100 protein-coding genes (2 of these 100 only partly in view) are annotated in these 114,647 nt (G+C 62.7%); 38 read left to right on the forward strand and 62 right to left on the reverse strand.

Going from position 1 to position 114,647, the window contains the following annotated elements; translation table 11 throughout:
* A protein-coding gene (locus tag NOX35_RS26100; RefSeq protein ID WP_182285049.1) for a LysR family transcriptional regulator crosses the window boundary here: on the forward strand, nt 1–257 show its 3' end. 664 nt of this gene lie to the left of the window's left edge; the window shows 257 of its 921 coding nt (coding positions 665–921); the start codon falls outside the window, past its left edge; it ends in the stop codon at nt 255–257.
* A 22-nt stretch (nt 258–279) separates the two neighbouring features.
* Here the strand turns inward: NOX35_RS26100 and NOX35_RS26105 are convergent, their stop codons facing one another.
* Genes NOX35_RS26105 through NOX35_RS26115 form a run of 3 tightly spaced genes read right to left on the reverse strand, consistent with a single transcriptional unit; the run spans nt 280 to nt 2,331 of the window.
* A complete protein-coding gene (locus tag NOX35_RS26105) occupies nt 280–1,176 on the reverse strand; it encodes a DMT family transporter (protein ID WP_256495245.1) in 897 nt (298 codons plus the stop codon).
* Nucleotides 1,177–1,234: 58 nt separating this feature from the next.
* Nucleotides 1,235–1,792 (reverse strand): NUDIX hydrolase, encoded by a 558-nt coding sequence (locus tag NOX35_RS26110; protein WP_256495246.1) that lies wholly within the window; start codon nt 1,790–1,792, stop codon nt 1,235–1,237.
* A gap of 26 nt (nt 1,793–1,818) precedes the next feature.
* A complete protein-coding gene (locus tag NOX35_RS26115; protein ID WP_182285052.1) occupies nt 1,819–2,331 on the reverse strand; it encodes a GNAT family N-acetyltransferase in 513 nt (170 codons plus the stop codon).
* A 197-nt stretch (nt 2,332–2,528) separates the two neighbouring features.
* On the opposite strand from NOX35_RS26115, the gene NOX35_RS26120 reads away from it, so the two are divergent.
* On the forward strand, nt 2,529–2,783 hold the full coding sequence (locus NOX35_RS26120) for a DUF2061 domain-containing protein (protein ID WP_182285053.1): 255 nt from the start codon (nt 2,529–2,531) through the stop codon (nt 2,781–2,783).
* Nucleotides 2,784–3,103: 320 nt separating this feature from the next.
* Entirely contained in the window at nt 3,104–4,459 is a 1,356-nt protein-coding gene (locus NOX35_RS26125) for an aspartate aminotransferase family protein (protein ID WP_182285054.1), read from the forward strand.
* Nucleotides 4,460–4,521: 62 nt separating this feature from the next.
* On the opposite strand, the gene rsmA is transcribed toward NOX35_RS26125, so the two are convergent.
* The 3 genes from rsmA to NOX35_RS26140 all read right to left on the reverse strand — a co-directional run bounded on the left by rsmA (nt 4,522) and on the right by NOX35_RS26140 (nt 9,176).
* Nucleotides 4,522–5,283, reverse strand: coding sequence for a 16S rRNA (adenine(1518)-N(6)/adenine(1519)-N(6))-dimethyltransferase RsmA (gene rsmA / locus NOX35_RS26130; RefSeq protein WP_182285055.1), 762 nt, complete (start codon nt 5,281–5,283; stop codon nt 4,522–4,524).
* 102 nt (nt 5,284–5,385) lie between these two features.
* Nucleotides 5,386–6,813 (reverse strand): peptidylprolyl isomerase, encoded by a 1,428-nt coding sequence (locus NOX35_RS26135; protein ID WP_182285056.1) that lies wholly within the window; start codon nt 6,811–6,813, stop codon nt 5,386–5,388.
* A 14-nt stretch (nt 6,814–6,827) separates the two neighbouring features.
* Entirely contained in the window at nt 6,828–9,176 is a 2,349-nt protein-coding gene (locus NOX35_RS26140; RefSeq protein ID WP_232538075.1) for an LPS-assembly protein LptD, read from the reverse strand.
* A gap of 243 nt (nt 9,177–9,419) precedes the next feature.
* Between NOX35_RS26140 and NOX35_RS26145 the strand changes: the two genes are divergently transcribed.
* The 3 genes from NOX35_RS26145 to NOX35_RS26155 all read left to right on the forward strand — a co-directional run bounded on the left by NOX35_RS26145 (nt 9,420) and on the right by NOX35_RS26155 (nt 12,190).
* A complete protein-coding gene (locus tag NOX35_RS26145; RefSeq protein WP_182285057.1) occupies nt 9,420–10,526 on the forward strand; it encodes an aminoglycoside phosphotransferase family protein in 1,107 nt (368 codons plus the stop codon).
* Nucleotides 10,527–10,710: 184 nt separating this feature from the next.
* Nucleotides 10,711–11,451, forward strand: a complete 741-nt coding sequence (locus NOX35_RS26150; RefSeq protein WP_256495247.1) for a 16S rRNA (uracil(1498)-N(3))-methyltransferase — start codon at nt 10,711–10,713, stop codon at nt 11,449–11,451.
* Nucleotides 11,452–11,455: 4 nt separating this feature from the next.
* Complete coding sequence (locus tag NOX35_RS26155; protein WP_182285059.1) at nt 11,456–12,190, forward strand: SOS response-associated peptidase; 735 nt, start codon at nt 11,456–11,458, stop codon at nt 12,188–12,190.
* Here the strand turns inward: NOX35_RS26155 and NOX35_RS26160 are convergent, their stop codons facing one another.
* The 6 genes from NOX35_RS26160 to NOX35_RS26185 form a co-directional block, all read right to left on the reverse strand.
* A complete protein-coding gene (locus NOX35_RS26160) occupies nt 12,191–13,066 on the reverse strand; it encodes an alpha/beta hydrolase (protein ID WP_256495248.1) in 876 nt (291 codons plus the stop codon).
* Nucleotides 13,067–13,232: 166 nt separating this feature from the next.
* The gene (locus NOX35_RS26165; protein WP_256495249.1) at nt 13,233–14,726 is read right to left on the reverse strand and encodes a M20 family metallopeptidase; all 1,494 of its coding nucleotides are present in this window, start codon (nt 14,724–14,726) and stop codon (nt 13,233–13,235) included.
* A 111-nt stretch (nt 14,727–14,837) separates the two neighbouring features.
* Entirely contained in the window at nt 14,838–16,322 is a 1,485-nt protein-coding gene (locus NOX35_RS26170) for a methyl-accepting chemotaxis protein (RefSeq protein WP_256496964.1), read from the reverse strand.
* A 305-nt stretch (nt 16,323–16,627) separates the two neighbouring features.
* Nucleotides 16,628–17,212 carry a methionine biosynthesis protein MetW gene (metW, locus tag NOX35_RS26175; RefSeq protein ID WP_003066861.1) on the reverse strand — a complete coding sequence of 195 codons (585 nt, stop codon included), beginning with the start codon at nt 17,210–17,212 and terminating at the stop codon, nt 16,628–16,630.
* Entirely contained in the window at nt 17,209–18,417 is a 1,209-nt protein-coding gene (locus NOX35_RS26180) for a homoserine O-acetyltransferase (protein ID WP_182285062.1), read from the reverse strand. The genes metW and NOX35_RS26180 overlap by 4 nt, the downstream gene beginning before the upstream one ends.
* Nucleotides 18,418–18,635: 218 nt before the next feature.
* Entirely contained in the window at nt 18,636–19,205 is a 570-nt protein-coding gene (locus NOX35_RS26185; protein ID WP_087085636.1) for a TMEM165/GDT1 family protein, read from the reverse strand.
* Nucleotides 19,206–19,699: 494 nt separating this feature from the next.
* Between NOX35_RS26185 and NOX35_RS26190 the strand changes: the two genes are divergently transcribed.
* Nucleotides 19,700–20,092 carry an RNA-binding protein gene (locus NOX35_RS26190; RefSeq protein ID WP_003072279.1) on the forward strand — a complete coding sequence of 131 codons (393 nt, stop codon included), beginning with the start codon at nt 19,700–19,702 and terminating at the stop codon, nt 20,090–20,092.
* A gap of 240 nt (nt 20,093–20,332) precedes the next feature.
* Nucleotides 20,333–20,845 (forward strand): RNA-binding protein, encoded by a 513-nt coding sequence (locus tag NOX35_RS26195; protein WP_256495251.1) that lies wholly within the window; start codon nt 20,333–20,335, stop codon nt 20,843–20,845.
* A 97-nt stretch (nt 20,846–20,942) separates the two neighbouring features.
* Here the strand turns inward: NOX35_RS26195 and NOX35_RS26200 are convergent, their stop codons facing one another.
* From NOX35_RS26200 to NOX35_RS26215, 4 genes are read right to left on the reverse strand one after another with little or no spacing between them, the layout of a single operon-like run.
* A complete protein-coding gene (locus NOX35_RS26200) occupies nt 20,943–21,734 on the reverse strand; it encodes an SDR family oxidoreductase (RefSeq protein WP_256495252.1) in 792 nt (263 codons plus the stop codon).
* Between the two features lie 3 nt (nt 21,735–21,737).
* Nucleotides 21,738–22,358 (reverse strand): LPS export ABC transporter periplasmic protein LptC, encoded by a 621-nt coding sequence (gene lptC / locus NOX35_RS26205; RefSeq protein WP_256495253.1) that lies wholly within the window; start codon nt 22,356–22,358, stop codon nt 21,738–21,740.
* On the reverse strand, nt 22,355–22,915 hold the full coding sequence (locus NOX35_RS26210) for an HAD family hydrolase (protein ID WP_034350998.1): 561 nt from the start codon (nt 22,913–22,915) through the stop codon (nt 22,355–22,357). Before NOX35_RS26210 ends, lptC begins: the two co-directional genes overlap by 4 nt.
* Nucleotides 22,915–23,916, reverse strand: coding sequence for an SIS domain-containing protein (locus NOX35_RS26215; protein WP_182285066.1), 1,002 nt, complete (start codon nt 23,914–23,916; stop codon nt 22,915–22,917). The genes NOX35_RS26210 and NOX35_RS26215 overlap by 1 nt, the downstream gene beginning before the upstream one ends.
* Nucleotides 23,917–24,027: 111 nt before the next feature.
* On the opposite strand from NOX35_RS26215, the gene NOX35_RS26220 reads away from it, so the two are divergent.
* Entirely contained in the window at nt 24,028–24,585 is a 558-nt protein-coding gene (locus NOX35_RS26220; protein WP_003066840.1) for an adenine phosphoribosyltransferase, read from the forward strand.
* A gap of 22 nt (nt 24,586–24,607) precedes the next feature.
* Here the strand turns inward: NOX35_RS26220 and NOX35_RS26225 are convergent, their stop codons facing one another.
* From NOX35_RS26225 to def, 8 genes are all read right to left on the reverse strand, one after another.
* Nucleotides 24,608–25,273, reverse strand: coding sequence for a hypothetical protein (locus NOX35_RS26225; protein WP_256495256.1), 666 nt, complete (start codon nt 25,271–25,273; stop codon nt 24,608–24,610).
* 142 nt (nt 25,274–25,415) lie between these two features.
* The gene (locus NOX35_RS26230) at nt 25,416–25,895 is read right to left on the reverse strand and encodes a Crp/Fnr family transcriptional regulator (RefSeq protein WP_182285068.1); all 480 of its coding nucleotides are present in this window, start codon (nt 25,893–25,895) and stop codon (nt 25,416–25,418) included.
* Between the two features lie 294 nt (nt 25,896–26,189).
* Entirely contained in the window at nt 26,190–27,383 is a 1,194-nt protein-coding gene (locus NOX35_RS26235; protein ID WP_182285069.1) for a phosphoglycerate kinase, read from the reverse strand.
* A 222-nt stretch (nt 27,384–27,605) separates the two neighbouring features.
* The gene (locus NOX35_RS26240; protein ID WP_182285070.1) at nt 27,606–27,938 is read right to left on the reverse strand and encodes an AzlD domain-containing protein; all 333 of its coding nucleotides are present in this window, start codon (nt 27,936–27,938) and stop codon (nt 27,606–27,608) included.
* Entirely contained in the window at nt 27,935–28,705 is a 771-nt protein-coding gene (locus NOX35_RS26245) for an AzlC family ABC transporter permease (RefSeq protein ID WP_182285071.1), read from the reverse strand. The genes NOX35_RS26240 and NOX35_RS26245 overlap by 4 nt, the downstream gene beginning before the upstream one ends.
* Nucleotides 28,702–29,667, reverse strand: coding sequence for a methionyl-tRNA formyltransferase (gene fmt / locus NOX35_RS26250; RefSeq protein ID WP_182285072.1), 966 nt, complete (start codon nt 29,665–29,667; stop codon nt 28,702–28,704). The genes NOX35_RS26245 and fmt overlap by 4 nt, the downstream gene beginning before the upstream one ends.
* 42 nt (nt 29,668–29,709) lie before the next feature.
* A complete protein-coding gene (locus tag NOX35_RS26255; protein ID WP_182285073.1) occupies nt 29,710–30,207 on the reverse strand; it encodes a hypothetical protein in 498 nt (165 codons plus the stop codon).
* Nucleotides 30,208–30,218: 11 nt separating this feature from the next.
* Entirely contained in the window at nt 30,219–30,731 is a 513-nt protein-coding gene (gene def / locus NOX35_RS26260; protein WP_182285074.1) for a peptide deformylase, read from the reverse strand.
* A 203-nt stretch (nt 30,732–30,934) separates the two neighbouring features.
* Here def and NOX35_RS26265 point away from each other — a divergent pair, with 203 nt between their 5' ends.
* Nucleotides 30,935–32,122, forward strand: a complete 1,188-nt coding sequence (locus NOX35_RS26265) for a LysM peptidoglycan-binding domain-containing protein (RefSeq protein WP_182285075.1) — start codon at nt 30,935–30,937, stop codon at nt 32,120–32,122.
* 13 nt (nt 32,123–32,135) lie between these two features.
* Complete coding sequence (dprA, locus tag NOX35_RS26270; protein WP_182285076.1) at nt 32,136–33,329, forward strand: DNA-processing protein DprA; 1,194 nt, start codon at nt 32,136–32,138, stop codon at nt 33,327–33,329.
* A 107-nt stretch (nt 33,330–33,436) separates the two neighbouring features.
* Here dprA and NOX35_RS26275 read toward each other — a convergent pair whose 3' ends face one another.
* The 5 genes from NOX35_RS26275 to NOX35_RS26295 form a co-directional block, all read right to left on the reverse strand.
* A complete protein-coding gene (locus NOX35_RS26275; protein ID WP_182285077.1) occupies nt 33,437–35,836 on the reverse strand; it encodes a DUF1631 domain-containing protein in 2,400 nt (799 codons plus the stop codon).
* A gap of 56 nt (nt 35,837–35,892) precedes the next feature.
* The gene (gene secF, locus NOX35_RS26280; RefSeq protein ID WP_003072247.1) at nt 35,893–36,849 is read right to left on the reverse strand and encodes a protein translocase subunit SecF; all 957 of its coding nucleotides are present in this window, start codon (nt 36,847–36,849) and stop codon (nt 35,893–35,895) included.
* An 11-nt stretch (nt 36,850–36,860) separates the two neighbouring features.
* Complete coding sequence (gene secD, locus NOX35_RS26285) at nt 36,861–38,759, reverse strand: protein translocase subunit SecD (protein ID WP_256495257.1); 1,899 nt, start codon at nt 38,757–38,759, stop codon at nt 36,861–36,863.
* Nucleotides 38,760–38,847: 88 nt separating this feature from the next.
* Nucleotides 38,848–39,180 carry a preprotein translocase subunit YajC gene (gene yajC / locus NOX35_RS26290; RefSeq protein ID WP_003066810.1) on the reverse strand — a complete coding sequence of 111 codons (333 nt, stop codon included), beginning with the start codon at nt 39,178–39,180 and terminating at the stop codon, nt 38,848–38,850.
* 364 nt (nt 39,181–39,544) lie between these two features.
* On the reverse strand, nt 39,545–43,123 hold the full coding sequence (locus NOX35_RS26295) for an indolepyruvate ferredoxin oxidoreductase family protein (RefSeq protein ID WP_256495258.1): 3,579 nt from the start codon (nt 43,121–43,123) through the stop codon (nt 39,545–39,547).
* Nucleotides 43,124–43,321: 198 nt separating this feature from the next.
* On the opposite strand from NOX35_RS26295, the gene NOX35_RS26300 reads away from it, so the two are divergent.
* Both NOX35_RS26300 and NOX35_RS26305 read left to right on the forward strand, forming a co-directional pair.
* Nucleotides 43,322–43,804, forward strand: a complete 483-nt coding sequence (locus NOX35_RS26300; RefSeq protein ID WP_003072240.1) for an Lrp/AsnC family transcriptional regulator — start codon at nt 43,322–43,324, stop codon at nt 43,802–43,804.
* Between the two features lie 221 nt (nt 43,805–44,025).
* Complete coding sequence (locus tag NOX35_RS26305) at nt 44,026–45,735, forward strand: MFS transporter (protein WP_182285079.1); 1,710 nt, start codon at nt 44,026–44,028, stop codon at nt 45,733–45,735.
* A 93-nt stretch (nt 45,736–45,828) separates the two neighbouring features.
* Here the strand turns inward: NOX35_RS26305 and NOX35_RS26310 are convergent, their stop codons facing one another.
* Nucleotides 45,829–47,004 (reverse strand): murein transglycosylase A, encoded by a 1,176-nt coding sequence (locus tag NOX35_RS26310; RefSeq protein WP_182285080.1) that lies wholly within the window; start codon nt 47,002–47,004, stop codon nt 45,829–45,831.
* Here NOX35_RS26310 and NOX35_RS26315 point away from each other — a divergent pair.
* Together NOX35_RS26315 and NOX35_RS26320 are read left to right on the forward strand one after the other, a co-directional pair.
* Nucleotides 47,003–47,173, forward strand: a complete 171-nt coding sequence (locus NOX35_RS26315) for a hypothetical protein (protein ID WP_003072234.1) — start codon at nt 47,003–47,005, stop codon at nt 47,171–47,173. The genes NOX35_RS26310 and NOX35_RS26315 overlap by 2 nt on opposite strands.
* A gap of 184 nt (nt 47,174–47,357) precedes the next feature.
* Entirely contained in the window at nt 47,358–48,017 is a 660-nt protein-coding gene (locus NOX35_RS26320) for an OmpA family protein (protein ID WP_003066797.1), read from the forward strand.
* Between the two features lie 65 nt (nt 48,018–48,082).
* Here NOX35_RS26320 and NOX35_RS26325 read toward each other — a convergent pair whose 3' ends face one another.
* From NOX35_RS26325 to NOX35_RS26340, 4 genes are read right to left on the reverse strand one after another with little or no spacing between them, the layout of a single operon-like run.
* Nucleotides 48,083–48,712, reverse strand: a complete 630-nt coding sequence (locus NOX35_RS26325) for a response regulator transcription factor (RefSeq protein ID WP_003066795.1) — start codon at nt 48,710–48,712, stop codon at nt 48,083–48,085.
* Nucleotides 48,713–48,717: 5 nt separating this feature from the next.
* Complete coding sequence (locus tag NOX35_RS26330; protein ID WP_182285081.1) at nt 48,718–50,793, reverse strand: nitrogen regulation protein NR(II); 2,076 nt, start codon at nt 50,791–50,793, stop codon at nt 48,718–48,720.
* Nucleotides 50,790–51,605: a carbon-nitrogen hydrolase family protein gene (locus tag NOX35_RS26335; protein WP_256495260.1), complete on the reverse strand. Its 816-nt coding sequence runs from the start codon at nt 51,603–51,605 to the stop codon at nt 50,790–50,792. The genes NOX35_RS26330 and NOX35_RS26335 overlap by 4 nt, the downstream gene beginning before the upstream one ends.
* Complete coding sequence (locus NOX35_RS26340; RefSeq protein ID WP_256495261.1) at nt 51,602–55,663, reverse strand: YhdP family protein; 4,062 nt, start codon at nt 55,661–55,663, stop codon at nt 51,602–51,604. Before NOX35_RS26340 ends, NOX35_RS26335 begins: the two co-directional genes overlap by 4 nt.
* A gap of 183 nt (nt 55,664–55,846) precedes the next feature.
* Here NOX35_RS26340 and glnE point away from each other — a divergent pair, with 183 nt between their 5' ends.
* Nucleotides 55,847–58,639 carry a bifunctional [glutamate--ammonia ligase]-adenylyl-L-tyrosine phosphorylase/[glutamate--ammonia-ligase] adenylyltransferase gene (glnE, locus tag NOX35_RS26345; RefSeq protein WP_256495262.1) on the forward strand — a complete coding sequence of 931 codons (2,793 nt, stop codon included), beginning with the start codon at nt 55,847–55,849 and terminating at the stop codon, nt 58,637–58,639.
* 340 nt (nt 58,640–58,979) lie between these two features.
* On the opposite strand, the gene NOX35_RS26350 is transcribed toward glnE, so the two are convergent.
* Nucleotides 58,980–59,597, reverse strand: coding sequence for a glutathione S-transferase C-terminal domain-containing protein (locus tag NOX35_RS26350; protein WP_182285085.1), 618 nt, complete (start codon nt 59,595–59,597; stop codon nt 58,980–58,982).
* Between the two features lie 170 nt (nt 59,598–59,767).
* Here NOX35_RS26350 and purB point away from each other — a divergent pair, with 170 nt between their 5' ends.
* Both purB and NOX35_RS26360 read left to right on the forward strand, forming a co-directional pair.
* Entirely contained in the window at nt 59,768–61,147 is a 1,380-nt protein-coding gene (gene purB / locus NOX35_RS26355) for an adenylosuccinate lyase (RefSeq protein WP_003072221.1), read from the forward strand.
* Between the two features lie 191 nt (nt 61,148–61,338).
* Complete coding sequence (locus NOX35_RS26360; protein ID WP_003072218.1) at nt 61,339–61,899, forward strand: YaeQ family protein; 561 nt, start codon at nt 61,339–61,341, stop codon at nt 61,897–61,899.
* A 3-nt stretch (nt 61,900–61,902) separates the two neighbouring features.
* Here NOX35_RS26360 and NOX35_RS26365 read toward each other — a convergent pair whose 3' ends face one another.
* On the reverse strand, nt 61,903–62,352 hold the full coding sequence (locus NOX35_RS26365) for a DUF3717 domain-containing protein (protein WP_182285086.1): 450 nt from the start codon (nt 62,350–62,352) through the stop codon (nt 61,903–61,905).
* A gap of 425 nt (nt 62,353–62,777) precedes the next feature.
* Between NOX35_RS26365 and NOX35_RS26370 the strand changes: the two genes are divergently transcribed.
* From NOX35_RS26370 to NOX35_RS26380, 3 genes are all read left to right on the forward strand, one after another.
* Nucleotides 62,778–63,533, forward strand: coding sequence for a TerC family protein (locus NOX35_RS26370; RefSeq protein ID WP_003066777.1), 756 nt, complete (start codon nt 62,778–62,780; stop codon nt 63,531–63,533).
* 133 nt (nt 63,534–63,666) lie between these two features.
* Entirely contained in the window at nt 63,667–64,143 is a 477-nt protein-coding gene (locus tag NOX35_RS26375; protein WP_182285087.1) for a hypothetical protein, read from the forward strand.
* A 107-nt stretch (nt 64,144–64,250) separates the two neighbouring features.
* Nucleotides 64,251–64,601, forward strand: a complete 351-nt coding sequence (locus tag NOX35_RS26380) for a phage holin family protein (RefSeq protein ID WP_034348032.1) — start codon at nt 64,251–64,253, stop codon at nt 64,599–64,601.
* Here NOX35_RS26380 and NOX35_RS26385 read toward each other — a convergent pair.
* A complete protein-coding gene (locus NOX35_RS26385; RefSeq protein ID WP_256495265.1) occupies nt 64,560–66,206 on the reverse strand; it encodes a M48 family metalloprotease in 1,647 nt (548 codons plus the stop codon). The genes NOX35_RS26380 and NOX35_RS26385 overlap by 42 nt on opposite strands.
* A gap of 200 nt (nt 66,207–66,406) precedes the next feature.
* On the opposite strand from NOX35_RS26385, the gene moaC reads away from it, so the two are divergent.
* Entirely contained in the window at nt 66,407–66,880 is a 474-nt protein-coding gene (gene moaC, locus NOX35_RS26390; protein WP_256495266.1) for a cyclic pyranopterin monophosphate synthase MoaC, read from the forward strand.
* 222 nt (nt 66,881–67,102) lie between these two features.
* On the opposite strand, the gene NOX35_RS26395 is transcribed toward moaC, so the two are convergent.
* From NOX35_RS26395 to NOX35_RS26425, 6 genes are all read right to left on the reverse strand, one after another.
* Nucleotides 67,103–68,500 (reverse strand): sulfatase-like hydrolase/transferase, encoded by a 1,398-nt coding sequence (locus NOX35_RS26395; protein WP_256495268.1) that lies wholly within the window; start codon nt 68,498–68,500, stop codon nt 67,103–67,105.
* Nucleotides 68,487–69,653: a serine hydrolase gene (locus NOX35_RS26400; RefSeq protein WP_256495269.1), complete on the reverse strand. Its 1,167-nt coding sequence runs from the start codon at nt 69,651–69,653 to the stop codon at nt 68,487–68,489. Before NOX35_RS26400 ends, NOX35_RS26395 begins: the two co-directional genes overlap by 14 nt.
* 79 nt (nt 69,654–69,732) lie before the next feature.
* Nucleotides 69,733–70,248, reverse strand: coding sequence for a pilin (locus tag NOX35_RS26405; protein ID WP_305881698.1), 516 nt, complete (start codon nt 70,246–70,248; stop codon nt 69,733–69,735).
* Between the two features lie 188 nt (nt 70,249–70,436).
* Nucleotides 70,437–71,156 (reverse strand): FHA domain-containing protein, encoded by a 720-nt coding sequence (locus NOX35_RS26415; protein WP_182285091.1) that lies wholly within the window; start codon nt 71,154–71,156, stop codon nt 70,437–70,439.
* A gap of 315 nt (nt 71,157–71,471) precedes the next feature.
* Nucleotides 71,472–72,020: a single-stranded DNA-binding protein gene (gene ssb, locus NOX35_RS26420; protein ID WP_003064700.1), complete on the reverse strand. Its 549-nt coding sequence runs from the start codon at nt 72,018–72,020 to the stop codon at nt 71,472–71,474.
* Between the two features lie 261 nt (nt 72,021–72,281).
* On the reverse strand, nt 72,282–73,454 hold the full coding sequence (locus NOX35_RS26425) for an MFS transporter (RefSeq protein WP_256496966.1): 1,173 nt from the start codon (nt 73,452–73,454) through the stop codon (nt 72,282–72,284).
* 226 nt (nt 73,455–73,680) lie between these two features.
* Between NOX35_RS26425 and uvrA the strand changes: the two genes are divergently transcribed.
* Both uvrA and NOX35_RS26435 read left to right on the forward strand, forming a co-directional pair.
* The gene (uvrA, locus tag NOX35_RS26430; protein WP_256495273.1) at nt 73,681–76,749 is read left to right on the forward strand and encodes an excinuclease ABC subunit UvrA; all 3,069 of its coding nucleotides are present in this window, start codon (nt 73,681–73,683) and stop codon (nt 76,747–76,749) included.
* Between the two features lie 53 nt (nt 76,750–76,802).
* Nucleotides 76,803–77,975 (forward strand): FAD-binding oxidoreductase, encoded by a 1,173-nt coding sequence (locus NOX35_RS26435; RefSeq protein WP_256495274.1) that lies wholly within the window; start codon nt 76,803–76,805, stop codon nt 77,973–77,975.
* A gap of 632 nt (nt 77,976–78,607) precedes the next feature.
* Here NOX35_RS26435 and NOX35_RS26440 read toward each other — a convergent pair.
* From NOX35_RS26440 to pyrF, 3 genes are all read right to left on the reverse strand, one after another.
* A complete protein-coding gene (locus NOX35_RS26440; RefSeq protein WP_256495275.1) occupies nt 78,608–79,591 on the reverse strand; it encodes a tripartite tricarboxylate transporter substrate binding protein in 984 nt (327 codons plus the stop codon).
* Nucleotides 79,592–79,796: 205 nt separating this feature from the next.
* Nucleotides 79,797–80,705, reverse strand: a complete 909-nt coding sequence (locus NOX35_RS26445) for a LysR family transcriptional regulator (RefSeq protein WP_012840359.1) — start codon at nt 80,703–80,705, stop codon at nt 79,797–79,799.
* Nucleotides 80,706–80,724: 19 nt separating this feature from the next.
* On the reverse strand, nt 80,725–81,552 hold the full coding sequence (pyrF, locus tag NOX35_RS26450; protein WP_003064718.1) for an orotidine-5'-phosphate decarboxylase: 828 nt from the start codon (nt 81,550–81,552) through the stop codon (nt 80,725–80,727).
* A gap of 231 nt (nt 81,553–81,783) precedes the next feature.
* Here pyrF and NOX35_RS26455 point away from each other — a divergent pair, with 231 nt between their 5' ends.
* Nucleotides 81,784–82,668 carry a DMT family transporter gene (locus tag NOX35_RS26455; RefSeq protein ID WP_256495276.1) on the forward strand — a complete coding sequence of 295 codons (885 nt, stop codon included), beginning with the start codon at nt 81,784–81,786 and terminating at the stop codon, nt 82,666–82,668.
* On the opposite strand, the gene NOX35_RS26460 is transcribed toward NOX35_RS26455, so the two are convergent.
* The 6 genes from NOX35_RS26460 to sucC form a co-directional block, all read right to left on the reverse strand.
* Complete coding sequence (locus NOX35_RS26460) at nt 82,665–83,234, reverse strand: dihydrofolate reductase family protein (protein WP_182285097.1); 570 nt, start codon at nt 83,232–83,234, stop codon at nt 82,665–82,667. The genes NOX35_RS26455 and NOX35_RS26460 overlap by 4 nt on opposite strands.
* A gap of 116 nt (nt 83,235–83,350) precedes the next feature.
* Nucleotides 83,351–83,785 (reverse strand): PaaI family thioesterase, encoded by a 435-nt coding sequence (locus NOX35_RS26465; RefSeq protein WP_182285098.1) that lies wholly within the window; start codon nt 83,783–83,785, stop codon nt 83,351–83,353.
* A complete protein-coding gene (locus NOX35_RS26470) occupies nt 83,785–84,219 on the reverse strand; it encodes a MerR family transcriptional regulator (RefSeq protein ID WP_182285099.1) in 435 nt (144 codons plus the stop codon). Before NOX35_RS26470 ends, NOX35_RS26465 begins: the two co-directional genes overlap by 1 nt.
* Nucleotides 84,220–84,355: 136 nt before the next feature.
* Nucleotides 84,356–85,048, reverse strand: a complete 693-nt coding sequence (locus NOX35_RS26475) for a TerC family protein (protein WP_182285100.1) — start codon at nt 85,046–85,048, stop codon at nt 84,356–84,358.
* A 145-nt stretch (nt 85,049–85,193) separates the two neighbouring features.
* Nucleotides 85,194–86,093, reverse strand: a complete 900-nt coding sequence (sucD, locus tag NOX35_RS26480; RefSeq protein WP_003064739.1) for a succinate--CoA ligase subunit alpha — start codon at nt 86,091–86,093, stop codon at nt 85,194–85,196.
* A gap of 20 nt (nt 86,094–86,113) precedes the next feature.
* Nucleotides 86,114–87,274: an ADP-forming succinate--CoA ligase subunit beta gene (gene sucC, locus NOX35_RS26485; RefSeq protein WP_003064741.1), complete on the reverse strand. Its 1,161-nt coding sequence runs from the start codon at nt 87,272–87,274 to the stop codon at nt 86,114–86,116.
* A gap of 472 nt (nt 87,275–87,746) precedes the next feature.
* Here sucC and argC point away from each other — a divergent pair, with 472 nt between their 5' ends.
* Together argC and yddG are read left to right on the forward strand one after the other, a co-directional pair.
* Nucleotides 87,747–88,679, forward strand: a complete 933-nt coding sequence (gene argC, locus NOX35_RS26490; protein ID WP_039050365.1) for an N-acetyl-gamma-glutamyl-phosphate reductase — start codon at nt 87,747–87,749, stop codon at nt 88,677–88,679.
* 200 nt (nt 88,680–88,879) lie between these two features.
* Nucleotides 88,880–89,800 carry an aromatic amino acid DMT transporter YddG gene (yddG, locus tag NOX35_RS26495; RefSeq protein WP_256495278.1) on the forward strand — a complete coding sequence of 307 codons (921 nt, stop codon included), beginning with the start codon at nt 88,880–88,882 and terminating at the stop codon, nt 89,798–89,800.
* A gap of 25 nt (nt 89,801–89,825) precedes the next feature.
* Here the strand turns inward: yddG and NOX35_RS26500 are convergent, their stop codons facing one another.
* The 3 genes from NOX35_RS26500 to recA all read right to left on the reverse strand — a co-directional run bounded on the left by NOX35_RS26500 (nt 89,826) and on the right by recA (nt 92,379).
* Complete coding sequence (locus NOX35_RS26500; RefSeq protein ID WP_256495279.1) at nt 89,826–90,560, reverse strand: hypothetical protein; 735 nt, start codon at nt 90,558–90,560, stop codon at nt 89,826–89,828.
* 51 nt (nt 90,561–90,611) lie between these two features.
* On the reverse strand, nt 90,612–91,088 hold the full coding sequence (gene recX, locus NOX35_RS26505) for a recombination regulator RecX (RefSeq protein ID WP_256495280.1): 477 nt from the start codon (nt 91,086–91,088) through the stop codon (nt 90,612–90,614).
* A 181-nt stretch (nt 91,089–91,269) separates the two neighbouring features.
* Nucleotides 91,270–92,379: a recombinase RecA gene (gene recA / locus NOX35_RS26510; protein ID WP_256495281.1), complete on the reverse strand. Its 1,110-nt coding sequence runs from the start codon at nt 92,377–92,379 to the stop codon at nt 91,270–91,272.
* A 138-nt stretch (nt 92,380–92,517) separates the two neighbouring features.
* Between recA and NOX35_RS26515 the strand changes: the two genes are divergently transcribed.
* The 4 genes from NOX35_RS26515 to NOX35_RS26530 all read left to right on the forward strand — a co-directional run bounded on the left by NOX35_RS26515 (nt 92,518) and on the right by NOX35_RS26530 (nt 96,546).
* Nucleotides 92,518–93,009, forward strand: coding sequence for a MarR family winged helix-turn-helix transcriptional regulator (locus NOX35_RS26515; protein ID WP_256495282.1), 492 nt, complete (start codon nt 92,518–92,520; stop codon nt 93,007–93,009).
* Nucleotides 93,010–93,118: 109 nt separating this feature from the next.
* Nucleotides 93,119–93,796 carry a response regulator transcription factor gene (locus NOX35_RS26520; RefSeq protein ID WP_003064757.1) on the forward strand — a complete coding sequence of 226 codons (678 nt, stop codon included), beginning with the start codon at nt 93,119–93,121 and terminating at the stop codon, nt 93,794–93,796.
* A gap of 109 nt (nt 93,797–93,905) precedes the next feature.
* Nucleotides 93,906–95,348 carry a sensor histidine kinase gene (locus tag NOX35_RS26525; protein WP_256495283.1) on the forward strand — a complete coding sequence of 481 codons (1,443 nt, stop codon included), beginning with the start codon at nt 93,906–93,908 and terminating at the stop codon, nt 95,346–95,348.
* Between the two features lie 220 nt (nt 95,349–95,568).
* Nucleotides 95,569–96,546, forward strand: coding sequence for a tripartite tricarboxylate transporter substrate binding protein BugE (locus tag NOX35_RS26530; RefSeq protein ID WP_256495284.1), 978 nt, complete (start codon nt 95,569–95,571; stop codon nt 96,544–96,546).
* An 89-nt stretch (nt 96,547–96,635) separates the two neighbouring features.
* Here NOX35_RS26530 and NOX35_RS26535 read toward each other — a convergent pair whose 3' ends face one another.
* The 3 genes from NOX35_RS26535 to NOX35_RS26545 form a co-directional block, all read right to left on the reverse strand.
* Nucleotides 96,636–97,445 (reverse strand): SPOR domain-containing protein, encoded by an 810-nt coding sequence (locus NOX35_RS26535; RefSeq protein WP_256495285.1) that lies wholly within the window; start codon nt 97,443–97,445, stop codon nt 96,636–96,638.
* A 164-nt stretch (nt 97,446–97,609) separates the two neighbouring features.
* Nucleotides 97,610–98,440, reverse strand: coding sequence for a biotin--[acetyl-CoA-carboxylase] ligase (locus NOX35_RS26540; protein ID WP_256495286.1), 831 nt, complete (start codon nt 98,438–98,440; stop codon nt 97,610–97,612).
* A 160-nt stretch (nt 98,441–98,600) separates the two neighbouring features.
* A complete protein-coding gene (locus NOX35_RS26545; protein WP_034351085.1) occupies nt 98,601–99,107 on the reverse strand; it encodes an SET domain-containing protein in 507 nt (168 codons plus the stop codon).
* A 117-nt stretch (nt 99,108–99,224) separates the two neighbouring features.
* Between NOX35_RS26545 and NOX35_RS26550 the strand changes: the two genes are divergently transcribed.
* A complete protein-coding gene (locus NOX35_RS26550) occupies nt 99,225–102,161 on the forward strand; it encodes a DNA topoisomerase III (protein WP_256495287.1) in 2,937 nt (978 codons plus the stop codon).
* 65 nt (nt 102,162–102,226) lie between these two features.
* Here the strand turns inward: NOX35_RS26550 and NOX35_RS26555 are convergent, their stop codons facing one another.
* A complete protein-coding gene (locus NOX35_RS26555) occupies nt 102,227–102,820 on the reverse strand; it encodes a TetR/AcrR family transcriptional regulator (protein WP_182287329.1) in 594 nt (197 codons plus the stop codon).
* Nucleotides 102,821–102,988: 168 nt separating this feature from the next.
* On the opposite strand from NOX35_RS26555, the gene NOX35_RS26560 reads away from it, so the two are divergent.
* The 5 genes from NOX35_RS26560 (at nt 102,989) to NOX35_RS26580 (ending at nt 108,733) form a co-directional block, all read left to right on the forward strand.
* Nucleotides 102,989–104,233: a branched-chain amino acid ABC transporter substrate-binding protein gene (locus NOX35_RS26560; RefSeq protein WP_182285111.1), complete on the forward strand. Its 1,245-nt coding sequence runs from the start codon at nt 102,989–102,991 to the stop codon at nt 104,231–104,233.
* Between the two features lie 85 nt (nt 104,234–104,318).
* Complete coding sequence (locus NOX35_RS26565; protein WP_256495289.1) at nt 104,319–105,968, forward strand: acyl-CoA dehydrogenase family protein; 1,650 nt, start codon at nt 104,319–104,321, stop codon at nt 105,966–105,968.
* Nucleotides 105,969–105,982: 14 nt separating this feature from the next.
* Nucleotides 105,983–107,524, forward strand: coding sequence for a class I adenylate-forming enzyme family protein (locus tag NOX35_RS26570; RefSeq protein ID WP_182285113.1), 1,542 nt, complete (start codon nt 105,983–105,985; stop codon nt 107,522–107,524).
* 155 nt (nt 107,525–107,679) lie between these two features.
* Nucleotides 107,680–108,447, forward strand: coding sequence for a tyrosine-protein phosphatase (locus NOX35_RS26575; RefSeq protein WP_256495291.1), 768 nt, complete (start codon nt 107,680–107,682; stop codon nt 108,445–108,447).
* 136 nt (nt 108,448–108,583) lie between these two features.
* On the forward strand, nt 108,584–108,733 hold the full coding sequence (locus tag NOX35_RS26580; protein WP_182285115.1) for a hypothetical protein: 150 nt from the start codon (nt 108,584–108,586) through the stop codon (nt 108,731–108,733).
* Nucleotides 108,734–108,801: 68 nt separating this feature from the next.
* On the opposite strand, the gene NOX35_RS26585 is transcribed toward NOX35_RS26580, so the two are convergent.
* Complete coding sequence (locus NOX35_RS26585; RefSeq protein WP_003064782.1) at nt 108,802–111,111, reverse strand: NADP-dependent malic enzyme; 2,310 nt, start codon at nt 111,109–111,111, stop codon at nt 108,802–108,804.
* Nucleotides 111,112–111,392: 281 nt separating this feature from the next.
* Between NOX35_RS26585 and mnmE the strand changes: the two genes are divergently transcribed.
* Nucleotides 111,393–112,820 carry a tRNA uridine-5-carboxymethylaminomethyl(34) synthesis GTPase MnmE gene (gene mnmE / locus NOX35_RS26590; RefSeq protein WP_256495293.1) on the forward strand — a complete coding sequence of 476 codons (1,428 nt, stop codon included), beginning with the start codon at nt 111,393–111,395 and terminating at the stop codon, nt 112,818–112,820.
* Nucleotides 112,821–112,909: 89 nt separating this feature from the next.
* On the opposite strand, the gene yidC is transcribed toward mnmE, so the two are convergent.
* Nucleotides 112,910–114,622, reverse strand: coding sequence for a membrane protein insertase YidC (gene yidC / locus NOX35_RS26595; RefSeq protein WP_256495295.1), 1,713 nt, complete (start codon nt 114,620–114,622; stop codon nt 112,910–112,912).
* Nucleotides 114,619–114,647, reverse strand: the end of a protein-coding gene (gene yidD, locus NOX35_RS26600; RefSeq protein WP_003064792.1) for a membrane protein insertion efficiency factor YidD. It continues 271 nt past the right edge of the window; only the last 29 of its 300 coding nucleotides appear in the window; the start codon falls outside the window, past its right edge; its stop codon occupies nt 114,619–114,621. The genes yidC and yidD overlap by 4 nt, the downstream gene beginning before the upstream one ends.

A 114,647-nucleotide genomic window follows, 5' to 3' on the forward strand; every position in this document is an offset into this window, starting at 1 on the left:
TGCTGGTGCCGGCCCTGGAGAGCAATCACGGCAAGACGCTGCTGAACTTTGCGGCCCAGGGCACGGCGGTTGCCGTGGCCAGCGAAATCGCCGCCCGCGACATGGTGGCCACAGGCGCGCTTGTGGCCGTGGCGCTCAGCGACCGTGGCATGGATCTGCGCGATATCGAGGTGCAGACCCTGGCCGGCCGCACGCTGCCGCATGCGGCGCAGTCCTTTCTGGAGCTTTTGCAGCTGCGCCTGCCTGCCGCCTGGTAATACGGCAGCCGCTCGCGCCGACTCAATCCGGCTTGGGGCGCAGTACCAGCCATAGTGACAGCGCAATCAGCCCGCCCCCCGTGGCATGAGCGACGGTCAAGGACTCATCGAGCAGGGCCCAACCCCAGAGCACTGCAAACACGGGCACGATAAAGGTCACGGTCAGCGCCTTTTGCGGGCCTTCATCGGCAATCAGCCGGAAATACAGCACATAGGCCAGAGCCGTGCTCAGCAAGCCCAGCAGCGCCACATTGCCCCATGCCAGCAGAGGAGCGGCCTGGAGCCTGGCCAGCATGCCGGGCTCCAGTGCCATGTCGATGAGCAGCGCCGGCGTCAGCACCACCAGCGCACCGAGCTGGCTGATGAAAACGGCGGCGCGCGTGTCCACGGTCGCATTGGCACCGGCCAGCCTGAGCGTCAGATAGCTGGAAAACGCATAGCAGACCGTGGCCACAAAACAGGCCGCCATACCACCCAGCACGGCACTGCTGAGATCCAGCGGCCCGGCCTGGGCCAGCACCGCCACGCCGCCAATCCCGAGCAGCACGGCAGCCACACGCGCGGGCGTAATCGCCTCGGCAAACACCAGCGCCCCCACCACGGTAGCAACTAGTGGCGTGGTGGCATTGAAGATGGCGCTATAGCCCGATGGCAGCACCTGGGCCGCCAGCGCGTACATGAGAAAGGGGATGCCGGAATTGATGACGCCCAGCCCCAGCAAGGGCCAAAGATAGCGTCCCGGCCTGGGCCGGTAGCCCATGGCAAACAACGCTGCGCCAAGGCCCAGCGCTGAAAACAGGCCGCGTCCCACGGCCGTGGGCACGGCCCCCAGATGGGGTACGGCCACGCGCATGAATAAAAAACTGCCGCCCCAGAGGGCGGCCAGTGTCATGAGTCGGATCAGGCTGGCAACAGACATACAGGGCATTGTGCACAGCCCCGGCCTGCACGCCTGTGACAACTGCCGAAGGCCAATATCAGTGAATCTGCACCAGCACATCGTCCAGCGTGGCACCGGCCTCTTCGGGCACCGGGCGCGTCAGCTGCGGCACCTTGTAGATGCTGGCATCGGCATGAATGAGGCCTATGTCATAGCGCTGGCCGGCCAGATAATCACCCACCGACTCCAGCACGATGGGGCTGCGATGCAGATGCTCGGTGGCCTTGAGCTCATCGAGCGAGAGCCAGACGCTGCGCACGATGCCGTCGTCCAGACGGCGCTGGGCATGGTGCATGCCCAGATCGCCCGTGAAGGCAAAGCGCAGATAGGTGATGTCCGAGCCCGTGCGCGTGCGCACAAAACGGTTCATGTAGATGCCGACCAGGGCCGTGGGCGTGAAACTGTAGGCTGTCTCCTCCATGACTTCGCGCACACAGGCATCGACAGGGCTTTCGGAAGGGTCGAGATGACCGGCCGGCGTGTTCAGACGCAGTCCATCCGCCGTTTGTTCTTCCACCAGCAAAAAACGGCCATCGCGTTCGATGATGGCCGAGACAGTCACATTGGGTTTCCAGCGATTGGGCATGGCCGGCATTATCCTTGTCCCGAACCGACGATGTGTCAGATAAATCCCACCATATAGAGCGCTCCTTCGCCGTAACTGGCCAAATGTTGCTGCTGCGCAGCATTTGTCACGGATTCGACCACATAGCCTTGACGCTCCCAGTAAAGCCGTGATCCCTGCACCGAAACCAGTGCCGTGCGCTGCACGCCGCGCGCTCTGGCCTGCGCCTTCAGGGCCTGCACCATGCGCCGCGCCAGGCCCTGACCGGCCGCAGCCTCGGACACGGCCATATCGTGCAGATAGAGCACGCTGGCGTCGTCATATTCGGCAAAGTCGCCATTGAGCGGCGTGATGGCTCCGGGGCGCGACCAGTAGGCCGCCAGATAGGCCACCAGCTCGCCCCCCTGCTCGGCCGCCCAGGAACAATGCCCGGCGGTGCGCAAACGGCGCACAAACACCTCGCGCGGCTCGGCAAAGTCCGCGCCATAGCAATGCTGCTGTATGTGCATCACGGCATCCACATCGTCCGCGCCCAGCGCGCGCAGCAGGATTGGCATCGATCCGGACATCAAATACTCTCAAATCAATAGCTGTCAACGATTACCAGTCAATGGCTGGCTACCAGTTTCAATCAAACTCAGGCACATAGCTTAGCAAGCCGTTCATCTCGCAGCAGTGTGTAGGCGCTATCGCAATAGTAATGATTCTCAATTTGAAATTCGTATCGACCCTCCCTACCATTCATACATCGCTCAGGGAGAAACAGATGACACGCTTGATCAAGACATTGCGCCAGAACCAGCTCACGCTGACCAAGACCGCCAGCTACTACGTGATCCACATCACCGTGGCCGCCTGTGTCGCCTATGCCGTGACCGGCAATCTGATTGCCTCGCTGACGCTGAGCCTGCTGGAGCCCACAGTCCAGGCCTTTGCCTTCTTCTTCCATGAAAAAGTCTGGGAGCGCCGCCTGAAGAAACGCGAGCAGCAAGGGCTTGCCGGACAAGCGCTGAGCGCCTGAGAGCCGCCTATGAACACCGACCACCCCGCCACTTTTGCGCAATGGCTGCTGCGCTCCCTGGCCACGCTGGGTGACTGCAACGGCAACCTCAATGACTTGTAGAAATCATGTGTACAAGCCTTGGCATAAGCCATGGATAAATCCTGAATATCCCAGCGCCATTCTGCTTTTTTGATATTCGATGTACAGAAGCCCACGAGACCGGCTCTCCGGCGCCATTGCCACCTGTGGATAAATCCTGCAGCACACGCCCATGGGTTTGCGGCTATTTGCCAAACCGGGCCCAAGGCCAACAATGGCCGGGAATCCAAGGAGTTCCCATGCAGCTTGCAGACCGCCAGACATCCGCAGACCTCGCGCGCCACGACGAACAATGGCTGAGCGCCCACTGGATGCCGTTCACCGGCAACCGCAACTTCAAGGCCAGGCCCCGCATCATCACGGGCGCCCAAGGCGCCTACTACAGCGATGCCGATGGCCGGCGCATTTTCGATGGCCTCTCGGGCCTGTGGTGCTCGGGGCTGGGCCATGGGCGCCGCGAGATCGCCGAGGCCATTGGACAGGCTGCGCTGCAGCTCGATTACGCTCCCGCCTTCCAGTTCGGCCACCCGGCCTCGTTCGCGCTGGCCAACCGCATCGTGGCACTGATGCCCCAGGGGCTTGAGCATGTGTTCTTCACCGGCTCGGGCTCGGAAGCCGCCGACACCTCGCTGAAGATGGCGCGCGCCTACTGGCGCGCCAGGGGCCAGGGCACAAAAACCCGGCTGATCGGCCGTGAAAAGGGCTACCACGGCGTGAACTTTGGCGGCATCTCGGTAGGCGGCATGGGGGGCAACCGCAAGATGTTCGGCCAAGGGATCGAAGCCGACCATCTGCCGCACACCCAGCCGCCACCGGGTTCGTTCTTCAAGGGCCAGCCCCAGGCCGATGGACGTGCCCTGGCAGACCGGCTGCTCGATCTGATCGCCCTGCATGACGCCAGCAATATCGCCGCCGTGATCGTGGAGCCCATGTCGGGCTCGGGCGGGGTGGTGATTCCGCCCGCCGGCTATCTCCAGCGCTTGCGCGAAATCTGCACCCAGCACGACATCCTGCTGATCTTCGACGAGGTCATCACGGGCTTTGGCCGCCTCGGAGCGATGACGGCGGCCGAGGCCTTTGGCGTGACGCCGGACATCATGAATATCGCCAAGCAGGTCAGCAATGGTGCCCAGCCGCTGGGAGCCTGCGTGGTCTCGCCCGCCATCTATGACCAGTTCATGGCAGCCGGAGGGCCTCAGTACATGCTGGAGTTTGCCCACGGCTATACCTATTCGGCCCATCCCGTGGCCTGCGCGGCAGGCATTGCCGCACTGGATCTGCTGGAGCGCGAAGACGGCCCGGGCCGCGTGCGCGCGCTGGCCCCCTTCTTCGAGCAGGCCGTGCACAGCCTCAAGGGCGCCAGGCATGTGCTGGACATCCGCAATATCGGCCTGGCGGCAGGTCTCACGATCGCCCCGCTGCCCGGCGAACCCGCCAGACGCCCTTACGAGATCGCCATGAAATGCTGGGAAGCCGGCTTCTATGTGCGCTACGGCGGCGACACGATTCAGCTGGCGCCGCCCTTCATCAGCGAGCAGGCCGAGATCGAGCGGCTCATCAACGCACTGGGCGATGCGCTGCAGGCCACCGACTGAATTATCAAATCAATAGCTTCAATCGCTTACCACGCAAGCGATTGAAGCTATTTTATCCAATTTCAGGAAAGCCGTGCCGCCAGGGCTTCGAATTCGGCGACAGGCACTTCTTCCGCGCGGCGCTGCAGGTCGAACTCGCCGGCAAAGCCCTTGGTTTCCAGCCACTTGCCCAGGGTGTTGCGCAGGATCTTGCGGCGCTGGCTGAACGCCACCTGCACCAGCTCTTCCAGCAGCTTGGGATCGAGATCCGCAGGCTGCTCGCGCGGAATCATGCGCACCACGGCACTGTCCACCTTGGGAGGCGGATTGAAGCTGCCCGGCGGCACGAACAGCACATCTTCCATGGCGTAGCGCCACTGCAGCATCACCGACAGACGGCCATAGGCCGAGGTGCCGGCGTCGGCCACCATGCGGTCTATGACCTCTTTTTGCAGCATGAAATGCTGATCCTGCACCACATCCACCTGCTCCAGCAGATGGAAAAGAATGGGGCTGGAGATGTTGTAGGGCAGATTGCCGACCACGCGCAACTTGGCCACGCCCAGACGCGCAGCCAGCGCACGGAAGTCCACCTTGAGCACATCGGACTCGACCACATCGAGATCGTCGCGCAGACGCAGACGGGCCGCCAAGTCGCGGTCCAGCTCGATCACGGTGAGCTTGCCCAGGCGCTCGACCAGGGGCTGGGACAGCGCCATCAGGCCGGGGCCGATCTCGACCATGGGTTCGCCCGCCTTGGGGTCGATGGCCTGGACGATGTTGTCGATGATGGCGCCGTCGGTCAGGAAATTCTGGCCGAAGCGCTTGCGGGGAATATGTTTCATGAATGCGAAAGCGGTGCCTGGGCACCGCTTGGAATGGGGAGGAGCTCCGATGCCCGGTGCACAATCATGACACTACCGGGCACTCAAGCGGATTGAATGGACTTATTGGGGTGGCTCGCGGTATTCCACAAAGGCCTTGCCGCGCAGCTCCTTGAGCCAGGTTTCGTAGTCCTGTTCGGCCTTGCGATCGCGCACCACGTTACGCACCATTTCGCGCTGTTCGCGTTCGGTGAGCTTTTCCTGGCGACGTTCGATCAGCTGAATCAGGTGCACGCCGAAACGCGACACCACGGGGTTGCTGATCTGGCCGGGCTGGAGGCTGTCGAGCACTCGCTCGAACTCGGGCACGAACTGGCCTGGCGAGGACCAGCCCAGATCACCGCCATTGCGGGCGCTGCCGTCCTTGGAGAACTCCTGCGCCAGTTGCTGGAAGGTGGCCTGACCAGCTTCCACACGGCGCTTGTAGTCCTCCAGGCGCTTGGCCGCCTGCGCTTCGGTCATGCCCTCACCCACGGTCAGCAGGATATGGCGGCTGTGGTTCTGCGTGATGTACACGGGCGCACCGGACTGGGACTTCTCCAGCACCTTGAGCACGTGGAAACCGGCACCCGAACGGAACGGGCCGACGATGGCGCCGACCGCCGCATTGCCCACTTGCTGAGAAAACAGCTCGGGGTAATCGCTCATGAGGCGCATGCCCATGGCGCCGCCACCCTGGCCATTGGGCACATCCGAGAACTCACGCACGGCAGCGATGAAATCGGGATTCTTGCGCGCCGCTTCTGCCGCCTGCTTGGCCTTGGCTTCGCGCTCCGCCACCACGGCAGGGCTGGCGTTTTCCGGCACGGTGATCAGGATATGACCCAGATTGGCTGCCGCACCAGCCGCCGCATCGCCGGGGCGCCTTTGCTCCTTGAGATAGCGATCGATGTCGGCTTCCGTGACCTTGACGCGGCCATCCACATCACGCTCGCGCACACGCTGCATCAGCATCTGGTTGCGGATCTCCGAACGGAACTGCGCTTCGGAAATCCCTTCGGCCTTCAGGCGCGACAGCAGGCCGGCCTTGTCGGTACTGTTCTGGCGCGCCACATTGGCCACGGCCTGATCGACCGTCATGTTGTCAATGTTGATGCCCGTGTCCTTGGCTTCCTGCAACTGCACGCGTTCGACAATCAGGCGCTCCAGCACCTGGCGGGCCAGCTCGCTCTGGGACGGAAGCTGGCCGCCCTGCTCGGTCACGTTCTGCGCCACGCGCGCCATGCGCGCACGCACTTCGTTATTGGTGATGGGCTCGGAATTGACCACGGCCACGATGTAATCGGCCGAGCGAACACCCTGTGCGGCTGCCGGAGCCTGACGCCCCGAGGGCTGGGCCGTAGCCTCCAATGCGCGCGAGATGGAGGAGTCCTTGCCAGCCTTGGCCTTGCTGCCGGGACTCTTCAGGCCCTGGGCCTGTACACCGGCAGCCATTACAGCCAGTGCCACGGCAACAGCACATGCATTGGATGTCTTGGAGAAAAAACGCATGAAAAAAGCCTTGATTAATCGTAATTGGTAAAGCGGCTGGGCGGAGTCACCGCCTCACGCAAATATTGATAGCGCGGCACATTCTGCTTGAGGCTGGAGGTGGGATCGGCACCAAAGCTCAGGCGCGAGAAGCCCACGAACTCCATCTGGAACAGCAGACGCAGATTGGACTGGATGAACGAGCTTTGCAGACGCTCCAGCACCACACGGCCAATCCAGCAGCAACCGTCGTATTCCAGGCCGACCACGGTATCCACCAGCTTGTTGTCCTTGATGGAGTAGTTGAGGCGGCCCACGGCATACCAGCGGCCACCGCCCTGGCCGCGACCGGCGCCCAGTTCCTTGCCCTTGTCACCCCAGAGGTCGTTGATGGGCCATTGCCAGCCCACGTCCACCAGCTCGCTGGAGGGCTTCTTGGTGACCGTATCCAGCTGCGTGCGGTAGCCAATGTTGAAGGTGCGATAGTTGCCCGGACTGTAACGCACCGTAGCCGTGGTACGCACCGTGCGATTCAAGTCCTTGTTGTACTGGGTCGTGCCTTCCAGCGACCACTTGTCGGTCCAGTTGAAGGCCGCGCCCAGCAGGATATCGGACAGCTTGCTGGTGGCAGCCACCTCACCGGGCAGCAGCACGCGCTGATCGGACAGGCGAACGCGCTGGGCCACGGCGAACTTGAGCTTTTCTGCGCCGCTTTCGGGGTCGATGAAGCGCGAGGTCGCGCCCAGCGTCATCAGGTGGTTATCGGCAATGCGGTCCTGACCGACATAGTCGTTCTCGGAAAAAATACTCGCGAAGTTGAAATCGCTGCGGCCCGTATCGTAGAGCGGCAGCATGCTCTGGTCGCGATAGGGCGTATAGGTGTAGAAGGCCCGGGGCTCGAAGGTCTGCAGCAGATTCTTGCCGAACCAGGAGGTGTCGCGCTCGAAGATCAGGCCGCTGTCCAGGCTGAAGGTGGGCAAGGTCCGGTTGGCGCTCTTGCTGCCATTGCTCATCAGCTGATCGGTCTGATACATGGAGGTATGCAGCATCAGCTTGGGCGTGATGAAGGCGCCGGGAGACAGGAATGGCCGGCTCAGCTGTGCCTGCACATAGCTGCGCTGGCCGTTGTTGCCGACCTGGCCCGTGATGGGGCGAATCAGCTCGAAGCGTGTGGTGTCGGCCACCACGGAGAAATCCAGTCCATGCGGCAGGTCCAGCGGCGTGTAGCGGTACTGCAGCTGCGGCACCATGCTGTAGGGCGGCGCAATCGGCGAAGTCACATCCTGCTGCACCTGGTAGCGCAGCACATTGAGGCTCAGCACCCCATCGCCCTTGGCCCAGCTCAGATTGGCCGTGCTGGGCAGCAGGCGCTGGCGCAGCGCCACGGGAGCCAGGCGGAAGTCGCGCCAGTAATCACCGTCGCTGACGCGGTTCAGATTGAGGTTCAGCCCCAGACCGCCGACCGGCGTATCGAAGCTCGCACGATGCTGCCAGGAATAACCCCAGCGATCGCGGTTGCGCAGATTGTCGCCCGGCATGTAGCTGGCATAGGTCTCGCCCGAGTAGCTGGGCTCCAGATAGCGGAACTGTCCCGTCAGGTTCACGCCGCGCTTGGTCATCAGCGTGGGCGTGATGGTCATATCGCGATTGGGGGCGATATTCCAGTAATAGGGCTGTGAATACTCGATGCCGCCGAGCTTGTCCATGCCTATCATGGGCGGCAGCAGGCCCGATTTGCGCTTGTCCGAGAGCGGAAAGCTCATGCGCGGCACGGGCAGGACGGTCACGCCCTTGAACTTCAGGGACGCACCCTCGGCCACCCCCACCTCTTCGGCCATGTCCAGATGAATGGTCTTGGCCTCGAGCACCCAGCTCGGCTCCCAGCTGGCCTCGTCATCGCGCTGGCAGGTGGTGTAGGTGGCGTCATGGACGACCGAACGATCCTTGTCGATGAAATCCACTCGCGAGGATTCGCCATGGCCGCCCGTGGCCAGAAAGCGATAGTTGGCATTGTCGAACTGGCCCTTGAAGGCATCCATCTGCAGATCCAGCACCGTCCCCTCGTAGACATTGCCGGCCTGGTTGATGTGGACCGAGCCCACGGCGTTGATCCTGTCGTCCGGAACCGCATAGTCGAGCTTGTCCGCGCGGATCATGGTGTCGCCGCGGCGCAACTCTGCCTCGCCATGAACCGAGGCCTTGATATCGGGCTGACCGGACAGGCTGTCACCTTTGATATAGATGGGCTGCTGGTCGCGCACTTCCTGAGGATAGCTCTCCTGCAACAGACTGCTGGACTTGAGTTCCAAGGCTGGCAGCTCGCCCGCGACGCTGGAGGAGGACAATCCGCTCGCAGTGTCGGCGGACTGGGCATGGACTTGCATGCCAGCACCCGCCCATGCCAGTGCCACAGCCCATGCCAGAGGACGAATCACCGGCCGAGCAGCTCCCGCACGCGTCGAACGGGCAGGGCAGGCAGGTAGGAAATCTCGCGGATGGGATGGGGATTGCACGATGATCTTGAACGTCAAAAGCGCGCGTGCCCTGGCACACGTCAACAGAAAACCGAGAGCCTAGCACCACTGTCCACAGATGCGGCGGCATCGGTTTGTAAAATCCGATTATCCATGACCGCTCCTATCACCCCCACAGTTGGCGTTGCCTGGGCAGATTCTGCCCGCCACGCCGCATTCGACGCCTGGCTGGCACCGCTGGCTCAAAAGCACCAGCTGCTTCCCGCAACCCTGCGCCCCGCTTCGGCCGATGCGAGCTTTCGCCGCTATCTGCGCCTGGATCGCAGCGATGGCAGCAGCCTGATCGTCATGGACGCGCCACCAGACAAGGAAGATTGCGCGCCTTTTGCCAAGGTTCAGGGCCTGATGAACCAGGCCGGCCTGTGCGTGCCGCAGATCCTGGACTGGGACGCCGGTCACGGCTTCATGCTGCTCAGCGACCTGGGCGGCCAGACCGTCATCGAGGCTCTGAACCCCGAAAAACCCCAGGATGCCGAAGCCTGGTACCGCTCGGCCATCGAGGTGCTGCTGGACTGGCAACTGGCCTCCAAGGCCGGCAATACCGGCAGCTTGCCTCTCTATGACGAGGCCCTGCTGCGCCGCGAGCTACAGCTGTTTCCCGACTGGTACATCGCCAAGCACCGCCAGTTCACGCTGGACGACAAGCAGCAGGCCCTGCTCGGCAAGACCTTCGATCAGATCGTCGCCCATAATCTGCAGGCTCCCTGCGTCTATGTGCACCGCGACTTCATGATGCGCAACCTGATGCAACCTGTGTCCAGCGGTGCGCCGCTTGGCGTGCTGGATTTTCAGGATGCCGTCTACGGCCCCATCACCTATGACATCGCCAGCCTGCTGCGCGATGCCTTCATCAGCTGGGAAGAGGACTTCATCATCGACATCACCATCCGTTACTGGGAAAAGGCCCGCAAGGCCGGCCTGGTGGGCGCCAACAGCGCCAGCGGCTGGGGTGATGACTTCGGGGAGTTCTACCGTGGGGTTGAATGGATGGGCCTGCAGCGCCACCTCAAGGTTGCGGGTATCTTTGCGCGCCTGACGCTGCGCGACGGCAAGCCCAGGTATCTGGCCGATGCGCCTCGTTTCATCCACTACATCCGCTCCACCTGCAACCGCTATCGCGCGCTGGGCCCGTTCCTCAAATTGATCGACGAGATCGAAGGCATCCAGACGCAGGTGGGTTACGCCTACGGGCGGATGTGAACACACCCCCTGAGCCGCTTTGCGGCTTCCCCCTCTCTCGCCTTGCTTCGCAATGCGGGAGGGGGACGACGCCCTGAGCGTAAGGGGCGGCCCTTGCTTGGCGTCCCTGAGGTGATTCAGCGCCAGTTTTGCGAGCCACGGACTCTGCGTGGCACCATGAATCACGAACCCCGAATTTTTCCCTATGCCGCGCTATCACTGCCCTATTCCACTGCACATCGGCAACGAGCTGGACCTGCCTGCAGGTGCCGCCCGCCATGTGCAGGTGCTGCGCCACCAGCCCGGCGATGTCATCACCCTGTTTGAGGGCCAGACCGGCAACGGTTTTACCGGCGGCGAGTTCCAGGCGACCATCACCCACATGGGCCGCAGCGATGTGAGCGTGCGCGTGGACAACCACAGCCCCGTCGAGCGCGAAGCCGCACGTGCCGTGCACCTGGTCGTCGGCATGCCCGCCAACGAGCGCATGGACTGGCTGGTGGAAAAAGCCACCGAGCTGGGCGTTGCCAGCATCCAGCCCGTGATGGCGGCGCGCAGCGTGCTCAAGCTCAAGGGCGACCGTGCCGACAAGAAGATCGAGCGCTGGCAGTCGATTGCCGTCTCGGCCTGCGAGCAATGCGGCCGCAACCAGGTGCCCGTGATTCACGCGCCCCAATCGCTGGCCGACTGGCTGCGCAGCCAGCAAGCCGCAGCGGCCGATGCGACGCGTCTGGTGCTGTCGCTGCGCGAAGGCAACCAGCCGCTGCGTACCGCCGCCGGCGATGCTCAGGCAGTCTGGGTGCTGCATGGCCCCGAAGGGGGCCTGACCGCCCAGGAAGAAGACTGGGCACTGGAGCAGGGCTGGAAGCCTGCCAGTCTCGGCTCCCGCGTGCTGCGCGCTGAAACGGCATCGGTTGCCGCCCTGTCCCTGCTGGCCCTGGAGTAAATCAATGAGCAGCTGTCACCTCTCTCTGGCCAAGCCCGAGTTTTATCTGCAGAACTTTCGCGTGGAGGCTCCCGAGTCTCTGCCTGAAGCCGTGCTGACCCCCAGGCGCATGGGTCTCATCATCGTCAATGCAGCCGCAGAATCTTCTGCAGCGCTCTTGGGACGTACGTTTACCGCTCCTGAAGAAGGAGCACCCGCACTGCCGGTGGAACGGCTGCTGGTGCCGGCCAGCTTCGGCCTGGTGCCGCACTGGGTGAAGTCGGCCTCGGACGGCCGCCTGCGCGCGCTCAAGCTGGTGAATGCAAAGATAGACAATCTGACCACGGGAACGGCGTTTCGCGATGCCTGGCTGGCAGGCCAGCGCTGCATCGTGCCGCTGCAGGCCTTTCAGGTCGACGACCTGCGCCCCGGCAAGCCCCTGCCGACCCGTATCACCCGCGTGGACAACCAGCCCATGGGCGCCGCCGGCGTCTGGGCGCGCTGGGTGGGCGAGGACGGCGAGGTCATCGTCAGCTATGCCCTCATCACCATCAATGCCAATGCCCATGCGCTGATGAACCGCTACGGCCAGCCCGGCAACGACAAGGCCATGCCCGCCATCCTCAACGAAGGCGCATACGACGCCTGGCTCAATGCCAAGGTCAACAAGGCCAAGGAGTTTCTGCGCCCCTACCCTGCGGAAAAACTGCGTGCCAACCCCGTGGAAAAAGGCCGCAAGCAGCCGCCACAGCAGTGGTAATCAGGGGGCTGGAAACTGCTGCTCCAGCCACTGCTCGAGCCGCGCAAACACGGGGGCTGCCAGCTCGGGGCTCTCGTTGAAGATCTCGTGATAGGCCGCCTCGAAGCACTGGGCCTGCACCAGATCGCGTGGCGCCTGGGCGGCAAAGGCGGCACTGCCGGCCGGATTGACCAGCTTGTCCTGTCCGGCCCATAGCAGCAGCGTGGGCACGCACCAGGCCGTGGCCTTTGACAGCACATGGCGGCCGCCCTCGGCCATATAGCGCGCCAGCCGGGCGCTGATGCGTCTGTGCTGCAGTGCATCGGCGTCATAGGCCTGGACCACTTCGGGATCATGCGAGAGATGCGCGGACTGCACGCCATTGGCTACACGCAAATTGGGCAGCAGCCTGGGCAGGCTCGCCACCAGCGCCTTCTGCACTCCTGACAGATGCAGGGCCAGCGCCGGCGAGGACAGCACCAGCCCGTCCACATGACGCAGGCCGGACGCGACAAAATCCGCCGCCACCAGTCCACCCAGGCTGTGCCCCAGCAGCACCAGGGGCTGATGCTTGGGCATGGCTGCACGGGTAGCGTCCACCACCACCGCCAGATCGTCGAGCAAGCGCATATCGCTGGTCAGGCCGCCCTGCGGCCCGCCCGACAGGCCGTGGCCGTACTGGTCATAGGCCCGCACCGCAAAGCCCCAGTCATTGAGCCGCTGCGCCAGCGCGGCATAGCGGCCGCTGTGCTCGCCCAGGCCATGAACCAGCAGCACCTGGGCACGGGACTTGGCGTGCGGCGCTGGCGGCCAGTCGCGCAGCGCAAGCTGGGTGGCGTCCGATGCGGCCATATGCAGCAGCCGGGACGTATGGGTACTGGAATCGGTGGGCGTCATGCGCGATCTCTTCAAGCTGGCAAGAGCTTGCAGGATGCAGCCGCCGCCAGCGCACGTCAACCATGGCAGTCCTCGGTCCGACCACAGAAAATCGACAGCGCCAATCTCAAAAAACAGCTGCCAGCACCTTGAAAATCAGCACTGGCCGCTGTTTGGCAATGACTCTTCAAGCCTGCGCCGCCTCGGTCTGATGGCGGGCCATGGCGGCAATCACCTCGGCCACCGACGCCGTGAGCTTCTTGGCATAGGGCACATGGAGGAATTCGTTGGGGCCGTGGGCATTGCTCTTGGGGCCGAGCACGCCGCAGACCATCATCTGCGCCTTGGGAAAGCCCTTGCTCAGCATGTTCATCAGCGGAATCGTGCCGCCCTGGCCGATATAGCCGCAACTGGCGCCGAAGTGCGCCTGGCTGGCGGCATTGAGCGCGTTCTCGAACCAGCCGTCCATGCCCGGCGCATTCCAGCCGCTGGAGCTGGAAAGGCCTTCCCAGGTCACCCTGGCCTCATAGGGCGCGTTGTCCTCCAGCAAAGCCTTCATCTCCTGCACGCAGGCTGCGGCATCGACCAGCGGCGGCAGGCGCAGGCTGAGCTTGAAGGCCGTGTAGGGGCGCAGCACATTGCCGGCATTTTGCAGATTGGGCATGCCCTCCACACCGGTCACGCTCAGCGTGGGCTCCCAGGTTCGGCGCACCAGGGCCTGGACCGGATCGGTGGTCGTGGGCAGGGACACACGGGCCGAGCCGCCGCAGTCGTAATGCGCCCAGGGAAAGCGCGCATAAGCGTCCTCGCCGAGGATCTCCGCCGTGGCGCGGATCTGCGCCATGCGCTCGGCCGGCACCTCGCAGTGAAAGCTCTGCGGCAGCACGCGGCCATTCTTGCTGTCCTCGAGACGATCCAGCACCTGGCGCATGATGCGAAAGGACGAGGGCACCACGCCCGAGGCATCGCCCGAGTGCACGCCCTCGGTGAGGATCTGCACCTTGAGCGTGCCGCTGGCCATGCCGCGCAGGCTGGTGGTCAGCCACAGCTGGTCGTAGTTGCCGGCACCGCTGTCCAGACAGATCACCAGGCCCACATCGCCCAGACGCGGGCGCAAGGCATCCACATAGGGCAGCAGATCGGCCGAGCCGCTTTCCTCGCAGGTCTCGATGATGGCCACGATGCGCGGATGGGGCACATTCTGGCGCTTGAGCTCCTGAATCGCCGCCACGCTGGCATAGACCGCATAGCCGTCGTCGGCGCCGCCACGGCCGTAGAGCTTGCCGTCCTCGTACTTGGGCGTCCAGGGGCCCAGATCGCTGCGCCAGCCTTCGAACTCGGGCTGCTTGTCGAGGTGGCCGTACATCAGCACCGTGGGGCTGGTCGAGGCCTTTTCGGCCGTGCCTTCCACCTCGAAGAAGATGACCGGCGTGCGCCCCGGCTGCTGAATCACTTCCAGCGTCAGCCCGGCCACCTTCTGCGCCTCCACCCAGGCCGCGGCATTGCGCAGCACAGTGGCGATATGGCCTTGCTGCTCCCAGTCGGGGGCAAACATGGGCGACTTGGCGGGGATGGTGATGTAGTTGGTCAGCTCGGGGACGATGCTCTGGTCCCACTGCTCGGTGATGTGCTGCAGCGCGTCCTGTGGCTGCAGCAGATTGGTGGGAGTACGTGCGTTCATGGTCGGCTCCTTCAGTGACGGGGCTACGAGCCATGACGGGCCCGCGCCATGCCCGTGATTGTGCGCCAATGCCGGTGCCTGCGCCGCAGGCATTGACATGGCGATCAGGGTTTAGCGCAATGCCAGCGCCCCCCGCTCCAATTGAAAGCGGGAAACCTCCGTCAGCAGGCTTTCGGCCTGTTGGCGCAGCCCCTCGGCAGCGGCTGCGCTTTCCTCCACCAGGGCAGCGTTTTGCTGCGTGGCCTGGTCCATCTGCATGACAGCCTCGCCGACCTGGGCCACGCCTGCACTCTGCTCGCTACTCGCGGCGCTGATCTCGCCCATGATGTCCGTCACGCGATGAATGGCACTGACGATCTCGTCCACGGTGTGACCTGCCTGGTCGGCCAGCGCACTGCCGTCTGCCACGCGTTCCACGCTGGCAGTGATCAAGGTCTTGATTTCCTTGGCCGCATCGGCGCTGCGCCCCGCCAGGGCGCGCACCTCGCTGGCCACCACGGCGAAGCCTCGGCCCTGTTCACCGGCGCGTGCAGCCTCCACGGCCGCGTTCAGTGCCAGGATATTGGTCTGGAAGGCGATGGCGTCTATGACGCCGATGATGTCGGCAATGCGCGAACTGCTGGTGTTGATGTCCTGCATGGTCTGCACAACGCGCGCTACTACGGCACCGCCCTGCCGGGCCACTTGCGAGGCGTTCTGCGCCAACTGATTGGCCGTCTGGGCGCTATCGGCGTTCTGGCGCACGGTGGCGTTGAGCTGCTCCATGCTGGCCGCCGTTTCCTCCAGCGCGCTGGCCTGGCTTTCGGTACGTGCAGACAGGTCGGCATTGCCCTGAGCAATCTCACTGGATGCATGTTGCATCTGCACCGATGCGCCGTGCACGCGCTGGACCAGTTCGCGCAACGCGCCGCGCATGGTTTGCAGATCGGACATCAGCCCCCGGGCCATGCCGCCCGAGCTCCCATCGGTCAGATCGCCATCGGCCACGCGGCGCAACGCCTTGCGCGCATCGGCCGGGTCTCCGCCCAGCTCGCTGCGCAGCGTGCGCACCATCACCCAGAGCAGCGTGGCCGAGATGACCACGGCCAGCAGGGCCAGCAGACCCGACCACAGCTGCATGCGCCGGGCGCTGGCACGGGTGGCCGCATGCGATGCTTCGGCCGCATCGCGGGCCGCCTTGAGCTGTTGCAGCACGGCTTCGCGCAGCTTGCGCCATGCCGGAGTTTCCCGGGTCTTGAGCGCGGCGGCAGCGGTGTCATAGTCCTCGGCCGCCAGAGTCACGATCTGGTCCTGCGCTTCGGACTGTGCCTGGCGCAAGGCCTTCAGGCTCTTGACGGCGGCTTCCATGGCCGTGCCCTGCACGCGCTGGCTCAGATCGTCATAGGCGGCGTCATAGGCCCGACGGGCATTGCCCAGGTTCTGCACGGCCTGCCCGTCCGACGGATCCATCACGATATTGCGCAGTGCCTGGCCCGATTGCAGACCCTGGGCATACAGCTCCTGCAACTGCGCCACCACGGCCTGGTTGTTCCTCAGGTAGTCGTTGAAATCGGACTGTGTGCGGGTCAGCCCCCACTGACTGCTGAGCAGCGCCAAAACAAACAAGGCTGCAGGTGCAGCCGAGCAAAAAATGAGACGGGAACTAAAACGCATGGCAAGGCGCGCACCGACCGAAGCTTCGGCGCATTGATTCGGATCAAAAAGAAAATAAGCAGTTGATTATGAATCAAATGCTTACATTTTTTGCATTGCGGCAGCAGCAGCACCGCCGCCTTGCCGCAGGAGTGCTGCCATCTCAGATTTCAGAGCTTCTCGCGCTTATCAGGCAATGAATTCGATGTGAATCACTACCAGATTCATTGCCAATGAATCGTAATTAGCTACTGTTTCAAGAGCATCCATCAGGCATGCTCGAAGTGGAACACCGCCGTTGTCGCCAACAAATTGGGCAGGCTCCTCACCACCTGACCGTTTTGCAGACCGAAGGAGTCGCGAATGCGCAGGCGGTTCTTGGTGGCCAGCACCTCGAAGTCCTTGTAGGTGCCCACCCGGATATTCGGCGTGTCATACCACTGGTAGGGCAGGCGACGCGTGACCGGCATGCGCCCGCGCAGCACGGAAAAGCGATTTTGCCAATGGGCAAAGTTGGGAAAGGCAACCACGCCTTGCTTGCCGATGCGGGCCGTCTCCTGCAACATCACCTCGGCATTGCGCAAATGCTGCAACGTGTCGATCTGCAGCACCACATCAAAACTGTTGTCGCCGAAGATGGCCAGGCCGTCCTCCAGATTGAGCTGCAGCACGTTCACGCCGCGGCGCGTGCAGGCCAGCACATTGGCGTCGTCCAGTTCCACGCCATAGCCCGTACAGCCGCGCTCGCGCACCAGATGCTCGAGCAGCGCGCCGTCGCCACAACCCAGGTCCAGCACGCGTGCGCCCTCGGGCACCAACTGGGCAATGGCTTTCATGGTGGTCAACTCGGTCATGCGGCTTCTCCTGCGCGTTCGGCGGTGTTCAGTTCTTTGGCAATGCCTTCAAAATAGGAGCGCATCACGCCCATATAGCGTGGGTCATCAAGCAAAAACGCATCATGACCATGGGGGGCGTCGATCTCGGCATAGCTGACGTCGCGGTTGTTCTCCAGCAGCGACTTGACGATCTCTCGGCTGCGCGCCGGGGCAAAGCGCCAGTCCGTCGTGAAGCTCACCAGCAGGAATCTGGCCTTGGCCACGGCCAGCGCCCGGGTCAGATCGCCATCATGGGAACGGGCCGGATCGAAATAGTCCAGTGCGCGGGTGATGAGCAGATAGGTGTTGGCATCGAAGTAGCCGCTGAACTTCTCGCCCTGGTAGCGCAGATAGCTCTCGATCTGGAACTCCACATCCTGGGTGCTGTACAGGTAATCGCGCCGATCCGGCGCCGGGCCGCCCCGAGTCGGGTCAGCCCCCTCAGCGGGGAGCGCTGAGGCCCTGAGGCTGCGGCCGAACTTCTGGTTCATCACGTCATCGCTCAGATAGGTGATGTGGCCTATCATGCGCGCGATGCGCAGGCCGCGCGCGGGCACCACGCCATGCTCGTAGAAATGGCCGCCGTTGAAATCCGGATCGGTCACGATGGCACGACGCGCCACCTCGTTGAAGGCAATGTTCTCGGCGTTCAGATTCGGCGCGCTGGCCACCACCACGGCATGGCGCATGCGCTCGGGATAGCGCAGCGACCAGGACAGGGCCTGCATGCCGCCCAGGCTGCCGCCCAGCACGGCTGCGAGCTGCTGGACGCCCAGGCGGTCCAGCAGACGCGCCTGCGCATCCACCCAGTCCTCCACCGTCACCACGGGAAAATCCGCACCATAGGGCTTGCCCGTGGCCGAGTTGGTGTGCATGGGGCCGGTAGAGCCGAAGCAGGAGCCCAGATTGTTGATGCCGATGACAAAGAACTTGTCGGTATCGACGGGCTTACCCGGGCCGATCATATTGTCCCACCAGCCTTCGCTCTTGGGCTGGCCCTCGTAGCTGCCTGCTACATGGTGGGAGGCATTGAGCGCATGACAGACCACGATGGCATTGCTCTTGTCGGCATTGAGCTGGCCATAGGTCTCGAAGGCAAGGTCGTAATCGGCGATGGAGCCACCGCTCTGCAAGGGCAGCGGCTCATCAAAATGCATGAACTGAGGTGTCGCGATGAAGGACATATGAAAAAACCCGGCATCGCTAAAAACGAGGCCGGGTCGGTGTACTGTCACTTCGCGGACGGGTCTTTAGCTGGATTTATAAAGCGCCCGCAAGCTTTGGCAAATCGGCGCGTGAAAAGTGCAGTGTACTGCATTCATTGCACCGAGCTCAAAAGGAGACTGTCAAGGCTGTCCAAGCCTTTTTGAGCCTTGTGCAAATGGCTATGCGTTTGGTAGTTTCACACTTTGGTCAGGAGCGCCGCCACACCCAGCACCAGGAAGATCACGGCGCACACACGGTGAATCGTCTTGATCGGCAGCTTCTTGGTGATCTTCTCGCCAAACCACACCACCGGCGCATTGGCCAGCATCATGCCCAGCGTGGTGCCAGCCACCACCCAATAATACGACAGGGGGTACTTGGCGGCCAGGCCCACCGTGGCCAGTTGGGTCTTGTCCCCCATCTCGGCCAGGAAGAACAGCATCAGCGTCGTACCAAAGACACCCCAACGCCCGGCGCCATTGCCGGTGTCGTCATCATCCAACTTGTCGGGAATCAGCATCCAGCCCGCCATGAGGATGAATGAAACCCCCAAGATCCAGCGCAGCACGTCGGGACCTAGCATCGTGGTGATCCAGTTGCCCACGGCGCCGGCCAGAGCATGGTTGACCAGCGTCGCGACAAAAATACCAGCCACGATGGGCAGGGGTTTGCGGAACTTGGCCGCCAGTACCAATGACAGGAGTTGGGTCTTGTCCCCCATTTCGGCCAGGGCGACGATGGAGGTGGATATGAGAAAAGCTTCCATGATGGGGATAGACGGCCGGAGTTGCCACAACGCATTGATCACGCACCGACTCCGGCCTATCTCTTCATAGGTTTTCTCGGTGCGTAATCAATGGTCTCGACCGGTCGCACCACGCATTGCACGCGGTACCGCATGCGCCATAGATCACGAGGACCCAAGTCTGTTGACGCATGCATCCGGCAGACAGCTGCCGAACGGCCTACTCCCCAAAGAAAGTAGCCGTCATTCTACATGCTTAACCCTGTAAGACATCTGCGTATTTGGATATTCAAAATTTTGTATTTCAGGGTAACTCCCATCAGGACAATGTTGTTACAAGCACGAAATTTGATCTTTTCGTAATACTACGGCTTCTCTTGTGACTCATAATGCTTGAGTCTTTGTCTGGAAAGCAATTTCTGGATGGGGCAAGTGCGTTAGCGTCTCTAATGTTGTCATCCAAGGCTGACTCCCTAGGGCTCCATCGCGTTTTCAAGTTTTTTCAGGAGTCCAGCATGGGCAACAAGCTTTACGTAGGCAATCTGCCTTATTCCTTCCGCGACCAAGATCTGCAAGACAGCTTCAGCGAATTCGGCACTGTGAACAGCGCCAAGGTGATGATGGAGCGCGACACCGGCCGTTCCAAGGGCTTTGGCTTTGTGGAAATGGGCAGCGATGCCGAAGCACAAGCCGCTATCCAAGGCCTGCACGGCCAAAACCGTGGCGGCCGTGACCTGGTCGTGAACGAAGCACGTCCCATGGAGCCCCGTCCTCCCCGTTCCGGCGGCTTTGGCGGCGGCTTCGGCGGCGGCCGTGAAGGCGGCGGCGGTTTCGGCGGTGGCCGTGGTGACGGCGGCTTCGGCGGCGGCCGTGGCGACGGCGGTTACGGCCGTCGCAATAGCTACTAATCAGTTATTGCCTATAACAAAAAAAGGATCTTCGGATCCTTTTTTTGTTGCTAAACGTTAGCAATGCGGTTTTCGAGCATTTATTTTTTTCATTGTTCTCCGTCATAATTCCTTTCTCGGGCATTTCCCGTTCACAAGCGAATAGGTGTTTAGGATTTTTTGCATGTTTTCCCATGGATATGCAGTGGACGTCCTGAATTCGATCGCGCCATTGAAGCATTGAGGAGCTAGGAGTTATTAATGGGCAATAAGCTGTATGTCGGCAACCTTCCTTATGGTGTGCGTGACAACGATCTTGAGCAGGCGTTCAGCCAGTTTGGAGCCGTAGCAAGTGCACGCGTCATGATGGAACGAGACACCGGCCGCTCCAAAGGCTTTGGTTTTGTGGAAATGGCCAGCGAAGCAGAAGCACAAGCTGCCATTCAAGGCATGAATGGTCAGCCGCTCGGTGGTCGCAGCCTCGTCGTGAATGAGGCACGCCCCATGGAACCCCGTCCCCCTCGCACCGGCGGTTATGGAGGCGGCTTCCGCAATGAAGGCGGTTTTGGCGGCGGTAATCGCGACGGCGGTTACGGTGGCCGCAATGAAGGTGGTGGCTATGGCCGCAATGAAGGTGGTGGCTATGGTCGTGGTGATGGCGGCGGCTACGGCGGTGGTGGTCGCGGCGAAGGCGGCTTCCGCAGCCCCTATGGCTCAGGCCCACGCCACGGCGGTCGCGGCGGCTATGGTGGTGGCAATAACCACGGCGAATGAGTTTCTTTTAGCAACTCAGCAATAAAGGCACGATAACGTGCCTTTATTTATTTCCGAAGACATTCAAATGCATAGTCATTTTCTCAATGCCTTCCACTCAATCCTTTTTGAGATGCCTGGGCTTTCTGGTTTTCCCCAGAGTCAATCTATCCCACAGATAAGTGGGCAACACCCGCATCATGCTGCCGACAATCCTCATCTGCCAGGGAATAATCGCATATCTGGCTTTGCGCTCGATAACCCGAAAGGCACGCCTTGCGAACTCCTCGGGCGGGAGCAGAAAAGGCATGGAATACGGATTATTTCTCGTCAACGGAGTGTCCACATAGCCAGGCAATAAACTGGTCACAGAGACCCCGGATTTCTGCAACTCAACGCGCAGACTCTCACAATAAGCAATGGCCGCCGCTTTACTGGCTGAATATGCGGCATGGCCGGGCAAGCCGCGAATACCCGCCACACTGCAAATACCCACCAGACGCCCGGAGCCGCGTCGCACCATGGGTGCAATAAATGGCTGGAAGCTTGCAGCCAACCCCATGGTGTTGCAGGCCAGCACCTGCTGCATGACCTCAAGATCCTCACGCAAGGAGGTATCCACGCCCCAGCTGACGCCCGCGTTGGCGATAACAACATCGGGCAGACCCTGGCGCTCAAGACAGGCCTTCGCGGCACCGCAGATGCTGTCGATGTCCATGACATCCGCGCCATAGACTGCGTAGCGGGATGCGTCCATGTGCCTGGACCGCGCCCATTGCTCCATGACTGCGGTACGTCTTGCCACCAAGGCGATCGACCAGCCCATCTGGTAGTAGTGCCAGGCCAGGGCCTGGCCTATGCCGCTGGAGGCACCGGTGATGTAGACGAGTCCGGCCCCATGCCCTGCCATGATTTACGGCTTTTGGCTGGGCAGGATGACACCCTTGACCCGCCCCTGCATCTGCAGGACCTGATCAAGGTGCGCGTACTGCATGCTGTCACCCGTAAATCTGTCATTGCCACGGGTCATGACCACAGACTTGTCAGTGCTGACGCGCTCGTCATTGGGCCAGATTTGCAGGAACTCGCTCTCCAGCCGCATGGCGGGCAAGGCCTTCTGGGTCGCAGTTGCAGGCACCGGATCGCGCTGAATGACGGCCTGGCCGAACATCTGGATTTCCGAGCCGTCGCCATTGCTCAATGCCCGGTTGGAGCTGCCCACGGTCTTGCGTCCATCAGGCGTGAAGCTCAGCATGCGTGCGTCGTAGACTTCCAGCGTATCGGTATCGGGAAAGTGCTCACCTGTCGTGCCATTCAGGCGATTTTTGAGGCGGCCCGATGCTTCGAAATTCTTGATGACGAAGTCTTTGAGGAAATAGTCCGGATCGTGCCTCACGGCCTTCTCCGCGCCACTGACAATCGGCTGGGGAGCATTGCGCACCAGCCACCAGGTGCCCAGCGCCAGCAGGCCCATGATGAGCACCGGGAGGTACATCGAGGCCTTGTCGCCCACACGGCGCCATTGCCCGCTCATGAGCCATACCCCGAAAGCAGCGCCGCATAAGCACCATTGGCGGCCAGCAGCAGATCACAGAACTGCCGCACCGCCCCCTCTCCGCCATTCTTGGCACTGACCCAGTCCGCCACATGTGATGCCTCGTCATGGGCATTGGCGGGTGCGCAAGAAAAGTGGCTGCGACGCATGACGGGAAGATCGGGCCAGTCGTCCCCCATGGCGGCGGCCTGCGGCCATTGCAGACCCAGTTCAGCCAGGATGGACTCGGCAGCCGGCACTTTGTCCTCCGTGCCAAAGCGCGCATGTTCAATGCCCAGTTGCTTCAAGCGCAAACGCAGCGGCGCGGAATCTCGCCCCGTCACCACGGCCGGCGTGATGCCGGCCTTTTGCAACATTTTCAGGCCATGACCATCCAGCGTATGGAAGCGCTTGAGGACCTCACCCTCACCCGAGAAGTAAAGGCCGCCGTCGGTCAGGACGCCATCCACATCGAAGAAGGCCACACGAATTCCCTGAGCCTTGAGCAACAGCTGTGGGTCCCATTGCTGGCGGGGTGTCAGAGCAGGTCGGTTCATCAAATCACCTTGGCACGCATCAGATCGCGAATATGCACCACACCCTGCAGGCGCTGGTTGTCATCGGCCACCAGCACTGCGGTAATGCCATGTTCTTCCATCATGCGTGCCGCAGCCACCGCCAGCAGATCAGGCTTGATCGTCAGAGGCCTGGCATGCATGACGTCCTGCGCCGTGCGGCTGCGCAGATCCACGCCGGCTTCCACACAGCGGCGCAAATCACCATCGGTAAAGATCCCCACCAGCTCACCGGATGCGTTGACCACGGCGGAGCAACCCAGGCCCTTGGCACTCATTTCGCGCATCAGGGCCACGCTGCTCACATCCTGGGCAACCTGGGGCACATCGACACCACGACGCATCACATCGCGCACATGGGTCAGCAGGCGTCGCCCCAATGCTCCTCCGGGGTGTGAGCGCGCAAAATCCTCGGCACCAAAGCCTCGGGCATCGAGCAAGGCCACGGCCAGCGCATCTCCCATGGCCAGCTGAGCCGTGGTGCTGGCAGTGGGTGCCAGGTTCAAGGGGCAAGCTTCCTTGTCGACATGGGTGTCCAGCACCCAGTCTGCATGCTTGGCCAGTGTCGATTGCAGACCGCCGGTCACGGCCACCAGGGGCACGCCCATGCGCTTGATGGCGGGCAACACGCCGGTCAGCTCATCGGTCTCGCCGCTATTGGACAGAGCCAGCACCAGATCGTCCTGTGTCAGCATGCCCAGATCGCCATGACTGGCTTCTGCGGGGTGCACGAAAAAGGAGGGGGTCCCTGTGGACGCGAGCGTCGCAGCCACCTTCCGGCCCACATGCCCACTTTTGCCCATGCCCATGACCACCACACGGCCCGGCAGCTGCAGAATGCGCTGAACCACCGCCGTGAATGCGCCATTGAGGCGCACCGACATCGCACGCAAGGCAGCGGCCTCTATATCCAGGGCCTCGCGGGCCAGGTTCAAAGCTCGCGGTGCGTCGATCAGACGCGAATTGGCAGCATCAGAATTCATGCCCGGATTTTAGCCAGCCCATGCTTGCCGGGCCGCAGGCAACATCCCTTTGACCCGCATTTCAAGCCCGAGCCCATACACTGGCGAGCATTCAAAAACTCAGGCGGCCACATGCAAACTTCCACCAGCGTCAACGACTATCTGCGTGACCATATCCGCACCGTGCCGGACTGGCCTGCGCCGGGCGTGCAATTCCGCGACATCACGCCTTTGCTGCAAGATCCCAAGGTCTTTCGCATCATGACCGATGCCTTTGTTCATCGTTACATGGACCCCAAGCTGCGCCCCGACGTGGTTGCCGGCCTGGATGCACGCGGATTTATTCTGGGTGCCGTGATCGCCCACGAGCTCAACGTCGGCTTTGTGCCCATCCGTAAAAAAGGCAAACTGCCCTTCACCACGGTGGAGGAAACCTATGAGCTCGAATACGGCAGCGCTACCGTGGAGCTGCACACCGATGCCGTCAAGTCCGGCGACCGTGTGTTGCTGATCGACGATTTGATCGCCACCGGCGGCACCATGATGGCCGGCAAGAAGCTGCTGGAAAAGCTGGGGGCTACCGTGGTGGAAGGCGCAGCGATTGTGGATCTGCCGGAACTGGGCGGCTCCAAGCACCTCAAGGACAGCGGCCTGCCCCTGTTCACTCTGGTTGACTTTGCAGGGCACTGAGCAGCCCCGCAACAGCCCTGGATCAGCGCAGCTCTCCGTACTGCGTCGTGCCCAGAGAGCCCAGTCCGGACACGGCAAATTCGCCGCCCTCCTCATGGCCAGAGCCAGGGCCCAGCAATGGCGCCTGGCGTGACTGGCGCACACTCGCGGGCGATGCAACAGCCATGGCCACTGCCTGCTTGAACGCAACCATTTCCTGCGCGTCAATGGGCTCGAAAGAGCGGCCTGAATATGCTGCAACCGGAGCATGGCGTGGAGCCTTCGCCGGGGGGACAGCCCCGTCAAACTGCGTCTGCGCAAAATCAGGGCTGGCAGCGCTTTGCAGTTGCCCGTTCACGCGCCAGTAAACGGCGTGAACCCCTGCATCCATGCGGGTTCTGGCGAGCTCGGCAATCAATGCCTCGATACGTCTTTGCTGCGGAGCATCCGCGGCGTATGCAGGAGCCAGATCCACCATCACGACAAAGCGCTGGCCGACGCTGTCCAGCGAGAGCACCTTGAATTTGTATCCGGCCGAAAGAATGCCGACCCTGACCATGGCTTCGCGCACGATGGCGTACAGCTGCTCGCGTCTGGCAGAGCGCTCACGGCGCTGCGACTGACGCGCTACTGCATCATCCTCGTGACGCGGTGCTTGCCTGCTACCTTCTCGGCGAGGCCCGCGAGAAAACCATCGGAACAGGGACATGAGCACACTCGAACAAGCAGGATTTACAACGAGACACATTCTGCCTCCATGTCTGGAGCAGCTCGTGACATTTGCTGGAATATTAGCCTTTGTCCGACGTGGATCAAGCCGCCAAACCGGCCGGAACACAAAAAATCTTCACTCAGGTGCTGGCCACCCGGCGACGACTGTCCCCTGCGCGGCGGGCCAGCACCTGACCTGCCATGGTCAGCAGCGCCAGGGCCAGAGCAGGCCGACGGTTGGCAATTTCGGAATAACGCAGCGCTGTCAGACACCATAGACGGCTGGGCGCTGCGGCCTGAACCGTGGCCTTGCGTGGTCGATGGGCGAAAAAGGCTCCCTCCCCCACAATCGCCCCCGGCCCCACCAAAGCCAGGCGGATTCTTTCTTTCGAATCCTGGTAATGCACGCTCAGCGAGCCGTACTCAACCATGTACAGGTTGCGATCCAGCGCCCCTTCTGCAAACAACACCTCGCTTGCTGCCAGATTGATCGGCTGCAGATACGGCGCCAGCAACTCCCATTGAGCGGCACTGAGCACGTTTTGAGCGGTATCGGTGGCAACCGAGGTCGTCATCGCCTGGATCAGCGCCGACAAATCCTGAGGTGTTGAAGCGAACATAAGCAGTGGGTAGAACGCGAACGCCGCATGCCATCCGGGTGGACAAGTCCGGATACACATCCCGGCCGCTCAGGGTAAAAAAATTCATAGCGCGCCATGGCTCACCATCAACGCAGGCTGAATGCTAAGCGACTCTGACAGTTCCGCCAATCACTTGCGGTGATGAGTAGCTTCTACTTCCGCAGAGCGTCTGCCTCTTCATCCGCGTCAAAGCAAAAAAGGATCGATGATTCGATCCTTTTTGATAGCCTACATTGCTCTTCCCATTTGGGCTAGCGCAATTTCTCAAGGAAATCAGCCATGGGCGCGCTTTTCCAGGATCTCGAAGGCGGGCAGCTTCTTGCCCTCCAGCACTTCCAGGAAGGCACCGCCGCCGGTGGAGATGTAGCCCACGTCCTTTTCAATACCGTACTTGGCAATGGCCGCCAGGGTGTCGCCACCGCCGGCAATGCTGAAGGCGGGGGACTCGGCAATCGCCTGGGCGATGACCTTGGTGCCATTGGCAAACTGGTCGAACTCGAACACGCCCACGGGGCCGTTCCAGACGATGGTGCCGGCCTTCTTGAGCTGCTCGGCCAGCAGGGCTGCGGTTTCCGGGCCGATGTCCAGAATCATGTCGTCGTCGGCCACTTCGGTGGCCTTCTTGACGGTGGCGACGGCGTCGGCAGCAAAGGTCTTGGCGGTGACCACATCGGTGGGCACGGGCACATTGGCACCACGGGCAGCCATGGCGTCGATCACGGCCTTGGCATCGGCCACCAGATCGGGCTCGGCCAGGCTCTTGCCGATCTTCAGACCGGCAGCCAGCATGAAGGTATTGGCAATGCCGCCGCCCACGATGAGCTGGTCCACCTTGTCGGCCAGGCTCTTGAGGATGGTCAGCTTGGTGGACACCTTGGAGCCTGCCACGATGGCGGCCAGAGGACGTGCAGGCGCGGCCAGGGCCTTGTTCAGCGCGTCGATCTCGGCCGACAGCAGCGGGCCGGCACAGGCTATGGGGGCGTATTCGGCGATGCCGTAGGTGGTGCCTTCGGCACGGTGAGCGGTGCCGAAGGCATCGTTCACAAAGATGTCGCAGAGCTTGGCCAGCTTCTGGGCCAGCTCGGGTTTGTTCTTCTTTTCACCCACGTTGACACGGCAGTTCTCCAGCAGCACGACCTGGCCGGGGGCAATCTGCACGCCGTCCACCCAGTTGGCGACCAGGGGAACATCGCGACCCAGCAGCTCGGACAGGCGCTTGGCCACGGGAGCCAGCGAGTCCTGGGGCTTAAATTCACCTTCGGTGGGGCGGCCCAGGTGACTGGTGACCATCACGGCAGCGCCGGCCTTCAAAGCCATTTCAATCGCAGGCACGGAAGCGCGCACACGCGTGTCTTCGGTGATTTCACCAGCGTCGTTCAGGGGTACGTTCAGGTCGGCACGGATGAAAACACGTTGACCCTGGGCCTTGCCCTGGGCGCACAGATCGGAGAAGCGGATGATGTTCATGCAGCAAAAAAGCGACTCCGAAAGTCGCCCATACAAAGGTTGGAAAACACAAAATCTGCCTGCATTCTAGGGCGATCGCCACTTTCAGGCATCGCTTTTACACGCTTACTCGACTCAAAAACAGGAGCATCCTGCGCGCTCTGTAACTTGGTTTCAAGCCATTTCACAGACAGCCCATATGAAAACAGGAGCACGCAGCTCCTGTTTTCTCTGGTCTTGGAGCTACCAGCCCAAACCGATGTGCAGAGGCAGATAAATCGCCATGCCCAGAGCAATGGTGCCAAGAATGCTGCGCTTGTAAAAAAAATACACCACCGAAGCGGCCAGCGCAGGCAGTCGAGCATCGGCCAGACTGTTGATCAGCTGACCATTGCTCATCACGATCTCGGGCGCAATCACCGCCGCCAGGGCCGCCAGCGGCGCGTATTTGAGCCCGCGCTTGAGCCAGTCGGGCAGCGGCAGTTCACGCTCGGGGATCATGAAGAAAGCACGCGTGACCAGCGTGATGAGGGCCAGACCGATGCAGGCAACGATGACCCAGAAACTGCTCATCATGACCGATCCTCCTCATTTTTCACCGCAGGCAGCCGGCTGGCCTGCTTTTGCAGTTGCTCGGCCGTCAGGCCTGCAGCCACCGCAGCTGCGATCGCCACCAGGATATTGAGCTTGAGCGGCAGCGCAAAAGCCGCCACGGCTGCCGTACAGGCCACGATGGAGGCCACCCAGGTTGCACGGTCCTTGAGCATGGACAGCAGCACGCCCAACAACGCCAGCACGCCGGCAAAGCCCAGCCCCCAGGACAGAGGAATCTGGTCGGCCAGGAAAATGCCCAGCGTGGACGGGATCTGCCAGGCCAGCCAGTTGGTCAGCGCCGCCCCCCAGAAATAGGGCAGTTGCTCGGGCTGCGGCCTGGCCTCTGGGTAGCGACGCATGAAGTTCACGAAAATCACGTCGCCGCTGAAATAGGCGACCGCCAGACGGTGACGCAGACTCAGGTTGGCGAAATAGCTGCGCCACATGCTGGACAGGATCACAAACCGCAGGTTCACGCAGATGGCGGTGAACCAGACCACCCACAGCGGAGCCCCTACGGCCATCAGCGGCAGCACGGCCAGCTGGGCACTGCCCGCATAGACGGTCAAACCCATGAGCAGCGCCAGGGGAACGGACAGACCGCTTTTGACCATGGCCACACCGGTCACCAGGCCCCAGGCGGCGATGCCCAGGGCGGTGCCGCCCATCTCTTTGGAGCCGACCCAGAAAAACGGATCCCTGACTATCGATTTCGCACGCTGCCCCAGCGTGAGCGCCATAGCCGTCATACCTTGCCAGCACCCTCACCCAGTTGCGCGCCTGCGGGCAGCTCGAAACCGCGCAGAAAATCGCCTGCGGCCAGACGCTTGCCACCGGCACGCTGCAAAAGCGTCATATTGAGCACGCCGCTGCCGCAGGCCACGCGCACCCCCTGAGCATCGGCCGACAGCACCATGCCTGGCGCTCCGGAGCCTTCCTCGGCACTGGCCTCCCAGACCTTGATGGCTTCGCCGCCCAGGCTGGTGGCACCGCCGGGGAAGGGATTGAAGGCACGCAGGCGGCGTGCAATGACGCCGGCACTTTCGCTCCAGTCGATCAGGCTCTCGGCCTTCTCGATCTTGTGTGCATAGGTCACTCCATCGGCAGGCTGTGGCGTGCGATTGAGACCTCCGCAGGCCGCCATTTCCAGCGCTTCCACAATCAGACGACCGCCCAGCGTGGCCAGCTTGTCGTGCAGACTGGCCGTGGTGTCGTGCGCAGCAATCGGCAGACGCTCGATCACGCACATATCGCCGGTATCCAGGCCGGCATCCATCTGCATGATGGTGACGCCGGTTTCGGCGTCACCGGCCTCGATGGCGCGATGAATCGGCGCTGCACCGCGCCAGCGCGGCAGCAGGCTGGCGTGAATGTTCAGGCAGCCCAGGCGCGGCGTGTCGAGCACCCATTGCGGCAGGATCAGGCCATAGGCAGCGACCACCATCACATCGGCCTGGGCAGCATCGATCGCGACCTTGGCGGCAGCGGCGTCTTCGGGATATTTGCCGTCCAGACGCAGGCTCAGCGGCTGGGCCACTGCAATGCCATGCGCCAAGGCGCACTGCTTGACGGGAGAGGCTTGCAGCTTCATGCCGCGCCCCGCAGGACGGTCCGGCTGGGTCAGCACCAGCGGAACTTCAAAACCTGCGGCCAGCAGACTCTCCAGGGCCACGCGCGCAAATTCGGGCGTACCGGCAAAAATGACTTTCATGGAACTCACAAATTAAAAAGGCAGCCGTCGGCTGCCAGGTCTTCAACGGTGCGGCTCTCTGAGGTACATGCTCTCATCGGTGAACATGACCTTCTGCACCACACCTTGCGGGTCTATGTGCACATGGGCACGCCGACCAAAGGTATTGTCCAGAAAACGGTAGGTCCAGATGTCACCTTTGAAGCTGTAGACCCCCTCGACTATGGCGGGCGGGCCGAACATGCGATAGACATCGTCACGGGTATCCACGCCGTTGCGCAGTGCAAAAAAGTGCGCCGTATCCAGCACCTGCTCCACACGCACCAGCTTGTGCTGGGCATCGAAGTCCATGTGATAGACCTGCTGACCGGCAGGCTGCTGGCTATAGACCAGGCGCTGGCCGCCCTCGGGCAGAGGCACGACCAGAGTGGGCTTGCCCATGCCTTTTTCCACCTCGGCCTGCGGCATGCCAGGCTTTTGCCACTGGGGCACCATGCAACCCGCCAGCCCCAATGCCAGCAGACTGGCAGTCAACAGTGTTTGCAGGCGAGGCAGGGACATGGACACTCCGATCAGGCCCTCAGGGCTTGCTTTTGGGCCTTGACCAGCTTGGTCTTGATGCGGTTGCGCTTCAGCGGCGAGAGGTATTCGACAAACACCTTGCCCAGCAGGTGATCCATCTCGTGCTGGATGCAGATGGCCAGCATGCCTTCGGCGTCGATCTCACGGCTGTTGCCGTTCTCATCCAGGGCCTTGACCTTGACGGCAATGGAGCGCTCCACGCCGTCGTAGATGCCGGGCACGGACAGGCAGCCTTCCTCGCCCAGCTGCTTTTCCTCGCTGGCCCAGAGAATCTCGGGGTTGATCAAAGCCATGGGCTCGTTGCGCTTCTCGGACACGTCGATCACGATGACGCGCTCATGCACGTCGATCTGAGTCGCGGCCAAGCCGATGCCCTGGGCGTCATACATGGTCTCGAGCATGTCTTTCACCAGAGTCTGGATGCGCTCATCCACCTGCGCCACGGGCTTGGCGACCTTGTGAAGACGGGGATCGGGGTAGCAGAGGATGGAAAGAATGGCCATGGTGTCTCGGTAAATCTGTCGTTATTGTCCCAACATTTGACGCCAAACGCTTGTCACACCCTCAATAAACATTGATCTATCGAGGCCTTGCATCGAGAATTTCGACACATTTGTAAGACTTGTTGGCTGGCTATGCCAAGATCGGCCACAGTGCGGCGACACGAGGGACGCTGCAGCAAACGAATCCCGCCAGAAGGAATTTCATGACCGCATTTGCCACTGCACGCGCCTTGAGCATTGGAGCCACATTGCTTGCAGCCCTGACTTCGGTCCACGCCCAAAGCTATCCTGTGACCGCCACCCAGCGCTCCACCGCACAGCAGGTCGCTCAGCAAGGCATCCCCGAGAACGAATTGGCGCCCAACGCTCCCGCGCAGTACACCGTCAAGCGCGGCGACACGCTCTGGGGCATCTCGGGCATGTATCTGCGCCAGCCCTGGCGCTGGCCCGAGCTCTGGGGCATGAACCTCTCCAGCATCGCCAACCCTCATCTGATCTACCCCGGCCAGGTGCTGTATCTGGTGCGCAGCAACGGTTATGCCCGCCTGTCGACCACGGCTCCCAACGGCGGTTCCGAGGTAGTGCGTCTGTCGCCGCAAACGCGTGAATCGTCACTGAGCGACCTGGCCCTGCCCACGCTGCCGCCGCATCTGATCGAGCCCTTCCTGGCCGAGCCGCTGGTCGTGGACAGCCAGGCCCTGACACAGGCGCCGCGCATCATCGCCACCCAGGACAAGCGCGTGCTCATGTCCAATGGCGATCGCGCCTATGTGCGCAACTCCGGCGGCGCGCTGGTAACCACCGGCAAGGGCCAGCCCGCGAGCTACCGCATCTTCCGCGATGCCACTCCACTCAAGGACCCTGTCACAGGGGAAATCCTGGGCTACGAAGCCAAGTACCTGGGCAGTGCCACCGTGGCACGTGGTGAAACATTGCTTGAGTCCGCACCAGGCCAGCCTGTACAGACGGCGCCCGGCACGGTGGACATCACTCGCTCCAAGAACGAGATCCGCGCAGGTGACCGTCTGCTGCCCTCGCCCGAGCAGCAGTATCTGAGCTATGTGCCCCATGCCCCGCGCCAAGCGGTGGATGCCGCCGTGGTCTCCATCTACGGCGACTCGGTAGGCTATACCGCGGCCCAGAACCAGGTCATTGCCATCAACAAGGGGGCCCAGGACGGCATGGACGTCGGTACGGTGCTCGAACTCGTCAGCAAGGGCAATGTCATCGTGGACAAGACCAGTCCCAGCCGTGACCGGGTGAAGCTGCCCGATGAGGCCAATGGCTATGCCATGGTCTTCAAGGTGTTTGACCGGGTTTCCTACGCGCTCATCACCACGGCCCAGCGCGGAGTGCATGTGGGCGATGGCCTGCAGTCGCCCCTGCCCTGAATGGAGCATGAGCATGGTGTCGCCCCCTTCACAAGATGCGCACCATGCCCAACCCGATGCCGAAATTCTGGCTTGGCTGCGCCTGCTGCTGACACCGGGTCTTGGACGCACCACGGCACGCCGCCTGCTGGCCAGAGCCGGTAGTGCAGACGCGGTCTGGCGGCTGCCGCTGTCCACATGGGCGGAATGCGCCACTCAGGCTCAGATCAAGGCTCTGACAGAGCTCCCGGCAGACTGGGAAAAACATTGCAGCATCCTGGCTCGATGGCTGACCTCGCCCGCACCGGGCATCTTGCACACCGCGATCCATCTGGGCAACTCTCAATATCCGGACTGCCTGCTGCAGACCGAAGATCCGCCCCTGCTGCTGTTTGTCCAAGGTCCAGCGGCACTGCTGGCATCTACCCGGCCCTGGTTTCCCTATCCCGCCACCCTGGCCATGGTGGGCAGCCGCAATCCATCCGCCCAGGGCCTCATCAATGCGCGCAGCATGGCCAAGGCCCTGGCCGAGCAAGGACTGTGCATAGTCTCAGGTCTGGCACGCGGCATCGATGCAGCCGCCCATGAGGGAGCACTCCAGGCCCGGCCAGGCCCTAGCCCCTGCACGATTGCCGTCGTCGGCACCGGACTCGATCAGGTCTATCCACGCGCTCACGCCAAGCTGGCACAGCAAATTGCCCTCCATGGGCTGGTCATCAGCGAATACCCGCTGGGCAGCGAGCCCCTGCCCCGGCATTTCCCTCAGCGCAACCGCATCATCTCCGGCCTGTCGCAAGGCACCCTGGTGGTGGAAGCCGCCCTGCAGTCTGGCTCGCTGATCACGGCCCGCCTGGCCAACGAGCAGGGGCGTGAAGTCTTTGCCATCCCCGGCTCCATCCACGCGCCGCAGGCCAAGGGCTGCCATGCGCTGATACGCCAGGGGGCCAAGCTGGTGGAAACCGCTGACAATGTGCTAGAAGAACTTCAAGGACTGAAGCTCGCACCGGCCAAAGCCGAACAAGCGCAGGAAGCCATCAGAAGTAAAGCATCGACACCGGATAACCCGTTGCTGCAGGCGCTGGGCCATGACCCCATGACACTGGAGTCATTGAGCGATCGCACGGGCTGGGATGCCGCCCATTTGCAGGCGCAGCTGATGGAACTGGAACTCGACGGCCTGGTCGCGCGCCTGCCTGGCGGCCTGTACCAGCGACTAACGCAAGGCTGAAGCGTCCCGGACAGGTATATCCCGACAAGGCGACGCCAAGCAAGGGCCGCTCCCTTCCCTGGCGCAGCGCATAGAGAAAGGGAAAGGATGCAAAACACCTCAGGGGCTTAGGCCAGTCTTTCCGGATTCGCCTGAATTTTCTGCAGTGCATCGCGCGTGGCGCGCACCGTCAGGGCTTCGGCATCATGCACCGCGAGCAAGCCGGCCTGCAGATAGGTCGCCATGCGTTGCGCCTGCAGCAGATAGCAATGTCCATCCAGCGAGGCGAACAAATGCAGATGCTTGCGACGGCTATGCCAGACATATTGCACCTGCACACGGGCACCGTTGTGATCCAGCGTGAACCAGCGGCCGCTTTCCAGCGACTGAGCCCACTCCAGCATGGCGGGCTCCACCGGGCTGTCAGTGTTGGGAATGACGTTCAGATCGCCCGCATCCACGCCCAGCATCAGCTCTATGCTCTCGCTGGACAGCGGCATATCGTCGAGCTTGCCGTCCTCGCTGATGTATTTTTCCAGCTCCGCCAGGCGCTTGGCCATGGCCTCGATGCGCTCGGCCGGAATGGCTGCCGTCTTGGACATGAAGGCCTGGGCCAGCGTATCGGTCAACACCTTGATCGCGGCAGACTGTGCATCGCCGGTCACGCTCACCAGCTCCAGTCCTTCACGCAAGGTCTGCAGCAAGGTCGGCAGGCCCTGGATGACACGCGCACGCTCCTGGCGCAAGGGCTTGGCGCTGGCCGACCAGACCAGCTCGCTGGCCGCCTGCTTGAGGCGCATGGCCCGCGCATCCTTGGCGCCATAGCGCACGGTGGCCATGGCCAGCACATCGGCCCAGGATTTGAAGAGAAAGTCTCGCACCTCTTCGCGCACCGGCATATCGGTGAGCATATTGCGCAGCTCTATGGTGTATTGGATGGCCAGCGTTTCCTTCTGCTCCACCTGCTGAGCCACGCTGGTGATCTTGGCCGTTGACCGGTTCTGGGCAAAGTGCCTGGTGAGGAATTCCTCGAACTCGCGCAGCACCAGCGCAAAGACCTTCTGCCCGGTCTCGGGGTACTGCTCGATCACCTGGACCACGCGGCGGATCTCGGTCTCCAGCGCATTGCCGTTGATGCTGCTGGCATCGAAGCCCATGACGCAGGAGCCCATGCGGTCGATCAGCTTGCGCGCCGGGTGGTTGAGATCGCTGAAGAACTGCGGCTCGGCCAGGGCCACGCGCAAAACGGGGACCTGCAAGCGCGCGAACCACACGCGAATGGACGGCGGCAGCCGGTCTTCCGAAAGAATGCTCTGGAACATCAGCGCGACCACCTCGATGGTCGCCTTCTCGCTCTTGGTCTCGGCCTTTTGCTTCCAGTCAGCCGAGCGCTCGCGCACCAGGTTGACCAGCTGGCCGATCGCTGCCGGGCTGTAGTCCATGGCGGGCATGGCCATGGCCGAACCGGCCGCAGACGGATACTGGGCCTGGAGTTCGGCCGCCATCAGCTGTTGCTGCTCCTGCAGCGCCTGCGCCAGAGCGGCAGACGCCGGAGGCATGGGAACGACAGGCGCGCCAGGCATCAGACCCGGAATGCCGACCGCAGGCTGGCTCAGCACCTGGCGCAGCTGATTCATGGCATCCAGCGCGCGATGTCGTGCCCGCGCCAGCATGCCCAGGCCGGCGCTGGCGCCTGGCGGCAGGGCAATGCCCGGAGCCATCCCGGGCCCGGTTCCCAGACCGGCAGCCATACCGGCCGGCATGTACTGCATGGCAGAGTTGGCCCAGCCCGCATCGGACGCATTGCCATAGCCACTGCTTGCGCCCAGATGCATGGCACCGGTGGACGGGCCGCCCTCGGTACGTCGCACGCGCAGCGGGGCATCCTGGGCCTTGCTGACACCCTTGGCATCCAGCAGCTTGTGCAGGATGCTGTATTCGGACTCCATCAGCGGTGCCAGCGCATTCTGCAGGGGCTCCACGGCCCTGAGCAAATGCTTGCGCTCCATGCCGCTGCCCAGCCATTGCTCGACCAGATGCAGGCAGATGGTCTCGGCACGGAACATGTCCCGGGAAGCCAGTTCATGGCCCTCCAGGGCCTGGATACGCAGGCGCATGGCCTCGAAACCGGGCTGCAGCGTCTCTCCCATGGCCAGAGCCATGCGGGAGGCAAGAATCTTGTTTTCGACGACATCGTCGCTGAGCAGCTCGAAGGTCAGCGGAGCCGAGCCCGACGAGCTGCTCTCCGTACTACCGGAGGGCGGCTTGCGCGCAGCCTGCTGCAGCGCCTGAGCGCCTGCCTGCAACCAGGCGTCCTTGTTCTGCTGAAAGCCAACCCAGGCCTCGCGCCATTCCTGCATCTCCTTGGCCGTGGTGACGGCACTGCTCTGGCTGGAGAGGAATTCATCCAGCTGCTGAGCGACCTTGGGCAGGCCCTGACAAATGCCATGGACCCAACGCAAGCGCGCCTGCCAGCCCAGCTGTTGCGGGGCCGCAGGCGCGGTGGAGGAAGACTGCGAGAGAGCCATTCCGTAAGTGTAATGGCGGCAGAAGCAGTTACGCCCCCGCCGCAATGGTCAAAACTTCAGACCACGGCTCCCGCATTGGGATCATTGGGATCTTGCGACCCGGGCTTGGCTGGAGCCTTGACCAGATCTTCGCGCTTGACGCCCAGCCACATGGCAATGGCAGCCGCCACGAACACCGAAGAATAGATACCGAACAAGATACCGATCGTCAGCGCCAGCGCAAAGTAATGCAGGCTGGGGCCGCCAAAGAAGAACATGGACAGCACCATGGCTTCGGTCGAAGCGTGAGTGATGATGGTCCGGCTCATGGTCGACGTGATGGCGTGGTCGATCACCTCGTGGGTACTGAGCTTGCGGAACTTGCGGAAGGCTTCGCGGATACGGTCGAAGATCACCACGGACTCATTGACCGAGTAGCCCAGCACGGCCAGCACGCCTGCCAGCACGGAGAGCGAAAACTCCCACTGGAAGAAGGCGAAGAAGCCCAGGATGATGATCACGTCGTGCAAGTTGGCAATGATGGCCGCCACACCGAACTTCCACTCGAAGCGGAAGGCCAGATAGATGATGATGCCCAGCACCACCATGCCCAGCGCCATCAGGCCGTTGTGCATCAGCTCATCGCCCACCTGCGGGCCGACAAACTCGGTGCGGCGCAGCGTGACCTCGGCATCCTCGGCCTTCAGTGCAGTGATCACGCGCTCACTTTGCTGAGCAGTCGTCACGCCCTTTTGCACGGGCAGACGAATCATCACATCCTTGGATGTACCGAAATTCTGGACGATCACATCGGCATAGCCGAGCTTGGAAACGGTTTCACGCACCTTGCCGATGTCGGCAGGCTGGGTGTAGGCCACTTCCATGACCGTACCGCCCGTGAACTCCACGGACAGATGCAGGCCGCGCGAGAACAGGAAAAAAACGGCCAGTGCAAAGGTGATGAAGGAGATCGCGTTGAAGACCAACGCGTACTTCATGAACGGAATGTCTTTTTTGATGCGGAAGAACTCCATGATCTTCCTCCTTAATTGTTGCCGCCGCGACCGGCCACGGAACGGTGACCTTCACCCTCAGGCTTCCAGACCTGACCGATGGCGAGGCTCTTGAGCTTCTTGCGACCGCCGTACCAGAGATTGACCAGGCCACGCGAGAAGAACACGGCCGAGAACATGCTGGTCAGAATGCCGATGCAGTGCACCACGGCAAAGCCACGCACCACCCCAGAACCAAAGGCCAGCAGTGCCAGACCCACAATCAGCGTGGTCACGTTCGAGTCCAGGATGGTGTGCCAGGCATGCTCGTAACCGGCATGAATCGCCGCCTGGGGCGAGGCACCGGCACGCAGCTCTTCGCGAATGCGCTCGTTGATCAGCACATTCGAGTCGATGGCCACACCCAGCGCCAGCGCCATGGCGGCAATGCCGGGCAGGGTCAGCGTGGCCTGCAGCATGGACAGAATGGCCAGCAGCAGCAACACGTTGATGCCCAGAGAGATCGTGGAAATCACGCCGAACAGCATGTAATAGACACACATGAAGGCAGCAACGGCCACCATGCCCCAGACCACGGAGTGGATACCGCGGTCGATGTTGTCGGCACCCAGGCTTGGGCCGATGGTGTATTCCTCGATGATCTCCATGGGCGCAGCCAGCGAACCGGCGCGCAGCAGCAGCGAGGTGTCGTTGGCTTCAGCCGTAGTCATGCGACCCGAGATCTGCACGCGGCCGCCGCCGATTTCGCCACGAATCACGGGAGCCGTCACCACTTCGCCCTTGCCCTTTTCGAACAGGATGATGGCCATGCGCTTGCCCACGTTCTCGCGCGTCACGTCCTTGAAGATGCGCGCGCCCTTGGCGTCCAGCGTCAGGTTGACGGTGGGCTCCTGGGTCTGGCTGTCAAAGCCGGGCTGGGCATCCGTCAGGTTCTCGCCGGTCAGCGTCACCTGCTTTTGCACGATGATGCTCTGGCCGTTGCGGTCCAGGTATTTCTCGGAGCCGAAAGGCACGGGGCCGGAGCCCATCTCGGCAGCACGCGCTTCGGCGGACTCGTCCACCATGCGCACTTCCAGTGTGGCAGTACGGCCCAGAATGTCCTTGGCCTTGGCCGTGTCCTGCACGCCGGGCAGTTGCACCACGATGCGGTCAAGGCCCTGCTGCTGGATCACTGGCTCGGCCACGCCGAGTTCGTTGATACGGTTGTGCAGCGTGACGATGTTCTGCTTGAGCGCCTGCTCCTGCACCTTGCGCAGAGCTTCAGGCTTGATCGAGGCTACCAGCTTGAAGCCCGTGCCGTCAGGCGTGGAAGTGGCCGCCAGATCGGGGAACTGGTCCGCGATCAGATTGCGCGCCGCCGTCAGCGTGGCTTCGTCGCGCACGCGGATGGTGACGTTGTTGCCGTCGCGGCTGACACCGCCATGGCGGATATTCTTGTCGCGCATCGAAGAGCGCAGATCGCCCGCATAGCTCTCGGCCTTCTTGGTCAGGGCCGCCGCCATGTCCACCTGCAGCATGAAGTGCACGCCGCCACGCAGGTCCAGACCCAGATACATGGGCTTGGCGCCGATGGCCGTCAGCCAGTCGGGCGAGCGCGACACCAGGTTCAGCGCCACGATGTAGGAAGGGTCGGTGGGGTCGGAGATCAGGGCCTTCTGGATGACGTCCTTGGCCTTGAGCTGCTCGTCGGGCGTATCGAAGCGGGCGCGCACCGAGGAGCCTTCCAGCGACATCGATGTGGCTTTGACACTGGCCGCGCTCAAGGCGGATTCCACCTTTTGCAGCACCGCGTTGTCCACCTTGACGGTGGACTTGGCCGAGGACACCTGCACGGCAGGCGCTTCACCAAAGAAATTGGGCAGGGTGTAGAGCACCCCCACCAGCAGCGCGATCACGATGATCGCGTACTTCCAGACCGGGTATCGGTTCATGATCGCGCTCTTTTTTTTACAGCAACGCACAACGGGTACGCGCACTCTGGTCGAGCGCCGTACCCCTCAAAATCCACAGCGGACAGGCTTACTTGGCCGTGCCCTTGGGCAGCACTTGCACCACAGCGGAGCGCTGGATCTGGACTTCCACGCCGGAAGCCACTTCGATGTAGATGAATTGCTCGGCCATGCGGGTCACGGTGCCGATGATGCCGCCGGCGGTAGCCACTTCATCACCCTTGGCCAGCGCGTCGATCATGGAGCGGTGTTCCTTCTGGCGCTTCATCTGGGGACGAATCATCACGAAGTACAGCACCACGAACATCAGCACCAGAGGCAGCATGCCGGTGAGCGAACCCATGAAGCCGCCTTCAGCAGCGGCGGCAGGAGCGGTCTGGGCGAAAGCAGAAGAAATGAACACGAAAAAGACTCCGAAAGAGTGAATTTGTCAGGAATAGGTCCCGGCAGGCGCGCACTTGCGCGATCTCGCCAGGTCAGCGGGACATTGTATTCGGCTGGCTTGTACCCAAGATTGGCATGGGCTGCCGCGCAGCACAGGCATTCCCTGATGCGATGGGGACCTCCCGTCCCACATCAACAAAGCCTGCAAAAAGCATAGCTATCAGCGCATTGCCTGTATTGTTCTGTGATTGTTTTATATTTGAATATCACTCAATACAGGCGCTGGCAGCTATCAAATCCAGATAGCCCACTGCCAGCATCGCCTCTGGCCTGAATACAAAGGCCGGGTCGCCCCGGCCTTGTTGTGATGCGCCTCGGCGCAATTAGTTCACTGCCATCAGCTTGACCGCTGACGCAGCAGGTACAGCCGAGCCATTCCAGCGAGTCATCAAGGACTGCCACTTGATGCGCGCAGCCGCCAGATGGTGCTCTTTGACATGACCGTAGCCTCGAATGTCTTCGGGGATGGAGGCGATCTCCACGGCCAGCGCCAGCTTGTCGGCCGTCAAGCCCGTCAGCAGGGTTTCGATGCACTGGCGGTATTCGACGATCAGGGCGCGCTCGGTACGGCGCTCCTCGGTGCGACCGAAGGGATCGAGCGCCGTGCCGCGCAGTCCCTTCATGCCGGCCAGCCAGCCCATGGCCTTGCGCATCCAGGGGCCATAGGACTTTTTCAGCAGATGGCCCTGCTCGTCCTTCTTGGCAAAACCGGGGGGCGCCAGGTGATGGACGAGCTTGTAGTCGCCCTCGAACATGTCGCTGATCTTCTGGGTGAAGGCCGCATCGGTGTGCAGACGCGCCACCTCGTACTCGTCCTTGTACGCCATGAGCTTGAACAGATAGCGCGCCACGGCCTGGGACAGGCGCGTGCCATGCGCCAGCGGCTCCTCCGCGGCGCGCACCTTGGCCACGAAATCGCGGTACTGCCGGGCATAGGCCGCGTTCTGGTAGGCCGTGAGGAACTCCACACGCTTGTCCAGCATTTCCTCCAGCGACGGCTTCTTGACGAACTGGATCACCTGCGATGCCTGATACAGAGCGCGCACGGCCTCCAGATCATGGGCGCAGCGGCGGCCCCATTCAAAGGCCTCCTGGTTGCGCGCCACCTGCACGCCGTTGAGCTCCATGGCGCGCATCAGCGAGGCATGGCTGAGCGGCACCCTGCCCTTTTGCCAGGCGTAGCCCAGCATCATGGGGTTGGCGTAGATGCTGTCGCCCAGCAAGGCCGTGGAGGCCTTCTCGGCGTCGAAGCTGCCCAGGGCGCCCTGGCCCACGGCCTCGGCCAGCGCCGTGGCGCAGCGTGCGGCAGGCGACTGCCAGTCGGGATTGCCCACGAAGGTGGCCGTGGGTGCGGCATGGCTGTTGAGCGCCACATAGGTGCGCCCCGGCTGCATCACGGACAAGGTGGTGGGCGTGGCCGCCACGATGGGGTCGCAGCCTATGACCAGATCGGCCTTGGCCATGTCCACCTTGGTGGTGTAGATGGCATCGGCGCGGTTGGCGATCTGGATATGACTCCAGGTGGAGCCGCCTTTTTGCGCCAGACCGGCCGCATCCTGGGTGACCACGCCCTTGCCTTCCAGGTGTGCGGCCATGCCCAGCAGCGAACCGATGGTGATCACGCCCGTGCCGCCGACACCGGCCACCACGATGCCCCAGGCCTGCTCGGCCACGGGCAGGACGGGCTCGGGAATATGGGGAAGGGCCTCCAGGCTGCCCTTCTTCTCCTGCCTGGGCTTCTTGAGCTGACCGCCTTCGACGGTGACAAAGCTGGGGCAGAAGCCCTTGACGCAGGAATAGTCCTTGTTGCAGCTGTTCTGGTTGATGCGGCGCTTGCGGCCGAACTCGGTCTCCACGGGTTCCACCGACAGGCAGTTGGACTGCACCGAGCAATCGCCACAGCCCTCGCAGACCAGCTCGTTGATGACCACGGTCTTGTCGGGCGTGCTCAGCGTGCCGCGTTTGCGGCGGCGGCGCTTTTCGGTGGCGCAGGTCTGGTCGTAGATGATGGCCGTGCAGCCCTGGAGCTCGCGGAACTGGCGCTGGATCGCATCCAGCTCGTCGCGGTGGTGCACGGTCACGCCCTCGCCCAGCTTCACGCCATCGTATTTCTCGGGTTCGTCGGTGACGATGACCAGCTTGCCCACGCCTTCGGAGAGCAGGCTGTTCATGATCTGCAGCACCGAATGGCCTTCGGGCCGCTCTCCCACGCGCTGGCCGCCCGTCATGGCCACGGCATCGTTGTAGAGCACCTTGTAGGTGATGTTGGTGCCGGCGGCAATGCTCTGGCGTATCGCCAGCAGCCCGCTGTGGAAGTAGGTGCCGTCACCCAGATTGGCGAAGACATGGGCTTCCTTGGTGAAAGGCGCCTGCCCCACCCAGGTCACGCCCTCGCCGCCCATCTGCGTGAAGGTGCTGGTGCGGCGGTCGGGCATCCAGGTGGTCATGTAATGGCAGCCGATGCCGGCCACGGCGCGCGAGCCTTCGGGCACGCGTGTCGAGGTGTTGTGCGGGCAGCCGCTGCAGAACCAGGGCGTGCGGTCGCCGGTCGAGACTTCCTTGGCCGCCTTGATCGCCGCTTCGCGGGCGTCGAGCACGGCCAGACGCTGCTGCATGCGCGTTTGCACATGCTCGGGCACGCCCAGCTTGTTCAGGCGCTGGGCAATGGCGCGCGCAATGATGGCGGGAGTCAGATCGGCCGTGGGGCGCAGCAGCCAGTCGGTGCTGGGGTTGGGCAGCGACCATTCGCCACCATGCTCGTCGCTGAACTTGCCCACCACATTGGGGCGCACGTCGTAGCGCCAGTTGTAGAGCTCTTCCTTGATCTGGTATTCGATGACCTGGCGCTTTTCCTCGACCACCAGAATCTCCTGCAGGCCGCGCGCGAAATCGCGCGTGATCGTGGCCTCCAGCGGCCAGACCACGTTGACCTTGTGCAGCCTGATGCCCAGCTGGTGGCAGGTGTCCTCGTCCAGCCCCAGGTCGGCCATGGCCTGGCGCGTGTCGTTATAGGCCTTGCCGCTGGCGATGATGCCGAAGCGGTCGCTCGGCCCCTCGATCACGTTGTGGTTGAGCTTGTTGGCGCGCACATAGGCCAGGGCTGCGTACCACTTGTAGTTCATCAGCCGCGCTTCCTGCTCCAGCGGCGGATCGGGCCAGCGGATATGCAGGCCGCCGTCCGGCATCTGAAAGTCTTCGGGCAGGATGATGTTGACGCGATCCGGGTCCACCAGCACCGAGGAAGAGGACTCCACCACCTCCTGGATCGTCTTCATGCCCGACCACAGGCCCGAGAAACGGCTCATGGCAAAGGCATGCAGGCCCATGTCCAGGATGTCCTGCACATTGCTGGGGAAGAAAACCGGCGTGCCGCAGGCCTTGAAGATGTGGTCGCTCTGGTGCGCGGCCGTGGAGGACTTGCTGATGTGGTCGTCGCCCGCAATCGCAATCACGCCGCCATGCCTGGCCGTGCCCGCCATATTGGCGTGCTTGAACACGTCGGAGCAGCGGTCCACGCCCGGCCCCTTGCCATACCAGATGCCGAAGACACCGTCGAACTTCTTGGTTTCGGGATAGAGATCGAGCTGCTGCGTGCCCCAGACGGCCGTGGCGCCCAGCTCTTCGTTCACACCGGGCTGAAAGACGATGTGATTCGCCTCCATATGCTTTTTGGCCGCCCACAGGGACTGGTCGTAGGTGCCCAGGGGCGAGCCGCGATAGCCGCTGATGAAGCCCGCGGTATTGAGCCCGGCCTGCGCATCGCGCAGCCGCTGCAGCATGGGCAGGCGGACCAGGGCCTGCACACCGCTCATAAAGGCGCGGCCGCGGGCCAGGGAATATTTGTCGTCCAGAGTCACAGACTCCAGGGCGCGACGGACTTCATCGGGCAAAGGGGCATTCATGGCTTGTCTCCATGTGGGTGACCACCCGTGGCAGCTGTTGGCTACCAGAGCAGCATATTGCTTTGGGCATTCCTGCGCCAGAGGCACGGAACGCAACTTGTTTGAGCAAAGTTTAAGGAAAACACCCCGAATAGAGCTTTCTTTTTATTGCCGGGATTAACCTAGTTTTTGAAAGAATATTGCTGTAAATTGCGAATCATGAACCAACTTGATCGCTTCGACTGGGCCATCCTGAATGAGCTGCAGATGGATGGCCGCCTGACCAATGCCGAGCTGGCCCAGCGTGTAGGCCTGTCCGCCGCGCCCTGCTGGCGGCGCGTGCGCGCGCTGGAGGAGTCGGGCTATATCACCGGCTATCACGCCACGCTGGACCGCCACAAGCTGGGCCTGGGCGTGCTGGCCTTTGTGCGCGTGGATGCCGCACAGAACACCGCCGACATCACGCTGCGCATGGAGGAAGCCATTCGCCTGCTGCCCGAGGTCACCACCTGCCACTACATCAGCGGCGCGGGCACCTTCGAGCTGCAGGTCGTGGCCAGGGATCTGGAGAGCTTTTCCGGTTTCGTGCGCAATGTGCTGCTGCGCCTGCCTAACGTCAAAGACGTGCACACGATTTTTTCGCTGGGCGAGGTCAAGTCCAGCAGCGCGCTGCCGCTGCCCAGCACGCTGACGCACGCCTGAGTGCCGCCCGCGCCAGCCCGGCGGCACTCAAAAGTGAAGCATATGCCGCTTGGTTCATCGCAAATGCAGATTCAATCCATATTGAAATCCTTGTCCATCAAGCGCTAAAAGCTCACTTATCAATAGCATCCAGCGCATGAGCATCACTGGGCGCCGGGCCGGGCAGGTTTGAGAAACTACGTATTTGTCAGCACAACTTTCCTGCTACAGAATCGTGTCCCATGGCCCACGATGATTCCGCAGCACGCGCTCCCCAAAATCCAATAATTTCAGAATCCGGCCAGGTCCCTGCAGGCAAGCTGCTGGAAGATCCCTCGGCCATGCATGACGGAGGCGCGCCGCCTGCCGCGGCCCCGGGCGTCTGGACACCACTGGCCACACCCACCTTCCGCATGCTGTGGATGATCTGGATGACGGCCAATATCTGCATGTGGATGAACGATGTGGCGGCCGCCTGGCTGATGACATCGCTGACCACCTCGCCCGTGCTGGTGGCGCTGGTGCAGTCGGCCTCCACCCTGCCGGTCATGCTGCTGGCCCTTCCCAGTGGCGCGCTGGCCGATATCCTGGACCGGCGCCGCTATTTCATCGTCACCCAGTTCTGGGTGGCTGCCGTGGCGCTGCTGCTGTGTCTGGCCGTGCTCTCGGGCCAGCTGACGCCCTATCTGCTGCTGGCCCTGGTGTTTGCCAACGGCATCGGCCTGGCCATGCGCTGGCCGGTGTTCTCCGCGCTGATCCCCGAGCTGGTGCCCAAGCACCACCTGCCTTTTGCGATGGCGCTCAACGGCGTGGCCATGAATGCCTCGCGCATCATCGGCCCGCTGGTGGCCGGGGCCGTCATCGCCAGCCTGGGCAGCGCCTGGGTGTTCGTGCTCAACGCAGCTCTGTCCATCGTCTCGGGCTTTGTGCTGCTGCGCTGGAAACGCCAGCAGCCCGCCAACCCGCTGGGCCGCGAGCGCCTGGGCTCGGCCATGCGCGTGGGCCTGCAGTTCATCCAGGAGTCGCCGCGCATGCATGCCGTGCTGCTGCGCACCGTCTGCTACTTTCTGCAGGCCGCCGCCATCATGGCGCTGCTGCCGCTGACGGCCCAGCGCCTGGACCACGGCACGGCCAGCAGCGGCAGCGCCGGCACCTTCACGCTGCTGCTGGCGTCCATGGGCGCGGGCGCCATCCTGGGCGCCATGCTGCTGCCGCGCATACGCCAGATGCTGTCAGGCGAGCGCACGGTGCTGGCCGGCGTGGCCGCGCAAAGCCTGGCCACGCTGACCGTGGCCTTCGCCCCCCATATCGCCGTGGCCGTGCCGGGCATGATGCTCTCGGGCCTGGCCCTGCTGGCCACGGCCAACACGCTGGGCGTGGCCGCGCAGATGGCCCTGCCCAACTGGGTGCGGGCACGTGGCATGTCCATCTACCAGATGTCCATCATGGGCAGCACGGCCATCGGCGCCGCCATCTGGGGCAAGGTCGCCAGCCTGGGCTCGGTGCAGATCAGCATGGCCGTGGCCGCCGTCAGCGGGCTGACGGCGCTGCTGATCGTGCAGCGCCTGAACCCGGACCGCGACATCGAGGAAGACCTCAGCCCTTCGCGCGCCTTCACGCCGCCGACAGCCGCGCTGCCGCCCGAAGCCGGCCGCGTGGTGGTGACCATCGAGTACCTGATCGACCCGGCCAGGGCCGGCGCCTTCCGCGATCTGATGCAGCTGAGCCGGCGCAGCCGCCTGCGCCAGGGCGCGCTGGCCTGGAGCCTGCTGCACAGCATGAGCCAGCCCGAGCGCTTCGTGGAGCAGATCACCGACGAGTCCTGGACCGAGCACCTGCGCCGCTTCGAGCGCGTGACGACGGCCGATGTGGCGCTGCGCGACCGCAAGCTGAGCTTTCACAAGGGCAAGGAGCCGCCCGTGGTGCAGCGCTACTTCACCGACGCTCTCTAAAAGAGAGCTTCCAGCGCTTTCAACACAATGATTTCAGATAAATATTTACTGAAATTCATTGACCAGAAAGCGCTGGCAGCTCCTGTTTCTGCATCAGCGCAGATGCGGCGCCGATCCGGCCAAGGCCTTGGGCCAGAAGGCCCAGAGCTTGAGCGGCTGCTTGATGCGGCCCGCCACATCACCGGCCTCGGCCCCCCAGCCCATGAAATAGTCGGCGCGCACGGCGCCCAGAATGGCGCTGCCCGTATCCTGCGCGAACACCAGGCGGTTGAGCGATACCGTGGGGCCGGGCGTGGACAGCCAGACCGGCGTGCCGTAGGGGATGCTGTTGCGGTCCACGGCAATGGAGCGGCCCGGCGTCAGCGCCACGCCCTGCGCTCCCTTGGGGCCGAACTGGGCATCGAAGTCGTTGAGCGCCTCCTCGCGGAAGAACACATAGCGCGGATTGCTCCAGAGCATCTCGTTGACACGCGAGGGATTGGCGGCAATCCAGGCACTGATGCCGGGCCAGGTGGCATCGCGCACCAGGTTCTGATCGAGCAGCCAGCGGCCCACGCTCTTGTAGGGCTGATCGTTGGTGCCGGCATAGGCCACGCGGATCATGCGCTGGCGGCCGTCGGCCTCGGTCAGCATCAGCCGGCCCGAGCCCTGGATATGCAGCACCAGCATGTCCACCGGGTCGCGCAGCCAGGCAATGGCACGGCCGGCCAGGGCGGCCTGCGCCTCGGGGTTGGTATCGATCTGCTGGCGCGTGAACCAGGGCTTGCGCTTGCCAAAGCCCTGTGGGACCTGGTAGATGGGCACGTTGAAGCCGTTGCCCTGTACACGGCGCGCCTCGTACAAGGGCTCGTAATAGGCGGTCAGCATGCCGTCGGGGCTGCCCGTGGTCGCTTCGATGCGATAGGGCTGCAGCGTGTTGATCATCCAGCTGCGCTGCTCGTCTTCCGAAGCAATGCTCAGCCTTCGCACCTCGCCGCACAGATTGGCAAACACGGTGCTGGGACGCTCGCAATTCTTGATCCAGGCATTCCAGGCCTCGTTCAGGGAATCCTGGGGCACGCCGGGCAGCTCGCCCCAGTCCACCGCCACCCAGCGGCTTTTAGTCGGTACATTGGCGGTGAACGGCGGCTTGGCTGCGGAAGCCGGCCCGCCATGCGGAGCCATCTCGGGCACCGATGCCGGGTCGTTTTGCTGCTTGGTGGTGGTGCATGCCACCAGGGTTCCTACAATCAGCGCCAGTGAAGCACGGCGCAGGAGATGGAAATTCATGGGTCTGATTTTGCTTGAAGCACTGCTGGCATTGGCCATTTTGGTCGCTATTGTGTGGTGGACCATGTTCTCAGGTCGAAAAAAGGGTGAGTTGCCGGCCCCGGTCGAGCCGGCGCCGCACAAAGAAGTGCTTGCAGACCCCGAACAAGATCGCTCTAATCGAGCTTAGCCCATGGCGCTGCAGCCACTGCAGCGCGGGCTGCATGTGACAATCTTTTGCATCAGAAACCGCTCGCTGGCCCGCGTCCTACTTTTTTTGCCTTCTCTTGGCAGTACGCTCGTGGCCTTGCAGCTTTTACGCGAAGCTGGTTTGCAAGACCCTCCGGGTCGTTCATCAAACTAAGGAGTTTTCTATGCGCAAGCAAATGGCTGTGACGGCCGCTCTGGCCTCTGCATTGTTGATCACCGGCTGCGCCAATACCGGCGGCATGTCGGACACCACGCGTCGTACTGCGACCGGTGCAGGCGTGGGCGCACTGGGCGGCGCTGCCATCGGCGCCATTGCTGGCGGCCATGCCGGCAAGGGTGCACTGATCGGTGCCGGTGTCGGCGCCCTGGGCTCCTATATCTGGTCGCAAAACCTCGAGAAGCAAAAGCGTGAAATGGAAGCCGCGACCCAGGGCACAGGCGTGGGCGTGACACAGACCGCGGACAACCAGCTCAAGCTGGACATCCCCAGCGACATCTCCTTTGACACCGGCCGCGCCGACATCAAGGGCAACTTCGCCCCCATCCTCGATCGCTTTGCCGAAGGTCTGCGCAACAACCCCAACGCAGAAGTGCGCATCATCGGTCACACCGACAGCACAGGCTCCGATGCCATCAACAACCCTCTGTCGCTGCAGCGCGCCGAGAGCACCCGCAACTATCTGACCTCGCGTGGCGTCAACGGCGCCCGCATCCAGGTGCAGGGCATGGGCTCGCACCAGCCCGTGGCTTCCAATGCCACCAACGAAGGCCGTGCGCGCAACCGCCGCGTGGAAATCTTCGTGGGTGAACGCGCTCCTCAGTAAGACAGGCACCAGCCAGCAAAAAGCCCCGCAAAGCGGGGCTTTTTTCATGCCGCGAAGGTTTGCGCTCAGGCGTTGCGCAGCAGATTGGCCAGCTCGACGGCCGACTTGACCTGCATCTTGTCGAAGACTCGCGCCCGGTGCACTTCCACAGTGCGCACGCTGATATCGAGCTGATCGGCAATCAACTTGTTCGGCACGCCCTCGACAACCAGTTTCATCACGTCTTTTTCCCGATCGGTCAGCTCGTCCAAGCGGCTGCGCACCTCTTCGCGCGCCTGCAAGGCAGCCAGATGCTCGGCAGACAGCGCCAGAGCCTGCTCCACACGGTCCACCAGCGCGTTGTCGGAAAACGGTTTCTCGCAAAAATCGAAGGCACCGCGCTTGACCGTATCCACGGCCGTCGGAACATCGGCATGTCCGGTCAGAAAGATCACGGGCATGGCCTCGATCTGGCCGCGCTCCAGCATGCGGTTGAACAGCGACAGGCCGCTCATGCCCGTCATGCGCATATCGAGCAGCAGGCAACAGGGCCGGCGCGTCACGGGGCTGGTCTGCAGCACGGCCTGCTCGAATTCTTCGGCGTTGCGATAGCACTCGCTCAGCAATCGGCGCGAACGCAGCAGCCATGCCAATGCCTCTCGGACATCGGCATCGTCGTCCACAACGTAGACGGTAGCGTCGGTTACAGGTTCCATGAAGCCTAGTTCTCTCTGGGTTCCCTGTGGGCCGGAAGCGTGAAGACAAACTCCGTGCCCTGCGGGAGGTGCGGGCGGTAATCAAGGTGACCACCATGTTGCTCCACCACCGTGCGGCACAGGCTCAGGCCCAGGCCCATGCCTTCGGCGCGCGTGGTGAAGAAGGGGGTGAACAGCTGCTCGGCGACTTCCGCAGAAATGCCGGCGCCGCAGTCCATGATGGAAAATTCTACCCAACGCGCGTTATTACCGTCAGAACTGCGCCTGACAGCCATGGTCAACACCCTCTCCTTGAGCTCGGGCAGGTCCATGGCCTGCATGCCGTTGCGCGCCAGATTGAGCAGGACCTGCTCGACCATGGTGACATCGCACAGCACCCCAGGCAGATCGGGCTCCAGCTCCAGTTGCACCGTTGCATTGAGCTTGTGCGCCTGCAGATAGACCAGAGGCATGACGGCATCGATCAGCTCCACGGGCGGCACCACCTCTCTGGACTTGTCTCGCCGGCGCACGAAATCGCGCACGCTCTTGATGACCTTGCCCGCGCGATCGGCCTGAAAGCTGATGCGCTCCAGAGCCATTCGCAAGTCCTTGAGATGCGGGGCATGAGGGTCGGCAGGCTCATGCTCCAGCAGATTGAGCGAACCCGTGGCATAGCTGGAAATGGCGGCCAGCGGCTGCGTCAGCTCATGGCTGAGCATGGAGGCCATCTCGCCAACGGTCGCAAGGCGTGCCGTGGCCTGCAGACGCTCCTGTGAGGCACGCGACATCTCCTCCATGCGGCGCTGCTCGCTGATGTCGATGAAGGCGCTCATCCAGCCCGTGTGCTGGCCCTGGGCGGTGATCAGCGGTGCCTCGAAAATCAGCACCGGAAAGCGCGAGCCGTCCTTGCGCATGAACACGCTCTCGTGGCCCTGGCGCGGTGTGGGCAGCAAGCCGGCAAGACGCTGATCGCGCCGGCTCACATATTCCTGGGCCAGCTCGGGCGGCCAGTAAGGCGCCACATTGAGACCCAGCAGCTCCTGCGCGCTGAAGCCCACCATATTGCAAAAGGCCGGGTTCACATAGGTGATGCGGCCCTGGAGATCACGTGCACGCATGCCCGTGACCAGGGAGTCCTCCATGGCCTTGCGAAAGGCCAGCGCATCGCCCAGATCGCGTTCCGCGCGCAGGCGGCGGCGGTTGTCGCGCACCAGCACCACCACCACGGTCACCAGCGCGATCGACATGCCGGTCACCAGCGCCGTCATCACATTCGGAAAGACGCTGGGTGCGTGATGCCAGCTGTCCATGCGCAGCACCAGGGTGTTGCCGGGCAAATCCAGCAACTGCTGGGCCGTGAACATGCGCGAGCCGCGCCAGGCCGCCCCCACCATGGCCAGACGCGTGCCGTCCGGCTCGGTGAACGAAACCTCCTGGGTGCGCGGCAGGGACTTGCCCACCTGGGCCAGGAGAATGCCTTGCAGGCTGTAGGTGCCCAAAACATAGCCCACCACATGGCCGTTCTCCGTCAACGGCATGCAGACCTGCATGGTCTCCGTGCCCAGGCCCTCGCCCAGCAGCTGGAAGCGGCTGGGCGAATACGACGGCCCGTTGACGCGCCTGGCCTGGGTACAGGTCAGTGCCTCGCCCGAATGCAGCTCGGGCAAGTGGCTTTCGTCCTCGACCAGCAAGGTGCGGTAAGGCGTCTCGGCATGCTCGATGAGGCGCATGTTTTCGCCCCGCCACTCGATGCGCATCAGGTCGCGGCGCTGCTGCAGCAGCTCGGTCGCATGCTCGCGCCAGGCGGCATGCTTGCTGCTGTAGGCGCTCAGCGCCAGCAGGTCCTGCAGATTGCGGCCCAGCGCTGCACGGATATCGCCTACGGCATTGGCGGTATCGCGCTCCAGCTTTTCCTGCACCTGCGATGCTTCATAGCGCCCGGCCAGCCAGACCATGGTGACCAGCATGCTGACCACCAGTGCCACCAGCAAGGTCCATAGCGACCAGCGCTTCCAGGCCATGCGCCAGCGCCGCCAGGGCCAATGGGCAGGATGGTCCTCGGGCAGTGCGTCAAGCGCGGTATTCAGCGGATCAGTCACAGCACACGATGGCTCAGGGCCGGCAGTTGCTGGCGCACTTGCAGCAAGCGGTCACGATTGAGCTCTCCCGCCACCACACCGGTGCCGCTGGCCTGGAGGCTCTGCACCTCGCCCCAGGGGTCGATCAGCAGACTGTGGCCCCAGGTGCGGCGACCGTTTTCATGCAAGCCGCCCTGGCCCGGTGCCAGCACATAGGCCAGGTTCTCTATCGCCCGCGCCCGCAGCAGCACCTCCCAGTGCGCCTGGCCCGTGGTGTAGGTGAAGGCACTTGGCACCAGCAGCAGATCGGCCCCCTGTGCGCTGAGCGCACGATACAGCTCGGGAAAGCGAAGGTCATAGCAGACACTCAGACCCAGGCGCCAGCTCACGCCATTTCTGGCCTGTATGTCGCAGACCACGGGCTGGCTGCCCGCCTGCACCACGGCGGCCTCGGTATAGCTCTCGCGCCCGTTGTCGAACTGAAACAGGTGGATCTTGTCGTAGCGGGCCACGCATTCGCCCCCGGGCGAATAGACCAGGCTGGTGTTGAGCACATGGCTGTCGTCAGCGGCCTGCAGCGGCAGCGTGCCGGCCACCACCCACAGCTGCAGCTGCCTGGCAGCCCCGGCCATGAAGTCCTGGATCGGCCCTTGGCCAAAAACCTCCCGGTAGGCCAGCTTGTCGGTGTCCCTGGCTCCCATAGCACAGAAATACTCGGGCAGCACCACCAGCTCCGCACCCAGGGCGGCAGCCTGCTGCATCAGGCTGCGCGCCTGCACCAGATTGGCTGCGACGTCCTGACCCGAGACCATTTGTAGAGCGGCAATCTTCATGGCTTCTCCTCTGAGCTTGGAGCGGCAGCGGGCTGCTTGCCGACATCGTCGGCACCGACCTTGGGCACGCTGCGCCTGGGCAGCTCGGTCACCTGCGGGTCTTCCCAGCTGCCGTGGATATGGAACTCCTTGGTCGTGGCCGCAATCAGCGGGCCACGCAAAATCATCTGGGCCAGAAAGCTGCTCAGCCCCACCACGGGATTGATGGCCGTCGCAACCAGGGAGGCGGACAGGGCGTTGATCTCCGGCACCACCACCACATGCAGGTCCTGGGTTTCCTTGTCGATATCGGCAGAGCCCTCCATCAGCACGGCCGCATTCACGCCCTTCATCTGCATGTTATTCGTCTTGGCTATGCCGCGCTCTATGGTGACATCGCCCCGCATGAAGTCGAACGAGAAGCCGTTGCGGAACACGTCGCGGAAGTCCAGCGTCAGTCGCCTGGGCAAGGACTGCAGGCTGAGCACGCCCAGCAGCTTGGCCAGTCCCGGATCGGCCTTGAGGAACTGGCCTTTTTGCACCTCCAGATGCACGGCGCCGGACATGGTCTTGAACCCCGGCGTCACGGGCGCTCCTGTCCAGCTGATTTCACCCTGCAGCTGGCCCTGTCCATTGGCAACCACGCCAGGCATGTCAAAGCGATTGAGCAGCTTGCCCACATCGCGCAGATTGAGCTGGAACTGCAGCTGGGTCTGACCCGGGTGCTTTTTGTCACTGGAGCGCAGCCCCCAGGATCCCTGGGCCGTCAACGTCGCCTCGGGCGTGCTGATATTGAAGCGCGACAGCTGCCATTCGCGCTGTCCCGCACCGCCGGACAGCCCTTGATTGCGCGCCACCACATCCAGCTTGCCCAGCGAACGCTTGCCCAGCTGGAAGTCGTCCACACTGACCTGCAAGGCCGGTAACTCGCGCACATTGCCGGTCTGTTCCGCAGCAGCATCCAGCCCTTCGTCCGGGCCGTCGGGAATGCTCAGACGCGAGAGCCTGGCGATGACAAGGCCGCCCGGCTCCTGCGCAGATGGCTCGCGATACTCCACACGCCCCGCCAGATCGCGTGACTGGATCTGGTTGGTCCAGACCTTGTTGGCATGGCTGAGCTGCAGGGATACATCGTGCAGCGAACGGCCATGGAGCCTGACCTCGCGCGCCTTGAGCCCCAGTTGCTGCGGCACAAACTGGCGCCAGCTCTCTTCCTCGGTACCGGGGCTATCGGCAGCCCCCCCTGCGCCATCGGGCCACAAACGACTCCAGGCATCCAGATCAAGCACCGGCAACTGCACCCTGGCCTGCAGGCCGGCAGCCGGCAAAGCGGCCTCCGCCCTGCCCGTCTCCACCAGCTCCAGGCTGCCGCGTGTGATGCGGGCCTGAGCCCCGCTGATATCGCGCTCCAGCAAGGCGGCGGCCTGATTGCCCCATTGCACGCTGAACTGATCGGTCAGCGGCTTGGCCACGGCTGGCACCGTGCGGTTGACACGCAGGGCCAGGGAGCTGTCGGCGGCCTTGCCCAAGGGCGCCGGCAACATGACCGCCATGCCCTGCAGGTCGGACTGCAGACTGATTTCCGGCACGCTGTGCAGCACCTTGATCTGCAAGCCATAACGCGCCTGGCCTTGCAGATGCCTGCCCAGAGCCACCAGTTCGCTCATCTCCTTGGCGTCACGCAGGCCCTGGGCCGTGGCAATACCGTCTATGCGCACTTGCACCGGAGCCGTGGCGGCGTCGGCGGCAGGCTTCATGCCGCCCTCGATGCGCACATCACCGCCCAGCGCTTTGGCTTGCACACCCGAGAGCTGAAAGCCGGTTTCCGAAAACTGCACATTGCCGCGCAGTTGACTGAGTGTGGGCACCTCGGGCATCAGCTGCAGCGTATTGCCCGCCAGCGCCACTTCACCCTGAACCTTGCTGCGCTCCATATGCATGGTGGGCAGATGCAGCCTGAGGCTGAGCCTGGCGTTGCCCGTGGCCTTGCTGCTATCCAGAGCATGGGCGGTCAGCGCAGACAGCGCAGAGCCTTGAACCAAATTCAGCATATCGCCCAGGGCTCCATGAGCCTTGGCGTTGACCTCCACCTCGGTCAGGTTCCAGTCGGCCACTCCGGCCTGTGCTTCATCAACCACGATGGCGGTATGTCCCAGAAAGCCCTTGGCCTTGCGCACCTGCATGGAGTTTCGATCGAACACCAGCTCGCCCGACAGCCTGGTCAGCGGCGGCCAGGGCTTTTCGCCGGGCCCGAGCAGATAGCCGGGCACGAACTGGTAGTTCACATCATGCACCTGGGCGCTGATGTGGAACTCGCCCTTGCCCGGCTTTTCAAACGGCACATGCTCGAGCTCGCCCTTGACGCGGAAGTTCACCGCGCTGGCCTGACCCGTGGTGATGGCCTCGCGCACATAGCGCAGCGCATCGCTGCCCAGATCCTGGGGCAGATAGCGATAAATGCGTTCACCCTTGGCGCGACTGAGCTGCCCTTGCAGATCCAGCAACCCCGGAAAGCGCGGCTGCTCCTTGGTCCCAGCACCGGACTGCCAGCTGGCCTGGGCCTGGCCGGCCGTGTCCTCATTGGCGAAACGCAGCCGGGGCACTTGCACCTTGATGGACTGCCCCTTGTCCAGCAACTGCCAGCGCACCAGGCTGTCGAACTGGTCGAACGGGATGTCGGGGTCTTCAAACACGCCGGGAAAGCTCAGCATGGCCTGATTGGCGGCCGGCGCCTTGGTCAGCGTGGCCTCGCCGCTGTCCTGGTCCAGGCTGAACTTGCCGCTCAAGCCCCGCACGCCGGGAATACCTATGCTGTGCGGGCCCTCCTGCGAAGCCTGGGAACGCAAGCCCAGCTGCTCGAAGCGCCCCGAAGCCTTGTACTGCGCCAGCTGCTGCAGAGGTCCGCGCCATGACAGCTTGAGATCACTCAGCTGTCCTGCCGGCGCAAGCGCCCTGAGCTGGGTCTGCACGGACTCCGGCAGGGGCAGACGCTGCAGCATCTGCGCCGCAATGGCCAGGTCGATGCCATCGGCCTGAACGTCGCCATGCTCGCCCTGACTGCCCTGCTCGGAAGCGCCGGTCGGTACATAGCGCAGGCTGAAATCGCCTCTGGGCCAGTTCAGCCCGTCATCGGCCGTGAACTGCAATCCCTGGACGGAAAACTGGTAACCGTTCTGATTCTTGGCCCGCAAACGCCCCCGCAAGGCCTGCAGGGCCAGGGGCTCGGGTCTGTCCCGCCATTGCAGCTGCAGCGCCTGCACCGCGACATCGGCCACCCCGCCAACGGGCTGTCCGTGATCCACATCCAGCCAGGCCCTGACCGAGCCCTTGCCCTGCTGCAGCTTCCAGTCCTGCGGGCCCAGATACTGGCCCAGATGCGACAGGTCGATATGCGTGAAGTCCAGATAGGCCTGCCCGCTCCAGCGCTCCAGACGCCCTTCATGCACCGACAGCAAAGGCTCCTTGAAGTTGCCCATGACCGTAAAGCGCTGGCCCCAGCCCTGCGGAGGCGTGGCATCCAGCCGCAGGGAGTGGTGCCAGCGCTTGTTGCGCAGCACCAGATCCACATCCAGCAGTTGCAAGGGCGCGGCATTGCGCAGTTCGTCCACCCACTGCAGCTTGCCGCCGCGGATGGCGATTTCGGGCTGGGAGAAGATCCAGTCGGAGTCGGTTCCCTGCCCCGGATCGGATGACACGGCAATGCCGGCCACAAAGATCTGGCCGTCGGCATCGCGGCGGACCGTCAGATCCGGCCCTTCCAGATATATCTGCTCGACGCCCAGGGTCATCAGCGAATGGGCAGAGACCGCCACCACCACCTTGGGCAGCAGCAAGGCCTCACTCTTGTTCGCAGGGTCATGCAGGACTACATCGCCCAGCTCGAAAGTCGGCACCAGACCCGAGCGGTAAGCATGCAGCCGGCCAATGGAAACCGGTACACCCAGGGTGCGTGAGGCCAGGGATTCCAGCTCGGGGCGCCACTGTTCGATTCGCGGCACAATCCAGAAATGGAGCACCCCCCACACGGTGGCCAGCAGCAGCCACAGGCTCAGGACCAGTCCCAGAGACCACCGTGCCAAGCTGGCCAGCCTATGAATTTGGCGAGTTGGGAGTGGTTTCGGTTCGATCATCGGTGGCCTAGCAATGGCAGGAATTATGACCGGCGCCCCCGTGCGCGTTTCGGTAACCACACGTTGCCGAGCTGATTACCTGCCTGCCTGACACCATTTTTTACGGTCCGCATGCAGTCCCCAGAGCAAGCAATGGCAGAAAACGCCCTCAATGTTCCTTCCCCGGCCCAGTACTCGCGCTTTGTGCAGCGTCTTCACCGCCGTTACGAGAACTGGTTTGACGCCTTGCCGCCGGGAGCCCCCGACCGGTCTCTGATGGAGCAGGCCCTGGGCACGCTGCAGTCGCGCGGCCTGGATCTCTCCGCTTCACTGCGCGTGCTGCGCCAGCTGGTGATGGAGCGCATCATCGTGCTGGACTGCGAACAGGGCGCCGCTCTTGGCGTGGTGACCAAGGCCGTCACCGAGCTGGCCGAGCTGGCCCTGGATCGTGCCTGCACCCAGGTTCGTGCCGAACTGGATGCCCGGCACGGCGCGCCTCAGGGGCCGACAGGTCAGGAAGTCCAGTTCTGGGTCATAGGCATGGGCAAGCTAGGTGCCCGCGAGCTCAATGTCTCCAGCGATATCGACCTGATCTACGTCTACGAGCATGACGGCGACACGCGGGGCCAGGCCGACGGGCGCGGCGTCATTTCCAACCACGAGTACTTCGGTCGTGCTGTCAAAGGCATCTTCAGCCTGATCGGCGACACCACCGAGCACGGCTTTGTCTTTCGCGTCGACCTGGCCCTGCGGCCCAACGGCAATTCCGGCGCCCCCGCCGTCTCGCTGTCCTCGCTGGAGGAGTATCTGCAGATTCACGGCCGGGAGTGGGAGCGCTTTGCCTGGCTCAAGAGCCGCATCGTGGCGCCGCTGGCCGATATCCAGACCCCCAACGTCCAGGCCCTGCGGGGCGTGGTGCTGCCCTTTGTGTTCCGCCGCTACCTGGACTATGCGGTGTTCGACTCGCTGCGCAGCCTGCACCGCCAGATCCGCGACCACGCTTCCAAGCGCAGTGCGGGCCATCCCGAGCGCGCCAACGACGTCAAGCTCTCGCGCGGCGGCATCCGCGAGATCGAATTCATCGTGCAGCTGCTGCAGGTGGTGCGCGGCGGCCAGTTCCCCGAGCTGCGCCGTCGCCCCACGCTGGAAGCGCTGCAGCGCCTGGTGCAGGCCAATCTGATGAGCGCCGAGATTGCCGATGCGCTGAGCCGTGCCTATGTCTTCTTGCGCCAGGTGGAGCACCGCATCCAGTATCTGGACGATCAGCAGACCCATGTGCTGCCCACACGCGACGATGATCTGCTGTGGATTGCCCGCACCCTGGGCTATGCCGATGCCTGCGGCTTTCTCCACCAGCTGGACGAGCACCGCGAGCTGGTGGCACAGGAGTTCGACACCTTGCTCGGCGGCGACTCCCAGCAATGCAGCAACGGTCACTGCAATGCCGCCAAGGGCGCGGCAGGTGGACCGCCCACGCCCAGAGACATCGAAGACCTGATCGAGGCCCTGCCTCCCTCACTGGCCGGGCAGATCGCCGACTGGCGCAGCAATACCCGCATCAATGGCCTGCGCGACGAGGCGCGGGCCCGTTTGTTCAGGCTGGTGGAACGCACCTCGCAATGGGTCGAAAGCGGCCAGTCCAGCGAGGAAGCCGCCAAACGCTTTCTGCAGTGGCTGGAACCCTTGCTGCGCCGCGAAAGCTACCTCGCCCTATTGCTGGAACGCCCGGCAGTTCATGAGAGGTTGCTACATCTTTTGGGAGCAGCACGCTGGCCTGCACGCTACCTGCAGCAACACCCCGGGGTGATCGATGAGCTGGCCAGCGATGCCATCCTCAAGGAGCGCTTTGTCGCAGCAGACTTCGAGCACGAGCTGGCCATGCGCCTGGCCGCCCTGCAGTCCACGGGCGAGGACGACGACGAAACCCTGCTCAATCTGCTGCGCCGCGCCCACCATGCCGAAGTCTTCCGCACGCTGGCACGCGATATCGAAGGCCGCATTACCGTAGAGCAAGTGGCCGACGATCTCAGCGCCCTGGCCGACAGCGTGCTGCGCATCACGGCCCAATGGTGCTGGAGCCGGCTCAAGAACCGCCACCGCGATACGCCACGTTTCGGCATCGTGGGCTACGGCAAGCTGGGCGGCAAGGAACTCGGCTACGGCAGCGATCTGGACATCGTCTTCGTCTTCGATGACGACGATGAGCGCGCCCCCGAGGTTTACGCAGCCTATGTGCGCAAGCTCATCAACTGGCTGACCGTCAAGACCGGTGAAGGCGATCTGTTCGAGATCGACACCGCGCTGCGCCCCAACGGCAACTCGGGCCTGCTGGTGACCAGCTTCGAGTCCTATGCCAATTACCAGCAGCAGCGCGGCAGCAACACCGCCTGGACCTGGGAACACCAGGCCATGACGCGAGCCCGCTTTGTGCTGGGCAGCCGCGACTTTCCCTCACCTGCAGGTGAGCCTGCGACCGATCTGCACCTGCATCAGCGCTTTGATGCGGTGCGCGAAGCCGTCATCACCGCGCCGCGCGATGCCGCTGCACTGCGCAGCGAGATTGAAACCATGCGTGAGCGGGTGCGTGGCGCCCACCCGGTACGCGGCGGCCTGTTCGACGTCAAGCACAGCCCCGGCGGCATGGTGGATGTGGAATTTGCCGTGCAGTACCTGGTGCTGGCCGAATCCGGTGCACACCGCGAGCTGATTGCCAATGTGGGCAATATCGCCTTGCTGCAGCGCGCCGAAGACTCGGGCCTGCTGCCCAAGGCAGTGGGCTATGAAGCCGCCAAGGCCTACCGCGAGCTCCGTCGCCTGCAACACGTGGCAAGACTGGATGAGCGCTCCGGACAGCTGGAACCCGAGCAGGCCCAAGTCCAGCGTGAAGCGGTACTCAAGCTCTGGACTGCGGTGTTCGGGCCTGTCGCCTCAACACAAAGCAGCTAGCTGCTCCAGGGGCCTGGAAATTGGTGAGCGCCCGCTTTTCGAGGCACTGGCAGCATCCATCAAGATTTGCCTACAGGCATTGCCAAACTGTTACAAAAATGAAACCCACGGGGGCTGGAACTTCTGCAACAGTGTCTTATCTGATAGTCAAGTGCAATGAACTGACAGGTCTGCATTCACCAATTTCCAGTTGCGAAGCCCTTGGGTACGCCCATTGAACCATCCCCGGAGCGCTTCTCCTCCCTCCCTCTCTTAATTCGTTTCGGGATGCTTCGCAGCTTTTTTATGCCCCAAAAAAGGCCACTTTCGAGTGGCCTTTTCTTTGACGGCATGCAGCCACTCAGTGGGGCACGGTGTTCACAAAGCTGGGGCGCGCCGCCAGCTTGGCCAGCAAGGCGGCCAGGTTCGGATGCTCGGCACGCCAGTCCATCTCGGGAAAGCGGAAATCCAGCCAGGCCAGAGCGCAGCCGACGCTGATATCGGCCAGCGTCAGATGCGTGCCGCCGCAGCAAAACGGCTTCTCGCCCAATCCCTGCGACATGACCTTGAGCGCGGCCCGGACCTTGCCCATCTGGCGGTCCATCCAGGCCTGGCTGCGCTGCTCTGCGCTGCGGCCGGGCCAGGTGGCCTCCAGCCGCACCAGAACGGCGGCATCCAGCATGCCGTCGGCCAGGGCCTCCCAAGTCTTGACCTCGGCGCGCTCGCGGCCCGTGCCCGGAATCAGCTTGCCAACCGGCGAAAGTGTGTCCAGGTATTCGACGATGACGCGCGAGTCGAACATCGCCTCCGTGCCGTCCATCACCAGACGCGGCACCTTGCCCAGAGGATTGCCAGTACCGGGTGAAAGTGCTTCCTCCCAGGGGTTCTCTTCGACGAATTGATAGTCCAGCTTCTTTTCGGCCAGCACGACGCGGACTTTGCGCACAAAGGGGCTGGTGGTGGAGCCTATTAGTTTCATAGCAGCGGTTCCATGACACGAGTCACCGGCGACGGGCCGGTGCGATGATTCTATGCGCTGGCATGACGGCACGGCTGCCGCCGCACAGGGCTTGTAGGCGTGCCTGCCACAGCCGCCGAGCAACCCAGCGCTGCGTGCGACTGATGCAGCGCACCTACAATTGCGCCACCATGAACCTGTCCTCCCTCACCGCCATCTCTCCCTTGGACGGCCGCTACGCCGCCAAGCTGTCCGCACTGCGCCCCATCATGAGCGAATACGGCTATATGCACCGCCGTGTTCAGGTCGAGGTGACCTGGTTCATCGCCCTGTCCGATGCCGGCTTTGCCGAATTCCCCGCGCTGTCGGCCGAGTCGCGCGACTATCTGCACGCTCTGGTCGCCAATTTCTCCGAAGCCGATGCAGACGCCATCAAGGCCATCGAGAAGACCACCAACCACGACGTGAAGGCCGTGGAATACTGGATCAAGTCCAAGTTCGACGGTCGCGCCGAGCTGCAAAAGGCTGCCGAGTTCGTGCACTTTGCCTGCACCAGCGAAGACATCAACAACACCAGCCACGCACTGCAGATCCGCGTCGGCCGCGACACCGTGCTGATGCCCGCCATCGACGGCATCATCGCCAAGCTGCGCGAGATGGCCCACCTCTACGCCGAAGTGCCCATGCTCAGCCGCACCCACGGCCAGACCGCCTCCCCCACCACCGTGGGCAAGGAGCTGGCCAACGTGGTCGTGCGCCTGCAAAAGGCCGCAGCCAACATCGCCGGCGTGAAGATCCTGGGCAAGATGAACGGCGCCGTGGGCAACTACAACGCCCACCTGTCGGCCTGGCCCGAGTTCGACTGGGAAGCCTTCAGCCAGAGCGTGGTGGAATCCGCCGAGCCCAAGGGCCTGGGCATCAGCTTCCAGCCCTACTCCATCCAGATCGAGCCCCATGACTACATGGCCGAGCTGTTCGATGCCATGGCGCGCACCAACACCATCCTGATCGACCTGTCGCGCGACATCTGGGGCTATGTCTCCCTGGGCTTCTTCAAGCAGCGCCTGAAGGCCGGCGAGATCGGCTCGTCCACCATGCCCCACAAGGTCAATCCCATCGACTTCGAGAACTGCGAAGGCAATCTGGGCATGGCCAACGCCATGCTCAAGCATCTGGCCGAGAAGCTGCCCATCAGCCGCTGGCAGCGTGACCTGACCGACTCCACCGTGCTGCGCAACATCGGCGTCGCCTTCGGCTACACCACGCTGGCCTACGCCTCGCTGATGACCGGCCTGAACAAGCTGGAGCTCAACGAAGAGCGCCTGCAGGAAGACCTGAACCACGCCTGGGAAGTGCTGGCCGAGCCCATCCAGACCGTGATGCGCCGCTATGGCGTGCAGGGCGCCTACGAAAAGCTCAAGGAAGTCACGCGCGGCAAGACCGTGCTGGCCGAAGACCTGCACCGCCTGATCAACGGCCTGGAAATTCCCCAGGCCGACAAGGACCGTCTGCTGGCCATGACGCCTGCTTCCTACATCGGCAAGGCAGCCGAGCTGGCCAAGCGCGTTTAAGCAAAACTCCCCCTGAGGCGCTTTGCGCCTTCCCCCTCTCTCGCTTTGCTGCGCAAGGCAGGAGGGGGACGACACCCTCGCTGCGGGGCGGCCCTTGCTCGGTGTCCCCCTGATTGCGCCGCGCCAGTTTCCAAGACTGTGCGCGTTGGGACTTGATCTAGCAGCCCAACACACACCAACAACAAGTTTTTATGGCCATCAAGTCCACCATCTTCAAAGCCAATCTGTCGATTGCCGACATCGACCACAACTACTACGCCGACCACAATCTGACGCTGGCGCGCCATCCCAGCGAGACCGACGACCGCATGATGGTGCGCCTGGTGGCCCTGGCGCTGAACGCCTGGAAGCTGCAAGACCTGTGCAATGGTGACGGCACGCTGGGCTTTGGCATTGGCTTGTCCGACCCTGACGATCCGGACGTGCACATCACCGACTACACCGGCCAGAAGCGTCTGTGGATCGAAGTCGGCCAGCCCGACGAAAAGCCCATCACCAAGGCCTGCAACAAGTCGGACCATATGCTGGTCTACCCCTTCAACCACGCCGCCCATGTCTGGTGGAAGGGTCTGGAAGGCAAGCTGGCCCGCCAGAGCAAGCTGGAAGTGCACTACATCGACTCGGAAGTGGCCCAGCAGCTGGGTGCGCTGGCCGAGCGCAGCATGCAGCTGCAAGCCACGATCCAGGAAGGGCAGCTCACGCTGTCCAGCAATCTGGGCACGGTGTTTGTCGAGCCCACGCGCTGGAAATAAGCTTCAGAAACTCTGGCCGCGTCGCTCCGCCGCGCGCTCCGCATAGCGGGTGAAGCGCCAGGAATCTCCCTCGACCGTGATGCGACGCCATACGGCACGCTTCTCGGCGGGCTCCATGGCCGTCCAGTGCTGCACCTCGTCGAAGCTGCGGCCGCAGCCCTTGCATTTTTCATCGCCCTGGCTTGTGGAGCAGATGGCAATGCAAGGCGTATCGGGCATGGTGTCGAACCAGACCAGCCAGGCCGCCATGGCATGTGAGGGAAAGCCCTCCACCGCCACCTCGGGCTCGCATTCATAAATCATCAACGCATACACCTCGGCCAGGGCCTTGACCTCGGGTGCCAGCAGCACGCCGTCGGGCGATGGAGCGCGGCCTCGCCAGTAATTGATGGCAGCTTCGATGTCGGTGATGTGAATGGCAGTCATGAAGCAGGCATCATAAGCCGCTGCCATGAGGCCTGCGCCAGCAAGGTTGCTGCATTTTTGGTAGCTGCCTGTGCTGTGTGCAAAGGCGTCGCAAGACTGCCGCTCAATATAAAACCTGTGAACTAGATGGGGTTTGAAACTTGAAATCCCATGCCTGCTGTGTTGAAATGCGCAGCTTCGAAGGGGAGTAGCTTATCGGGCGCATGCTTTGCGTCATGAGCGGATGGTCGTCAATACGAAGCGCAAGCTTCCGGCCATACGGTTTGCAGTCAGGCTGCAATCGAGCAAGACCTTTGATAGGCCGATGACGGTCAATCAAAGTGTCTGCCCCTGCACGATTCCTCGCGCGGGTTTGCGCTTCGACTTACGTCACCTTGGTCTTCACCCGCTGGCGTCAAGTGCCAAACCTTTGCAGACTGCACCGGCGGCATTCCACAACGAGGAAAAATCACATGGATCTGGACTTTCTGACCCACACGCCCTTCTGGATTGCGCTGGGCCAAATCATCATCATCGACATCCTGCTGGGCGGCGACAACGCGGTCGTGATCGCACTGGCCTGCCGCAAGCTCCCCCCCGAACAGCGTCGCAAGGGCATCATCTACGGCACTGCCGGTGCCATCATCCTGCGAATCATCCTGATCGCCTTTGCCATGGTGCTGCTGCAGCTGCCCTTCCTGAAGGTCGTGGGCGCCATACTGCTGATCTGGATCGGTATCAAGCTGATTGCTCCCGATGACGAAGGTCACGACAACATCGAAGGCAGCGACAAGCTGTTTGCCGCCATCAAGACCATCATCGTCGCCGACCTGGTGATGTCCGTGGACAACGTGATCGCCATCGCCGGCGCAGCCCAGAGCTCGGGCGACCACCAGATGCTGCTGATCGTGCTGGGTCTGCTGATTTCCGTGCCCATCATCGTCTGGGGCTCGCAGCTGGTCATCAAGCTGATGGAGCGCTTCCCCATGATCATCGTGGCCGGCGGCATGCTGCTGGGCTGGATTGCGGGCGGCATGTTCGTGACCGACCCCGTGTTCGTGAACACCGACAAGTGGCTGTGGATGCCCAAGCTGGGCACGACCGATGCACAAGGTCTGGCCGAGATCTCCAAGACCCTGTACTGGGCAGCCCATATCGGCGGCGCACTGCTGGTTCTGGCCCTGGGCAAGTTCATTGCCAGCCGCCGCCCTGCGGTTGCAGCCCACTAAGTCTGGAAAACCCAGCAATTCGTGAAGGAATGCGGGAACTGAGCGCAGCCTTCACGACTCACAATAGAAACAAGTCGGCACATTCCTACAGAGGTGCCGCATTCTTCAACCTTCGTTCCCGTTAGGACGCACTTTGAACCCCATCATTGTTTACGTGGATGACGCCACATACGCCCAGCCTATGCTCGAGGCACTGGCGGGATCGAGCCAGGCGGCTTCCTCCCACTGGTTGCTGGTGGCCTGTGCTCCGCGCATGACCCACCGTGTGAGCAAATGGGTCAGCCATCGCGCTCGCGAGAACTGGCGCGGCAAATGGGCCGACAAGCTGTTTGCGGCGCTGATGCCCGTGATGGCGACGACAGGAGGCAAGGTCACCGCCGTGCTGGCCAAGGGCCCGCTGACCGAGCTGGTCGCCGAGCTGCAGCAGGAACATGGCGCAGCGCAGATCATCGACGCCCGTCGCCCCAAGCAGGAGGCCGTGCAAGCCGCTCCCGTCAAGGCCAACGCCAAGACAGGCGCCACCACCGGCGGCCGCTGGAATCTGCCCGGCACCATGGCAGCGATTGCCGCCATGATGGGCTTTGTGATCGACGACTCGCTCTCGATTTAAGAGCTTCAAGCACTCTCTGAAAAGCCTTGCGCGGCCAACACCTCGCAAGGCTTTTTTATGATCTGCCGCGATGACCGCAGACACAGCCTGCTGCTATGCTGGTCGGCATGAAAATCCTCGTCAAATGGCTTCTTTGCGCGGCGGCTCTTCTCGCGGTCGCCTATGTCTACAGCGGCGTACAGGTACAGAGCTTCGGCTCGGCCATGATTGCGGCCCTGGTCATCGGCCTGCTCAACACCATCATTCGCCCCATCCTGGTGATACTGACGCTGCCCGTGACCATCATCACCGTGGGTCTGTTCCTGCTGGTGGTCAACGGTCTGATGTTCTGGATGGCTTCCGGCATCCTCGGCGGCTTCCATGTCACCGGCTTCTGGGCCGCCATGCTGGGTGCGCTGATCTACTCGGTGCTGGGCCTACTTATTGACCGCCTTGTCGCGCAGCTGTTCCCGGAGTAACTCTTCCACGGCACGCAAACGCGTGTCGATGATGGAAGCCTCGAAGTAGTCGGCACCGGCGCCGGCCTTGCGGGCCAGATCCTGCGCGGCCTTGAAGCGATCCACCGCTGCCGCGTAGTCGTAGTGCGCCACCTGGGCCTCTGCTTCGGCCCTCAAAGCTCGCATTTCCTGGCCCTGGCTACGCCACACGCGCGCCAGCGTCTGCCAGGCCGAGCCATCGCGGGGATGGTCAGTCACCCAGGTCTGCAAGGGGCTGGCCATGGGACCTGCCTGGTTGAGCCTGAGCAGGATTTCGGTCTTGAGCAACAGCTCTGGCCTGCGCGGCGCAACCCGCTCCACTACGTCAATCGTGGCCAAACTCGGCCCGGCCTCGCGCGGCCCGGCCAGATTGCCGCTGGCCGTGACCCTGGGCGCCGCCTGGGGCGCATTGCCGGAGTGCAGTGGCAAGGCAGCCAAGGCCGCCTGCGGGTTGTCGGCCTTGAATTCAAGCTCGGCATTCAGCCATCTGGCCTGAATATTCGCTGGTGCGTTGCCCGCCGTCGCCGCGAGCAGCCGCTGCACCATCTCGCGCGCCAGCGGCCAGTCGCGCAGATACATGGCACTGAGCGTGGCCGCATAGAGCTGAGCGACCTGCTCGAACTGGCTCAGACTGGAAAAACTGCCGGAACGCGGCAGCCTGGCCCACTGGCGGCGCACCTCGACACCCTGGTTGGAGATCACTCGGGCACGGGCCGCCATCATCACATGCTCCAGCGTCGGCACGGGGTCGGCCGCACGCTTTCCTGGCGGAATGCGCGAATCCATGTCCGCGATACGCTGGGTGGTCAGCGGGTGGCTGCGCAGATAGGGCCAGCTGCCGTTGTCATTGAGCCGGCTGGCCTGCTGCAGCTTGCCGAACATGCTCACAAAGCCCTGGGGGGCAAAGCCCGCAGGAGACATCAGGCTGTAACCCATGCGATCCGCCTCGCTCTCCATGGCGCGCGAGAAGTTCAGCTGGTTCTGCATCACGGCCGCCGGACCGCCCATCATGATGGCCATGGCCGCATCGGGGCTGCGCGTTGCCGCCAGGGCGCCCAGCAGCATGGAAGCCAGCATCAGCGGCGTCTGCTTGCCTTGCTGCGCCATCATGCGGGCAATGTGGCGCTGGGTGATGTGGCTGGTTTCATGGGCGATGACCGAGGCCAGCTCATCGCCGCTGCTGACCACGCCGATCAGACCCAGATAGACGCCCATATAGCCGCCCGGCAGCGCAAACGCATTGACCTGGCGGTCCTTGCCCAGGAGCAGCGTCCAGGCAAAGCGCTCCTCAAGCTCGGGTGACAGCTCGCCATTCTTGCGCGCCGCATCCTGCAGATGCAGCCAGATGCCCTCTACGTACTCCTGCAGCACCGGGTCATCCAGATAGTCCGGATCGCGGTAGAGTTCGCGGGCGATGGAGTCACCCAGACGCCGCTCCTCGCCCGTGGTCAGCGACGAAGCGCCGTCGCCCAGGGTCGGCAAGCCCGCCGCCTGCGCAGATGAAGTCAATGGGGAAACGGCCTGAATAGCTATCAAAACAGAAGCTGTCAGCGCTTTTAGAATATGAACTGTACGCAGTTTTGGCATCAAAAATGGCATGGCAATCACAGCATTGCCGGCATACGGATCTTCCATATGCCGACCGTTCAACACCCCACTATGATGCCTTGATTGATGGAGACGGCGATATGCCCGCCTGGGATGCCCAGGTAAAGCCGCCATTCCATCACCGCTCAACCGTGATTGGGCGGCAGAACCCAAGCCGTCTGCCCCCGGAAAGAACCGCCATGTCCTCTCTTACCCACTTCGACGCCCAAGGCCAGGCCCATATGGTGGACGTTGGAGCAAAGCCCAGCACTCACCGTATTGCCGTGGCCGAAGGCCGCATCACCATGAAGCCCGAGACCCTGGCCATCGTGCAAACCGGCACAGCCAAAAAAGGCGATGTGCTCGGCGTGGCCCGCATTGCCGCCATCATGGCCGCCAAAAAGACCAGCGACCTCATCCCGCTGTGCCATCCCCTGGCCCTGACCCGTGTCGCCGTCGAGTTTGAGCTGGAGCCGGAATCCAATTCCATCCTTTGCACCGCCACCGTCGAGCTGAAAGGCCAGACCGGCGTGGAAATGGAAGCCTTGACCGCCGTGCAGGTCGGCTTGCTGACCATCTACGATATGTGCAAGGCAGTGGACAAGGAGATGGTAATGGGGGGGGTCAGGGTGCTGGAGAAGCGGGGGGGGAAGTCGGGGAGCTGGGTGGTTTAGAGCGTGTTTACGTTCTTTACGCGGCCCGAAGAGATCGTAAACACGCTCGCTCTTATCCGGAATGGCAGACTTGGAGAGCAGTCAAATCTTAGATATCACTCAAACAGATTGCCGGAGAAATGAAGAAGGACCTTCAGCCATTCCGTAACCGCATCTGCCCGTCCGCTCTCGCTTCCTCTCCCTCCTTTAATGATGGGATTTGGAGCTCGACGCGTAACCTGATCAGTCAACCTCAAGTACCAAATAGGGAACCTGGCCTTGAACAAAGGCATCGCGCGAGTCTGCATCAAAGAACTTGGGCTGGTGGTCACCCACCAGCACGATGCGCAGGCCGGGCAACGGATGACGCAACAACGCCCCCTTCAACGACTGCATGAAGTCATACAGCAACGCAGCATGTGCACAGCGCGCCCCCTCCAGTTGCAACACGGGGCATACCCGATCTGGCACATCGGGGGAACTCAGATCGCCCAGCTTATAGGGCGTATGCGAATTAAGCGTCATCCAGTAGCTGAACTGCCGCCCTGGCTCGTGCAATGTCTGTATCACACGGTCAGCAATGCTGTAGTCACAAACGCCCGGCATATTGGAACAGAGCCTGCCGTCTGCGATTAGCTCAGGCAGGAAGGATCTCTGTGCAAAACCGATTTGCGGATACCAATTTCCGTTTCGATACATGCGGGGCGAGGCTCCATTAAAGGCCCGTGTTTGCCAGCCCTGTGCGCGCAGGCGATTGGGCAGGCAGTTCTCGGCTTGCGGCACATCGTCGATGCGTAACGTCTGTGGGATCAGGCCGCATAGCTCCCGAAGCTCCCCCTGCAAGGTAGAACCTTGAGAATGGACTGTGCCCGTATCCAGTTGTCGCAAACTTGGGACACGCCATAGATCGCGCCAGAATTGATTCTCCACTTCGTCATGCGCCAAACCCCAGGACTCGACCACTATCAGCAATAGCTTGTCGGGCATCGCTGTCCCCTGGCTTAGATCACCAAGCCGACTCACGGCGGACTGTTTTGGCTCGATGGGCCTGAATACCCCCACATCCGGCGCATAGCCCTCTTCGTAAAAAGCCATCGCCTGCCGCATGAAGTGACTATCCAGCACCCAAGACCCAGCTAGCTTGGCCTGGCGAATACCGTAGAGTTTGCTCTCCGTATGATTGAAGCCGTCAAGCCTGGGCACAGCCACCGCAACACCCGTAATCACCAACACCCACACCAGCATGGCCCGTCCCGGCGACCCGACATGGTGAACCCTCACACACAGCCAGCCCCAAGCCGCTAAAGCCACCAAGCCTGTGATACCAGCCAGAATCCAGTTGGTATTGGCATAAGGCAAAAAAACCAGCAATTCCAGCACATCGCTATAGTCTGACGAAAGATTGACCTGCGCAAAAGCAAATAGAAAATCTGCCAACCACAGCAACGCCAAGCCTGCCGTAAACAATAGCGGCCTGCCGCGCGCAATCAAAGCCACCAGTAGAAACTCAGCCCAGAACCAAGGTCGGTAGACCTGAAGCACCAGTGCTGTTGCCAAGCCCGGCAGCATAGGCAGCAACAGCGAACCCAGCGCAGCGCTGACGGTTTTCCACTTCCCCACAAGCACCTCACCGTGCTGCATGTTGATTCACTCCATCGATCAATGTACGTACTAGGAAATCAGAGACCAGCGTGGGCGGATTTATCTCACCACTGCCCAACCAAACCAAGAAATTACCGGCCTCGTCCATCACAAATAGCGCCGCCATGCCGTAAAGATAACCGCGCTGCTGCCATACCGTGACGTCACCCAGCCGGCGGCGTTCCAGAAAGCCATCCATACAGCTCTCGAACAGGGTTTCGTTGCAGGGAATACCTGGATCGTGCATACCGCGCGCAAAGTCCAGAAGGGTGCGGTTGTCGGCCGCAAAGCGGGCTAGTCCCTGGGCACTCCCTGTCATGCCCATGGGCGCGCGCAGTGCCTGCCAGTCAAAGTGTTCTACAAACTCCGGCCCACGCATCTCGTTGTGCATAAAGTTATAGGCAATGGGTGAATCCGCCTCATCCATATAGCCCAGCCCATAGCGTGATAGATGCATATCCTGCTCCAGCGCACTCCACAGACTGGGGCCCATATGCTTTTCATAGGCCGCAGCGGCCAGGCAAAAGCCCAGATTGGCATAGGCATGACGTGCACCTGGAGTGAATTGCAGCAGCGTGTCCGCCAATTTCTCAAGCTGCCCGGGGCACCAGGGCTTTTGGTCATCAATGACCATGGGATCCTTGGCGCGCATACGGTCAAAACCCGCCGAATGGTTGAGCAGGTGGCGTATTTGTATTTCAGCAATGCGCGGATCACGGAATGGCGGTGTCAGCCCCAGCACCTGAACCAGAGGCAGGCTCATCCAATCTGCCCGGCCCAAGGCTTGCTCATGGGTCACGCCAAAAAAAGTCACCAGCTTGGACAGGCTGGCAAGACGAAAGCGCGTATCAGCCGTCACCTGCTTGCTGATCATGGGATGACCTTCCCAACCATTGACACAGCCAGACAGCACGCCGGATTGACCAACAAACGCAATCTGATTGGCCGGGGAATCCAGCTTTGTGGGAAGTTGCTGCGCCAAGGCTTGCAGCCAAGCCGGAGCAGTTGCATCACAGCGCGTGGACAACGCCGCCAGATGACCTGTGACCGGATAAAGCCAGCGCCTGACCATATTGCGATCTGTCTCCCAAGCCAACCAAGGCAGAAAGATGATGCAAATTAGCAGCAGATAGGCAACGGAACGGCGCAGCATTTCCAACAACTCCATAAAAGAAGCGCCCTGTACGGGCGCTTCTTTTAGCTAAGTTTCAAGAGAAACCAGGGATCGCGAATTAGGTACCAGAAGCAAAGGTTGCGGAGCTGCTAGAACAACCAGCAGGGCGATATTTTGTGTCAACAGTTGTTGAGCAAACCCAAGCTCCAGTGGTGGCCTGGCGAGTCCAAGTCAGTGTATTTTTTCCGGTAGTCGTAAGTGCTACTGCAGCATTGGTACCAAATGTGGCCTCGAGCGTTGCATCAGTACTGGCATCGCCAAGATTCGCCATCAAGCCAGTGCTGATCTTAACTGCCGTAGCGGCGCCAAGCAGGTTGCTAGTAGTCGAACCCAGATTGCATTCAGTCGCTGCAGGTGTTGTGTTGGTCGAAGCGACAGGAGTCAACTTACCATCCAGAATGCAAGCCTCAGCAGCCGTGCGCAACGCGCCGACCTCGGACATCACACGCGAGACTTGGGACTTGGCCACATAGGTCTGGTATTGGGGAATGGCGATGGCAGCCAGAATACCGATGATCGCCACAACGATCATCAGCTCGATCAGGGTGAAACCCTTTTGAATGGAACGCTTCATTTCAAACTCCCTAGTTGGATGAGACATGAAGTACCAAGCAAGCTGCATGCCAATAATTTGGCAGAGGCAGGTCATATCCAAGACGACACGTTTGGCAACATGAAAGCGAGTTTGCGTAACAGTTTTGGCATTCCCGTCACAAGTAATGACAAATTTGTCAGACTCTTGGCACAAGTCAAGCCGGCCTGTCACTCCACGACAAAGCGCATGGTGCTTCCCGCCAGGTCCACCGTGTCGCCATTGAGCAGCGGCACAGAAAGAGGGCCCACCACCTGACCATTGAGCTTGAGGTCTTCGCTTGCGCCCTCGAGTTGGGTGAGCACAAAGCCATGGGGCTTCTGGGTGATGGAGGCGATGGCTACACCGGGCTTGCCCAGGGTGGTGACGACCTTGAAGAGAGGTATTTCCCTGCCGGCCAGGCTGCCGGTGAGCATGCGAATCACCGCGTGGCGCTCAGGCAGCGCGGCGAGCGAGCCCTGGATGGTGGAGCTGAAGCTGGAGATTTCACCAAACCCGGAGGGGCTGGCGACTTTGGCATAGCCGCTGTCTGCCTCTTCGGAGATATGCGCCAGCGCCTTTTTGCTGCTCTGGGCAGACGACGGGGCACTCGAACCGGCAATCACGGTATCGAGAAAGCGGATCTTGTAGCGCCCGATGTCGAGCAGGTCGCCGTTGAGCAGGTCCTGCTTCTGGACGGCGCGACCGTTGACATAGGTGCCGTTGGTGCTGCGCAGGTCTTCAATGCTGACCTTGCCGCCAGAGATGGTGAGCACGGCATGCTCGCCGCTGACCGCCAGATTCTCGATCACGATGTCGTTGTAAGGACGACGACCCAAGGTCGTGCGCTCCTTGGTGAGCTGTACTTCCTTGATGACTGCGCCGTCGATTGAGATGACCAAAGTCGGCATGCTCGAAGCTCCTGAGGAAACGCCAAGTCCTGCTTGGCTGCACTGGCTAGGACCACTCCACTTGAGTGTGTGACTCAGCGCTCAATCACCAATCGTAACTGAATGAAACGCGCTTGCATGCTGCATCTTATTTCACTAATTCGATGAAGCCAGCTAACCGATTGAAATTTTCAACCTTGCTGCCATTCGACTGCAGCATCTTTGGAATCGCACCCGCAATCTATCAAGTCGCCATATAGGAAAAAGCCCGCGCTCGTTGAAAGCGCGGGCTTTTTGCAAATCTTTGCAAAGTGGCGGCTGCCACCTATCCGTGATTTAGAACGGGATATCGTCATCCATGTCGTCAAACCCCGAAGCTGCACGCTGGGGGGGAGGAGCCATGGGTGCAGGAGCAGGACGCTGCTGCATGGGTGCCGGTGCGGGGCGCTGCTGCATGGGAGCGGGAGCCTGACGGCGGGGTGCTTCGTAGCTGCTTTCGCCATAGCCGTCATCGCTGCCATAGCCGCCTTGCTGCTGACCACCACCCTGGCGGCTGCCCAGCATCTGCATGGCGTCGGCACGGATTTCGGTGGCGTAGCGTTCCTGGCCGGAGGCCTGGTCGGTCCACTTGCGGGTGCGCAGGCTGCCTTCCACATAGACCTGGCTGCCTTTGCGCAGGTACTGGCCCACGATTTCGGCCAGCTTGCCGTTGAAGACCACGCGGTGCCATTCGGTGGCTTCGCGGTTTTCGCCGGTGTTCTTGTCGCGCCAGCGGTCTGTGGTGGCGATGGTCACATTGGCCACCTGATCGCCGCTGGGGAAGGTGCGCATTTCGGGGTCACGACCCAGATTGCCGACGATGATGACTTTGTTGACGGATGCCATAGAGATACCTTTTCAAAAAGTGGCCCGGGCAATTACGAAAGGTCCCGAACCAATGAGCCTCGTATTTTGCCCCAAGCCAGCCATGACGAGCACGGGATTGCCCTATATCCCATCACGGCGATACATGGTGCAGGGGCCACTGCGCACGAGCAGCCGAGCAAGAGCAGCCCCGCTACGAGGGCTGCGTCCCCCTCCGCGCAGCAGAGAGGGGGAAGGCGGGGCCGCCTAGGCGCACAGCGCCTCAGGGGGTGTTGCTGCAAGTCAGTGGCGCCCCAACGGGCGCAGCGGCCAGGTCACGAGCAGCCACAGGGCAACGAGCACGGCCGTCATGATGAACAGGCCCGGCACGCCCGCAAATTTGGCGACTGCACCACCGACAGCGCCACCGGCAAACAGGCCCAGCGACTGCAGCGTGTTGTAGGCCCCCAATGCCGCACCACGCAGCGGCGCCGGAGCCATGCGCGAGACCAGGCTTGGCTGGGTGGCTTCAAGAGCATTGAAGCCGCAGAAAAACAGAAACATCAGCAGCGCCATGCACCAGACCGTCGGAATGGTGCCACTGGCGGCCAGCATGCCCAGACCGATCTGCACGACCAGTACCAGACCGATGGCCCCCAGCAAGGCCTTGCGCAGCTTTCCCTTGCGCTCCATGGAGAACAGCAGGCCCATGGCCAGAAAGGACAGCAGCACGGCCGGCAGATAGATATGCCAGTGCTGCTCCTTGGCCAGACCGGCCTGCACCAGCATGGCAGGCACGGCCACCCACATGGACATCTGCACGGTATGCAGAATGAAAACGCCAAAATTCAGGCGCAGCAGATCGGACTGGCCCAGCAGCTCGCTGAACCGGCCCTTGGGCGCATCGGCATGCTGCCTGGGCTCGGGCGGCACCACCCACAGCACCACGGCAATGCCGGCCAGCGCCAGCGCGCAGGTCAGGCCGAAGATGCCGGACAGGCCGATCCAGGCATTGAGCAGCGGCGCCAGCACCAGCGCCAGTGCAAACATCAGCCCAATGCTGCCGCCGACCAAGGCCATGGCCTTGGTACGCACGCCATCGCGCGTCAGGTCGGCCAGCAAGGCCGTGACAGCGGCAGACACGGCACCTGCGCCCTGAATGGCACGTCCGGCCATCAGGCCGGTCAGCGAGTCGGCCATGGCCGCAATCAGGCTGCCGGCCGCAAACACCAGCAGGCCGGCGACGATGACACGCTTGCGGCCGATACGGTCGGAGGCCAGACCGATGGGCAACTGGAACAGGGCCTGGGTCAGGCCATACAGGCCCATGGCCAGGCCGATCATGGCCGGGTCGTCACCGCCCGGGTATTTGCGTGCCTCCAGCATGAAGACGGGCAGCACCAGGAACAGGCCCAGCATGCGCAGCGCAAAGATCAGCGCCAGGGCGCCGCTGGAGCGGCGTTCCTGGGAGGTCATGGTGGTGGAGGATTTGTCCGTGCCCTGCGTGCCCGCGCTGGGGGAGGTATTGATTTTTTTCACGCTCAGATTTTGCCAAGAGTCAAAGTCTTATGCCCAGGTTAACTAAATCACTGCCGGGCAAAAGAGAGGAAATAAAACCGTAGATTGTCCGTGAACCTGGATCATCTAGTCACGCGCAAGCCCGTCTGACTATCATGGAGAGTTTTCCCCGTCTGGAGCGCCCGTGTCCCTGAAGCCTGATTCGCCCTCTGAAGTCCACGATGACAGCCTCTATCTGGGCCGCTCTCTGGCGCAGACACGCATCGCCATTCGCGGCGCACGCACGCACAACCTCAAGAACATCGATCTGGACATTCCCCGCAACCAGCTGGTGGTGATCACCGGCCTGTCGGGCTCGGGCAAGTCCAGTCTGGCCTTCGATACCTTGTACGCCGAAGGCCAGCGCCGCTATGTGGAGAGTCTCTCGGCCTATGCACGCCAGTTTCTGGGCCGACTGGACAAACCCGACGTCGATCTGATCGAGGGCCTGTCGCCCGCCATTTCCATCGAGCAGAAGGCCACCAGCCACAACCCGCGCTCCACCGTGGGCACGGTGACCGAGATCAACGACTATCTGCGCCTGCTCTACGCCCGTGCCGGCACACCGTTCTGTCCCGACCACAATCTGCCGCTGCAGGCCCAGACCATCAGTCAGATGGTGGACAGCGTGCTGCAGCTTCCCGAGGACACCAAGCTGATGATCCTCGGCCCCCTGGCGCGCGAGAAAAAGGGCGAGTTCGCCGAGCTTTTCGTGCAGCTCCAGGCCCAGGGCTATGTGCGCTTTCGTGTCGACGGGCAGATCTACGATGCACAGTCCCTGCCCAAGCTGGAGAAGAACGAGCGCCACAACATCGATGTGGTGATAGACCGCGTCAAGGTCCGCGAAGACATCAAGCAGCGCCTGGCCGAGAGCTTCGAGGCCGCCTTGCGCGCCGGCGGTGCCGATGCCGGCGGCCGCGTCATCGCGCTGGAGATGGACGGTGGCAAGGAACATCTGTTCAGCGCCAAGTTCGCCTGCCCCCTCTGCGACTACTCCCTGCCCGAGCTGGAGCCGCGTCTGTTCTCCTTCAACTCGCCCATGGGTGCCTGCCAGGCCTGCGACGGTCTGGGCAACAGCGAGGCCTTCGACCCCGACCGCGTCGTGCCCTTCCCGTCGCTGAGTCTGGCCAGCGGCGCCATCAAGGGCTGGGACAAGCGCAACAATTACTACTTCTCCATGCTGGAGAGCGTGGCCAAGCACTATGGCGTGAGCACCGAGACGGCATTCGAGGACCTGCCCGAGAAGGTTCGCGACGTGATTCTCTTTGGCTCGGCCGACGAGTCCATGGAGTTCAACTATGTTTTCGAGAGCGGCGAACGCAAGGGCGAAGCCTTCATCAAGTCGCATCCGTTCGAAGGCATCATCCCCAATATTCAGCGCCGCTTTCGCGAGACCGAATCCCAGGTCGTGCGCGACGATCTGGCCAAGCTGCGCAGCATTCGCAAATGCCCCGAGTGTGAAGGCACGCGCCTGCGCCGCGAAGCGCGCTTTGTGCGCGTGGGCGATGGCGAGCAGGCCCGCTCCATCTATGAAGTCAGCCATGCCACGCTGGCCGATGCGCTGGGCTGGTTCAAGCAGTTGAGCATGGCCGGAGCCAAGGCCGAGATTGCGGACAAGATCGTGCGGGAGATCGCCTCGCGCCTGCTCTTCCTCAACGATGTCGGCCTGTCCTACCTGAGCCTGGACCGCAGCGCCGACACGCTCTCGGGCGGCGAGGCCCAGCGCATTCGCCTGGCGTCTCAGATCGGCTCGGGCCTGACGGGCGTGATGTATGTGCTGGACGAGCCCTCCATCGGCCTGCACCAGCGCGACAACGACAAGCTGATTGCGACACTCGAGCACCTGCGCGATATCGGCAACAGCGTGATCGTGGTCGAGCACGACGAAGACATGATGCGCGCAGCCGACCAGATCATCGACATGGGCCCGGGCGCCGGCGTGCATGGCGGTCGCATCATGGCCCAGGGCAGCTACGAAGACATCAAGGCCTGCCCCGATTCGCCCACAGGCCGCTACCTGAGCGGCGTACAGAGCATTCCCGTGCCCAGGCAGCGCACCGCCTGGCTGCCCGTGCTGCGCAAGGACAGTGAAGCCGAAGCCAGCCAAAGCGCATCGCGCTTTCCCGTCACGGCCGCCAAAAAGCGGGAATCTGCGAGCAAGGCGCGCACCGACCTTCAGGCGCTGACCGTGCAAGGCGCGCGCGGCCACAACCTCAGGAACGTGACGGTGGACTTCCCCGTCGGCCTGTTCACCTGCGTCACCGGCGTCTCGGGCTCGGGCAAATCCACCCTGGTCAACGACACGCTGTATGCCGAAGCGGCACGCCAGATACACCGCGCAGGCACCGAGCCGGCGGCGCATGACGATATCGCGGGCATCGACTATTTCGACAAGGTCATCAATGTCGACCAGTCGCCCATCGGCCGCACGCCGCGCAGCAACCCGGCCACCTATACCGGCCTGTTCACGCCGATCCGCGAGCTGATGGCCGAAACCAATACCGCCAAGGAGCGCGGCTACGGCCCCGGGCGTTTCTCGTTCAATGTCTCGGGCGGGCGCTGCGAAGCCTGCCAGGGCGACGGCGTGGTCAAGGTGGAGATGCATTTTTTGCCCGATGTCTACGTGCCCTGCGATATCTGCCACGGCCAGCGCTACAACCGGGAAACACTGGAAGTGCAGTGGAAAGGCCGGAACATCTCGCAGATTCTGGAGATGACGGTCGAAGACGCCCATGCCTTCTTCAAGGACGTGCCCAGCATTGCGCGCAAGCTGCAGACCCTGCTGGACGTGGGCCTGTCCTATATCCGCCTGGGCCAGAGCGCGACCACGCTGTCGGGCGGCGAGGCCCAGCGCGTCAAGCTCGCACAGGAGCTGTCCAAGCGCGACACCGGCCGCACGCTCTACATCCTCGACGAGCCCACCACCGGCCTGCACTTCGCCGACATCGCCCTGCTCCTGAAAGTGCTGCACCAGCTGCGCGATGCGGGCAACACCATCGTCGTGATCGAGCACAACCTCGACGTCATCAAGACGGCCGACTGGCTGATCGACATGGGTCCCGAAGGCGGCTCGGGCGGCGGCCAGGTCGTTGCCCAGGGAACGCCCGAAGACATCGCAGCCAACCCGGCCAGCGTGACGGGCCGCTACCTCATGCCCTATCTGCACAAGACCTCTGTCAAATCCAAAGCCAAATCGGCCACAAACCAAGACTGATAAAGTGCAAGCAGCTATGCAAACCATAGCTACTTGCAGCGAGGAGAGAAACAATGCAGAAAGATATCTGGGATTTCGTCATCGTGGGGGCCGGCATGGCCGGTGCATCCGCCGCCTGGCAACTGGCGCAGTCGGGTGGCGATACTCCGCCTTCCGTGCTGGTGCTGGAGCGCGAATCCCAGCCCGGCTATCACACTACCGGCCGCTCGGCCGCACTGTTTGAAGAGCATTACGGCCCCGCCCAGGTACAGGCCCTGACCCGCGCCAGCCGCGCCTTCTACGATGCGCCACCGGCCGGTTTTGCCGAAGCTCCCATCCTCACGCCGCGCGGCGTGCTCTATGTGGGCACGGCCGAGCAAAAGGATCTGGTCGATGCAGCCTATGCAGAAGCCACCATCCACTCCCCCGAGGCCCAGCGCCTGAGCGCCGAGCAACTCAAGACCCTGGTTCCCGTGCTCGATACCGAGGTCTTGGTGGACGGTTTTCTGGACACCGGCGCACGCGATGTCGATGTGCACGGCCTGCACCAGGGCTATATCCGCGGCCTGCGCCAGCGCGGCGGCGACCTGTGGTGCAACGCCGAGGTCCAGGCCATCACCCGCGTCAACGACTGCTGGCACATTGCCCTGCCCCAGGGGCTGAGCCTTCGTGCCAAGGTCATCGTCAACGCTGCCGGGGCCTGGGTGGATGTCGTGGCCGCCATGGTGGGTGCGGCTCCCATCGGCATCACGCCCAAGCGCCGCAGCGCCTTCACTTTCCCGGCCCCCGAAGGCATGGATGCCACGCACTGGCCCGCCATCATCAGCGCCGATGAAAACTGGTACATCAAGCCCGACGCCGGCCAGTTGCTGGGCTCACCCGCCAATGCAGACCCCGTGGCACCGCACGATGTCGTGCCCGAAGAGCTGGACATTGCCACCGGCATCTATCACATAGAGGAAGCCACCACGCTGCAAATCCGTCGCCCCTCGCATACCTGGGCCGGCCTGCGCAGCTTTGTCGCCGATGGCGAGCTGGTGATAGGCTGGGATGCCTCGCCCACGCCTGTGCCGGGCTTTTTCTGGGTCGCCGCCCAGGGCGGCTATGGCATCCAGAGCGCCGCCGGCTACAGCCTGCTGGCACGCAATCTGCTGCTCGGCGAAACGCTGGATGCGGCGCTGGCCGCGCAGAAGGTGAATGTGGGGACGGTGTCGCCTGCGAGATGCCAGCGAGTGCATCAGGATTGATAGCGGGTAGCGCTTGATGAGTTTGGGCTATTGCCTGATTTTTGCCTGATTCCCGTGCTGAGGGCGGGTCTCGGCCCGCCGGCCGCCCTTCTTTTCTTGCTCGTGCAAGAAAAGAAGGCAAAAGAACACGTCACGACTATCTGCGTCCCTGCGCTTCGCTACGGGCAAGCCTGCCAAAGCCATGACGAAATCAGGCTCTAGCGCTTATCTGGATTGCAGCAACAGCTATTAATTTTTCAAAGAAGCTATCCCACATTCGGTATTGCACCTTGTGCCCACGCCTGCGAAGGCAGCCTGTTGTGGCGCGCAGTTGCACCGTAGAGTGCAACAGCATCGTCATCACTTTTACGGCAACGTGTTTGAACGCCGTGAGTTTTGCCGAACAGCCACAAGAGGTTGACGGCACAGGTTACCCAGTAGCGTAGCGAAGGGGGCGTGGGCAGTAGGGGCGGTGTTCTATGCCTACTTTCTTGGGGGCGGCCCCCCGCCACCGGCAAGAAAGTGAGTCGGCAAGGCGGGCCGAGACCCGCCCTCTGTCCTGCAATCAGCAGAAAAAACAAAAACGGCCTGCGCCCCAGAGGCACAAGCCGCTTCCCAACCTAGGCGACCTCAGGCCGCCAGTCAAAGCAAGATCAGTTCTCGATCTTGGCGAACTGAACAATCTTCGAGTACTTGGCAATCTCGGTATTGATGTACTTGCCGGCATCCACCTTGGGATCGGCCACCACATTGCCGGTCTCTTCCATCTTCTTGCGGAACTCGGGCGAAGCCATGGTGTCTTCCAGCGCCTTCTTCAGCTTGGCGGCGATGGGAGCGGGCAGGCCCTTGGGGGCCATCAGCGCAAACCAGCTGTTGATGTCCACGTTCTTGAACTGGGGCAGCTCGGACAGGGCCGGAATATCGGGGGTGATGGCCGAGCGCTTGGCTTCGGTCGTACCCAGGGCCACGACCTTGCCGGCCTTGATATGGGGCAGGCCCGAGGACAGCACGAACACGCCGAACTCGATGTTGTTGCCCACCAGGTCGGTGGTCAGCGGCGCAACGCCCTTGTAAGGCACATGGGTCATGTGCAGCTTGCCCTGCTCCTTGACCAGCTCGCCGGCCAGGTGCAGCGCCGTGCCCACGCCGGAGCTGCCGTAGCTGAACTTGTCGGGGTTCTTGGACACCAGGCTCACGAACTCGGCCGCGTTCTTCACGCCGGCCTTGTGCGATGCGACCAGCACCATGGGCTGGGAGCCCACCAGACCGATGGGAGTGAAGTCGCCAATGTTGTACTTCACGGCCTTGTTGATGAGCCTGGCGATGGCCAGCTCATTGTTGGCGCCCACCATGATGGTGTAACCGTCGGCAGGGGCCTTGGCCACTTTTTGCGCACCGATGGCGCCACCGGCACCACCCAGGTTTTCCACCACCACGGGCTGGCCCAGATGCTTGGCCAGGCCGTCGGCCACCAGACGACCGACCAGGTCGGTGCTGCCGCCGGCCGGGTAGCCCACGACCATGGTGATGGCCTTGCTGGGATAGTTGTCGGCGGCGATGGCAGGCACTGCCAGGGCAGCGCCCAGCAGCAGGCCCGCAGCGATGGCGGTACGGCGGAGGATGTTTGTGTTCTGCATGAAACTATTCCGAATCTGTATGAGGCAATTGTCCGAATACGGAGAGAACCTTTCAGTGCCGATCTGGCACATTTCAGTGCCATTTCAGCACATCAAGGTACTCCCGGGCAAATCGAGAGGGAGCAACGTCGTCAGGCGCTCGATACCGGCTGTTGTTTTTCAAGCTTCAATTCTGGCCGCAGGCAAAAAAGGAGTGACTGCTCATTTACTGACCGGTGATATCGGTCCAGAACTGCTCCGCAGCGGTGCTCAGGCGGCGTTTGGGCCGATAGAGCCGCACATCGAAATGCACGTCCAGACTGCCGTCGCCGGCCAGCGCCAGACGACCGTCCTGGCAATCGCGCTGCACCATGGACCATGGCATCCAGGCCACGCCCAGACCCTTGAGCACGTACTCGTAATTGGCATCCGCCGAATCGCATTCGATGCAGCGGCGCAGGCGCGGCCACAGCGGATGGCTGGCCAGATGGTCTTCGGCCAGCCGCCCCAGCGCCATGCTGTGCGAGAAAGCCAGATAAGGCACGGGGCTGGCACCGGGCAGCAGGGCCTGCGCCAGTGCAAACAAGGGCTTGCCTTCGGCATCGGCCCGGGCCACGGGCACCAGCTTGTCGCTCATCACCGTCAGATAGCTGAACTGACGGCCATCCAGCCGCACGGCAATGGCCGCATGGTGATAGAGCAGGGCAAAGCTGACCTCGCCGCGCTGCAGCATGTGCACGGTTTCGTCGAGTGTGCGGGTGACGATGCGCATCTCCGCCGTCTGCAGCACGCTGCCGTAGCGCGCCAGCCAGTCGGCCACGATGGTGCGCGCCAGGGTACGTCCCGTGGCCAGCGTGATCACATGGGCCTGCCGACCAGCCACGGCCTGCAGCTCGTCATGCGACTGGGCCAGGGTACGCACCATCTGCTCGGCGGTGTCGCGAAAGGCTTCTCCGGCCGGGGTGAGACGAACCGGCCCGCCGCCCGCTTCGATCAGCGGCGTTCCAGCCCATGCCTCCAGCGCACGAATGCGCCGGCCGAAGGCGGGATGGGTGACATGGCGCAGCTCCGCCGCACGCGTGAAGCTGCGCTCCTGAGCCAGAAGCAGAAAGTCTTCCAGCCATTTGCTTTGCATGGCCAGAGCCTACCCTGGCTCAGCTCTGGGCTGCAGCCTGCAGCGTGGCGCGCGTGGCGATGGCGGCTTCGCGTGCAGCCTTGGCAAAGTCGTCGCCCTGCCCTGCGTACAGAATGGCGCGCGAGGAGTTGATGATGATGGGCCCGCCGCCGATGCGGGCCGCCTTGACGGTTGCCACGGCATCGCCGCCCTGTGCACCCACGCCGGGAATCAGCAGCGGCAAGGTGGGAGCCACGGCACGCACGCGCTCGATCTCGTTGGGACGGGTTGCCCCCACCACCAGGCCCAGCTGGCCGTTGGTGTTCCAGGGACCCTGGGCCAGCTTGGCCACATGCTCGAACATATGGGGGTTGCCAGGCACATCGGCCAGGACCTGGGCCTGCAGATCGTCACCGCCGGGGTTGGAGGTGCGGCACAGCAAAAAAGCTCCCTTGCCCTCGTACTTGAGATAGGGCGTGATGGAGTCGAATCCCATGAAGGGAGAGAGCGTCACGGCATCGGCGCCATAGCGCTCGAAGGCTTCCTTGGCGTATTGCTCGGCGGTGGAGCCGATATCGCCGCGCTTGGCATCCAGAATCACGGGCACATGGGGTGCCACGCGACGCATGTGCTCCATCAGCTTTTCGAGCTGGTCTTCGGCACGGTGGGCGGCAAAGTAGGCGATCTGGGGCTTGAAGCTGTTGACCAGATCATGGGTGGCATCGACGATTGCTGCACAGAAGTCGTAGATCTTGGACGCATCGCCCTTCATGGCACCGGGAAAGCGGCTGGGTTCGGGGTCCAGACCCACGCACAGCATGGAGTCATTGCGCGTGGACGCGTCGCGCAGCATGTCGATAAAAGTCATAAAGGGGGATTTTAATTGTTCACCCCTTCCAAGCCTTGCCACAGGTTTTGCAGCAAGACGTCAAACTTGGCACACACCAGTGGAGAGACAGCGAGCAAGGGCCTGGGCGGCCCCGCCGCCCCGCAGCGAGGCTGTCGTCCCCCTCCCATAGCGCGCAGCGCGTAGAGAGAGGGGGAAGGCGCGAAGCGCCACAGGGGGAGAAAGTCATCCCGGGGGAGATAATCCAGCCCCATGCCTTCGTTCACGCCCAAACAGCTCATTCTTCTCGTTCTGCTCACCATCGTCTGGGGCCTGAACTGGCCGGTGATGAAGCTCGGCGTGCAGCATTTTCCGCCGCTGAGCTTTCGCATGGTCAGCATGTGGATAGGCCTGCCGATTCTGGCCCTGCTTGTGATCAGCCAGCGCTTGCCGCTGAACATACCGCGCAGCTACTGGGGCCAGCTGGCCAAGCTCACGCTGTTCAATATGGTCCTCTGGCACTGCCTGATCATCATTGCCATCCCCGCGCTGTCCAGCGGGCGCGCGGCGATTCTGGGCTACACCATGCCCATCTTCTCGGCCGTGTTCGGCAGCCTGTTCTTCAAGGACAGGCTGGGCGCACGCGCCTGGGCCGGCGTGGGAGCAGCCTTCGCCGGCGTGCTGCTGCTGCTGTGGCATGAGGTTGGCGCTCTGGGCAGCAAGCCCCTGGGCGTGATGCTGATGCTGATCGCCGCCGCCGGCTGGGCCTGGGGCACGCAGCTGCTGCGCCGTACCGAGGCACCGGTGCCGCTGATGACGCTGTCGCTGTGGATGGTGGCCATCACCACCGTGGTGCTGACCGTGCTGGCCTTTGTTTTCGAGCGCCAGCAATGGCATATGCCCGACCAGAGCGCCCTGGCTGCCATCGCTTTCAATGGTGTGCTGGTGCTGGGCTTTGCCCAGGCCGTGTGGTTCTATCTGGCCCGCAGCCTGCCGCCCGTGGCCTCCACGCTGAGCGTGATGATGATTCCGGTGCTCGGCGTTTTTGTGGGCGCCTGGTGGCTGGGCGAGGTCTTGCACTGGCAGGACTGGACTGCCGTCTGCCTGATGGTGGTGGCAATTGCTTCGGTGCTCTGGCCTGCCAAAAGCAGCCGTTAGTTCGCAGGTGGCTGCGTTTTGCACACGGTGTAGCGCAGCTCGGCCATTCCCGGGCCCATCTGCTGCACGGACTGCAGCTGCAGCACGGGACTCAGTACGCGGCGCGGGAACAAAGGCTTGCCACGGCCCAGAGTGGCCGAACCGATCTGCACAATCACCTCGTCCAGCAGGCCCGCGTCATGGAACTGACCTGCCAGATCTCCACCCCCCACGATCCAGATGTTCCTGTCGCCGGCTGCAGCCCTCATGCCTGCCAGCACGGGCCGCACATCGCCGCTGACAAAACGCACATCGGCTCCCTCTATCAACGGCAGCTGGCGGCTGGAGAAGACCCAGGCAGGCTGCGCATAAGGCCAGGCCGCGCCGGTTTCCCGCTTCACAGCATCAGCGTTGCGGACCATCCACTCATAGGTGGACGAGCCCATGGCCAGCGCACCGACCTGTGCAATAAAGCCCGGATAGCTGGACTCCGTCAGACTGCCCAGGGGAAACAGCCAGTCCAGGGAGTCGTCCTCGGTGGCAAGAAAGCCGTCCAGGCTGGAAGCGGTGTAGTACTGGGTCTTCATGATGGGCTGTAGTTTGCCTTGAAGGCGCTGACTCGGTTGGTTACAGGCCCGCTATCGAGAAAAATCAGTCTCGGTAGCATCCACCATTGCGGCGCTACAGCGCCTCAAAAGGCCTCTTACTGTGCCGGGGGCAGATTCCGTGCCGTGGCCAGCATGGTGGCGCACAGCAGCTCCTGTCCTTCGCGGCAGGAAAACACATCCGCCCGGGCCACTGTCAGCAGCTTGCTGGCCTGGATGACGCGGCCACGTGCCAGCAAGCTCGTGCCATTGGCCGCCGCCAGGTATTTGATGCTGCAGTCGATCGTGGCATTGAACCAGCCAGTCGGCAGCAGCGTCCCTGCCGCCGATACTGCGGCAAAGTCTGCGACGGCAAAGACCGGCGTTGCCTGCAACTGGCCGGGCTTGAAACTCAGACTTTCCTGGTAGGGCAGACAGAGATCGACCTCGCCCGGCTCTATGCGCTCAAAGCGCAGTTGCAGCATCTGCGCCACTGGCATGGACAGCACCAACGCCCTGATATCTCGGGCAAAGTGTTCGTTCTGCGGTGTCATCACTTCCTCCTGCTCCGGCCGGATGAACCGGCCTCGTCACTGCCGCGCGCACGAACACGCGGAAATCCTGGCTTCGAGGCTGGCTGCGGCTCGCGCTCGCCGAACCATGCGATATGTGAAACCAGGTGCTTGCGCAGTGCGCGCCGCTGGGCAATCTCCGCATCCAGTTCGGCAATGCGCTCCGCAAGCCTGGCAATCATCTGGGCTGCCGTCAGTGTCTTGCGACGATAGGCCGGCAGCACTTCGGCGATCTGCGCCAGAGAGAAGCCACATTGCCGCGACATGGCGATGAATCGCAGCTCGCGGATCACGCTGTCATCGAACTCGCGGTAGCCGGATGGGCGCCGACTGGCGGCAATCAGGCCCAGACTCTCATAGTGGCGAATGGCGTGCACGGACACACCCGACAGGCTGGCAAGTTCCGATATCTGCATGGCGACAAGGCTAACAAGCCTGGGGTTACACGAAGGTTGGAAGCCATGGTCACACAGTTTGTCGTCCGTGCTGCGGCCATAAAAAAACGCACCGTGGAACCACGGTGCGTTTTTTGGGGAAAGACTTCCGGGGCGATCAGGCCGCGGCGACTTCCTTCTTGATAGAGCGTGCCTGCATGAACTTGCCCAGTCCGACCACCAGCACGGCGCCCGCTGCAGCAGCGGCATAGTGCAGCCAGGGGTGAGCCATGGTGTAGCCATGCAGCAGGTTGTCGTTGACGATGGTCTCGCCACCCACCCAGCCGATCAGCGCCGCGCCCAGCGTGACGATGACGGGGAAGCGCTCCATGAGCTTGATCATCAGCGTGGAGCCGAAGATCACCAGGGGAATGGAGATGGCCAGGCCCAGGATCAGCAGCACCATATTGCCCTGGGCGGTGGCGGCCACGGCAATCACGTTGTCCAGGCTCATCACCAGGTCGGCGATCAGGATGGTACGGATGGCGGTCATCATGGAGCCATGGCCCTTGGACTCGCCCTCGCCGTCTTCGTCGCCAGTCAGCAGCTGATAGCCGATCCACAGCAGCAGGCAGCCGCCCACGACCTGCAGGAAGGAGAGCTCCAGCAGCTTGGCAGCCACCACGGTCAGCACGATACGCAGCACCACGGCGGCGCCGGAGCCGAACATGATGGCTTTCTTTTGCTGTTCAGGGGGAAGAGAGCGCGCGGCCAATGCGATGACCACGGCGTTGTCGCCGGAGAGGATGATGTTGATCCAGATGATCTTCACCAGGCCGATCCAGAAATCGGCGCTATTGAGCATTTCCATGATGACTCCACTGTTTTGAATATGAAAGCGCCGCATTGCGCGGCGCTTTCTTTTAAGAGTGGAGGCAGTGTAGGGCGCGAAGCCCATCTTGCCAGTTCGTAATACTGCGTAAATTCAACGCTGTATCACGAACTTTTGCACGGGCTTACTTCTTCAGCAGGCCTTGCAGCAGGCGACCCATTTCGGAAGGGTTGCGGGTGATGGTGAAGCCGCACTCTTCCATGATGGCCAGCTTGGCGTCAGCCGTGTCGGCACCGCCGGAGATCAGGGCACCTGCGTGGCCCATGCGCTTGCCGGGAGGCGCAGTCACGCCGGCGATGAAGCCCACGATAGGCTTCTTCATGTTGGCCTTGCACCACTGGGCAGCTTCGGCTTCGTCGGGACCGCCGATTTCACCGATCATGATCACGGCATCGGTGTCGGGATCGTCGTTGAAAGCGCGCATCACGTCGATGTGCTTCAGACCGTTGATGGGGTCGCCACCGATACCGACGGCGGAGGACTGGCCAATGCCCAGTTCGGTCAGCTGAGCCACGGCTTCGTAAGTCAGCGTGCCGGAACGGGACACCACGCCCACGCGGCCCTTCTTGTGGATGTGACCGGGCATGATGCCGATCTTGATTTCGTCAGGCGTGATCAGACCGGGGCAGTTGGGGCCCAGCAGCAGGGTCTTCTTGCCGCCGGCAGCTTCCTTGGCCTTCATCTTGTTGCGCACTTCCAGCATGTCGCGAACGGGGATGCCTTCGGTGATGCAGATGGCCAGGTCCAGATCGGCTTCAACGGCTTCCCAGATGGCAGCAGCAGCGCCTGCGGGAGGCACGTAGATCACGGACACGGTAGCGCCGGTTTCCTTGGCAGCGTCCTTGACGGAACCAAAGATTGGGATGTCGAAAATCTTTTCGCCAGCCTTCTTGGGGTTCACGCCTGCCACGAAGCAGTTCTTGCCGTTCGCGTATTCCTGGCACTTTTCAGTGTGGAACTGACCGGTCTTGCCAGTAATGCCCTGGGTGATGACCTTGGTGTCTTTGTTGATAAAGATCGACATGTTTCTATCTCCGGGGCGTATTACTTAACGGCAGCAACGATCTTGGTCGCTGCTTCAGCCATGGTGTCGGCAGCGATGATGGGCAGGCCGGAATCCTTGAGGATTTGCTTGCCCAGTTCTTCGTTGGTGCCCTTCATGCGCACGACCAGAGGCACGCTCAGGTTCACGGCCTTGCAGGCAGTGACCACGCCGGTGGCGATGGTGTCGCACTTCATGATGCCGCCGAAGATATTGACCAGAATACCCTTGACTTCAGGGTTCTTGAGCATGATCTTGAAGGCTTCGGTCACCTTCTCGGCCGTAGCGCCGCCGCCCACGTCCAGGAAGTTGGCAGGTTCGCCGCCGAACAGCTTGATGGTGTCCATGGTGGCCATGGCCAGACCGGCGCCGTTCACCAGGCAGCCGATGTTGCCGTCCAGGGAGATGTAGGCCAGATCGAACTTGGAGGCTTCGATTTCGGCAGCGTCTTCTTCGTCCAGATCGCGGAAGGCCACGATTTCGGGGTGACGGAACAGGGCGTTGGGGTCAAAGTTGAACTTGGCGTCCAGGGCCATCAGGTCGCCCTTGGAGTCGCAGTTCAGGGGGTTGATTTCCACCAGCGACGCGTCGGTGTCCATATAGCACTTGTAGATCTTGGCGAACAGATCCACGGCCTGGTCCACGGACTTGCCTTCCAGACCGATGGCAGCTGCCACCTTGCGCGATTGCGCTTCGGTGATGCCGGTCAGGGGGTCGATCATCTCGGTGATGATCTTTTCGGGAGTGGAGTGAGCCACTTCCTCGATGTCCATGCCGCCTTCGCTGGAAGCGATCAGGGCAACCTTCTGCGTGGCACGGTCAGTCACCAGCGACACATACAGTTCGTTCTTGATGTCGGCGCCGTCTTCGATGTACAGGCGGCGAACCTTCTGACCTTCAGGGCCGGTCTGGTGAGTCACCAGTTGCATGCCCAGGATCTGCTCGGACAGCTTTTGCACGTCCTCGATGGACTTGGCAACCTTCACGCCGCCGCCCTTGCCGCGGCCACCAGCGTGGATCTGGGCCTTCACCACCCACACGGGTCCACCCAGCTTCTGGGCTGCTTCAACAGCCTCTTGCACGGTAAACGCAGGAATGCCACGGGGAACGGGCACACCAAATTGGCGCAAGATTTCCTTGCCTTGGTATTCATGAATCTTCATGACTTTGTCTCTCTGAACTGAGGGGAAATACCCGCTTGCCACCGACTCGGGGGAGCCTGGCCATCGGGTTCATATGACATGGCGAGCAGGAATGTACCATGCTGCACCGCGCAAAACGACACCTGAACATGCGCAGAATCCACAATTTCACGCAACTTTGTCGTGTTCCTGAAACAGCTGCAATGCCTTGAATTCTTTAGGGAAATTATTCCTACACGATATCTTTTCTTCCCGCAACTTTCTTATGTCTTATATACGAGTTAAGGACATTGAAGCAGCGGCTGGCAATGTGCTGACAACCGCGAATAGCTGCTACGTCTACTGGGCCATTCGCGCAGGACTTGCCTAAAAGACAGGCAGTGCACATCCCTGACGAGATTCAAGGACAATCACCGCTCGGAAAGCGGCAATGGTGCCGCAGGCAGCGGCATAGAAACCAAGAAATGCGCGCGCCGGTGCAGGAGAAAATGCAATGGCAAAAGTCTTTATTGACGGAGAAGCAGGAACCACGGGTCTGCAGATCCGTGATCGTCTGGTCGATTTTGCAGGTGTGGAACTGGTCAGCATCGACCCCGCACTGCGCAAGGACCCGGCTGCCAAACGCTCTCTGATTGCCGGTGTGGATCTGGTCATCCTCTGCCTGCATGACGATGCCGCCCGTGAAACGGCAGCCATGGTGGACTCCATCACCGCCGAGACCGGCCGCGCCATCAAGATCATCGACGCCTCCACCGCCCATCGCACGGCCGCAGGCTGGGTCTACGGCTTCCCAGAACTGCGTGCCGGCCAGCTCGACGCAGTGAAGAGCGCCACCCGCGTCTCCAACCCCGGCTGCTACGCCACGGGCGCCATCGCCCTGCTGGCACCGCTGGTGGCTGCCGGCCTGATTCCCGCCGACTACCCCGTGAGCCTGCCCTCCGTGTCCGGCTACACCGGCGGCGGCCGCACCATGATCGAAGCCTATGAAGGCGGTGATGCCGCCCCTTACGAGGCCTACGCGCTGGGCCTGTCGCACAAGCACATTCCCGAAATCCTGCACTACACCGGCATGACCCGCCGCCCCGTGTTCATCCCCGCCGTGAGCAACTTTGCCCAGGGCATGCTGGTGCAGCTGCCGCTGCACCTGGATCTGCTGCCCGGCGCACCCAAGGCCGCCGACCTGCACGATGCACTGGCCAGCCATTACGCCCAGACCAACACCAGCGCCAACTGGGTCAGCGTGCTGCCGCCCACGGACGACAACAAGCTGGCCGCCGACACCCTGGCCAATACCAACAAGCTGGAGTTGCGCGTGTTTGCCAACGAGCAATACCGCCAGGCCGTGCTGATCGCGCGTCTGGACAATCTGGGCAAGGGTGCCAGCGGCGCCGCCGTGCAGAACCTGCAGATCATGCTGGGTCTCTGAACACGCCCCGCATCTGCTGAAACGGCCCTAAGGGCCGTTTTTTATTGACTTCGCGGCGACGATCAGCACTTGGCCCCGCTCCGGACAAACAATAAAATCAATAGCTTGCAGCGCTCTTCGGCCAAGGAGTTCAATGCAGAAGATGCATCGAATCATTGTCTATATTGCGCACAGAGCTCCTGTTTTAAAAGCGCATCCTCATGAACCCCACTGAAGCCGCCGCCCGGCGTGCCACGCTCATCGGCCTGCTGGCCGTGCTCTGCTGGAGCTGCACCGTGGGCCTGATGCGTGCCGTGGCCGAGCCGTTGGGCGCCGTCGGCGGCGCGGCCTGCCTCTACACCATGGCCGCCATCTGCATTGCCGCAGCACGCGGGCGCAAAGGCTGGCGCGAGCTGGCACGCTGGCGCAGCATGCACCCTGCCTATCTCTGGGGCTGCGGCCTGCTGTTCGTGGTCTATGAAATCTGCCTGTCCGTAGCCGTGGGCCTGGCCCACGACCGCAGCCAGGCCATGGAAATCGGGCTCATCAACTATCTCTGGCCCAGCCTCACCATCGTGCTGGCTGTGCTGTGCGGCCAGCAGGCGGCTCGCTGGTGGCTGTGGCCAGGCGTGCTGATCTGCCTGTGGGGTCTGGCGCGCGTGCTGGGCGGCGACAGCTTCAGCCTGCCGGTCATGTGGAGCCATGTGCTGGGCAACCCGCTGGCCTATGGCATGGGTTTTGCGGCCGCCCTGCTCTGGCCGACCTACTCGCTGCTGGCGCGCCGCTATGGCGCAGGCTTCAACGCCGTAGGCCTGTTCGTGACCTGGACTGCCATCGCACTGTGGCTCAAATGGCTGATGCTGGGCGAGCCACAGCCCATGCTCTGGACCTGGCTGACCGCCGGCCAGGTCTTGCTGGTCGGGGCGCTCACGGCACTGGGCTACAGCTGCTGGGAGCACGGCATCCAGCATGGCAAGCTGGCCCTGCTCGCTGCGGCGTCCTATTTCACGCCCGTGCTCTCGGCGCTGATGGCCAGCGCCCTGCTGCAGGTGCTGCCGGGCTGGAGCTTCTGGCAAGGCGTGGCACTGGTAACGCTGGGTTCGCTGGTCTGCTGGTGGGCAACGCGCAGCAGCCGGGATTAGGCCGGCACCGCGCCCGCCCGGGCCCTCAGACCGTCAGCCAGATGCCCAAGCCGAGCACGGCGGCATGCCCGGCCAGCAAGATCCACAACAGCGTCCAGGGCGGCTCGGTCAGAGCCTGCAGCATCTCCTGGATGCGGGCGCCCAGAAAGGCGCGCAGCGCCGGATCGTCCTTGCCGCCTTCGCTGCCCCACTGGGCGCGCGTGTGGCCCCATTCCTCGAGCAGGTCGGCCAGCGGCAGGCGATTGAGCACGCTGCGCACCACGAACTGCACGGCACGCCCGTTGCCCACCCAGGGCTGCAGATGCTCCATCGCCGCGCCCACGGTGAGCAGGTCGGCCGCCTTGTGCAGGGCCTGATGGGCACTGGGCAGGGCCTCGATGCGCTGTGCCAGCATGGCCGCCAGACGCTCGGCCAGGCCCTGGCCGTAGCGCGCCACCAGCTTGCCTGCCGCGCGGGCGCGGCCCAGCTGCAGACCGACCATGAGGTAGGCGGGGATGATGAAGATCAGCACCACGGCCACCAGCAACGGGGGCGACATCAGCAGGCTGATCACGGCGCCGTAGATGCCGGTATGCGCCGAGGCATGAATGCCTTGGCCAGAATCGGCCATCAGGCGGGAGAAATAGAACACGGCCGCGCCGCAGCCCAGCACCAGGGCTAGCAAGGCACCCAGCATCAGGCCGCCCAGCAGCGATTTGCCGGCACTCAGACCCACGCGCAATGCGGACGGAGTATCAGAATTCGAGGCAGTTGAGGGCATGCATTGTCCTTTCCGTCACGGAGTCAAACAGTCGCCGGCTACGTGCAGTTCTCAGCCCGCGTCATCACTTTCGTCGAACGCCGAGTATGGAGCCTCGCGCAAAACCCGCGATGCCACGGCAGAAGAAAAGCCGCGCGAAGCCATGAAGCGCAGCTGTTTGGCTTTTTCCTTGATATCGGCAGGCGGCGTACCAAAGCGCTTGCGCCACAGCTCGCGGGCGCGTTCCAGCTCGGTATCGCGCAGTTGCTCGCTCGCGTTGCGCACCACTTCATCGTCCAGCCCTTTGCTGCGCAACTCCTGCACCAGCCGCGCCGTGCCAAAGCGACTGGACTTGCTGTGAATGACGGAATCCACCACCCGCTGCACGCTGATGAAGCCGCGCTTTTCCAGCTCGTCGAGAATGGCCTGCAGGTCATCACCCTCTTCCACATAAGGCGCCAGCTTGCGCTGCAGCTCCAGCCGCGAATGCTCGCGCTGCCCCAGCAGCTTCAGGGCTCGGCCTTTGAGTGAAAGCTTGGCAAAGCTCACGACACATCTCCAGAAACAAAAAGGCGCAGGACGAACCTGCGCAAAGATGGCAAACCTTTTGAGCAATGAGGCCCGCACTCAAACACTGGCGCTCACCAAGCCAGGGACATCAAGCAAGGGCCGCATCGCAGCGAGGATGTCGTCCCCTTTCGCGAAAGGCGCATAGCGCCTCAGGGAAGAATCAGCCTTCAATCACTCCGTCCTTGTCCACCTTGCCCTTGCCGCCCTTGGCAGGCTTGGCTTCGGCAGCCGCTGCACCTTCCACAGGCAGCAGCTTGATGCCCAGGCTATCGCGCACCTTGTTTTCGATTTCGATGGCCAGCGCGGGGTTCTCGCGCAGGAACTCACGCGAGTTGTCGCGGCCCTGGCCGATTTTTTCGCCGTTGTAGGCATACCAGGCACCGCTCTTTTCCAGAATCTTGGCGTTCACGCCCATGTCCAGAATCTCGCCTTCGCGGCTGATGCCTTCACCAAACAGAATGTCGAACTCTGCCGTCTTGAAGGGGGGCGAGACCTTGTTCTTCACGACCTTGACCTTGGTTTCGTTGCCGATGGCCTCGTCGCCCTTCTTGATGGTGCCGGTGCGGCGGATATCCAGACGCACGGAGGCATAGAACTTCAGCGCATTGCCGCCGGTGGTGGTCTCGGGCGAACCGAACATCACGCCGATCTTCATGCGGATCTGGTTGATGAAGATGACCATGCAGTTGGTCTTCTTGATGGTGGCCGTCAGCTTGCGCAGGGCCTGGCTCATCAGGCGGGCCTGCAGGCCGGGCAGGGCGTCGCCCATCTCGCCTTCGATTTCGGCCTTGGGCGTCAAGGCGGCCACCGAGTCGATGACGATCAGGTCCACGGCACCCGAGCGCACCAGGCTGTCGCAGATTTCCAGGGCCTGCTCACCGGTGTCGGGCTGGCTGATCAGCACGTCGCTGAGGTTCACGCCCAGCTTCTGGGCGTAGCTGGTGTCCAGCGCATGTTCGGCGTCGATAAAGGCGCAGGTGCCGCCCTGCTTCTGCATCTCGGCAATGACCTGCAGCGTCAGCGTGGTCTTGCCCGAGGATTCGGGACCGTAGATTTCGATCACGCGACCACGGGGCAGACCACCTACGCCCAGAGCGATGTCCAGACCCAGAGAGCCGGTGGAGACGACCTGAATGTCTTCGATGGCTTCACCTTCGCCGAGCTTCATGATGGTGCCCTTGCCGAACTGCTTTTCGATCTGGGCCAGGGCTGCAGCCAGGGCTTTGGCTTTTTCGCTGTTGGCGTCGTTGGTCTTGGCGATGGCGTTCATATCAGGCTCCGGAGTAGGTGAATGACTGTCTGTGGCCAGTCCTGTTTTTGCATTCAGGCTGGATGCTTGAACAGTAGTTTAGAGGCCAATACTGCATATTTATTTAAATATTTAGTCAGTTTGCCTTACTATTTATCCATGTCAGAAATAGCCCCCGTCACCCCGCCCGCCGATGCCTGGCGCCAGACCCATCTGGGCCGTTTGCTCGGCCATGCCATGCGCCGCTTCGATGCGCGCGTGCTGCAGCTCATGGCGCGCGCAGTGGAGGTGCCGCTGGCGCTATCCAATCTGGCGGCGCGCGACAAGGTGGGGGCAGCCCATATCCACATCACACGCCATCTGTCGCTGGCTGGCGACCGGCTCACCGATCTGGCCGACAAGGCCGGTATGACCAAACAGGCCATGGCCGACTTGGTGACGCAGTGCGAAGCCTGGGGCCTGGTCACGCGCGAGACCGACCCGCATGATGCGCGCGCCAGGCGCGTACGCTTCACCGATGCCGGTCTGGCCTGGTTGCAGGCTTTTCACGACGCCGTAAGCCAGGCCGAGGCCGAGTTTCGTGAAGCCGTGGGAGCGGATGTGGCCACCGTGGTCGCGCTGGGCCTGGAAGCCTATGCCGAAGGCTACTGAGATTCGACACCTGTAAGCGGCTGTCGAGAATTGCCCCGAACAGCCATGGGCCATCCCTACAATGGCAGCAAAAGTGCAAACAGGCACACATAACAAGCAGGAGACACACATGCGCATACTGATTGCCGAAGACGACCAGGTGCTGGCAGACGGCCTGCTGCGCACGCTGCGCAGCTCGGGCGCCGTCGTCAGCCATGTGGCCAATGGCAGCGAGGCCGATACCGCCTTGCTGACCAGCAGCGAATTCGATTTGCTGATTCTCGATCTGGGCCTGCCCAAGGTACACGGCCTGGAAGTGCTCAAGCGCCTGCGTGGGCGCGGCGATGCGCTGCCGGTGCTGATTCTCACGGCCGCCGATTCGATCGAAGAGCGCGTACAGGGCCTGGACTATGGTGCCGACGACTACATGGCCAAGCCGTTTGCGCTGTCCGAGCTGGAAGCGCGCGTGCGCGCCCTCACGCGTCGCGGCATGGGCGGCGCCAGCTCCACCATCAAGCACGGCCCGCTGGTCTATGACCAGACCGGCCGGGTCGCCACCATCGACGGCAAGATGGTGGAGTTGTCGGCGCGCGAGCTGGGCCTGCTGGAGGTGCTGCTGCAGCGCGCAGGCCGTCTGGTCAGCAAGGACCAGCTGGTGGAGCGTCTATGCGAATGGGGCGAGGAGGTGAGCAACAATGCCATCGAGGTCTATATCCACCGCCTGCGCAAGAAAATCGAGAAAGGCCCGATCCGCATCGCCACCGTGCGCGGCCTCGGTTATTGCCTGGAAAAGATAGCTCCCCCCTGAGCGGCTGCGCCTAGGCGGCCCCGCCGCTTCCCCCGAGGGGACGATGGCCTTTGCTGCGGGGCGGCCCTTGCTGGCCATCCCTGAGTTGGAATACGCCAGTTTTACAAGCATGAAAATCTTTCAGCGTGAGCAGCGATCCCTCTTTGGCGAGATCCTCGACTGGATGCTCACGCCACTGCTGCTGCTCTGGCCCGTGAGCCTGGCACTGACCTGGCTGGTGGCCCAGGGTCTGGCCAACAAGCCCTTCGATCGCGCGCTGGAGTACAACGCCCAGGCCCTGGCCCAGCTGGTCATCGTTCAGCGCGGCAAGGTGCAGTTCAATCTGCCGCAGTCGGCCAGCGAGATCCTGCGCGCCGATGAATCGGACACGGTGTTCTTCCAGGTCAGCGGCACCAGGGGCGAATATCTGGCCGGCGAGCGCGACCTGCCCCGCCCGCCCGCCGTCGACGAGGACACGCCCACCGGCTCGGTGCTGCTGCGCGATGAGGAATACAAGGGCATCGATCTGCGCGTGGCCTATATCTGGGTGCGCATGCCCCTGCCCGGCGAGCCCAACGCCCTGGTGCAGGTCGCGGAAACACGCGAAAAGCGCAGCGTGCTGGCCACGGAAATCATCAAGGGCGTGATGCTGCCGCAGTTCGTCATCCTGCCGCTGGCCGCCCTGCTGGTCTGGCTGGCGCTGGCGCGCGGCATCAAGCCGCTGCACCGGCTCGAAGAACGCATACGCGCGCGCAAGCCCGAAGATCTCTCGCCCATCAATCACAAGGATGTGCCGCTGGAGGTGGTGCCGCTGGTCGATTCGGTCAACGATCTGCTGCAGCGCCTGCACGACTCCATCGCCACGCAGAAACGCTTTCTGGCCGATGCGGCCCACCAGCTCAAGACCCCGCTGGCAGGCCTGCGCATGCAGGCCGACCTGGCCCAACGCGAGGGCACCAATACCGAAGATCTCAAACGCTCGCTGGCGCAGATCGGCCGCTCAAGCATGCGTGCCACGCATACTGTCAACCAGCTGCTGGCACTGGCACGGGCCGAGAGCGCCGTGCCCGCCATGCAGGGCTGCAACCTCGTGCGCATCGTCACCGACGTGGTGCAGGACTGCCTGCCGCGCGCCATGGACAAGCACATAGACCTGGGCTACGAGGGTGCCGGTGCCAGCACGCCCGGCGTCTGGCTCAACGGCAATGCCACGCTGCTGACTGAGCTGGTGCGCAATCTGGTCGACAACGCCATCAACTACACACCATCGACCAACGAACAGCCAGGCATGGTCACCGTGCGCGTGCAGGCCGATCATTTCGGCCAGATCCTGCTGCTGCAGGTCGAGGACTCCGGCCCCGGCGTACCGCTGGGCGAGCGCGAACTGATCTTCCAGCCCTTTTACCGGGCACTGGGCTCCGAAGCCGACGGCTCCGGTCTGGGCCTGCCCATCGTCATGGAAATCGCCCGTCAGCATGGGGCGCAAGTGCTGCTGCAGGATGCCAGGCCCGGTCATGCCCCACCGGGGGCGCTGTTTACCGTGCGCTTCAAGGCCATGCCGGGACAGCAGTGAAGCGCAACCTAAAAATGCACCAATTCGGTGCCAGCCAAGGCTGAAAAACTGCGCCAGGCTTGGCTTTGCGCCCGCTTGCCCCGATTCCCGTAACGGAAACTGCGTATCTGGCAAGTTCTCGCTTACCCTAGAATCAATTCGATCATGGGTTGTCTGAAGAGTCGCTAGTTGCGCCGCGCAAGACAACAATTTGGAATCACTGGATCCCGGGAGCTTTTTGATGCAACGACGTCAATTCATCTACACCGCCGCTGCGGCCGCAGCCGCTTCTTCTTTCTCCGGCATGAGCATGGCGCAGGACACATCGCGTCCTCTGCGCATCGTCGTGCCCTTCCCCGCTGGCGGCCCTACCGACATGGTGCCCCGCAACATGCAGGACGTGCTGATCAAGCTGCTGGGCGGCCAGGCCGTGGTGATTGAAAACAAGGCCGGTGCCGGCGGCTCCATCGGCATGGCCGAAGTGGCTCGCGCCACCGATGGCGTGACCTTCGGTATCGCCACGATGTCCACCCATGGCGTGAACCCCGCCGTGTTCAAGAAGCTGCCCTACGACGCGATCAACGACTTCGTGGGCGTGACCGAGATCGTCAAGGCTCCCGGCGTGCTGGTGATCAACCCCAAGCTGATTCCCGTGAAGACTTTTGCCGAGTTTGTGGCCTACCTCAAGGCCAACCCCGGCAAGGTGTCCTATGCCACCCCCGGCAACGGTACCATCGGCCATATGTGGGGCGCCCAGTTCCTCAAGAGCACGGGCACCGAAATGCACCACATTCCCTACCGTGGCTCTGCACCGGCCATCAACGACGTGCTGGGCAACCAGGTGCCGGTCTACTTCGACCAGGTGAACTCGTCCCTGCCCCATATCAAGTCGGGCAAGGTGCGCGCCCTGGCCGTGTCCTGGCATGAACGCCTGGACGTGCTGCCCGATGTGCAGACCTATGCGCAGGCCGGTCACCCCGATCTGAACGAGCCTTCCTGGTTCGGCCTGGTGGCCCCCAAGAACACGCCCGCCGCACAAGTGGAACGTGTGCAAAAAGCCATCATTGCCGCACTCAAGGACCCCGCCGTCAAGCAGCGCATGGCTGCTCAAGGCCTGTACCCCTCGGGCACATCGAGCGCCGACTTCACCAAGCAGATCGCCAGCGAAGTGGCCAAGATGAAGAAGCTGGCCGCTGTCGCCAATATTCATCTGGACTAAAACAGGAGCTGGTTGCGCCCGTTGCAACTGGTTTTCCAATATAAAAGGCCTGCAAATGCAGGCCTTTCTTGCGATAGCAGCTACGAAAATTACTTGGCACAGGCCTGCAAGGCCTTGGGCAACAGATTCTTGCCAGCCAGCGCCGCCACTTCGTTGCGCAAGGTCCGCGTGGCCTTGGGCAGACGCAACGCATAGGTCGTCACATCGGGGCGCTCCTGCACCACGCGCGCGGTGCGCACGCCCTGGCGCGCGAAAGTGGCCAGCTGGCGCTGGGCGGCTTCTTCCGTCGAAAAACGCCCCAGCGACAGACCGGGCTCGAAACTGCCGCCGGCGCGGTCGAAGTCGATATTCATCAGGCGCAGCTCGCCGCGCTTGCGGTCCATGAATTCGGCGTCGGGGAACTTGCCCATATAGACCATCCAGCGCCCGCCCTGATGACTGGCCACCAGCTCCCAATCGCTCTTGGATTTGCCCGCCAGCGCGCGGCGAATGCTGTCGGCCTGCGCCTCTTCGATACCTGAGGCCTGATAGCAGGCCTCGGGCTCCTTGATGGCTGTCTTGGCATCCTTTGTGTCCTTGCCGTCCTTGCTTTCCCTGGCCGCGGCAGTGACAGCCTCGGGTTTGCCATCCGACTTGCTTTCGGGAGCAGCAGGCGGTGCGCTGTCGTCCACGGCAGGCGCTTCGGGCTCCGGCTCCGCCGTCTTTGCGGGTTCGGTGGCCGGAGCTTGTGCCGCTTCGGGCTGTTGCAGCACCAGGGAATCCGGCCTGATCTGCTCCTGAAGGCGCTGCGGCTCGGACTGCAACTCCGGTGCCAGCCCCATGCCGGCCAGATAGCCGTGGCTCCACATGTAGTAACCCGCGTTGCCCAGCAGCAAGAGCAGAAAAACGATTCTCAGCATAGGTTTCTCACATCAGTTATCCATGGGCTGCAGCCGCTCGCGGGCAGCCGGGCAAGGTCCTGGGCGGCCCCGCCGCCCCGCAGCGAGGGCTGCGTCCTTCTCCCCTGGCGCGCAGCGCGTAGAGAGAGGAGGAAGGCGCAAAGCGCCTCAGGAGGTGCTTCATTTCAAGCCTGCAGCGGGCTGCCAGCCGGACGCACGCTGATTTCAGAACTGGTCACGGCTTGCAGCCCGGTCGCGGTACGCACCAGAAAGCCGCCATCGGCAGCCACACCCTGAGCCATGCCGCTCGTGCCGTCGCTCAGATTCACCTCGCGTCCGGCCAGCAGATCGCGCTGGGCAAAGCGCTGCATCAGCGGAGCAAAGCCATGCAGGGCAAAGCTCTGCACCTCGGCCACCAGATTGGGCAATATGCAGGCCAGGGCCGTGGGCGCGTCCAGTGCGGCATCGAGCTCCTGCAGGCAGGCCGGGGCCGTGCGCATGCCGTCACCGGGACGGGGGCGAACATTGATGCCGATACCGATCACCACATAGCGCGGGGCCGTCATATCGTGCTGCTGGCCGCCGACAAAGCTGGCGGTCTCGATCAGAATGCCGGCCAGCTTGCGGTCGCCCTCCAGCCACAGATCGTTGGGCCATTTGATGCCGATCTTGGGCGCGCCCCCCGCAGCGGGAAGCTGGGGCTGCAGGCTCTCGGCCACGCTCACACCCACCGCCAATGACAGCCCCGACCAGTCGCGCGGTGCCAGCGGCAGGCCCAGCGAGAACATCAGCGAATCACCGACGCCGCTGACCCAGTTTCGGCCCAGGCGGCCTCGGCCCTGGGTTTGCTGCTCGGCAATCAGCAGCACCGGATCCGTCAGCCCGTCGCGCGCGCGGCGCATGATTTCGGTATTTGAGGAATCGATGGTCGGCAGCACCTCGACCGTGAAGCCCGGCAACTGCGGTGCAATGGCTTCCCACAAGGCTTCGGCATTCCAGTGAATCGGCTGAGTCATTTCTATCTATCCAAATCTAAAAACTGGCGCAACGCAAGACAAAAAACTGACGCGGCCCACACCAGAGACGCCAAGCCAGGGCCATCCCGCAGCGATGGCATCGTCCCCCTCCCGCGAAGCGAGAGAGGGGGAAGCGGCGGGGCCGCCTAGGCAAGGCCGCTCAGGGGGTGCCGTGAGGCATCGGAGGTTTCCAGCCCCTTTTCGGCGCCAGCATGGTGCCGCGGCAGTTCGCAGCGCCGCAGTAGCAGGCATATTCAGCCTTGAGCTTGGCCGTATAGCGCTCTTCCACCATCAGGCCGTAGTCGTAGTTCAGTTCTTCGCCCGCTGCAATATTGCGCAGCGCCACGATATAGACGCGACCGTCGATCTCGTCGGTGTAGCAGTTGGGCGCGCAGCTGTGGTTGATCCAGCGCGAGGAGTTGCCCTTGTGCGTGGCATCTATCACCCGCTCATCGTCGACCTGAAAGTAAAAAGTGTGATTGGGCTGGCTGGGATCATGCGGATGACGATCCTGCGCCTCCTGCCAGTCAATCACTTCACCCACGTACTCAATAATGGTTTCGCCTTCCGCAATATCCTGCGCGGCGAAAACGCCTTTGCCATGAACGCCGGAGCGCCGGGTCTGGATGCGGCGGCCGGTTGAAGAGGCCAGTGATGTGCGGGGCATGTTTTCTCTGATACTTTGAATATGCACACATGTGCGCATGCGCGCGCGTGAGAAGCGAATTGTATGAGCCTGAGTTTTGATTCGGGTTCAGGTGGTTAATGACGACGAGAACACACAATGACTAAAACCCTGGTGATTGCAGAGAAGCCTTCTGTCGCACAGGACATCGTCCGTGCGCTGACCCCGGTGGCAGGCAAGTTCGAAAAACACGATGACTATTTCGAATCCGACAGCTATGTGGTGACCAGTGCGGTCGGCCACCTGGTGGAGATTCAGGCGCCCGAAGAATTCGACGTCAAGCGCGGCAAATGGAGTTTTGCCAATCTGCCGGTCATTCCCCCGCGCTTCGACCTCAAGCCCGTGGACAAGACCAAGACCCGCCTGAACGCCGTGGTCAAGCAGGCCAAGCGCAAGGATGTGACCGAACTCATCAACGCCTGTGACGCGGGCCGCGAGGGGGAGCTGATCTTCCGCCTGATCGAGCAATACGCGGGCGGCGCCAAAGGGGGCCTGGGCAAACCCGTCAAGCGCCTGTGGCTGCAGTCCATGACGCCGCAGGCGATTCGCGACGGCTTCAACAATCTGCGCAGCGACCAGCAGATGCAAGGCCTGGCCAGCGCCGCGCGCAGCCGCTCCGAAGCCGACTGGCTGGTGGGCATCAACGGCACGCGCGCCATGACGGCCTTCAACTCGCGCGACGGCGGCTTCTTCCTGACCACCGTGGGCCGCGTGCAGACGCCCACCCTGTCCCTGGTGGTGGAGCGTGAGGAAAAGATCCGCAAATTCGTCAGCCGCGACTATTGGGAAGTGCACGGCACTTTCGACGCCCAGGCCGGCCAGTACCTGGGCAAGTGGTTCAACCCGCAGTGGAAGAAATCGGACGATGCCGAGGCCAAGGCCGACCGCCTGTGGAACAAGGCCGAGGCCGAAGCGATTGCCGCAGCCGTCCAGGGCAAGCCGGCCACCGTCACCGAGGAAAGCAAGCCCACCACGCAGGCATCGCCCCTGCTTTTCGACCTGACCAGCCTGCAGCGCGAGGCCAACGGCAAGTTCGGCTTCTCGGCCAAGACCACGCTGGCGCTGGCGCAAAGCCTGTACGAACGTCACAAGGCCCTGACCTACCCGCGTACCGACTCGCGCGCCCTGCCCGAGGATTATCTGCCCGTCGCCAAGCAGACCTTCGACATGCTGGCCACCAGCGGCATGCGCCATCTGGCGCCGTTTGCCCAGCAGGCCATCAACGACAACTACATCCGCCCCACCAAGCGCGTGTTCGACAACAGCAAGGTGTCGGATCACTTTGCCATCATCCCGACCACCCAGGCCCCCTCCGGCCTGTCGGAAGCCGAACAGAAGCTGTACGACCTGGTCGTGCGCCGCTTCATGGCCGTGTTCTTCCCCAGCGCCGAATACCAGGTCACCACGCGCATCAGCAAGGTGGAGCAGCACAGCTTCAAGACCGAGGGCAAGGTGCTGGTCAAGCCGGGCTGGCTGGCCATCTACGGCAAGGAAGCCGCCAACGAGGTGGAGGACGCCAAGGAAGGCGACAAGGGCCAGCCCCTGGTGGCCGTGCAGCCCGGCGAGCAGCCGCGCACCCACCACGCCGATGTCAAGGGCCTCAAGACCAAGCCGCCGGCACGCTACTCCGAAGCCACGCTGCTGGGAGCCATGGAAGGCGCCGGCAAGCAGATCGACGACGACGAGCTGCGCGAAGCCATGCAGGAAAAAGGCCTGGGCACGCCAGCCACGCGCGCGGCCATCATTGAAGGCCTGCTGACGGAAAAGTACATGCTGCGCGAAGGCCGCGAGCTGATCCCCACGGCCAAGGCCTTCCAGCTGATGACGCTGCTGCGCGGCCTGGAAGTCGAGGAGCTGTGCCGTGCCGACCTGACCGGCGAATGGGAATTCAAGCTGTCGCAGATGGAAAAAGGCCAGCTCTCGCGCGAAGCCTTCATGCAGCAGATCCAGGCCATGACCGAGAAGCTGGTCAAGAAGGCCAAGGAATACGACCGCGACACCATTCCCGGCGACTACGCGACGCTTTCCACACCCTGCCCCAACTGCGGCGGCGTGGTCAAGGAAAACTACCGCCGCTATGCCTGCACAGGCGCCAATGGTGCCAGCGAAGGCTGCGGCTTCTCGTTCACCAAATCGCCGGCCGGCCGCACCTTCGAGACGGCCGAGGCCGAGCAACTGCTGCGCGAGCGCCGTATCGGCCCGCTGGAAGGCTTCCGCTCCAAGGCCGGCTGGCCGTTTGTGGCCGAGGTCGCCATCGTGCGTGACGAGGAAAACAGCAACTTCAAGCTGGAATTCGACTTCGGCGACGACAAGGACTCCGAGGACACGGGCGAGATCGTGGACTTTGCCCACCAGCAAAGCCTGGGCCCCTGCCCCAAGTGCGGCTCGCCCGTGTTCGAACATGGCGCCAACTATGTCTGCTCCAAGGCCGTGCCCACGCTGGCCCAGACCACGCCCAGCTGTGACTTCAAGAGCGGCCAGATCATTCTGCAGCAGCCCATAGAGCGCGAGCAGATGAGCAAGCTGCTGCAGACCGGCAAGACCGATCTGCTGGAGAAGTTCGTCTCCAACCGCACGCGCCGCAACTTCAAGGCCTTCCTGGTCTGGGATGGCGCAGCGGGCAAGGTGAACTTCGAGTTCGAGCAGCGCGAAGGCAAATACCCGGCGCGCAAGACGGCTGGCGCTGCAGCGGCCAAGACCACGACGGCTGCCGCCAAGAAGACAGGCACGGCAGCCAAGAAGACCGCCGCCAAGACAGCGACCAAGGCGACGACCAAGACCGCTGCGGTGAAGAAGCCCCGCACCGTGAGCGCCACGCTCAAGCCCAGCGCCGACCTGGCCGCCGTGATCGGCAGCGAGCCGACCTCGCGCCCCGACGTGATCAAGAAGCTCTGGCACTACATCAAGGCCAACGGCCTGCAGGATGCCAAGGACAAGCGCGCCATCAACGCCGACGCCAAGCTCAAGCCGGTGTTCGGCAAGGAGCAGATCAGCATGTTCGAGCTGGCCGGCATCGTGGGCAAGCATGTGAGCTGATCGCCAGCCCTGCCAAGCTGACACACAGAGACCGCCACGGCTTGCCGCTGGCGGTCTTTTTCATTTCAGGCAGCGCAGCGCAAGGCGTTCAGATAGCCATATATGGCCGTGTTGGCGCGCTGGCGCAGCAAGTCCAGATCCGGCGGTGCATCGGCGGCCAGATAGCTGTGATTGAACAGGCCGTACAGAATGCACTGGCTCACCCGTGCAGCATCGCGCACCGGGTAGTCCGGGGGCAGATCGACGGCCTGCTCTATGGCTGCGGCCCAGGCATCCACACAGCGCTCGAACATCTTGCGATAGGCCTCGGAAGTGGAGTAGTGACGCTCCAGCAGATAGTGGGCACCCCATTCATCTGCCCGCTCGCGGTGCGCCTGCAACTGTGACTCGATCACCGCCTCGGCAATCTGCATCAGCGGCTGGCCCGAATGACTGCCGGTCACGCCGCGAATGCCCAGCAGCAGCGACTTGGAGCGCAGATGCAGGCAGACCTTGGCCAGATCTTCCTTGCCCGAGAAATACTCGTAGAAGCTGCCCAGCCCTGTGCCCGCCACCAGGACGATCTCGCGCACGGTGATTTCCGCGTAACTGCGCTCAAGCAAAAGCCGAACAAAGGCGTCCTGCAGGGCCTGAAACGTCTGCCGCGCGCGGGACTGCAAAGGGCGGCGACGCCCTGCTGTCGCGGTGGAAGGAGTGCGTGGTTTCATGCTGGCCAAATCCGAACACCTTTTTTGCACGGTTTCCTAGAATTTTTGACAGGTACCTCGATGCCATTGTGCATTGCGGCCTGGCGAATAAAAAATCCTTATGAGAGGACGGAGACAAGCATGCACCCTCGTATTACCACTCCCCTGGCGGCAGTGGTTCTGGCCTGCGCATCACTCGTTCACGCGCAGCCGGCCACGACAGTGAAGATTGCCTCGCTGGATACCATGAGCGGCCCCATGGCGGGATTGGGCCTGAATATACTCAAGAGCTTCCAGTACAGCGCCAAGCTTGCCAACGAGCAAGGCTGGGCCGGTGCCGTGAAGTTCGAGATCGTGCCCTTCGACAACCGCCTCTCCGCACAGGAGGCGCTGAGCCTGCTCAACTCCATCATCGGACAGAACATCCGCTATGTGGTGCAGGGTGCCAGCTCCTCGGCCGTGGGCCTGGCACTGCAGGAAGCCATCGAAAAGCACAACGGTCGCAACCCCGGCAAGGAAATCATCTACCTGAACTATGCGGCCCAGGCACCGCAGATGACCAATGCCAGGTGCAGCTACTGGCACTTCCGCACCGATGCGAATTCGGACATGAAGGTGGCCGCGCTGACCTCCTATCTGGCCGGGCAAAAGCAGGTGAAGCAGGTCTTTCTGCTCAACCCCAACTATGCCTATGGCCAGGAAGTCTCGCGCGCCGCACGCAGCATGCTGGCGGCCAAGCGCCCCGACCTGAAGATCGTGGGCGATGACCTCCACCCGCTGGGCCAGGTCAAGGATTACTCCCCCTATATCGCCAAGATCAAGCAATCCGGGGCCGATGCCGTCATCACTGCGGACTTCGGCGCCGATCTGGCGCTGATCGTGCGGGCTGCTCGCGAAGCGGGTCTGAGCGCGGACTTCTACACCCTCAACGGCAACAACTTCGGCGTGCCCAGCGCCATGGGTGCAGCTGGACAGGGCCGGGTCAAGCTGATCTCGGCCTTCAGCCCCAACTCTGAGCCGCTGATGAGCAGCCCGCTGCTGCCGGGCTTCAAGCGCCAGTTCAACGAGGACTTCATCAACGGCCTGGGCCACAACGCCATGCTGATGCTGGCCCAGGCCATGCGCGAGGCCAAGTCCGTGGAACCTGCCGCCGTGGCGGCCAGGATGTCGGGCATGCGCTTCGAAGGCCTCAACGGCCCCGTGGAAATGCGCAAGAGCGACCACCAGGCCCAGCAACCCATCCATGTGCTGAGCTGGGAAAAAGTGGACGGCAAGACGGTGGTGCATGACCAGGAAGGAACGGGCCTGGGATGGAAGCCCGTCAGCACGGTTTCCGCACAGGCATCCAGCCTGGACACCAGCTGCACCATGAAGCGGCCCTCCTGAACCGCCTGCCTGGCGTACCCCAGCAATCACAACGCCCTGAGCCCCTCTGCGGACAGGGCCACCCACCTCAGAAGGAGGAGACATCATGACTGGCATCCATCCCCATAACCAGGCTCCGGAGCTCAAGGACTACAACGTCTACACCAGCGACCCGGTGCTGCAGCGTGCCGTGACACGCGGCGGCGCACAGTGGCGCGACCCGGAGCTGCAACGCCAGGGCGCGGAATATGGCGCCGAAGCCACGCTGCGCGCCGCAGAAGAAGCCAACCACTTCGAGCCCGAGCTGCACACGCATTCGCCCTCGGGCGACCGTATCGACCAGGTGCGCTTTCACCCCGCATGGCACCAGATGATGACGATTGCACGGCGCAACGGCATCTCCAACCTGCCCTTCACCGACCAGCGGCAGACGGCCTGGCCAGCCTATGGTGCATCGCTGTTCATGCACAGCCAGATCGAGTCCGGCTCGGGTTGCCCGACCACCATGACCAAGGCCAGCATTCCGCTGGTGCGTATCAACCCCCAGCTCAATGCGGTGCTGGGGCCGCTGCTGGAATCCACCGATTACGACGCGCGCGACATTCCCGCAGAGGGCAAGCGTTCCATCACCGTGGGCATGGGCATGACGGAGCGCCAGGGCGGCAGCGATGTGCGCAGCAACACCACGCGTGCCGTGGCCTTGAATCCATCGGGCAGCAGCGGTCCCTGGGGCGAGGAATACCTGATCACCGGCCACAAATGGTTCTTCTCGGCCCCCATGTGCGACGGACATCTGGTGCTGGCCAAGACCGAGGAACGCGGTCCCACCTGCTTTTTCGCGCCGCGCTGGCGGCCCGACGGCAGCAAGAACGCCATTCACATCCAGCGCCTCAAGGACAAGGTGGGCAACCGCTCCAACAGCAGCAGCGAAGTGGAGTTCGACAACGCCTGGGGCGTGCTCATCGGCCAGGAAGGGCGGGGCATTTCCACCATCATCGAAATGGCCACCTACACCCGTCTGGACTGCGCGCTGTCCAGTGCCGGCTTCATGCGCCAGGCACTGGTGCAGGCCCTGCACTACACGCGCAACCGCCATGCCTTCGGCCTGCCGCTGGCCGAACAGCCGGTGATGACCGGCCTGCTCGCCGACATGGCACTGGAATCCGAAGCTGCCACCTGGCTGGCCATGGATCTGGCTGCACGCTTTGGCTCCGAAGACGCCCTGGATCAGGCCTGGCGCCGCATCGTCACGCCTGCCGCCAAGTTCTGGAACTGCAAGCGTGCCGTGGGCTACACCGGCGAAGCCATGGAAGTCTTCGGCGGCAACGGCTATGTGGAGACCGGCCCCATGGGGCGCTTGTTCCGCGAGGCCCCCGTCAACTCCATCTGGGAGGGCTCGGGCAACGTCATGTGCCTGGATGTGCTGCGCGCCATTGCCCGCAACCCGGAAGACGCCCATCTGCTGCTGGACCATCTGCGTGAAGTCGGTTCAGAAGAGGCCGTGCTGCGTGCGCAGGTGGACAAGCTGCGCCAGGCCGTCACCCTGCCTCCGCAGGAGCTGGAGCGCGAGGCTCGCCGCTTCACCCAGCGCCTGGCCATCACGGTGCAAGCCACGCTGATGCTGCAGCATGCAAGCAGCGACAGTGCTGCGGCCTTTCTCGGCAGCCGCTTCGACCCGGACTGGGGTCCGGTGGCAGGTGTTGCCTGCGGCAGCAACGACCCGGCCGCCCTGCTGCGCAATGCCTGGACCGGCTGAGGAGGACGCCAGCCATGATGAATTTCATTTCCCTGCTCGACCAGCAGGCGCGCACGCGCCCCGAAAAACTGGCCCTGCGCGCCGACGGCCAGGACTGGAGCTATGCCGCACTGGCCGAGGCCAGCCATCGCGCCGCTGCCGTGCTCCGCGCGCAAGGCGTGCGCCAGGGCGACAAGCTAGGTCTGCTGTGCTTCAACACCCCGGGCTTTGCATTCGCACTATTCGGCGCCTGGCGGCTGGGTGCCGCCGTCGTGCCCATCAACCACAAGCTGCAGGCCCCGGAAGTTGCATACATACTGCGCCACTCAGGCGCACGGCTGTGCATTGTGGATGGAGCGCGCGCATCGCTGATCGCAACGGTACAGGCCGAACTGCAGCCGGAGGCAGAACTGCGCTGGCTGAGCACGGCTTCTGCCGCCGAAGGCGTGGACTGCTTCGATGAGCTGCTGGCGCAGGCCACCCCCTGCTACGACGAGCATGGCCATCCGGCACCGGAAACGCTGGCCGAAATCCTCTATACCTCGGGCACCACGGGCCAGCCCAAGGGCTGCCTGCACAGCCACGCCAATGTCTTCCACGCAGCCCTGTGCACGGCCGCCGCCACCTCGCTGTCGCCCATGGAGCGCACGCTGATCGCCATGCCCATCTGGCACTCGTCGCCACTGAACAACTGGTTTCTGGGCACCTTGCTCATGGGCGGCACCGCCGTGCTGATGCGCGAATACGCGCCCAGGGAGTTTCTGGAGACGCTGCAGCGCGAGCGCATCAGCTTCACCTTCGGCGCACCGATCGCCTTTCTGGCCCCGCTGGCCGTGGTGCCGGATGTGGCCAGCTACGACTTCAGCGCCATTCGACTGTGGACCTATGGCGGCGGCCCCTTGGGCGCGGAGATGGTTCGCAAGCTGGCCCAGGCCTATCGCAGCGACCGCTTCATGCAAGTCTATGGCATGACCGAATCCGGCCCGCTGGGCAGCATGCTCTATCCCGAAGAAGCCTTGACCAAGCCGGGCTCCATCGGTCGCAGCACCATACCCGGCGTGGAACTGGAACTGCGCCGCCTGGATGGCAGCCTGTGCGGCCCCGACGAGGTGGGCGAGATCTGCCTGCGCTCCGCGGCCATGATGCAGGGCTATCTGGACAGCCCTGAGGCCACGGCCGCCGTGCTGGACGACCAGGGCTGGTATCGCAGCGGCGACCTGGCGCGCAGGGATGCGGACGGCTATCTCTACATCGTGGACAGGCTCAAGGACATGATCGTTACGGGTGGCGAGAACGTCTACTCCAAGGAGGTGGAAGACGTGCTCTGCGCCCACCCCGATGTGCAGGACGTGGCCGTCATCGGCCGCCCTCATCCCGAATGGGGCGAGACCGTGGTGGCGGTGCTGACCCTCAAGCCCGGCAAGTTGCTGGAGCAGGAGGCCCTGCGCGAGTTCATGGCCCCGCAGCTGGCGCGCTACAAGATTCCGCGCATCTTCGAGTTCCGTGACACGCTGCCGCGCACCGCGACCGGCAAGCTGCTCAAGCATATGCTGCGAGGCAGTGCGAGCGGCCATTGAGTGCCAAGACACTGTCGCAAGACGGCTCTAGTGCAGGTTCGGCGCCGCATGTCCCGGGCATGCGGCGCTTTCCGTCCGGGCCGACGCTCCTGGTGCCGCGCCCGGGTAACACGGATGACATGGACGGGTCTTTGCAATCCGCTATAAGCAGTGATATGCAACTGAACCACGACCTGCTGACGGAGCGCCCGGCGCGCCAAGTCTCCCTCTCGGGAGCCTCCAATTTCCGTGATCTGGGCGGATATCGGGGCCTGGACGGCCGCCGCCTGCAATGGGGCAAGCTGTACCGCTCTGCCCATCTGGCGCATCTGACGCAGCAGGACCTGGAACAGCTGCAAAAGCTGGGCATCCACCGCAGCGCGGACTTTCGCGGCGAAGGCGAAAGCGCGCATCTTTCCTATGACTGGCCCAGGATCGAGCGCCATGCCCTGGTCGTCGAGCCCACGGTAGTGCAGCGCGCCCAGTCCATGATGGAGCAGGGCCGCAACCTCAGCAGCCGCGATACCGAGGAGCTGATGCATGACACCTATCGCAGCTTTGTGAACGTGTACGGCAATCGCTTTGCACAGTTCCTCGCGCTGCTGCAGCTCAGCGATGCACCGCTGGTCTTTCACTGCACGGCCGGCAAGGACCGCACAGGCTGGGCCGCAGCCCTGCTGCTGACGGCCCTGGGCGTGGACGAGGAGCAGATCATGGAAGACTATCTGCTGACCAATCAGTACTTCAAACGCCCGGCCCAGATGTACGGCCAGCTGTCCGAAGAGGCACTGGATGCGCTGTGGCGCGTGCAGCCGTCCTACCTGATGGCCTCGGTCGATGTGGTGCGTGCCCAGCATGGGAGCGTGGACCGCTATCTGAGCCAGGTGCTGGGTGTGGATGGCGCCGCGCGCGAGCGGCTGGCCAAGCTGTATCTGGAGACCTGATCAACTTTGATAGCTGCAAACGCTTTCCCTGTATAGGTTTAACCCAATTTCAGGCATAACAAGCTGTTACGGCAGGGTATCCCGGGCCCGCTACCATGGGGCCACAAGCCGCAATGGATGCGGACAAGGAAATCAGATGCGCAAATGGCTCTCCCTGGCCGCAGCCGCCGCCACGCTGGCGCTGACGGCCTGCTCCGGCACCATGCCGGCCTCCTCCAGCTCCAGCGGCTCCGGCGGCGTGGAAATCTTCGGCACGGTGGACGCAGGCGTCAGCCGTACCTGGTAAGCCCCGCCGCAAGGCACAAAAAAGCCCGCCCTGCTTGCTGCAAGGCGGGCTTTTGCTTTGGCGCGCGATTAACGGCTGACGTTGGCGTCGGCCACGGTCAGCGCCGTCATGTTCACGATGCGGCGCACCGTGGTGCTGGGAGTCAGCACATGCACGGGCTTGGCAGCCCCCAGCAGCACCGGGCCCACGGCGATGCCGCCGCCAGCAGCCTGCTTGAGCAGGTTGTAGCTGATGTTGGCGGCATCGATATTGGGCGAGACCAGCAGGTTGGCATCACCCAGCAGCGTGCTGTTGGGCATGAGCTTGGCGCGGGCCTTGCCGTCCAAAGCCACATCGCCGTGCATTTCGCCATCCACTTCCAGCCAGGGCGCCTGCTCGCGCAGCAGCTCCAGAGTCTGGCGCATCTTGATGGCGCTGGGCTGGTTGCTGGAGCCAAAGTTGGAGTGGCTCAGCAGCGCAGCCTTGGGCTTGATGCCGAAACGCATCATTTCCTCGGCAGCCATGATGGTGATCTCGGCCAGTTGCTCGGCCGTGGGGTCGTAGTTGACGTGGGTGTCGACCAGGAACACCTGACGCTCGGGCAGCAGCAGGCCGTTCATGCAGGCATAGGTGGCCACGCCGCTGCGCTTGCCGATGACCTGATCGATGTAGTTCAGGTGCACATTGGTGTTGTTCCAGGTACCGCAGATCAGGCCATCGACCTCGCCCTTGTGCAGCAGCATGGAGCCGATCAGCGTCAGGCGGCGGCGCATTTCGATCTTGGCGATGGGCGCGGTGATGCCCTTGCGCTCCGTCATGCGGTGATAGCTCTGCCAGAAGTCGCGGTAGCGCTCGTCATGCTCGACATTGACCACGTCGTAGTCGGCACCTTCCTTCATGCGCAGGCCGAACTTCTCGATGCGCTGGGCAATGATGGCGGGACGGCCGATCAGTGTCGGGCGCGCAATGCGTTCGTCCACCACGATCTGGGCCGCGCGCAGGATGCGCTCTTCCTCGCCCTCGGCATAGGCCACGCGCTTCTTGGTGGCCTTTTTGGCGGCATGCACGATGGGCTTCATCATGGTGCCGGAGGCGTAGACAAAGGTCTTCAGATGCTCGCGGTAGGCATCCATGTCCTGGATGGGGCGCTTGGCCACACCGGCTTCGGCCGCAGCCTGGGCCACGGCGGGTGCCACGATCAGCATCAGGCGCGGATCGAAGGGCTTGGGAATCAGGTACTCGGGGCCGAAGCTCAGCACCTCGCCCACATAGGCGGCAGCCACTTCTTCGGACTGCTCGGCCTGGGCCAGCGCGGCAATCGCGTGCACGCAGGCGATCTCCATCGAGGTGGTGATGGTGGTCGCACCGCAGTCCAGCGCACCACGGAAGATGTAGGGGAAGCACAGGACGTTGTTGACCTGGTTGGGGTAGTCCGTGCGGCCCGTGGCGATGATGGCATCGTCGCGCACCGCCTTCACATCTTCAGGAATGATTTCCGGGTTGGGGTTGGCCAGCGCGAAGATGATGGGCCTGGCCGCCATCTTCTTGACCATGTCCTGTTTGAGCACGTTGCCGGCGGACAGGCCCAGGAAGGCGTCGGCGCCCTCGATCACCTCACCCAGCGTGCGCAACTCGGTCTTCTGGGCAAACAGTGCCTTGTCCGGGTCCATCAGCTCGGTACGGCCCTCATAGACCACGCCGGCGATGTCGGTCACGAACACGTTCTCGCGCTTCAGGCCCACTTCCAGCAGCAGGTTCAGGCAGGCCAGAGCCGCGGCGCCGGCACCCGACGCCACCAGCTTGACCTCTTCGATCTTCTTGCCCGCTACCTTGAGCGCATTGACCATGGCGGCTGCCACGGTGATGGCCGTGCCGTGCTGGTCGTCGTGGAAGACGGGAATGTTCATGCGCTTGCGCAGCTCGCGCTCCACGAAGAAGCACTCGGGTGCCTTGATGTCTTCGAGGTTGATGGCGCCGAAGGTGGGCTCCAGGGCAGCAATCACGTCGACCAGCTTTTGCGGGTCCTTTTCGTCGATTTCGATATCGAACACATCGACGCCGGCGAACTTCTTGAACAGCACGCCCTTGCCCTCCATCACCGGCTTGGAGGCCAGCGCGCCGATGTCGCCCAGGCCCAGCACCGCCGTGCCATTGGAGATCACGCCCACCAGATTGCCGCGGCTGGTGTATTTGAAGGCCGCAGCGGGGTCCTTGACGATTTCCTCGCAGGGTGCAGCCACGCCGGGCGAGTAAGCCAGAGCCAGATCATGCTGATTGGCCATGGGCTTGGTTGCCGTGATGGCCACCTTGCCGGGCTTGGGGAACTCGTGATACTCCAGTGCCGCCTGACGCAGCAACGCACGTTTGTCAATCGAGGTAATGGGCTTGGTATCGGACATCAGCGGTCTCCAGCTCGCAAAGTAAGTCATCCGCAGTAAGGACTCTCTATGGGCACATTACCCGGCCCCTGTGCTCTTGCGGACGATGAAATCGGATTTTGGATTGTAGGCCGAGCGCTATCAAAAAAAGAGGGGTTGCAGCTCGGCGTTTAAGGTCAAACAGCCATGACTGTTCAATAACGATGCAAACGAAATCATAGCATTATGCAAATAATGCATAGAGCACAGAGATATGATTCTTGCTGACCTTTGTTTGCCTGCCTCTCTGAAAGCTCCTGCCCATGCTGCCCCGCCACAACGACCCGATTGCCGCCATCGCCACCGCCCCCGGGCGCGGAGCCGTTGGCATTGTGCGAGTCTCCGGCAAAGGCATTGCTGCGCTGGTACGGACGCTTTGCGGCAAGGAGCTGAAACCGCGCGAAGCGACTTATCTGCCTTTCAGGGATGCGAACGGCTCGCCCATAGACCATGGCCTGGCCATCTACTTTCCCGGCCCGCACAGCTACACGGGCGAGGATGTGCTGGAGCTGCAGGCCCATGGCGGCCCTGTGGTGCTGCAACTGCTCCTGGCGCGCTGCCTGGAAGCGGCCCAGAGCGCCAATGAAGATGGCAAGCCGGTGCTGACTGGGCTGCGCCTGGCCCAGCCCGGCGAATTCACCGAGCGCGCTTTTCTCAACGACAAGATCGACCTGGCCCAGGCCGAGGCGATTGCCGACCTCATCGATGCCAGCACCGAAGCCGCCGCACGCAGTGCCAGCCGCTCGCTGTCGGGAGCCTTCTCGCAGGAAATCCATGTGCTGCGCGATGCCCTGGTGCATCTGCGCATGCTGGTGGAAGCCACGCTGGACTTCCCCGAGGAGGAAATCGACTTTCTGCAGAAGGCCGACGCCTTTGGCCAGCTGGAGCGCCTGCGCGCCCAGGTCACTGCCGTGCTGGCACGCGCCCACCAGGGCGCGCTGCTACGCGAAGGCATCAAGGTGGTGATCGCCGGCCAGCCCAATGCGGGCAAAAGCTCGCTGCTCAACGCACTGGCGGGGGCCGAGCTGGCCATCGTCACCCCGATTGCCGGAACCACGCGCGACAAGGTCCAGCAGACGATTCAGATCGAGGGCGTGCCCCTGCATGTGATCGACACCGCAGGCCTGCGTGACAGCGATGACGAGGTGGAGCGCATTGGCATTGCGCGTGCCTGGGACGAGATTGCAGCGGCCGATGCCGTGCTCTTCCTGCACGACCTGACCCGCGTGGAACAGGCCGACTATGCGGCGGCCGATGCCGATATCGCCCGCACCCTGCAGGACAAGCTGCCCGCGCAGGTGCCGGTCATCCATGTCTGGAACAAGACCGATATGGCGGCTGCCGACGTGCAGTCCCGCCACACCGCCCTGCTCAATGCCGAGCAGATCGCCTTGTCGGCCCGTACCGGCGATGGCCTGGATGCGCTGCGCAAGCGGCTGCTGGAAGTGGCGGGCTGGCAATCCGCCCCCGAAGGCCTGTACCTGGCCCGCGCCCGCCATGTGGAAGCCCTGCAGGCCGTGGATGCCCACCTGGAGATGGCCGACGAGCAGTTGGCGGCGCCATCCGCCCATCTGGACCTGCTGGCCGAGGAGCTGCGCCTGGCCCAGCTGTCGCTGAACTCGATTACCGGCGAATTCAGCTCCGACGACCTGCTGGGGGTGATCTTCTCCAGCTTCTGCATCGGCAAGTAAGGCAGCAGGCAGGCCCGCCGCCTTGTTCGAGCGGGCATAAAAAAACGCCACCTTCTCAGGTGGCGTTCTTGTTGGCACTGGCGCCGTGCTTACTTGCCTTCGGCAGCCTTGCCGAACTTGGGCAGGTTGAACTGAGGCGGCACGCCCATGCGCTTGTTGATGATCCACTGCTGAGCGATCGACAGAATGTTGTTCGTCAGCCAGTACAGCACCAGACCCGAGGGGAAGAAGAAGAACATCACGCTGAACATCAGCGGCATGATCCACATCATCTTGGCCTGCATGGGGTCAGGAGGAGCGGGGTTCAGGGCAGTCTGCAGCAGCGAGGACAGAGTCATCAGCAGCGGCAGGATGAAGAAGGGATCCGGCACCGAAAGGTCGTGAATCCAGCCAATCCAGGGCGCGTTGCGAATTTCCACGCTGGACTGCAGCACCCAGTACAGAGCCATGAAGACAGGGATCTGAATGACGATGGGCAGGCAGCCGCCCATGGGGTTGACCTTCTCCTCGCGGTAGATGCGCATCATCTCCTGCTGCATCTGCTGGGGCTTGTCCTTCAGACGCTCGCGCATTTCCTGAATGCGGGGGTTGATGGCCTTCATCTTGGCCATCGAGGAGTAGGCCTTGGCGTTGAGCCAGTAGAAGGCAATCTTCAGCAGCACCACCAGGGCCACGATGGACCAGCCCCAGTTGCCGATGAACTTGTGCAGTTCCGACAGCAGCCAGTACAGAGGCTTGGCCAGAATTGTCAGCCAGCCATAGTCCTTGACCAGTTCCAGACCGGGCGAGAGCTTTTCCAGCATGGGCTCGACCTGAGGGCCGGAGAACAGACGCGAGCTCACGGTCTTGGTCTGGCCGGGCTCCACGGTGCCCACGGGCGTGATCATGCCCACGGCGTAGAGGTTGTCACCCACCTTGCGCACGAAGTTGTCGCGCTGGATGCCGTCGGCCAGCAGCCAGGCGCTGGCGAAGTAGTGCTGCACCATGGCCACATAGCCATTGGAAGATGCCTTGTCGACTTCGGCCTTGCCGTTCTCGATGTCCTTGAACTCGACCTTGTGGTACTTCTTGGCTTCGGTATAGACAGCCGGACCGGTGAAGGTGGAATAGAAGCTGGACTCATGCTCGGGCTTGTTGCCGTCGCGCACCAGTTGCATGTACAGCTGGGGGTTCACGGCGGCAGAGCCGGTGTTGACCACATCGTGCTGCACATCGACGGCATAGGAGCCGCGCTTGAGCGTGAAGGTCTTGACCAGCTTCACACCACCCAGATCGGCGGACTCGAAGCGCACCTGCACGCTGTCCTGACCGTCCTTGAGCTCGCGCTCGCCGGGCATCACGGTCATGGGAGTCTTGTGCGTGGGGAAGTTGCCGCCGATCAGGCCGGTCTGTCCCAGGTAGACGCGCTTGGCATTTTCCTCGAACACCTGCATGAGCTTCTTGTCATCCGCGGTGTCGGAGTACTTGAGCAGCTCGGAAGCCTTTAGCGTGCCGCCTTCGCTGTCGAAGGTCAGGCGCATCACATCGCTGCCCACGATCACGTCCTGACGGGGCGTCGCGGCTGCCGCGGGCTGAGCTGCGGCATTGGCAGCACCGGGCACGTCGCCAGCAGAGGCGGCAGCGGCGGGCTGGGGCACGCTGACGTCAGCAGGCTTGACATCAGCCGCAGCAGGCGCGCTGACCGTCTGCGGCGATGGGAAGAAGGTGGGCTTTTTGCCGTTATGGATTTGCCACTTGTCCCAGAGCAAAACCATGGAAAAGCCAAATATCACCCACAGTATGGTGCGGCGAATATCGTTCATGAAGACTTCTTAGGTGAGGAAGGTT

Source organism: Comamonas sp. C11 (assembly GCF_024496285.1).
GTDB classification, from domain to species: Bacteria; Pseudomonadota; Gammaproteobacteria; order Burkholderiales; family Burkholderiaceae_C; genus Comamonas; species Comamonas testosteroni_F.

Excerpts from the sequence above, each read along its gene's own strand:
- NOX35_RS26105 (WP_256495245.1), bottom strand. The coding sequence starts at position 1,176 with ATGTCTGTTGCCAGCCTGATCCGACTCATGACACTGGCCGCCCTCTGG.
- NOX35_RS26110 (WP_256495246.1), bottom strand. The coding sequence starts at position 1,792 with ATGCCGGCCATGCCCAATCGCTGGAAACCCAATGTGACTGTCTCGGCC.
- NOX35_RS26115 (WP_182285052.1), bottom strand. The coding sequence starts at position 2,331 with ATGTCCGGATCGATGCCAATCCTGCTGCGCGCGCTGGGCGCGGACGAT.
- NOX35_RS26120 (WP_182285053.1), top strand. The coding sequence starts at position 2,529 with ATGACACGCTTGATCAAGACATTGCGCCAGAACCAGCTCACGCTGACC.
- NOX35_RS26125 (WP_182285054.1), top strand. The coding sequence starts at position 3,104 with ATGCAGCTTGCAGACCGCCAGACATCCGCAGACCTCGCGCGCCACGAC.
- rsmA (WP_182285055.1), bottom strand. The coding sequence starts at position 5,283 with ATGAAACATATTCCCCGCAAGCGCTTCGGCCAGAATTTCCTGACCGAC.
- NOX35_RS26135 (WP_182285056.1), bottom strand. The coding sequence starts at position 6,813 with ATGCGTTTTTTCTCCAAGACATCCAATGCATGTGCTGTTGCCGTGGCA.
- NOX35_RS26140 (WP_232538075.1), bottom strand. The coding sequence starts at position 9,176 with ATGCAAGTCCATGCCCAGTCCGCCGACACTGCGAGCGGATTGTCCTCC.
- NOX35_RS26145 (WP_182285057.1), top strand. The coding sequence starts at position 9,420 with ATGACCGCTCCTATCACCCCCACAGTTGGCGTTGCCTGGGCAGATTCT.
- NOX35_RS26150 (WP_256495247.1), top strand. The coding sequence starts at position 10,711 with ATGCCGCGCTATCACTGCCCTATTCCACTGCACATCGGCAACGAGCTG.
- NOX35_RS26155 (WP_182285059.1), top strand. The coding sequence starts at position 11,456 with ATGAGCAGCTGTCACCTCTCTCTGGCCAAGCCCGAGTTTTATCTGCAG.
- NOX35_RS26160 (WP_256495248.1), bottom strand. The coding sequence starts at position 13,066 with ATGACGCCCACCGATTCCAGTACCCATACGTCCCGGCTGCTGCATATG.
- NOX35_RS26165 (WP_256495249.1), bottom strand. The coding sequence starts at position 14,726 with ATGAACGCACGTACTCCCACCAATCTGCTGCAGCCACAGGACGCGCTG.
- metW (WP_003066861.1), bottom strand. The coding sequence starts at position 17,212 with ATGACCGAGTTGACCACCATGAAAGCCATTGCCCAGTTGGTGCCCGAG.
- NOX35_RS26180 (WP_182285062.1), bottom strand. The coding sequence starts at position 18,417 with ATGTCCTTCATCGCGACACCTCAGTTCATGCATTTTGATGAGCCGCTG.
- NOX35_RS26185 (WP_087085636.1), bottom strand. The coding sequence starts at position 19,205 with ATGGAAGCTTTTCTCATATCCACCTCCATCGTCGCCCTGGCCGAAATG.
- NOX35_RS26190 (WP_003072279.1), top strand. The coding sequence starts at position 19,700 with ATGGGCAACAAGCTTTACGTAGGCAATCTGCCTTATTCCTTCCGCGAC.
- NOX35_RS26195 (WP_256495251.1), top strand. The coding sequence starts at position 20,333 with ATGGGCAATAAGCTGTATGTCGGCAACCTTCCTTATGGTGTGCGTGAC.
- NOX35_RS26200 (WP_256495252.1), bottom strand. The coding sequence starts at position 21,734 with ATGGCAGGGCATGGGGCCGGACTCGTCTACATCACCGGTGCCTCCAGC.
- lptC (WP_256495253.1), bottom strand. The coding sequence starts at position 22,358 with ATGAGCGGGCAATGGCGCCGTGTGGGCGACAAGGCCTCGATGTACCTC.
- NOX35_RS26210 (WP_034350998.1), bottom strand. The coding sequence starts at position 22,915 with ATGAACCGACCTGCTCTGACACCCCGCCAGCAATGGGACCCACAGCTG.
- NOX35_RS26215 (WP_182285066.1), bottom strand. The coding sequence starts at position 23,916 with ATGAATTCTGATGCTGCCAATTCGCGTCTGATCGACGCACCGCGAGCT.
- NOX35_RS26220 (WP_003066840.1), top strand. The coding sequence starts at position 24,028 with ATGCAAACTTCCACCAGCGTCAACGACTATCTGCGTGACCATATCCGC.
- NOX35_RS26225 (WP_256495256.1), bottom strand. The coding sequence starts at position 25,273 with ATGTCCCTGTTCCGATGGTTTTCTCGCGGGCCTCGCCGAGAAGGTAGC.
- NOX35_RS26230 (WP_182285068.1), bottom strand. The coding sequence starts at position 25,895 with ATGTTCGCTTCAACACCTCAGGATTTGTCGGCGCTGATCCAGGCGATG.
- NOX35_RS26235 (WP_182285069.1), bottom strand. The coding sequence starts at position 27,383 with ATGAACATCATCCGCTTCTCCGATCTGTGCGCCCAGGGCAAGGCCCAG.
- NOX35_RS26240 (WP_182285070.1), bottom strand. The coding sequence starts at position 27,938 with ATGATGAGCAGTTTCTGGGTCATCGTTGCCTGCATCGGTCTGGCCCTC.
- NOX35_RS26245 (WP_182285071.1), bottom strand. The coding sequence starts at position 28,705 with ATGACGGCTATGGCGCTCACGCTGGGGCAGCGTGCGAAATCGATAGTC.
- fmt (WP_182285072.1), bottom strand. The coding sequence starts at position 29,667 with ATGAAAGTCATTTTTGCCGGTACGCCCGAATTTGCGCGCGTGGCCCTG.
- NOX35_RS26255 (WP_182285073.1), bottom strand. The coding sequence starts at position 30,207 with ATGTCCCTGCCTCGCCTGCAAACACTGTTGACTGCCAGTCTGCTGGCA.
- def (WP_182285074.1), bottom strand. The coding sequence starts at position 30,731 with ATGGCCATTCTTTCCATCCTCTGCTACCCCGATCCCCGTCTTCACAAG.
- NOX35_RS26265 (WP_182285075.1), top strand. The coding sequence starts at position 30,935 with ATGACCGCATTTGCCACTGCACGCGCCTTGAGCATTGGAGCCACATTG.
- dprA (WP_182285076.1), top strand. The coding sequence starts at position 32,136 with ATGGTGTCGCCCCCTTCACAAGATGCGCACCATGCCCAACCCGATGCC.
- NOX35_RS26275 (WP_182285077.1), bottom strand. The coding sequence starts at position 35,836 with ATGGCTCTCTCGCAGTCTTCCTCCACCGCGCCTGCGGCCCCGCAACAG.
- secF (WP_003072247.1), bottom strand. The coding sequence starts at position 36,849 with ATGGAGTTCTTCCGCATCAAAAAAGACATTCCGTTCATGAAGTACGCG.
- secD (WP_256495257.1), bottom strand. The coding sequence starts at position 38,759 with ATGAACCGATACCCGGTCTGGAAGTACGCGATCATCGTGATCGCGCTG.
- NOX35_RS26295 (WP_256495258.1), bottom strand. The coding sequence starts at position 43,123 with ATGAATGCCCCTTTGCCCGATGAAGTCCGTCGCGCCCTGGAGTCTGTG.
- NOX35_RS26300 (WP_003072240.1), top strand. The coding sequence starts at position 43,322 with ATGAACCAACTTGATCGCTTCGACTGGGCCATCCTGAATGAGCTGCAG.
- NOX35_RS26305 (WP_182285079.1), top strand. The coding sequence starts at position 44,026 with ATGGCCCACGATGATTCCGCAGCACGCGCTCCCCAAAATCCAATAATT.
- NOX35_RS26315 (WP_003072234.1), top strand. The coding sequence starts at position 47,003 with ATGGGTCTGATTTTGCTTGAAGCACTGCTGGCATTGGCCATTTTGGTC.
- NOX35_RS26310 (WP_182285080.1), bottom strand. The coding sequence starts at position 47,004 with ATGAATTTCCATCTCCTGCGCCGTGCTTCACTGGCGCTGATTGTAGGA.
- NOX35_RS26320 (WP_003066797.1), top strand. The coding sequence starts at position 47,358 with ATGCGCAAGCAAATGGCTGTGACGGCCGCTCTGGCCTCTGCATTGTTG.
- NOX35_RS26325 (WP_003066795.1), bottom strand. The coding sequence starts at position 48,712 with ATGGAACCTGTAACCGACGCTACCGTCTACGTTGTGGACGACGATGCC.
- NOX35_RS26335 (WP_256495260.1), bottom strand. The coding sequence starts at position 51,605 with ATGAAGATTGCCGCTCTACAAATGGTCTCGGGTCAGGACGTCGCAGCC.
- glnE (WP_256495262.1), top strand. The coding sequence starts at position 55,847 with ATGGCAGAAAACGCCCTCAATGTTCCTTCCCCGGCCCAGTACTCGCGC.
- NOX35_RS26350 (WP_182285085.1), bottom strand. The coding sequence starts at position 59,597 with ATGAAACTAATAGGCTCCACCACCAGCCCCTTTGTGCGCAAAGTCCGC.
- purB (WP_003072221.1), top strand. The coding sequence starts at position 59,768 with ATGAACCTGTCCTCCCTCACCGCCATCTCTCCCTTGGACGGCCGCTAC.
- NOX35_RS26360 (WP_003072218.1), top strand. The coding sequence starts at position 61,339 with ATGGCCATCAAGTCCACCATCTTCAAAGCCAATCTGTCGATTGCCGAC.
- NOX35_RS26365 (WP_182285086.1), bottom strand. The coding sequence starts at position 62,352 with ATGGCAGCGGCTTATGATGCCTGCTTCATGACTGCCATTCACATCACC.
- NOX35_RS26370 (WP_003066777.1), top strand. The coding sequence starts at position 62,778 with ATGGATCTGGACTTTCTGACCCACACGCCCTTCTGGATTGCGCTGGGC.
- NOX35_RS26380 (WP_034348032.1), top strand. The coding sequence starts at position 64,251 with ATGAAAATCCTCGTCAAATGGCTTCTTTGCGCGGCGGCTCTTCTCGCG.
- NOX35_RS26385 (WP_256495265.1), bottom strand. The coding sequence starts at position 66,206 with ATGCCAAAACTGCGTACAGTTCATATTCTAAAAGCGCTGACAGCTTCT.
- moaC (WP_256495266.1), top strand. The coding sequence starts at position 66,407 with ATGTCCTCTCTTACCCACTTCGACGCCCAAGGCCAGGCCCATATGGTG.
- NOX35_RS26395 (WP_256495268.1), bottom strand. The coding sequence starts at position 68,500 with ATGCAGCACGGTGAGGTGCTTGTGGGGAAGTGGAAAACCGTCAGCGCT.
- NOX35_RS26400 (WP_256495269.1), bottom strand. The coding sequence starts at position 69,653 with ATGCTGCGCCGTTCCGTTGCCTATCTGCTGCTAATTTGCATCATCTTT.
- NOX35_RS26405 (WP_305881698.1), bottom strand. The coding sequence starts at position 70,248 with ATGAAGCGTTCCATTCAAAAGGGTTTCACCCTGATCGAGCTGATGATC.
- NOX35_RS26415 (WP_182285091.1), bottom strand. The coding sequence starts at position 71,156 with ATGCCGACTTTGGTCATCTCAATCGACGGCGCAGTCATCAAGGAAGTA.
- ssb (WP_003064700.1), bottom strand. The coding sequence starts at position 72,020 with ATGGCATCCGTCAACAAAGTCATCATCGTCGGCAATCTGGGTCGTGAC.
- NOX35_RS26425 (WP_256496966.1), bottom strand. The coding sequence starts at position 73,454 with ATGACCTCCCAGGAACGCCGCTCCAGCGGCGCCCTGGCGCTGATCTTT.
- NOX35_RS26435 (WP_256495274.1), top strand. The coding sequence starts at position 76,803 with ATGCAGAAAGATATCTGGGATTTCGTCATCGTGGGGGCCGGCATGGCC.
- NOX35_RS26440 (WP_256495275.1), bottom strand. The coding sequence starts at position 79,591 with ATGCAGAACACAAACATCCTCCGCCGTACCGCCATCGCTGCGGGCCTG.
- NOX35_RS26445 (WP_012840359.1), bottom strand. The coding sequence starts at position 80,705 with ATGCAAAGCAAATGGCTGGAAGACTTTCTGCTTCTGGCTCAGGAGCGC.
- pyrF (WP_003064718.1), bottom strand. The coding sequence starts at position 81,552 with ATGACTTTTATCGACATGCTGCGCGACGCGTCCACGCGCAATGACTCC.
- NOX35_RS26455 (WP_256495276.1), top strand. The coding sequence starts at position 81,784 with ATGCCTTCGTTCACGCCCAAACAGCTCATTCTTCTCGTTCTGCTCACC.
- NOX35_RS26460 (WP_182285097.1), bottom strand. The coding sequence starts at position 83,234 with ATGAAGACCCAGTACTACACCGCTTCCAGCCTGGACGGCTTTCTTGCC.
- NOX35_RS26465 (WP_182285098.1), bottom strand. The coding sequence starts at position 83,785 with ATGACACCGCAGAACGAACACTTTGCCCGAGATATCAGGGCGTTGGTG.
- NOX35_RS26470 (WP_182285099.1), bottom strand. The coding sequence starts at position 84,219 with ATGCAGATATCGGAACTTGCCAGCCTGTCGGGTGTGTCCGTGCACGCC.
- NOX35_RS26475 (WP_182285100.1), bottom strand. The coding sequence starts at position 85,048 with ATGGAAATGCTCAATAGCGCCGATTTCTGGATCGGCCTGGTGAAGATC.
- sucD (WP_003064739.1), bottom strand. The coding sequence starts at position 86,093 with ATGTCGATCTTTATCAACAAAGACACCAAGGTCATCACCCAGGGCATT.
- sucC (WP_003064741.1), bottom strand. The coding sequence starts at position 87,274 with ATGAAGATTCATGAATACCAAGGCAAGGAAATCTTGCGCCAATTTGGT.
- argC (WP_039050365.1), top strand. The coding sequence starts at position 87,747 with ATGGCAAAAGTCTTTATTGACGGAGAAGCAGGAACCACGGGTCTGCAG.
- yddG (WP_256495278.1), top strand. The coding sequence starts at position 88,880 with ATGAACCCCACTGAAGCCGCCGCCCGGCGTGCCACGCTCATCGGCCTG.
- NOX35_RS26500 (WP_256495279.1), bottom strand. The coding sequence starts at position 90,560 with ATGCCCTCAACTGCCTCGAATTCTGATACTCCGTCCGCATTGCGCGTG.
- recA (WP_256495281.1), bottom strand. The coding sequence starts at position 92,379 with ATGAACGCCATCGCCAAGACCAACGACGCCAACAGCGAAAAAGCCAAA.
- NOX35_RS26515 (WP_256495282.1), top strand. The coding sequence starts at position 92,518 with ATGTCAGAAATAGCCCCCGTCACCCCGCCCGCCGATGCCTGGCGCCAG.
- NOX35_RS26520 (WP_003064757.1), top strand. The coding sequence starts at position 93,119 with ATGCGCATACTGATTGCCGAAGACGACCAGGTGCTGGCAGACGGCCTG.
- NOX35_RS26525 (WP_256495283.1), top strand. The coding sequence starts at position 93,906 with ATGAAAATCTTTCAGCGTGAGCAGCGATCCCTCTTTGGCGAGATCCTC.
- NOX35_RS26530 (WP_256495284.1), top strand. The coding sequence starts at position 95,569 with ATGCAACGACGTCAATTCATCTACACCGCCGCTGCGGCCGCAGCCGCT.
- NOX35_RS26535 (WP_256495285.1), bottom strand. The coding sequence starts at position 97,445 with ATGCTGAGAATCGTTTTTCTGCTCTTGCTGCTGGGCAACGCGGGTTAC.
- NOX35_RS26540 (WP_256495286.1), bottom strand. The coding sequence starts at position 98,440 with ATGACTCAGCCGATTCACTGGAATGCCGAAGCCTTGTGGGAAGCCATT.
- NOX35_RS26545 (WP_034351085.1), bottom strand. The coding sequence starts at position 99,107 with ATGCCCCGCACATCACTGGCCTCTTCAACCGGCCGCCGCATCCAGACC.
- NOX35_RS26550 (WP_256495287.1), top strand. The coding sequence starts at position 99,225 with ATGACTAAAACCCTGGTGATTGCAGAGAAGCCTTCTGTCGCACAGGAC.
- NOX35_RS26560 (WP_182285111.1), top strand. The coding sequence starts at position 102,989 with ATGCACCCTCGTATTACCACTCCCCTGGCGGCAGTGGTTCTGGCCTGC.
- NOX35_RS26565 (WP_256495289.1), top strand. The coding sequence starts at position 104,319 with ATGACTGGCATCCATCCCCATAACCAGGCTCCGGAGCTCAAGGACTAC.
- NOX35_RS26570 (WP_182285113.1), top strand. The coding sequence starts at position 105,983 with ATGATGAATTTCATTTCCCTGCTCGACCAGCAGGCGCGCACGCGCCCC.
- NOX35_RS26575 (WP_256495291.1), top strand. The coding sequence starts at position 107,680 with ATGCAACTGAACCACGACCTGCTGACGGAGCGCCCGGCGCGCCAAGTC.
- NOX35_RS26580 (WP_182285115.1), top strand. The coding sequence starts at position 108,584 with ATGCGCAAATGGCTCTCCCTGGCCGCAGCCGCCGCCACGCTGGCGCTG.
- NOX35_RS26585 (WP_003064782.1), bottom strand. The coding sequence starts at position 111,111 with ATGTCCGATACCAAGCCCATTACCTCGATTGACAAACGTGCGTTGCTG.
- mnmE (WP_256495293.1), top strand. The coding sequence starts at position 111,393 with ATGCTGCCCCGCCACAACGACCCGATTGCCGCCATCGCCACCGCCCCC.
- yidC (WP_256495295.1), bottom strand. The coding sequence starts at position 114,622 with ATGAACGATATTCGCCGCACCATACTGTGGGTGATATTTGGCTTTTCC.